Raw genomic sequence first — 86,317 nt, 5'->3', positions numbered from 1 at the left:
GGAGCAGAGCGCTCCGGCAGCGAGCTCGCCGCCCGCCTCGGGGTCTCCGGCCGCACGGTTCGCCACGACATCGAGCGCCTCCGCGACCTGGGCTACCCGGTCGACGCGACCCGCGGCTCGATCGGCGGCTACCGGCTCGGCGCTGGGGGCAAGCTGCCGCCGCTGCTCCTCGACGACGAGGAGGCGGTGGCGGTGACGGTCGGACTCCGCGCGGCGGCCGGCATCTCGGGTATCGCCGAATCCGGCGCGAGGGCGCTCGCGAAGCTCGAGCAGGTGCTGCCGTCGCGCCTGCGCCCGACCGTCGACGCGCTGCGGTCGAGCGTCGATCGCGCACCGGAGAACAACGACACCGATGCGGCGGATCCCGAGGTCGACGCCGCCGCCCTGCAGGCGATCGCGAGTGCGATCCGCAGCGCGGAGTGGCTGCGATTCGACTACGAGGACGACCCGGTGCTGGTCGAGCCGTACCGCCTGCTCACGTGGTTCCGCCGCTGGTACCTCGTCGCGCGGGATCCGCAGTCGGGCGAATGGGGCACGTACCGCGTCGATTGGATGGAGCTGCGGATGCCGACGCACCGGCGCTTCGACCCGCAGCCGCTGCCGGGCGGCGACTACACGGCGTTCGCGATGCGCACGATCGCCGTGAGCGGGTGGGTCGTGCACGCCCGCCTGCGCATCGACGCACCGGCCGAGGCGGTGCTCGACCGGATCCACGCCGCGGTCGGCGTCGTGGAGCCGGTCGACGACGAGCACTGCATCCTCGTCACCGGCGCCGACAGTCTCGACACCGTCGCCGCCTACATCGGGATGCTGATGATGGACTTCACTGTCGAGAGCCCGCCCGAGCTGATCCCGCGCCTGCGGCTGCTCTCCGAGCGCTATGCGCGCGCCGTGGCTGGTTCGGCCGCGCCATGATCAGGCGGCGCCGTATCTCGTGATGATCTCGGCGGTGAGCGGCGGCCAGATGCGCTTGTGATCCTCGCCGAACGGGACGCCGGAGAGGAAGGCGGCGGCGAGGTCGCGTGAGCGGTCGATGAACAGGAAGCTGCCCTGCGCGCCGAAGTGCCCGGCGGTCTCCGGCGGGAGCGTGTCGCTCAGCCAGTGCGGGCTCTTCTCGCCCTTGATCTCGAAGCCGAGACCCCACGTGTTGTCGGCGAACGAGCCGTAGCCGGGCACGATGCCCCGCAGGCCCGTGTGCGACACCATGAGGGCGAGGTCGCGCAGTGCCGCGGGGATCAGCGTCGGTCGCAGCACCTCCCGCCCGAAGACCAGCAGGTCCTCGATCGAGGCGCGGGCGCCGGCGGACGGCCGCCCGGTGACGTCGGTGCGCTCCATCCCGAGCGGAAGCACGACCTCGCGCCGCATCCAGTCCGCGAAATCCATGCCCACGGCATCCGCGACGTGCGCGGCAAGAGCGTCGAAACCGGCATTCGAGTAGATCCGCCGCTCCCCGACCGGCCGCAGCGGCCCAGCACCCTCCATCGGCATCCCGCTGGTGTGGTCGAGCAGATCCAGCACCGTCGCACCCGGCGGTCCCGCCGGCTCGTCCAGGTCGACGAGGCCCCGCTCGATCGCGACGAGCACTCCCCACGCGGTGAGCGGCTTGGTCACGGATGCCAGCGGCAGCACGGCCCGCGGATCGCCCTGCACCGCGAGGGTCTCGTCCGGTCCGGTGACGCCGACGAGGGCCGGATGCGGGAAGCCGTCGGTCGCGGCGAAGGTCGTCGTCTCCACACGGACATCGTCCCACGCGGAGCGGATCGACGGCGAAGGCCGGGACGATTCCGTCCCGGCCTTCTCATCGGTGTGCGCTCAGGCGCCCTTGAGACGCTCGGCGAGGTACTGCTGCAGCTCGTCGATCGCGACCCGCTCCTGCGCCATCGTGTCGCGGTCGCGCACGGTGACCGCGCGATCGTCGAGGGAGTCGAAGTCGACGGTGACGCAGAACGGGGTGCCGATCTCGTCCTGACGGCGGTACCGGCGCCCGATCGCGCCGGCATCGTCGAAGTCGACCGACCAGGAGCCGCGGAGCGTGTCGGCGACCTCGCGGGCCAGCGGCGAGAGCCGCTCGTTGCGGCTGAGCGGCAGCACCGCGGCCTTGACCGGCGCGAGACGAGGATCGAGCTTGAGCACGGTGCGCACGTCGGTGCCGCCCTTTGCGTTCGGCACCTCCTCCTCGACGTACGCGTCGACGAGGAACGCCATCATGGCGCGCGTCAATCCGAACGACGGCTCGATGACGTACGGCGTGTAGCGCTCGCCGGAGGCCTGATCGAAGTAGGTGAGGCTCTGGCCCGACGCCTCGCTGTGGCTCGACAGGTCGTAGTCGGTGCGGTTCGCGACGCCCATCAGCTCGCCCCACTCCTTGCCCTGGAAGCCGAAGCGGTACTCGACGTCGATCGTGCCGGCCGAGTAGTGCGCGCGGTCCTCCTCCGGCACGTCGAAGCGGCGGATGTTGTCGGCGTCGATGCCGAGGTCGACGAACCAGTCCCAGCACGCCTCGACCCAGTGCTCGAACCAGTGCTGAGCATCCGCCGGCGGAGTGAAGAACTCGATCTCCATCTGCTCGAACTCGCGGGTGCGGAAGATGAAGTTGCCGGGGGTGATCTCGTTGCGGAACGCCTTGCCGACCTGGCCGATGCCGAACGGCGGCTTCTTGCGGCTCGCGGTGAGCACGTTCGAGAAGTTCACGAAGATGCCCTGGGCGGTCTCGGGGCGCAGGAAGTGCAGGCCCGACTCGTCGTCCACGACGCCGAGGTAGGTCTTCACGAGGCCCGAGAACGACTTCGGCTCGGTGTACTGGCCCTTGTTGCCGCAGTTCGGGCAGGGCACGTCGGCCAGGCCGTTCTCGGCCTTGCGACCCTTGCGGGCCTCGAAGTCCTCGACGAGGTTGTCTGCGCGGAAGCGCTTGTGGCAGCTGAGGCACTCGACCAGCGGGTCGGTGAATGTGGCGACGTGACCCGACGCCTCCCACACCCGCTTGGGCAGGATGATGCTGGAGTCGAGACCCACCATGTCGCCGCGGCCGCGCACGAACGTCTGCCACCACTGCCGGCGGATGTTCTCCTTGAGCTCGGTGCCGAGGGGCCCGTAGTCCCAGGCCGAACGCGAGCCGCCGTAGATCTCACCCGCCTGGAACACGAACCCGCGGTGGCGGGCGAGGGCGATGACCTTGTCGAGGCGGGACTGTTCGGCCACGGTGGCTCCAATGGTCGGATGCTGCGGGGAGAAGCCCGTGATCACGGGCATCCACAATCTTAGCCGCGACCGGCGGATGCCTCTCGGCCCGGTCAGGTGCGGGGGAACGCCTCGCCGCCGCCCGATGCGAGAGCCTCGGCGACGATGCGGATGTGCTCCGCGCCCATCTCCTGCGGCATCGCCGGCAGCATCCCGTCCCAGAAGGCGAGGACGGCGCCGCGCCCCTGCATCATCCCGGCCGGTCGCGCCAGCGCCCACAGGTGCAGGTGCGCCGAGCCGTCGTTCCAGCGGGCGAAGTGGCAGCGGGCGACTCCGGGGATGCTCTTCACCGCTTGCGAGATGCGCTGCATCAGCGGACCGTAGGCGGCGAGCACCTCATGCGGGGCGTCCTCGAGCAGCCAGTGCTCGCGCGGCGAGATCGCGCCGATGAACGGGAGCCCGCCGACGTCCCACCCGGCCCGGACCTGCCACAGGTCGTCGTGCCAGATCGTGTGCTCGCTGGGCAGGCACGAGGAGCAGCTCTCCGGGTCGACCTCGCCGCCGCGGGGCTTCTCGGGCACCAGCATCGGCTCGAGCGGTCGCATCGTGATCTCCTCGAACGCCCAGGGCAGGCCGTCCGTCAGAGGTGCGGCGTCCGGGCGCTCGCCGATCGGGAGGCGCGCGTGGAAGGCGGTGTCTGCGGGATGCTGTTCGAGCTCGCTCATGCTGTCATCGAACCACAGCCCGCGCGCACTCGGCGGAACAGCCGGGGGCTCACTCGGTGAAGAGGTAGCCGCGCTTCGTGTCGAAGCCGGCGATGCGGAGGCCGCGTCCGAGCGTCTCCTCCATCTGGGCGCGGAGGCGCAGGCGCCATTCGTGCGCGGCCTCAGGGTCGGAGACGCGCATCGCCTCGATGTCCGTCGGGATCTCGAGAGCCGCGACGACCGCGTCGTCGGCCGGAGGCCTGGCGATGTCGGCCAGCGCCCACTTGACGTCGAGCCGGTCGCTCTCGTCTCCCGCGTCACCGCCGCCGAAGATGCCGTACACGTTCACCGAGTAGGCGGTCACGCGCGCGCCGAGCACCGTGAGGAAGAAGTGCGCGTTGCGCGCGACGAGCGGGTCGAACGTCCAGGTGATCTGCCCGACGTCGCGGGAGAACGCCCACTGGCGCTGGTGCTCCTTGAGCTCGCGGCCCCAGCCGCGCCCGCGGTACTCCGGCAGCAGCGCGGTGATGTGCGAATGCATGGCACGCCGGCCCGGCTCGCCGAAGAACGCGATGGAGGCCCCGACCATGCGCTCGTCGTCGCCCTCGCCGTCGAAGAGGCCGACCACGTAGTTGCCGGACTGCTGCAGCGCGCGCAGCGTGCCGGCGTCGATGACGCGCTCCTTGCCGCGGATCGCGTCGAGCACGCCCTGCGCGTCGATGATGAGTTCAACGGTGTCGAGATCACGGATGGTTCGCACGAACCCAGTCTGCCCCTCTTGCGGCCTTTCCGGGAATCGGGCCCAGTCAGGGGATGCCGGTTCCCGTTCGTCGGATGCCGGTGCGATGATCGGTTGATGGATCAGCGCGTCAGCTTCATCACCCTCGCGGTCGCGGACATCGCACGCAGCCGCGCCTTCTACGTCGACGGGCTCGGCTGGGAGCCGGTCTTCGCCGGCGACGACGTCCTCATGCTCCCGATCGCGGACCGGGTGATCCTCTCACTGTGGTCGATCGAGGGGTTCACGGCCGAGATCGGCGAGGCGCCGGCATCCGGTCTCGCACCGATCACGCTCGCACACAACCTGCGCACGCCCGCCGAGGTCGACGACGTGCTGGCCGAGGCGGCTCTGCTGGGAGCGCCGGTGAGCCCTGGGCGGCAGCGGGAGTGGGGCGGCTACTCCGGTTACTTCGCCGACCCCGACGGATTCCGCTGGGAGATCGCGGTCAATCCGGGGGCCACCGGCGACTTCGTGCTGCCGGGCTGAACCAGGCGGCCCCTCTGACCCTGCCGCCCGCTCACAGGCGCCGATACGTCATATGCGTGACGAGCGAGGTGGCGCGGACGGACGTGCGCACCAGCCGCTGCGGCGGCACCCCGTCGAACACGCGCTCTCCGGCGCCGAGGATGCACGGCGTGACGTGCATCCGCAGCTCGTCGAGGAGGCCGGCCGCGAGGAACTGATTGACGGTGCGGGCGCCGCCCGCGATCGAGATGTTCCGCTCCCCCGTCGCCACCCGTGCCCGCTCCAGCGCCGCCTCGATGCCGTCGGTCACGAAGTGGAACGTCGTGCCGCCCTCCATCTCGATCGAGTCGTGCGGGTGGTGCGTGAGGACGAACACGGGCCCGTGGTACGGCGGGTTCGGGCCCCACCAGCCGCGCCAGTCGCGATCCCACTCGCCGCGCACGGGGCCGAACATGTTGCGTCCCATGATCGTGGCACCCGAGTCGACGATCGCATCGACCTCGGCGCTGTTCTCCTCATAGGCGTCGAACATCCAGCTGTGCAGCCAGCTCTCGTCGATGTCGCCGAACGGCGCCTCCTCCCGTTGATCGAGGCCGGTGGCGAAGCCGTCGGCGGAGACGGAGATGTCGCTGTAGACGATGCCCATTCGCTGCTCCTCGGTGATCGCGTCGCCCTCTGGTCTGCGCGGTCGGGCGGCCGGCCGTCAACGGGTGATCGTGCGAGGATCGGGGTCGCCCGCCCGCGGCGGGCGCAGGCGATCGGGCACCGGCCACGGCAGCACGAACTGCGCGGTCGCCGGTCTGGTCATGTCGCCGAAGTCGTCGACCTTCGCCACGATGCGCCCCGGGGCGCCCTCCTCATCGGGCGTGACCTCGAGGATGCGCACCCGGAGCGGCCGGTCGGCCTCGCCCTCCAGCATCCACGGGTCGGCGAGCCAGGCGATGCCGTGCTCCTCGAGAGCCTCTTCGGCGTCGAGCCATTCGGTGGGTGCGGCGACAGCGCGGCCGAGGACGTCTACGGCGACCCACTCTTCGCCTTCGCGGTGGATCCAGCCGAGCAGTTCTCCGTCGTCGCGGCGGTGCGGGGTCCAGTCGGGGCGCGGCATGGTTCGAGGTTAGCCGCGCGGCTGTGGCGAGCGCCTGCTTCCCGCGGGTGCGGGGTCAGAAGTGCATCTGGGATGCCCTCCAGCGATGCGCTTCTGACCCGGCACCGAGCGGCGGATGCGCTTCTGACCCGGCACCGAGCGGCGGATGCGCTTCTGACCCGGCACCGAGCGGCGGGTGCGCTTCTGACCCCGCACCGGATGCCGAGGCGCTCACCCCGCGCAGGAGGTCAAACGAGCATCCCGAACGACGCCGGCGGATGCGTTTCTGACCGGGCACGGAACGGCGGATGCCTGTTCGACCCCGCACCCGGCGACACGACCCAGTCAGCCGCGCGCCGGGCTCAGTGCGTGTACTCCATGAGCTCGACGCCGAGCACCCGGAACGCGTCGTGCGCGCGCAGCCGGTGCGTGATCGAGAGGTCGTCGAAGCAGACGATCAGCGAGTACGCGATCCCGGCGCGCGGACCGGCGAGCACGCCGGCCTCGGCGCGGACGCCGCGATCGCGACCCGTCTTGTTGATGAACAGCAGGCCGTGCGCGTCGTGCTCGTGGGCGAACGGATCGAGTCCGGTGGATGCCGCGACGAGGCTGAGGTCGTGGTTCAGGCTCAGCCACTCGGCCACCTGCGCGCTCACGGCCGGGTCGACGACCTGCGAGTTCACGAGTGCCGAGAACAGGCCCGCGAGCTCGCGGGTGGAGCCGACCGCGACATGCGGGGCGTCGTCGGGGCCGCGCTCGTCGCGGAACCGGTCGAGCAGGGCGGTGCGGCGAAGGCCGAGCGACTCGATGCGGGCGCTGACCCGCTCGTGCCCGACTCGCTGCAGGAGGGTGTTCACCGCGATCGGGTCTCCCGAGGTCGCTGCGAGCACCGCGAGATCCTCGAGCGGCAGCGCGGGCGCGTGCAGGTGACGCCACAGGCCCGCGGTCGTGACCGGCTCGACTGCGGTGCGCTCAGCGATCTCCAGCTCGTCGAGGCTGCCGTCGGCGAAACCGGCCGCGACCTCGATCAGCAGCGGGACGATGCCGAGTCCCGCGATCGGCATCGTGACATGGTCATCGCCGGCGAGCACGTGCACATGGCTGTCGAGATCGACGACGTGCACCGACACCTGCGCCCCGGCATCCGCCAGCGTCTCCAGCGATCGAAGCGTCGAGACGAACGACCGGCGACCCGCGGCGGCGCGCCGGGGCAGCCGCCTGCCCGCGCTCTGAGAGCGCCGGAGCATTGCGTGCGACCCTTCGACAGGCTCAGGGACCGAGGGTTTGGAGGAGCCCACGCGTGATCCTTCAGAGGGGGGTGGATGGCGGGATGCCGCGAGGCTCATCCCTCAGCGGCATCGCTATCGTAACCCCCGCCGCGGTCGTTCATTCACGAACGCCGGAGAATGGTCACCAGATCGTCACACGCGCGTCCTCGGGGAGCCAGAGCGCATCGGATTCCGCCACATCGAACGCCTCGTAGAACGCGCCGATGTTGCGCACGATCTGGTTGCAGCGGAACTCGTTCGGCGAGTGCGGGTCGATGGTCAGCAGACGCAGCGTCTCGGCGTCGCGGCTCTTCTGCTGCCACACCTGCGCCCACGACAGCAGCAGCCGCTGCACGCCGGTGTATCCGTCGATGACCGGGGCGTCGGCGCCGCCGAGCGACAGCTCGTATGCCTTCAGCGCGATGCCGAGCCCGCCGAGGTCGCCGATGTTCTCGCCGATCGTGAGAGCGCCGTTTACGTGGTGCTCGCCGTCCAGTCCCTCCGGAACCAGCGCGTCGTACTGCGCGATGAGCGCCTTGGTGCGCTCCTCGAACGCCGCGCGATCGGCATCCGTCCACCAGTCCTCGAGCTTGCCGTCGCCGTCGTAGCGGCTGCCCTGGTCGTCGAATCCGTGACCGACCTCGTGGCCGATGACCGCGCCGATGCCGCCGTAGTTCGCGGCCGCATCGCGCGACGCGTCGAAGAACGGGTACTGCAGGATGGCCGCCGGGAACACGATCTCGTTCATCGACGGGTTGTAGTACGCGTTGACCATCTGCGGCGGCATGTGCCACTCGGTGCGATCGATGGGCTTGCCGACCTTGTCGACGTGCCGGTCGTGCTCGAACATCGCTGCGCGGCGCACGTTGCCGAACAGGTCGGCGCGGTCGATCGTGAGCGTCGAGTAGTCGCGCCACACCTCGGGGTGCCCGATCTTCGGGGTGAACGCGTCGAGCTTCGCGAGCGCGCGCTCACGCGTCTCGGCCGTCATCCACTCGAGCTCGGTGATGCTCTGCCGGTACGCCTCGATGAGGTTCTCGACCAGCTCGTCCATCGCCGCCTTGGCGTCGGCCGGATAGTGCCGCTCGACGTAGACCTTGCCGATCGCCTCGCCGAGCGCACCCTCGGCGACCGAGACGCCGCGCTTCCAGCGCTCGCGGATGGCGGGCACTCCCGACAGCTCGGTGCCGTAGAACGAGAAGTTCTCCTGCACGAGGTCGTCGGTCAGGTACGGGGCGGCCGCGTGCACGACCTGGGCGCGCAGCCACGCCTTCCAGTCGTCGAGGCGCCCCGGGGTGAGCAGCGCGCCGAGTCCCTCGAAGAAGCTCGGCTGGGAGACGACGACCTCATCGAAAGCGGCGGGGTTCGACGGGGAGACCGCCTCGCGCCACGGGGCGAGGTCGACGCCGGCGAGCGTCTGCAGCTCGCCCCACGTCTTCAGGTTGTACGTCTCGACCGCGTCGCGGCTGCGGACGTTGTCCCAGTGCTGCGCCGCGATCTCGTGCTCGAGGGCGATCGAGCGGTCGGCCTGCGCCTCGGCATCCGCGATGCCCGCGAGCGCGAGCAGGCGCCCGAGGTGCTCGCGGTACTTCGCACGGGTGCCCTCGAAGGTGTCGAGACGGTAGTAGCTCTCGTCGGGCAGCGAGAGGCCCGACTGCACGAGGATCGGCACGTAGCGCTCCGGGTCGCCAGGGTCTCCGTCGACGTAGAGGCCGATCAGATGCGCCCGCCCGTCGCGGTCGTAACCGCCCACGGTGCGCAGGAACGAGGGGATGCCGTCGATCGCATCGATCTCGGAGAGGGTCGAGGCGAGCGGGGCGACGCCGTCTGTGGCGATGCGCTCCGTGTCCATGAAGCTCGCGAACAGGTCGCCGATCTTGCGGGCGAGGGTGCCGCCCTCCGCGTCCTGCGACTCCTCGATGATCGCGCGGACGTCCTTCTCGGCCTGCTCGGCGAGCAGGTGGAACGAGCCCCAGCGGGCCTTGTCGCCCGGGATCTCGGTGCGGTCGAGCCATGCGCCGTTCACGTGACGGTACAGGTCGTCCTGCGGGCGGATGTCGGAGCTGAACTCTTCTGTGGCGAGGCCGGATGCGAGCGCGGCCTCGGCGCCGGTGGGGAGAACGTCAGTCATGCGACCCAGCCTAAGCGCCGTGCGGACGTTCGCGGCAGGATCACCATCCGGTCGCGAGGAGCGACTGCGCGAGGATCGCGAACACGATCTGCCCGCCGAGCAGCGTCCGTCGGGTCGAGGCGCCGAAGAGGGCGAGCCCGATCGTCGCCCAGGGCACGAACGGGAGCCAGATGCGCTCGACCTCCGCCCTGCTCATGTTCGACAGATCCGCCGCGAGCACCATCAGCCAGGCGGCCGCGCACAGGATCAGCACGGTCGCCTGCGGCGTCCACCCGGCATCCGCTCCCCTGCGGGCACGGAGTCGCGCGATCACCCAGGCCACGACGGCCGCGAGCGACGCGCCGATCGCGGGCCCTGCGCTGATGCCGAACGCCGCGAGGTTTCCCCACGTCCAGTACCCGGGCGGGCGGCGCGAGGCCACTCCGTCCCAGTACCGCTGCTGCAGCACCGGGAACGCCTCCCACCAGGCGAATCCGTTCAGGGCGAAGGCGCCGACGACGCACAGTGCGGCGGCGGCGGCGATCGGCAGCGGAGTCCAGCAGCGCCCGGCGATCAGCACGGCGACGGCGAGGATGCCCAGCAGCGGCAGGCCGTAGGAGAGCATCACGCAGTATCCGAGCAGCAGGCCTGCGCCGATCGACCAGCCGACCTGCCGCACACCGCGGGACCGGGTCGCGAGTGCGAGCGCGCAGATTCCCCACGCCGCGACAGCCGCGAACATCCCGTCGCCCGAGACCGCGACCCAGATCGCCGAGGGCGTGAACACCAGAAGGGGCGCGACGCCGCGCGCGAGGCGCTCCGCCCCGAGGGCGCGCAGCGTGATCAGCACGGCCATGACCGTGGTCGCCCCGACCAGCAGCACGGCGAACCCCGCGCCGAGCGCGCTGCCGAGCCCGAGCCGCACCAGCACGACGAAGAAGAGCAGCGCCGCCGGCGGGTGACCGGCGATGTGCACCGGCCAGTTGTCCTCGTGCGCGAAGGGGATGCGCTCGACGTATTCGCGCAGCGTCGCCCCGAAGTCGTCGACCTCTCGCGCCGTGCCGAGGTACTCGTAGCGGTGATCGAGGATCGTGCCGATGCCGTCGAGGCCGTCGACCGTCGCGAGCGCGAACATCCACAGGGCGGATGCCGCGAACGAGAGCAGTACGAGCCGCCCCCATCGCGCGGATGCCGCCAGCCGAGGCCCCCAGACGACCCCGGCCGCGCCGAGGAGCACCGCCAGCGGCGTGCCCGGCCCGAGCCGCGGCATCCATTCGGCGTGCAGCGGCGGGAGGGAGACGTGCACCTTCCAGCCGGTGAGCGCGGGGACCGCCATGGCCGCGGCGATGAGCAGGAGGACCGCGGCGACGCCCCACGCCGCGGTCCTCGCACCCGGGCGGGCCCCCTCGACGCCGTTCATCCGCTCGCTCTGGCTCGAAGCGGCGCTGCGGCGAACTCGCGCACGCCCTCATCGAAACCGACCTTCGCGCGCCAGCCCAGCTCGCCCTGCAGCCGGTCGGCGGATGCCGTGATGTGCCGCACGTCGCCCATCCGGAACTCCCCGGTGCGCACCGGTGCAGGTCCGCCGAAGGCCGCGGCGAGCCCGTCGGCGAACTCGCCGATCGTGCGCGGCACCCCGGTCGCGACGTTGAACGCTCTCGCGGTCGCAGGCGCCGCCGAACCCGTCCAGCGGAGTGCCGCGATGTTCGCCCCGGCGACGTCGCCGACGTGGATGAAGTCGCGGCGCTGCGCGCCGTCCTCGAAGACGCGCGGTGCCTCCCCGCGCTCCAGCGCCGAGCGGAACAGCGACGCGACACCCGCGTACGGAGTGCCCTGCGGCATCCCCGGGCCATACACGTTGTGGTACCGCAGCATCGCGGCGCGGCCGCCGCCCTGCGCCCAGGTGCGTGCGAGCAGCTCCTGCTCGAGCTTGGTCGCCGCATAGACGTTCCGGGGGTCGCACGGCTGGTCCTCGCCGATCGAGATCGGCACGAGGGGCTCGCCGGTCTCGGGCGAGAGCGGCTCGAAGCGGCCGGCCTCGAGGTCGGCGCGGGTCCGCGGCGGCGCCTGCATCAGCCGGTCGCCGTCGAGATACAGCCCCTCGCCGTACACGACCATCGACGAGGCGAGCACGAGCCGCTCGATGCCCGCGTCCGCCATCGCGGTGAGCAGCACGGCGGTGCCGAGCGAGTTCGAGGAGACGTAGTCGGGCGCGTCACGGATGCTGACGCCGAGCCCGACCTTCGCGGCCTGATGGCACACGGCGTCGACGCCCGCGAGTGCTCGGCGCACGACCGCCTCGTCGCGCACATCGCCTCTCAGGAACTCGGCGTCGGCGGGCGGAGACTGGCCGGCGGCGTGGACGTCGGGGCGAAGCGAGTCGAGCACCCGCACGCGCCAGCCGGCGGCGAGTGCCTCGGCGACGACGGCCGAGCCGATGAAGCCGGCACCGCCGGTGACCAGCAGCGTCTCCGTCATCTCGAGCTCATCCCTGCCACCTCAGCAGCGCGTCCACGACCTCGGGCGCGAGTCGCTGCGGCGGCCGGTGACCGTGAGGCACCGCGGCGATGATGGCCGAGACCGAGGCGCTCAGCCGCGGTTGCGCCTGCGCCATGACGGCGAACACGCGCTCGGCTGTCGCCGAGGTGTCGGCATCGGAGGTGCCGCGCTCGGTGTCGGTGTCTGTCACGATCGCGAGGTTCACGTGCGCGAAGCCGAGCTCGGCGGCCAGTGCCGCCTCCGGCAGCTGCGTCATGTTGACCAGGCTCGCGCCCATTGCCCGGTGCCACTGCGCCTCAGCCGCCGTCGCGAACCGCGGCCCCTGGATCACGACGCTCGTGCCGGCCGGGTGCACCCGCTCGCCGAGCCCCTGCAGCGCCGTGAACGCGATCTCGCGCAGGGTGCGGTCGTACGGCTCGGCGAACGGCAGATGCTGCACGCCGGCGCCGTCGCCGTCGCCCTCGAAGAGGGTGTCGCCGTCGAAGAAGGTGTCGGCCCGGCTGTGGGTGCGGTCGATGAGCTGGTCGGTGAGCACGAAGTCTCCGGAGAGGAGCCGCGCGTCGAGGCCGCCGACCGCATTGGTCGACAGCAGGATGCTCGCTCCGAGCCGGCGCAGGCCCCACAGCAGCGCCCGCGCGTTCACCCGGTGCGGAGGCACCCGGTGCCCGGCGCCGTGACGCGGGGCGAAGGCGACGCCCCGGCCGTGCAGCCGGCCGGTCGTGATCTCCGGCACCCTCCCCCAGGGTGAATCGCGCGGGGGCAGCACCGCCCGATCGGCCAGGTCGAGGCCCTCGAATCCCGAACCGCCGATCACCGCGAACTCGATCTCGGCGTGCGCCTGCGCATCCGTCATGAGAACAGACTGCTCGCGTCGAGGGCTCCGTGGCCACCCATTTCCTTACACCCCGATGACAGCCGTGGCCTCCGATCCGCACCGTCACCGCTCTGTAATCGGATCGGCGAGCGTCCCGCCTGGACGGTTCGCATACTGAGGGCATGGGCGGCGACAGCACGGCGGGCTCGGTCACCGAGCGGGTCTCGGACGCGCTGCGGCAGCGGTCGGAGCGGGTGCAGCGCGCGCTCGGCTCACCCCTGCGGACGACGCGGATGGCGGTCGTCATCGGCCGGTTGCTGGGCGGCGCCTTCGTGATCTGCTTCTTCACCGGCCTGTACAGCCACCTCCTGCAGGACCCGCTGCCCTGGCTGCCGCTTCCGGCGCGGCCCGTCCACCTCTACGCATGGAACCAGGGGGGGCACGTCGTCGTCGGCACGATGCTGATCCCGCTGCTGCTCGCCAAGCTGTGGACGGTGTTCCCGAAGCTGTTCACCTGGCCGCCGGTGCATGGCATCCTCCACCTGCTCGAACGGATCAGCGTTGCGGTGCTCGTCGCGACCGCGCTGATGCAGCCGGTCACCGGCCTGCTCGATGCGCTGCAGTGGTACCCCTGGGGCTTCTCGTTCCGGCGAACCCATTTCGCGCTCGCGTGGGTGCTTCTCGGCGCGATGGCCGTGCACATCGCAGTGCATCTGCCGACAATCACGCGGGTGTGGCGGGCGGATGCCGGAGAAGCGGATGCCGAGCGGTCAGACGATGCGGACACCGTGAGCGGTCAGGAGGCACGCGATGAGCGGTGAGGTCTCGCGGCGACGGTTCCTGTGGGGAGTCGGCGGCGCCTCCGCGTTGTTCGGCGCCGCAGCCCTCGCGCACGCGACGAGCCCGATCGGACCGTTCAGCCTGAAGGATCCGCGCTCCCGCATCGGCAGCCCGCAGGATCTCCCGGTCAATCGCTCGGCACACCAGGCCGGCGTCACCGCACTCGCGCAGGATCCGGGCTGGACGCTGCGGCTCGGCATCGGCAGCGCAGCGATCGCGCTCTCGCTCGCCGACCTCGACGCCCTGCCGCAGCGCACCGAGGTGCTCCCGATCGCCTGCGTCGAGGGGTGGACGGTCGATGCGACCTGGACGGGGGTGCGGCTGCGCGATCTGCTCGCACTCGTCGATGCGCCGGATTCCGCCACGATCAGGTTCCGCAGCCTGCAGCAGCGCGGGGCGTTCCGCGAGACCACCATGCCGGCCCCGTTCGCACGCGACCCGCTGACCCTCGTCGCGCTGCGGCTGAACGGCGAGCGTCTCGACCTCGACCACGGGTACCCGGCGCGCGTGATCGCGCCTGGGCGCCCAGGGGTGCTGCAGACCAAGTGGCTCTCGGCGATCGAGGTGGCCTGATGCGCGCCGCCAGGATCGTGCTCGTCATCGCCGGCATCCTGCTGTCGGCCTGGGGCGCATGGCTGCTGGTGAGCGGGCAGGATCTCGGTCAGCTGCTCGGCGTCGTCGTCTGGCTCGCCGCGGTCGTGATCGTGCATGACGGGATGCTCGCGGCTCTCAGCGCCGTCAGGAGCCGGATGCGCGGATCAGGCGCGAGCGAGCCGGACGAACGCGCGCCCTGACACGGCCCAGGTCTCGGCGATCTGGAGTCCGGTGCCGCCGAGATGGCCTCGCAGCGCGTCGGCGCCGACGTCGTACCAGGGGAAGGCCGAGCTCGAGCGCCCGTCGTCGTCGACCACGGTCGCCTCGTAGCCGCGATCGGTCGCCGGAACGGGGTCGACCTCGACGATGATGCCGGCGTCGGCGGAGACGATCTGCGCGCACCTCGTGAGCAGCGGCTGTGGCGCCCCGCCGATGCCGATGTTCCCGTCGAGCAGCAGCAGGGTCCGCCACGAGCCCTCCTGCGGCAGATGGTCGAATACCGATCGGTGCAGTGCGGGCAGGCCGAGGGCCCTGGTCCGCTCGACGGCGGTGCGGGAGACGTCGACGCCGAGGCTGAGGTGCCCGGCGCGGATCGCCGCGTGCACCATCCGGCCGGGGCCGCAGCCGACGTCGAGCACCGGTCCGCGCACGCGCGAGATCACCGAGTCGTCTGCGGCATCCGCTGCCGCGAGGAAGCGTCCGATCTCCACGTGCCTGCCGCCGTCGGCGCCGAGCTCGATCAGGCGCAGCGTGCCGCCGCCGTTGCGCAGCGCGAAGTCGTAGGGGGCGTCGCCGCCCGCACCGTAGTGAGCCGCCAGCGCCTTGCTCATGATGCCTCCCTGACCGAGCCGGCTGAGCTGACAGAGCCGACAGAGCCGGCCGTCAGCGTTCGGAGCAGCCGGGCCAGATGCCCGCCGGCCGGCAGCACGGCGGCGACCTCCCGCAGGGACGCCAGGTCGTCGATGTCGGTCAGCTGCGGTGCGTCCGCCACCCGCAGCCCTGCGTCGACCAGCCGCCCGCGCTGCCGCCGCCCTGTGTCCGGCGCCGACATCGGCACGCCCCGCACGAGGTCGCCCCGCCGTCGCCCGCCGAGCCGCCGGGGCGCGATCTCATCCAGACCGAGCAGCCAGAATCCGCCGTCGGCGGCGGGACCGAACCAGGCGTCGACATCGTACGGCCAGTCGTCGGCGATGCCGCGCAGCATCCGCGGGTCCACCTGTGGCGTGTCCATCCCGATCAGCAGCACGCGCCCGGTCCACTCGTCCACCACCGCCGCGATGCGCTCGTCCAACTCCCCCGGCACCTGCGGGATCGACCGGAACCCGGGGCGCACGGGAACCTCGCCCTGTGCGCACACCAGCACGGGGAGCCCTGTCGCGGCGACCGCGTCGAACGTGTCGGCGAGGCTCGCGGCGGCGATCCTGGCGGCATCCGTCAGGCTGAACGGCGGATGCAGGCGCGTCTTCACACGTCCGGGCACGCATTCCTTCGCCATCACGATGATGGTCGTCGGGCGCTTCTCAGATCGAGTGCTCATGCGAACCTCCGCAGGGCCCGCCGCATGTCGGTGACCGCCGTGACGGTGCCGCGCACCGTGCCGGTGACCTTCGACCGACCGAGCCGCGGGCGGTAGTCGACATCCGTCTCGCTGATCCGCAGATCCGACTTCCAGGCGCGCAACAGCAGTTCCAGGGGGTAGCCGCTGCGGCGATCCTCCAGCCCCAGAGCGAGCAGCTGCTCCCGCCGGCCGGCCCGGAACGGTCCGAGATCGTGCACCGCGAGCCCGGTGCGCCGGCGCACCATCGCCATCAGCACCGTGTTCGCGAAGCGGGCGTGCACGGGCCACGCCGACATCCGCACGACCCGGCGCCGTCCGAACACGAGGTCGCTCTCGCCCCGGTGCACGGGGCCTGCGACCCGGTCGAGCTGGCCGAGATCGAACGACCCGTCGGCGTCGCAGAAGGCCACGACCGGTGCCGTCGCCGCGCAGAGTCCCGCATGCACGGCTGCGCCGTATCCGCGGACCGGCGCCTCGACGACGAGCGCCCCGAGCCTGCGGGCGATATCGGCCGAGCCGTCGGTCGAGCCGTTGTCGACCACGATCGCCCGCGCCCCCTCCGGGAGCGCACCGAGCACGCCGGGGAGGGCAGCCGCCTCGTTCAGACACGGCAGCACGACGTCGGTGCGGATCCTCATACCGCGACGTTAGGGAGGCGGGTCGTCGCCGGGAACGGGGAACTCCTTACGAACCGAGGAAGGATGCTCTCGGATGCGGGTTACCCGGTTGCACGAGGCCCTGCCGAACCTACGATGAGAGCATGACGCAGCTGCCTGGGGACGCCCCCGAGCTCGCAGATCGCCGGGTGCTCGTGATCGAGGACGACGCGATGGTGAGCGAGGTCGTGCACTCCTATCTGCGCGCCGCCGGCTATCTGGTCGACACCGCCGTCGACGCATTCTCGGGGCTCGCGGCGGTCTCCGAGACCTCGCCGGATCTGGTGGTGCTCGACCGGATGCTGCCCGGCATCGACGGGGCGGAGGTGTGCCGCCGCATCCGCTCCGAATCCGTGGTGCCGATCATCATGCTCACCGCGCTCGGCTCCGAGGAGGATCGCATCGACGGACTCGAGGCCGGGGCCGACGACTACGTCGTGAAGCCGTTCTCCCCTCGGGAGCTCGTGCTCCGGGTGAACTCGGTGCTCCGCCGCAGCCTGCCCGAGTTCGCGCGGGAGGCGCCGTTCGAGCTGGGCCCCTTCCACCTCGACCCGTCCGCGCGCATCGTGAGCAGAGACGGGGTGCCGCTCGAGCTGTCGGTGCGCGAGTTCGACCTGTTCGCGTTCTTCCTGAAGCATCCGCGGCAGACTTTCGACCGCCCGACCCTCCTGCGCAGCGTCTGGGGCTGGGATATCGGCGACCTGTCCACCGTGACCGTGACCACCCGGCGGCTGCGCGAGAAGATCGAGGACGATCCGGGCAACCCGGCCTTCCTCGTGACCGTGTGGGGCGTCGGATACCGGCTCGAACTGGGGAGCCCCTGATGCCTCTCGCAGACGTCGCGGCGATCGCCGGCATCGCGCTCGCTTGCGCCCTCCTCGTCGGCCTGGCGGGCGTCGTCGCACTGTGGCTGCTGCGGCGTCGCTCCCTGATGGTGCAGCTGTGCGTCGTGATCCTCGCGGTCGTGCTCTCGTTCGCCGCCGGGGTGCTCGCGGTCGCCGAGGCGATGTACATCTCCCCGCACGACCTCCTCGTGGTCGTGGTCGTGACCGTCATCTCGGCCGTCGTGGCGCTCGGGGTGGCGGTGCTGCTGTCGGCGCAGCTCGTGCGCGGCATCCGCTCACTCCAGCAGCTGACGCACTCGGTGGGCGACGGCGCGCTGCTCGACGGCACCGGCTCTCTCGCGGTCAACGCCGACTTCACCCGCGTGGCCGACGAGCTCGTCGCGACGAGCGAGCGGCTCGCTGCGGCGCGCGACGAGGTGCAGCTGCTCGACCGGTCGCGGCGCGAGCTGATCGCGTGGATCTCGCATGATCTGCGCAGCCCCCTGGCGGGGCTCAGGGCGATGACGGAGGCGCTCGACGACGGCCTCGCCGAGGATCCGGCGCGCTTCCATCGGCAGATGCGGCGGCAGGTCGATCACATGACCGACCTGGTCGACAGCCTGTTCCAGCTGTCGAAGATCACGTCGGGCACGCTTGTGCTGCGGCCCGAGCCGATGTCGCTGCACGACCTGGTCAGCGACGCGGTCGCCGAGCTCGCGCCGATCGCGCAGGCGAAGGGCGTCTCGCTGGTCGAGCTGACCAGCCCCGATCACACGGTGGTCGGCGACGTGCGCGAGCTCGCCAGGGTGATGGTCAACCTGCTCGCGAACGCGATCGAGCACACGCCGGAGAACGGCACGATCCGCATCAGCACGGCCAGGGAGGACGACGCGATGCTGCTGTCGGTGCAGGACTCAGGGGCGGGCATCGCCCACGACGACCTGACGCGCGTGTTCGAACCCGGATGGCGCGGCACGGATGCCCGCACCCCGGGAGCCGGCATCCACGGCACGAGCGGAGCGGGGCTCGGGCTGGCGATCGCCCGCGGCATCGTCGAGGCGCACAACGGGGCGATCAGCGCCCACAACACAGGAATCGGCTCGCGGTTCGACGTCAGGCTGCCGGTCGGGGCGTGACCCCGGTTCACCCGCGGAGAGCTCGTCCCCGCGGGTGATGCGGGATCGGCGGTCAGGCGGGCCCCAGCCCGCACACCTCGAAGGCTGCGCCGATCTGCGGGCCGTACACGGCGAAGAGGTGATCCACGCCCGCGCCGTCGGCCATCCAGTCTCCCGCCGCGCGGTTCTCACCGAGGGTGTGATGCCCGAAGACCAGCGTCGACGTGTCGACTCCCTGCTCCTCCAGGGAGGAGTTCAGGCATTCGGCGGCATCCCCGGCGAACATGGCGATGATGTCCGCGAGCGGCGTCCACTGCTGCGAGTTGGCCGCGCTCTCGTTGCCCTTGTCGGAGCGGTTCGGGATGAAGCATTCGTGCGCGAACGCGCTGGCGCCGCTTCCGAGCACCAGCGCCGCGGTCAGGCCCGAGACGACACCCGCGCGGGTGAGGAACTTCTTCACAGAGGTCATGTCATTCCCTTCGTCAGAACCGGGTCGGTCGGCCCGATCTACTAGAGGTATAGTCCTGCGATCTCCGCATGTCAATGATTTTCTCCAGACGATATATGAAATCGGGAGAGGCGGCGGGTCGCACGGAGTTCGCGTGCCTCGGCTCGCACCCGTCCAGCGCCCTCTGATGCCCTTGCGCCTCGCTACGCTCCGAGCAGCACGGCGGCAAGGGCGCCTGCGAGCATCGACGGCCCGAATGGCAGCGATCCGCGCAGCGTGACTCGACGCAGCGCGAGCATCACGACCGCGATGATCCCGCCGCACAGGAACGCGCCGACGAGGCCCACGAGCCAGGTGCTCAACCCGAACCAGCCGAGGAGCAGCCCCAGCGGCGCCGCGAGTTTGACGTCGCCCATGCCGATCGACTTGGGCGAGATGATCGCCAACACGACGTAGACGGCGAACATCGCCGCGGCTCCGGCCAGCGACCAGAGAAGGCGCAGCCAGTCCCCCGTCAGCGCGGCGGCGAGCACCAGCGCCGCCATGATCGCTCCGATCATCGACACGATGACGGCGTTCGGCAGGCGGAACTCGATGATGTCGACCAGCGTGAGCACTGTGGCAGTGGCCGCGAACACCAGCGCGGCAGGCAGCACGCCGACTCCGGCGCCGTCGCCGAGGCGCCAGGCGATCAGTGCGAAGGATGCTGCGGTCAGTGCGGTGGAGGCGATGCGGATGCCGCGGGGCGACGTGTTCCGCTTCAGGCTGTGGCGTGTCCAGAGGTGGAGGGGCCAATAGCCGAGGATGGCGCCGAGGAGGGCTGCGATGGCGATGAGCAGCGGCAGCGAGGCCACGGCCGAAATGGCAACCATTGGTGAGCGGAGGTGGTCAGGTACGGCTGAAGGCGTCGATGATGCCTGCCACAGCAGGCGTCATGACGACGATGAACAGCACCGGCAGCAGACAGAAAATCAGCGGGAACAGGATCTTCACCGTCACCTTCTGCGCCTGCTCCTCGGCGCGCTGTCTCCGCTTGATACGCATCTCACCTGACTGCACGCGCAGCACATCACCGAGGGCGATGCCGTAGAGATCGGCCTGCACGACGGCACGAACGAAACGGCGCAGCTCGTCGACGTTCGTGCGGTACTCCAGCTCGTGGAACGCGTCCTTGCGGGTACGTCCGATCGCCATGTCCTGCTGCACTCGTACCAGCTCGTCGGACAATGGTCCACTCCCGCCACGAGCGGCCTTCATCATCGCGGCATCGAAGCCGAGGCCGGCTTCGACCGCGACCGTCATTTGGTCAAGCGTGTCCGGCAGAGCGCGCTTGATCGCCTCCTGCCGATCATGCGCGCGCGAGTTGATCAGCGCATCGGGCAGGAAGAACGCGATCACGACTACGACGAAGACCATCAGAACGACGAGCGGCGGCGATCCGGTGCGACCGAGCACGACCAGACCCAGTAGAAGCGCGATCAGGGGCAGCACGATCTTCCACACGACCATCGTGCTCGGCGTCCACCCCTTGGGCCGGCCAGCGAACACGACCTGCTTCTCGAGCCAGCCGATGTATCCGCGAGGAGCCGCAGCAACCAGACGCGAACCGATCGACCCCTGTTGCACGGGGCCGACCTGGGGCACGAGCACGGCGCCGGCAGCCTCGGCATCAGCGAGGTCGGTGGCCGCGGTGCGCTTCTTGCGCGCAGGGAACATCAGGAAGACGAACACCCCGAACAGCAGGGCTGTGGCCCCGGCAATGGCGAACATCAGCGGGGACGTCATAGCGTCACCTTCACAGAGTGCGACACCCAAATGGTGCCGACGATGAGCAGCACGGCAGCCACGATCAGCGCGATCACACCGACCACGGTTGTGAAAAAGAACGAAATGTATGCCGCGTTTGCAACGGTGAGGAATAAGAACACGCCGATCGGCAACATCACGAGGATGATCGCGGAAAGCCGGCCTTCGGCTGAGAGCGCCTTGACGTGACGGCGGATCTGGCCGCGCTCGCGAATGGTCACGCCGACCTGATCAAGAACCTCGGCGAGGTTGCCGCCGGTCTCCTGACTGATCGCGATCGCCTGCGTCACCCACTCGAAGTCGGTACTCTGCATGCGCTGTGCGACCGTGTGCAGCGCATCGGCGAGCGGTCGTCCAAGTCGCGTTTCGTTGACCACTCGGGCCAGTTCGTGGGATGCCGGTGCATCACTCTCTGCGGCAACTGCTGCGATCGCACGGTTGAGTCCGTGACCAGCTCGAAGGTTCCCCGCGACCATCTGCACGAGGTCGTCGATCTGGTCGGCGAACTTCGCCCGGCGCGCAGACGTGCGAATTATGAGCAGAATCTTGGCGAGCAGCGGCCCGAGCAGCGCGAAAATGAGGGCTAGCAGGAGCGACAAACCTCTGCTTATGCCGAGCACGGCGCCCAGCAAGGCGAGGAGCCCGGAACCCGCGGCGACCAAGATGACGAAACCCGACGAGGCAGTCTCGATTCCCGCGAGTTCGAGCTCCTCGGCTCCAAAGAGCCGACGACGATTCTTCGCGCCTGCGGCATCGAGGGCCTCAGCCGTGCGCAATGTCGCCCGAGAAAGCGCGGTGACGTGCGCCTGCCCCGGCGCGAGCCGACGTGCGCGCGCGACGCGGGGGCCCGGTGGGGCGATCACCATGAAGACAAGAACGAAAAGAAAGAGCGCCCCGAGTACCAGGCCGCCGACCAGAAGCATCGGGTTCATCGGGTCCCTCCAGGGTGAGGATCGTCGAAGACGCCTTCCTGGAACAGCGACATCGGCAAGTTGATCCCGGCATCGGCGATGCGCTCAGCGAAGCGGGGCCGGACACCGGTCGGCTTGATCCGCCCGAGCATCCGACCCTCGGGATCGAAGCCGGAAGAATAGTCGAAGGCGAAGGCATCCTGCAGGGTGATGATGTCGCCCTCCATACCATGCACCTCGGTCACGTGCGTGACGCGGCGACCGCCGTCCTTGTGCCGCTGGATCTGCACGATCACATCGACGGCCGAGGCGATCTGCTCGCGGATGGCACGCAAGGGCAGATCCATCCCTGCCATCAGCACCAGGGTCTCCATGCGGCTGATCGCGTCGCGCGGCGAGTTCGCGTGGACCGTCGAGATCGACCCCTCGTGTCCGGTGTTCATCGCCTGCAGCATGTCGAGCGACTCAGCGCCGCGCACCTCGCCGACGACGATGCGGTCGGGTCGCATGCGCAGCGAGTTGCGCACGAGATCTCGGATCGTGACCTCACCTCGGCCCTCGATGTTCGGCGGCCGGGATTCGAGGCGCACCACGTGCTCCTGCTGAAGCTGCAGCTCGACCGCGTCCTCGATGGTGACGATGCGCTCGTCGCCGGGGATGAAGGCGGAGAGCACGTTGAGCAACGTCGTCTTTCCCGTACCGGTACCGCCCGAGACGATCACGTTGAGCTTCGCCTTTACAGCCGCGTCGAGCACCGCGGCGACCTGGGGCGAAAGCGAGCCGAAGCCGATGAGGTCGGTGACGGTGTACGGGGTCGCCGCGAACTTTCGGATCGTAAGCGACGAACCGTCGACCGCGAGCGGCGGAATGATGGCGTTCACACGAGATCCGTCTTGCAGGCGTGCGTCGACCATTGGCGAGGACTCGTCGATGCGGCGGCCCACCCGGGCGACGATGCGTTCGATCACGCGGCGCAATTGCGGTTCACCGGTGAAACGCGTAGCGACGGGCAGTATGCGCCCTCGAACCTCTACGTAGATGTTGTCGAAGCGGTTGACCATGATCTCGGTGACGTTCTCGTCGTCGAGCAGCGGCTCGAGCGGACCGTAACCGAGTACGTCGGCGCCAATGTCGTCGATCAGCCGGTTGCGCTCGGCGATCGTCAGCGCGAGCTGCTCTCCGGCGACGATCTCCGCAAGCTCCTTACGGGCGAGTTCATGCAGCTGCGCCTCGGTGAGTGTCGAGTCGTTGAGCCGGGTTCCGATGCGAACGAACAGTTCCTGCGCGGCCTTCTCCTTCACCCCGGCGAGCGGATCGACGACCGGAGCGGGCGGGGGCGCTTCGGCCAGGCCGAACGCGACCTCTACGCCGCTCTGGGACCCGGTCGGCGCTTCGCTTCCGTTCTCCACGAAGACCGGCGGCGGGGGCGGGAAGGCTCCGGAATCGGGCTGGTCGGGAGCGGCCCAGGCGGGCAGCTCTCCGGGCTCGACGTGCGTGGCAGGATCGGGCGACTCCGGGGTGCGTCGGTTGGCATTCAGGCGGTCATAGAGGCTCATGGTCTGCGGTGCCTCCTCAGAGAACGGGAACGTGCCTCGGGTGCGATCTGCGTGACGAGGTCGATGAGTGCGCGTGCCGCGTGATCCCGAGGGTCATCGTCGATAAGCGGAATCCCTCGGTTGCTGGCAAGCAGCACAGCAGTTGAGCGAGGCACCTCGACATCGACGGGCGCGCCGATGATGTGCTCGGCATCCTTCACCGTGATGCCGATGTGCTTCTCACTCCGGTTCACGACGATGCGGCGGTTTGCGGGGATGAGTCCGAGCGTGCGAAGCATCTCGAGTTCGGTGCGAAGGGCGCGCAACGACGGAACGGCGAGGTTCGCGACGAAGATCGCATCCGTCACGTGCTCGATGACCGTGAGCGTCTGCTCGTTGAGACCCGGGGTGGTGTCGATGATGACGTATCTGAAGATCCCACGCAGCTGCTGGATCAGACGACCGAGGGAGTGCGGCGTGATCTGGTCGCCCAACTCCGGAGACGGGGCACTCGCCACTACGAAGAAGTTGTCTTTGTGATGGGTCAGCGTCGTTTTCAGGATGAGTTCGTCGACGGCGGCATCCGAGGTCGCCTCAACGACCGTGCCATCCGGCATGAGGTCGAGAGCCGCGGTGATGTCACCGAACTGTGTGTCGGCGTCCACCAGCACGACGGAGTTCGGTGCGATCTTAGCCAGGCCCGCGGCCAGATTGATCGACAGAGTCGTTTTACCCTGCCCACCCTTGGGCGCGAGCACCGCGATCGCCTCGGGCCGCTGGTCGGATTCGAGAGGCGGAAACTCCCACTGCGGCGGCTCCGTCTCAGCGAATACGTCAATCGCCTCCGCAGACGGATCCTCCTCCTCTTCGGCGATGACGGCGAGCGATACGTCCCCCGAGTCCACAGACGGCAGAGCGGCAGGTTCAGGCTCTTCGGACACGACCTCTTCGGGCTCACCCATGAGTTCGGCGAACGCGCGCCGCCGCTCATGGATCTGTGGGTCAGCTTGGGGGCGGAAGTCGTCAGTGACAGCCTTGCCCTCGTTGATGAGCCACCGGGCGACCTGCGCGATCAGCTCCTTCAGCTCATCGTCGGCCGCCAACGGGCTGACGACGGCGTGCAGATGCAGGTCGTCGACCCAGTCTTCGAGGTCGCTGCGCTGCTCGCGCACGACGACGAGCGCAAGGTCGGGGAAACGCGCGATGAGTTCTTCCGCCACAGAGCGGGTCTCGTCGAAGTTCAACACAGGGCCGAGGAACGCGATCTTCGGCGCATCGCCCGCTTGTTCGGCGATCACCTCGGCGCCGAACGTCAGATAGACACCCGGCACGACTGCGAGCCGTCCGCCGAGCAACTCACGCAATCGTGCTTCGAACTCGGCAGACCTGCTGACGAGCAGAAAGGGGACACTCACCAGGCGTTCTCCACAGAGACTCCGGCCGCTCCGGAGTTGTCGGTGGTCGGGTTCTCAAGGGTGAGCCACATTTCGGCGTACTCGTTCTCTTGTTCACCCTGGGCCCACCAGACCCAGCGCTCGGCATCGAACGCGCTGAGCGCGATCGTGACCATGATGCTCGAACCCGCGTCCTGTTCGACCGTCTCACCCTCTTGGCCGTCACCCGTCGGCTTCGCAACACCCTGTACGCGAGTGACCAGTACACCGTGGAACGCAAAGCGCGAGATCGGGTTGATTATGTCTTCAGCGTCGCCAGCTTCGTCTGGCTCAAGGGTTCCGATCATGCCGATGCGGTCGCCTGCCTTGACTTCCCCGCCGACGACGCGGTCCGCGGGGAGCGTGAATGACAGCACCTGCATGCCCGTCGGCACCGGCACGCCGCCGGACTCAGCGATGTCCGCGGGCTTCACGAATCGAGCAGCGCTCAACTGATCACCGGGAAGCAGGTTGGCGGCGGCGAGAAGCCCTTCGAGATCGGTAAGGTCGGTGACCGCTTCGGGCACCAGGTTCCTCTCCGGCACCGTATCCACGACAACAAAGGTCTTGATCTGCTCACCCGGCGTGCCCCGAGGAATCTCCTCCTTGACAACGTAGACCTCGGTGAGCTCAGCACCCTGCTGCGCCCGGAGATCAGCGCCTCGTACGTAACTAACGAGCACGAATGCTCCGACGACAGCGAGGACGAGCGCGAGAATGGCGCCGATGATGCGGGTCTTCATGTGGCTATGCCTTCAATGTCGATGCCACGCGAGGGTCACGGGCGTGAAGATAAACAGGGGTTGGAGGGTCCAGGACCAGCTTCAGCCGGTCAGATCGGCAAGTTCTTCGGCAGTGATGATCAGGCGTACCACTCGGATACCGCTGGACTCATCGCCGTCGCCGAGTTCAAACTCCAGTTCATCGACGGAGACGTACTTGACGAAATTGCCCTGGAGGTAACCGTTGGCCCCGCCTGCCGGCGGATCGTTCGCATCGGCATACGGATCCGACTGCTGGAACGAGCCGATCTTGCCACCGGTGAGGTAAAACGCAGCGAACTGCGAGATGTGATAACAGTGCTTCGAACCGCTATCGGGCGCCGCGGCCGTGCAGGCAGGTGCGCTCGCCGCGACATTCTTGTGACGGTCAAAGACAGGAATCAGGATCACAGTGTTGAGGCGCGGCTGGAGCCATCCATTGATGCTCCCGCAACCGGCGCCGCCAGCACCGACACCACCACCCGTGCCGAGCATCCATAACTCATCTGGATCCGTGGTCTCAAAGTCGATGTGAACGGCACAGTTGTCGTCCTCGAGCCAGCCGAAGCCACCGGGGTTGTCTGTGGGATCGCAACCCGCGCGGTCCAGGACTCCAAGCTCGATCGTGACTCGGTTATCAGTCGCTCCGGGCTCCGAGATAACCGCATCCTCGAACTCACAATTGCCGAATCCAAGCGGTAGCACGCCGCCGGCGACGGGGCTGCCCCATTCGGCGGAACCGGATGCGCCGACCTGCTCGCTGGAGCCGTCGACAATCACGCTCGCGAAGATGTGATCGACGTTCGTGCGGGCGGTGACCGTGACCGTGTCCTCTGTGGAATCGATCACGACGGCATCGACCGTGGCGTCGCGCGGAATCGAGGCGTTGCCGTCGAGGTAGTCCTGGGCGATGGTGATCTTTCTCGTCTCGCAGTCGGACTGATCTTTGGCGCATGCGGAGGCGACCGCCAGGGCAGCCGCGTCGACACCATTCTGAAGTTGCGCCCGCTCAGCGAACAGCGCGCCGACGTCGACTGCGAGTGCGCAGATACCCACCAGCGGCACCATCAAGATCGCAACAAGCACCGCGGTCGCGCCACGCTCTGCGCGCTTCCAAGCATTCAACCACCGCATACTGTCTGCCCCGATCCAGTCAGTTCCAACGTGGTGCCGCCGTCGGGCAACACCAGCCCCAAGAAGCCGGCAAATGGCAACACGGCCGGGTACGTCACCGTCGCGACGACAGGTTCGCCTTCGTTGCCGACACATGTCGCTACGCTCAACCCCACCTGACCGGGCGTCAGATCGGGATCGAGGCTTGGCGCCGACGAGGCCACTGCAGCGGCCTGTGCATCACTGACGCTGTCGGTGATCGCCATCACGCGAGCTGCCTCGCGTGCCGCATTTGACACCGCGATCTGCTCATTGAACATACGTCCAAACTCAAAGATGCCGAGCAGCAATACCATCAACAGCGAAACCACGAGTGCGAACTCCACCGCAGCGGCACCGCGCTCGCCGGACATCCGGATCATCGACTTTCCCCACTCGCGTTGCCGTGCAGGCCTGGAACAATGAGCAAAGAGTGGCGGACCGCTTCGTTGGCCCACCACCCTTCACTAGGGAACTTACGGGGCTGCGGGGCCGCCCGGGATCCCATCGACGATGGTCTGGAATGCCTGTCGGATTTCCCCGCCGAGCAGGATCACGACGGCGATGATGACGGCGGCGATGAGTGCGACGATGAGGCCGTACTCGACGGCGGTCGCGCCCTCCTCCTCCTCGCGGAGCGAGTTGACGAACGCCTGTGCCTTGGTGAATGCCTTCAGCATGATTTGCAACCTTTCTGGGTCATGAAAAAATGACACGGCCACAAAACGTGCAGAGCCCCCAGTGCAGAGCGTCCCCAGTGATGCGTAGGTTTTCCCCAGCCCACGCCGCATCTACGTACATAGTGGCGAACCGAGATACTGCCCGCAAGTCTCAATTGTCACGGTTTCATCACGCGACTTGAAGAAAGTCAAGCCACGACGAATCGCGCCTCTGCTCCCAACTGAGACGCCGGTTCAACATATGCGAGACTCCGGTTCCAAGATTGGCGCGGTACGACCCCCGTGGACCTCTGCGTCGTCTACCGCCGGGTCGCTGGCCGACTTCCCAGTCGACGTATGTCAGAAGCGCCTCCCATTCCGATGTCCCCGATCCCCAGCGAGCGGCGCTTGCTCATGCCATTGGGTCAGCAACGCAGAAAGAGCCCCTGCTCGAACTTGAGATCACGACCCAGTGTGCGGCGGAGGGGGCAGCCGAGACACTGGAGCGTCGCCACCTTCGGCCAGCCACCACTATTGGGGGGGGGGTCAGAGCTCGCGGTTACAACCACCTCCGCAATGTTCGGCTTACCCCAACCACCACTTCTGGGTGTCCACGAGCGCCTTCGGACGAGAATGCTCTGGAAGGATCATCCGAATGAGGTCGAAACGCATCTGGCCGATCGCCGCGCTCGGAATCGTTGCATTCGCGGCCACTGGCTACCTCCTGTCGGAGAGCGGCCTCAGCCCGAACGGAACCGCTCCTTCGATCGACATTACGGAGCCTGCATCCGATGCGCCGCCGGCTGGCGAGACACTGCTCGTCGCCGCGCCGTGGACGTGTCACTGGGACCCGACGTACGACGACAACTGGCACGACGATGTCCTGTGCACAAACGGGCTGGAGTTCGATCGCCCAACCTTGCGTCCGGACGATGACTTTGTCACAGAAGAAGAGATGCTGCAGTCAGCCACCGAGTACGCGGCATCCCTCAATCAATAGATCAACTTTGGCATCTTGCCGATTGCGGCGACATCGCCGATGCGTCGATCCGCGCAGCTAGCGTTGCGTCACACTCTCCGACCTGCTTGGGACGGCTGACCTTTCGCCATGCGAACACTAAACGCAGATCGCGCCACTCAAGTTGAGGTAGCGCAACTTCAATAAGGGCACTTCACGCCACGCGCACGAGGTCAGCGCCGGCGCAGTCATCCCCCGCCTGTGCGGCGTCTCATGCTCCGGCGGTCGGTAACGCGCCTCCCGCCGCTGCCACTACGCTTCCGCCTTGGCATGCACGTCCCGCAGCGACGTGACGACTGGCAGCCCGCCGAGCAGCTGACACCGAGTCTCGACGACCCTGCGATTGAAGTCCGCGAGCACCTCGCGCACGTCCTCCTCGCGGCCGAGCAGGTCGAGCTGGTCGTTCAGTTCGCTGACCTCGCTTCGCAGCACGGTCGTCCGCGGCGCCGGCGCACGGCAGGAGGCTCTCCAGGCATCTGCATGGGTGACTGCGAAAGGCCCACCATTCGTACTGCCATGCTGGGCTGATGGCAAAGCAGAATGATCTTCTGGCCGTCCTCATCGACGCCGATAACGTGCCGCCCCTCACAATCGGCGCGGTTCTCACTGAGGTCGCCAGGTTCGGGACCGCGTCGGTCAAGCGGATCTATGGCGACTGGACCAGCCCGACCCTGAGGAGTTGGAAACCGCTCGCGAGCGAGCACGTCATCCAGCCGATGCAGCAGTTCGCGAACACGACCGGCAAGAACGCGACCGACAGTGCCTTGATCATCGACGCCATGGACCTGCTCTACACACGGCGATTCGACGGTTTCTGCATCGTCTCTTCCGACAGCGATTTCACTCGCCTCGCTTCACGCATCAGAGAAGAGGGCGTCACCGTCTACGGCTTCGGCGAGCGCAAGACACCCGAAGCGTTCCGGAACGCTTGCGATCAGTTCACGTATCTCGAAGTGCTCAACGAACCCGCAGCAGAACCCACCACTTCTTCGATTGAGCGAGTCCCCTCTCCGAGACTGCGGGCCGACACCAAACTTGTATCCGGGTTGCGGCAGAGTGTCGCCTCGGCCTCGGACGAGAGCGGCTGGGCAAATCTCTCGGCGGTCGGCTCGCTGATGCGCAAGAACCGGCCCGACTTCGACCCGCGGAACTGGGGCTACGCGAAGCTGTCCGACCTGGTGCGCGCGACGGAACTCTTCCTCGTCGAGGCACGGGCCAGCGGCGGTCTCCAGCTGAAGGCCGACAAGCGCACCGGAAACTGACACCCACGCAAGGCAGTTCCGACTCGCGCCGGCGCCGAGGTCAGCGCCGGCGCAACCATCCCCGCCTGCGCGGCAGCTCAGACTCCGACGGCCGCAGGCGTGCCTCCCGCCGCTCCCGCCACGCCCCGACCTCGGCATCCACGTCCCGCGGCGTCGTGACGACCGGCGGCCCGCCGAGCAGTTGGCGCCGAGCCTCGACGACCCTGCGATTGAAGTCCGCGAGCACCTCGCGCACGTCCTCCTCGCGGCCGAGCAGGTCGAGCTGGTCGTCCAGTTCGCTGGCCTCGTTCCGCAGCAGGATGGCGGGCGGCCCGAGGCCGGTCAGGTTCTCGGTCTCGATCTTGCGCCTGATCCACCAGTCCGGGTCGTGATGCGTGCCGAGCCCCTCGAGCGGCTTCCCTGCGCCGGGAAGGTCATCGAAGTCGCCTCGGCGGATCGCGAGCTGGATGGCGGTCTCGATGAATGCGGCGCGGTCGACGGCCGCACCGGCGCCCGGCGCGGCGCCACCCTCTTCGGCGGCATCCGCCTCGTCGTTCTGCTGTCGAGCGCGGTATCGCGCTGCGGCCTCACGTGGGTCGGTCATCGTGCACCTCCGCGGCATCCGTTCGTTCCAGCGTATGTCGTGAAGTCGACCGAAAAGGCCGAAAATCCGCGGATCACCTCTTCCCTTTCTCGAAGTTATGTTCTAAACTGGAGCCATGACCTTCTCCTCCGATCTCGACCCCGAACAGCGTCTCGCGCTGCTCGACGAGTGGCACGAGACGCAGCGTGAGATCGCCCGGCTGGAGGCGAAGTCGGCCCATCTGCTCGCCGAGCGCGCCCGGCTGATGGATGAAGACGTGGCAGAGTATCCGCGCCACCGTGACGCGATCAAGCGGTCCATGGTCGCCGAGTACGCGGCGGCGGGCCGACGGGCCACGGGCAGCATGGAAGGCGCGTTCGCCGACGCCGTGGCCCTCGAGTCGTGGCTGCCTTCGGTGCGCGAGGCGTTCCAGAACGGCTTGATCTCGGCGGCCCATGTGCGCGAGGTCGTCAACGCGGGCGGTGTCGTCCGCGAAGCGGTGCTCAACAAGAAGGCGGATGCCGCGGTGCTGGCCGCCTACGACGCTGCGGCCCTCGTCGTCACCGAGATGGAGTCACCGTTCCGCACTCGCGCGCACGTCCGGCAGATCGCCTCGGCCCTCGTCGGAGAGACTGTGACCGAGCGCCACCGTCGAGCGGCCGGCGAACGCACCGTCACGGTCCGTCCGGTCGGCGACGGCCTCGCCCTGCTCACCGTCGTCCTCCCCGAGTACCTCGCCGTCGCGATCCTCGACCGGCTCACCCAATTGGCCCGACAGGTCATCGAGACGCGCGACGACCGGGAGCCCGTGCTCGACCCGTCCGTGATCGACGACGGCCCAGACCCGGTGTTCCCCGAAGACATCTCGCCCGAAGACCCGTCCTACGACGCGGCCTGGGGAAGCGATGTGATCTTCGGTGAGTCCGACACGTTCACCACCGACCCGTTCGGCGGCCCGTTCAGCGGCGGCCCGGTCAGCGGCGGTGCGGATGCCGATGACGTCGAGCACATCCCCGCCGACACCCGCACCCTCAACCAGGTCCGCGTCGATCTGCTCACCGATCTGCTGCTGGCGAGCGACCCGACCGAGGCGCACGGCACCGCTCTCGACAACATCACCGCTCGACTGCAGGTCACGATCGCCGCCTCGACGCTCGCAGACGCCGACGACAAGCTCGCGGAACTCGACGGACACGGTCCGCTCGACCCCGACATCGCACGCGCCATCGCCGGACGCGACGGCGGATGGTCCCGGCTCTTCCTCGATTCGACCGGAATGGTGGTCGAGACCGACGCCTACGCACCGACGGAATCGATGCGCCGGTTCCTGCGCGCTCGCGATCAGCACTGCCGGTTCCCCGGCTGCCGGATGCCCGTGCACCGCTGCCAGATCGACCACAACCACGACCACGCCAAGGGCGGGCGCACCGCTGTCGGCAATCTGTGTCACTTCTGTACCGGTCACCACACGCTCAAGCATCCGGACATCGACGATCGTTTTCGGTGGTCGGCGTGGGCGCTGCCAGACGGGTCGATCCAGTGGACCAGTCCGCTCGGACGGGCGTATGCGGATCCACCGCCCCGCCGCGTGATGTTCGTCTGACGCAGTCCGAGGGAACGTCCCCGCCACCCCATAGGCTCTGGCCACCCCATAGGCTCTGAGAGTGACCGCGCGCGCCTCCCTCAATCGAGAGATCCTGCGCCTCGCCGTCCCCGCATTCGGTGCGCTGATCGCCGAGCCGGCCTTCCTCATCGTCGATGCCGCCCTCGTCGGGCACCTCGGCACCACGCCTCTCGCCGGGCTCGGCATCGCCGGTGCCGTGCTGCAGACGATCGTCGGACTGATGGTGTTCCTCGCCTACTCGACCACCCCTGCCGTCGCCCGCCGCTTCGGCGCCGGTGAACACGGTGACGCGGTCTCGGTCGGCATCAACGGCATGTGGCTCGCGCTCGGGCTCGGCGCTGTCCTCGCGGTGATCGGCGCCGTCTCCACCCCCTGGCTGATCTCGCTGTTCGGCGCGAGCGAGGCGGTCGCGGCCGAGGCGAACTCCTACCTCCTGATCTCGATGTGGGGACTGCCCGCGATGCTGATCGTCTTCGCGGCCACCGGGCTGCTGCGCGGCATGCAGGACACGGTGACGCCCCTCTGGATCGCGGGCCTCGGCTTCGCCGCCAACGCCGTGCTCAACGCCGTCTTCATCTACGGCCTCGGCTGGGGCATCGCGGGTTCAGCCGTCGGCACCGTGACGGCGCAGTGGGCCATGGTCGCCGCCTACGCGCTCGTCGTGCAGCGCCTGGCCGCGAAGCACAGCGCCTCGCTGCGAGCGCAGCGCGCCGGCATCCGCAGCACCGCCCGATCCGGCGGCTGGATGTTCCTGCGCACCGTGAGCCTTCGGATCGCGCTCCTCGCGACCGTCGGCATCGCCACCGGCATCGGCACCGACGAGCTCGCCGGCTGGCAGATCGTGTTCACGATCTTCTCGGCCGCAGCCTTCGCCCTCGACGCGCTCGCGATCGCCGCCCAGGCGCTGATCGGCAAGGAACTCGGCGCAGGAGACGAGCAGCAGGTGCATCGCGTGCTCGGCCGCACCGTGGCCTGGGGCGCCTGGTTCGGAGTGATCGTCGGCGCCCTGATCGCCGCCCTCTCCGGCGTGCTCGGCATCGTTTTCACCGGCGACCAGACCGTCGCGACGCTCGTGCAGCCGGCACTGCTCGTGCTGGCGGTCGCGCAACCCGTGGCGGGCGTCGTCTTCGTGCTCGACGGCGTGCTGATGGGCGCGAACGACGCCCGCTACCTGGCGATCGTCGGCGTGCTCAACCTCGTGCCGTTCCTGCCAGCGCTCTGGATCATCGCGGCCACCGGCGTCGACGGCAGCGCCGGCCTGATCTGGCTCTCGGTCGCGTTCTTCGGCGTGTATCTGCTCGCCCGCCTCGGCACCCTCGGTTGGCGAGTGCGCTCGGGGCGCTGGGTCGCAATCGGCGAGTAGCCGAGCGTCACCAGTCCCGAGGACCGGGACTTCTCGTCGTCCGCCCCGATGAGCTCGGCGGCTGCGAGTGCCGCATCGGACGCTCCTTCGGCTTCTTGGGACTGCCTGTCGCCTGCCACCTCATGGCGTCCATGGAGCCATGACGGACAGCGAGCCGGATCAGCCAATAGGTGCCCCACACGATGAGCGCAGTGGGAATCAGCCAGAACAGGAGCGCCAGCATCCCGAGTCCGAAGAAGCCCCCGGCCATCCCGCCGAGGAATCCAGGATCCGGCTCCACCGGCAGGAACGTCACAGGAGCGACCGGCGGAGGCGTGGGAACGGGAGTCATGGCCACAACCTACAGCCGGAGCAGACGCTCATCAGTTCGTCGCCGATCCCAGCCCGCCGGCGGTCAGCAGACTCCGCAGCCGAGACCGATAGCTCCCGACCTGCTCGTACTCGAGCTTGCGGCAGGATGTTGAACCATGACGACCGCACTGACCTGGCCTGGCGACTCCGAGACGCTGATCCGCTGGATCCGCGTGAGCCTGCAGCCGAGCGACGCCGAGACGGTGCGCGGTCTCGACGACGTGCGCATCACCGCCGACGTGTCAGGCGCAGACGTCGAGAACCTCCTGATCGATGCGACAGGCGTGGACCTGAGCCTGCACCCGGAACGAGAGCTCCCCGCCGTCACGCCGCCACCGGCCGAGCCTGAAGTCGTCCAGAGGACCCGCGGAAACCTGCGAACAGCCAGGATCACCGCTGAGCCGATGCGGATCGAGGGCATCTCGCTGAGATTCGACCTCCGGCTTCACGATGCTGCGGTGGACTGGCTGCTCCATGCGGAGCCGGTCGATCCCGCGCATCCGGAGACGATCCACGGCATGGATCTCGCGAACGACGGAGCGGGGATGCACGGCTCCGTCACCGCCTCGCTCCGTTCCGATGATCTCGCGCCGCTGCTCACCGCCGTCATCCGCCCGCTGCTCGAGAGCGGCGGCATCCACCTCCGCAGTCTCGACGCGACGGTCGTGCAGGACGGCGCCGACGGCATCCGCATCGAAGGCGCCGCCGGCATCCGATGGCGCCTGCTGGGAGCGTCGGCCCGCGGGAGTGCGCGCATCGGCGTCTCCTCGGATGGCGTCGTCGCCGTCCGGGACCTCGAGCTCGGCAGCCGCAATCCGCTGGTCGCCTTCGCGCTGCGCATGATCAGGCGGCAGGTGCGGGCGCAGATCGGGAAGACCATCGACCTCAACGAAGACCTCCCCCTCGACGGCGACGGCCCGCGCCTCACCGACGTGCGAGTCACCGCACGCGACGACCTCAGCGTTTCGGCACGCCTGGGGTGAGCACCGTCAGGCGTTCTCGAGCTCGGCGATCACGATCTTCTTCATCCCCATGAACGTCTGCATCTGCTCGGGGCTCTGCATCAGTGCGCCGAGATCCGCCGGAAGCACCTGCCAGCTGACCCCGAACCTGTCCCTGCACCACCCGCAGGCCTCGGCCTCGGGCACGGCCGACAGCGCACCCCAGTAGTAGTCGATCTCGGCCTGGTCGGCGCACGAGATCACGAACGAGATCGACTCGTTGAACGTGAACAGCGGGCCCCCGTCGAGGCATCCGAACGGCACGCCGTTGAGCGTGAACTCGCCGTTGATCACCTTGCCGCCCATGCCCTGGAAGTGCTGGTCGAGCGACTCATCCGGGTAGTTGGCGACCTGGTCGATCGACGAGTTCGGGAACACCGAGACGTAGTACTCCATCGCCTCCTGCGCACTTCCGTCGAACCACAGGAACGGGCGGATGGGGGTGAGCGCTGCCATGTCGGCCTCCTTGGTCGGCACTCACGCTACGCCCGCGACCGCGGACTGTCGAGGGTCATTGCCGGCCAGCGGATGCTGCGCCCGCCGCATCGCGTACGCCCAGGTCGCGAAGCCGAGCAGCGGGCCCCAGAGCCAGAACGGGAACATCAGCAGCAGGTAGAGGTGCTCCTTCGCCTGCCCGACGCCCTCGATCGCGAACTCGATCCCCGCTGCCGTGAACAGCACGCTCACGATGCTCGCCGGGATCACGACGAGTGCCACCGGAACCGGCCTTCCGCCGAGTCCTGCGAGGAAGCGTGGGAACCGCTCGCCCCACGGCAGCACGAGTCCGAGCGTGAGAACGCCGCCCGTCAGCATCCCGAGTCCGAGCACGAGGCCCATCACCCGGACGGACGGATCGGCGTCGAACATCTCGGCGCTGCCGCCGAACAGCGGCCACGGGGTGAGCCAGCTCGCCCTGGCGAGCACGTACGGCAGCGCGCAGGCGGCGGCGATCGCCGTGATCGCGACCCGGTGCCGCAGCACGAGACCGGCGATCCGCCCTGGCACGGTCCTCGCGTCGGTGACCGCCCACACCAGCAGGCCCGCCGCGGCGACGACATGGGCGAGCGCGAGCGACGTCTCGGAGAGGATCGCGCCGTACGCGCCGAGCATTCTCGGCAGCAGCGAGGCCGCATCATGCGCGATCACGGCATAGGCGACCGCGCCGCCTGCGACGACGGCGAGCAGGATGCCGAGCCAGGGCCGGCGCAGCACGGTCAGGACGATGAACACCGCGATGCCGATCAGCACCGTCATCGCGAACGTGTACCCGGCGACCGGGATCACGCCCCCTGGTGTGGTGGCGGCGAGGAGGGAGCCTGTGAGGAGCGCGGCGCCGCGAACGGCGCCGCGAGGGATGGCGTCGCGTGAGGTGCGCTCTGCGGCGAGCGCGAGCACGGCGAGAACGAGCACCGCGAGAGCTCCGGTCAGCGCGACCGCGAGCTCGACGCCGTGACCGAACCGCCCGAGAAGGCTGGTCGGCAGCGCATCGAGGAAGCCGGGGACGAGCATCCGCAGCAGGCTGATCACGGCGACATGCAGAGCCGCGGATGCCGACGCGCAGAGGACGAGGATGCGAGTGCGAGTTGTCATGCCTCCATGCTCGCGAGGTGGTCATCCCGCGGCATCGCCCGCGCGGGTCGACCCGATCACCCGCGCGGGTGACCCTTCGACAGGCTCAGGGACCCAGAGTGCGCGGCTCAGGGACCCAGAGTGCGCGGCTCAGGGACCGAGGGGTGCGCGGTCCAGAGACCCGGAAGGGCGCGGCTCAGGCTCCGGGCCGGAGGACGCCGTTCTCGTACGCCCAGATCACGACGTGCACGCGGTCGGGCAGGCCGAGCTTCGCGAGCACGGCCTTGACGTGCGTCTTCACGGTGTTCTCCGACAGGAACAGCTGCCGGGCGATCTCCTCGTTCGACGAGCCTGTGGCGAGCGCCCTGGCGATCTCCTGCTCCCGCGGGCTGAGCACCGCCAGCGCCTCCTCGGGGGTGCGCGCGGGCGCGCCGTCGCGCACGAACCCGACGAGCGCCGCCGTCGCCCGCGTCGACATGACCGGTTCGCCGGCGGCCACCGCGACCGCGGCATCCGCGAGCTCCGCAGCGCTCGCGTCCTTCGTGAGGAACCCGCTCGCCCCCTCACGGATCGCGGCGTACACGTACTCGTCCAGGTCGAACGTCGTCAGCACGAGCACCCGCGTCGAAGGACGCGCCCGCAGCACCTCGCGGGTCGCGGCGATGCCGTCGATCCCCGGCATCCTGATGTCCATCAGCACCACGTCGGCCGCGTGCGCGCGGACGTGCGTGATCGCCTCCTCACCGGACGCGACCGCGACCACCTCGTCGATGCGCGGATCACGTGCCAGCATCACCGCGATCGCGTCGCGGAACAGCTCCTGGTCGTCGACGATCAGCACCCGCAGCGTCATCCGGGCGTCCTCTCCGCGGGGAGGTCGACCCGCACCGTCCATCCGCGCGGATGCCGCTCCCCCGCCGTGCACGTCCCGCCGGCCAGCCGCACGCGCTCGGCGATCCCGACGAGGCCGATGCCGCTCCCGAGCTCGCTCCCGACGGGCCCCGCGCCGCCGTCGTCCGACACCTCGGCGCGCAGAGCATCCGCCGTCCATTCCAGGCTCACGTCGATGCGCACCGGCGGCGCGACATGCCGGATCGCGTTGGTGAGCGCCTCCCGCACCGCGTGGTGCAGCGCCACCGCGGCATCCGGACGCAGCCTGCCGGCCGCACCCATCTCCGCGAAACGCACGTCGACCGAAGGCGTGCGCACCGCGTCGATGAGCGCACCGAGCGACGCGACGGTCGGCAGCGGCTCGCGAGGAGCCTCGTCCGCGACGACCGTGCGCATGCCGCGCAGCGCCTCGCGTCCGGTGTCGATCACCACGCCGAGGGCCTGATCGCTGCGCTCGGCGTCGGAGTCGCGCAGCGCACGCGCGACCTCGGCCTGCGCGATCATCACTGTCATCGAGTGCGCGACGATGTCGTGCAGGTCGCGGCTGATCCGCATCCGCTCGTCCGTGATCGCCTGCGCGACGCGCGCCTGCAGCCGCTGCTCGGCCTGCGCGCGGCGCAGCCGCAGCACGATACCGATCGCCCACGCCGCAGCGATCGCGCCGCTGAGCCCCACGAACGCCCCGATCTTCAGCATCGCGTCGTCGAAGCGCGGCTCGGTGAAGGCGATCAGCGCCGCCCCGAACACGCCGCCGGCGAGAGCGGCGACCCGCATCGGCAGGCTCGTCTGCATCGCGACCTGCGCGATCACCAGCAGGTAGGCGGCAGCCGACGGGAACAGGGCGCCCGAGACGGCCTGGATCCCCGGCACCAGCGCCAGCACGCACATCGCGACGCTCGCGACGCCGTACGCGACGAGCGGATGCCGCACCGCCAGCAGCGTCGCGAGGTGCAGCACGACATACGCGCCGACCGCCAGGGAGACGGCATCCGGCCCGGGCCTCGTCGACGGATCCGTCAGCAGCGCGATGCTCGCAGGCAGCATGATCGTGGCCGCGACGAGCGCCACCACGGCGTCGACGCGCAGCCACGCGCGCCAGCCGGCCGCTGCCTGTGACGATTCGGTCCGCATCGCCCTCATGCTCTCACGCGCCCTCGCGCACCGGATCGCCCGTGCGGGTGATTCAGCCCGCGTACCTCCGGCACCATTCGTACATGATCACGGCCGCCGCGGCGCTCGCGTTGATCGAGCGGGTCGAGCCGTACTGGGTGATCTCGACATGAGCGGATGCCGCGGCGAGCGCAGCCTCCGACAGGCCGGGGCCCTCCTGTCCGAACAGCAGCACGCAGCGCTGCGGCAGCTCGGCACGGTCGACCGGCACGGCCCCTTCGACGTTGTCGATCGCGACGATCGGGATGCCCTCGGCGGCCGCCCACGCGGCGAAGGTCTCGACGTCCTCGTGGTGCACGACGTGCTGATACCGGTCCGTCACCATGGCGCCGCGCTTGTTCCACCGGCGCCGTCCGATGATGTGCACGGTGTCGGCGAGGAACGCGTTCGCGCTGCGCACGATCGAGCCGATGTTCATGTCGTGCTGCCAGTTCTCGATCGCGACATGGAACGGATGCCGGTGCAGATCGAGATCCGCGACGATGGCCTCCATCCGCCAGTAGCGGTAGCGGTCGATCACGTTGCGGGTGTCGCCGGTCGCGAGCAGCTCGGGGTCGTAGTGCTCGCCCTCCGGCCACTCCGCCTCGCCGCCCGGCCAGGGGCCGACGCCGTACCCCGGCTGGGTCGCTGAGCCGGTCGAAGCGTCCGGCGTCTGCTCATCCATCCAGCCAGGCTATCCGGCGCGGATCCCGGCCGACGACAGGTTATTTAGGCGTACCGAAAAATCCGCTAGGATTTCGGCATGCCTCAAAGTCGTCGCGTCCTCACCGGAGCACTCCTCACCGCGCTCCTCCTGCCGCTCGCGGCCTGCGGAGTGCGACCCGACGCGCCGGCATCCGATCGCCCCCTCGTGCTGACCACGTTCACCGTGCTGGCCGACATCGCCGACAATGTCGCCGGCGACCACCTCGAGGTCGCCTCCATCACGAAGCCGGGCGCCGAGATCCACGGGTACGAGCCCACGCCGCGCGACATCACGAAGGCGACGGAGGCCGACCTGATCCTCGACAACGGCCTGAACCTCGAGGCGTGGTTCTCGCAGTTCGTCGAGTCGGTCGACGTGCCGCACGTGGTCGTGTCCGAGGGCATCGAGGTGATCGACATCACGGAGGACGCGTACTCCGGAAAGCCGAACCCGCACGCGTGGATGAGCCCCCTGAACGTGCAGGTCTACGTCGACAACATGGTGGCCGCCTTCAGCGAGCTCGACCCGGCGCACGCCGAGGACTTCGCGCAGAACGGCGAAGATTACAAGGCGACCCTCCAGAGCGTGAACGACGAGCTCGTCGCCGAGCTCTCGGCCCTCCCGGCGCGCCAGCGCGCGCTCGTCACCTGCGAGGGCGCCTTCTCGTACCTCGCCAGGGACGCCGGCCTCACCGAGGCGTACATCTGGCCGGTCAACGCCGAGCAGCAGGCGACTCCGCAGCAGATCAAGCGCGCGATCGAGTACGTCGACGACAACGACGTGCCCGCCGTGTTCTGCGAGTCGACCGTGTCCGACAAGGCCATGCGCCAGGTGGTGGAGGCGACGGCTGCCGAGTTCGGCGGCATCCTGTACGTCGACTCGCTGTCCGAGGCGGATGGCCCGGTGCCGACGTATCTCGAGCTGATCCGCCACGATTCCGAGACGATCGTGCGGGCGCTCACGGGCGGTGACTCATGACCGCCGCGATCGAGGTCGAGGGAGTCGCGGTGCGCTACGGCGACGTGGTCGCGCTCGACGACGTGTCGCTGAGCATCCCGAGCGGGCGCGTCACGGCGCTCGTCGGCATGAACGGCTCCGGCAAGTCGACGCTCTTCAAGACCCTCACCGGCATGGTCAGGCCCGAGCGCGGGAAGGTCACGCTCGACGGCGTGACGCCAGCCGAGGCCCGCAAGCGCCGCACGATCGGATACGTCCCGCAGAGCGAGGACGTCGACTGGGCCTTCCCCGTCTCGGTCAGGGAGGTCGTGATGATGGGCCGCTACGGCCACCTCGGGCCGACCAGGCGTGCGCACAGGACCGACCGCGAGATCGTCGACCGGGCCCTGGAGCGCGTCGAGCTCACCGACCTCGCCGAGCGGCAGATCGGCCAGCTGTCAGGCGGGCAGCGCAAACGCGTGTTCGTCGCCCGCGGCATCGCGCAGGACGCCCGCATCCTGCTGCTGGACGAGCCGTTCGCCGGCGTCGACAAGAAGTCGGAGGCGATGATCGTGCGGCTGCTGCGCGAATCGGCATCCGAGGGGCGGACGGTGCTGGTCTCGACGCACGACCTGCACGCGATCCCGGCGCTCGCCGACGCCGCCGTGCTGCTGCTGCGGCGCGTGCTCTTCCACGGGTCCGTCGACGAGGCGCTCAGCCCCGATCAGCTGGCGCGCGCCTTCGGACTCGACATCCTCGGCAGGGAGGGAGAGGAATGACGATCCTCGACTTCCTCCTGGAGCCCCTGCAGTACGAATTCATGGTGCGCGCACTGGCCGCGACCGTCGTCGCCGCGATCCTGTGCGCGGTGCTGTCGTGCTGGCTGGTGCTGATCGGCTGGTCGCTCATGGGCGACGCGGTGTCGCACGCCGTGCTGCCGGGCGTCGTGCTCGCCTACGTCGTCGGGGCGCCGTTCGCGATCGGCGCTCTCGTGTTCGGGTTCCTGGCGGTGGGCCTGATCGGCCTCATCCGCGGCACCAGCAGGGTGAAGGAGGATGCCGCGATCGGCATCGTGTTCACCACGCTGTTCGCCCTCGGTCTCGTGCTGATCTCGGTCACGCCGAGTCAGACCGACCTCAACCACATCATCTTCGGCAACATCCTCGGCATCTCCGTGGCGGAGCTCGTCCAGATCGCGGTGCTCGCGGTCGCCGCGTTCGTCCTGCTGATCGTGAAGCGACGCGACCTGACGCTGTACGCGTTCGACCCCGCCCACGCCTTCGCGATCGGCCTGTCGCCGCGGCTGTTGGGCGCCCTGCTGCTGAGCGTCCTCGCACTCACCGCGGTCGTCGCGCTGCAGGTCGTCGGCGTCATCCTGGTCGTCGCGATGCTCATCATCCCCGGCGCCACCGCGTACCTCCTGACCGACCGGTTCGGCACGATGCTCGTCGTCGCACCGGCCATCGCGGCGGTGTCGTCCGTCGTCGGCATCTACCTCAGTTACTGGTTCGACGCGGCATCCGGCGGTCTCGTCGTGCTCGTGCAGGGCTGCGTCTTCGCGCTGGTCTACCTGTTCAGCCCGCGCCAGGGCGTGATCCGCAGCCTGCTGCGCCGACGGCATCCGGCACGCCGATGAGCGCGGGATAGGCTCGAAGGATGACTGCCGCAGCCAAGGTTCGCACCCTCACCTGGATCGGCCTCGCGACCGGCGTGATCGGCGCCCTGCTGATCGCCTTCCCGACGGTGCTGCCCGCCGGCGGCCCCTGGGTGCAGCTCGCACTCGGCATCGCGACCCTCGTGCTCGCGTTCCGGGCGCGCAAGGCCGGCATCGCCGACGTGCCCGGCTTCGACGGCCGGCTCTCGCTCGCCGCGGCCCTTCTCGGCTTCGGCGTCGTGTTCTTCGCGGGGCAGGTCGCCTACGGCATCCTCGCTGCGGCGACGAGCTGACCCTGCCGTAGGCTGGAATCGTGGCATCCCCGGCGGCAGACGACTACCTCAAGACCGTCTACGCGCACACCGAGTGGCAGGACGCCCCGATCACCCCGTCGGTGCTCGCGGCGAAGCTGGGCATCGCCCCGTCATCGGTGACCGAGATGGTGAAGAAGCTCGCCGCCGCCGGTCTCGTCTCGCACGTGCCGTACGGCGCGGTGCGGCTGACGGATGCCGGAACTCAGCGGGCGCTCGCGATGGTCCGCCGCCACCGGCTGATCGAGACCTGGCTCGTGCAGGAGTTCGGCTACGGCTGGGACGAGGTGCACGACGAGGCCGAGGTGCTCGAGCACACCATCAGCGACAGGCTGCTCGAGGGCATCGACGAGCGCCTCGGACGGCCGCGGTTCGACCCGCACGGCGACGCGATCCCTGACGCCGATGGCATCATCGACCGGGTGCCGTTCGTGCTTCTCGCCGACGCCCCGGCCGGGCACTCCGGGCGCGTGCTGCGGGTGGACGACCGCGACCCGGAGCTGCTGCGCGACCTCGAATCGCTGGGGCTGACCGTCGGCTCGCCCGTCGTCGTCACGGCATCCGGCGTCGAGCTCGACGGCGCGTCCGTCACCCTGCCGGAGGGCGCGGCCGAGGTCGTCTGGCTGAGCGCGTAGCTGCGCTGTCCGCCGCCGCCCGTTCACAATTCCTCCGGAATCCACGGCTGCGGTGCCGATCACCCCGGAATCGGGCGTCTGCGCGCCGATTCTGAGGAGTTGTGCACGGGGGCGCGCGCCATGACTCCGGAGAATTGCTGCACTTCGAGCCGCCGAGCCCCCGAATCCGCCCGTTTCGCCCCGGATCTCCGGAGTTGTGGCGCCGCCGAGCGCGACACCTGCCTGAAACCTGTGCGCCCTAGGCTGGGCACATGGCTCAACGAGACGACATCGAATGCTGGCTCACCGACATGGACGGCGTGCTCGTCCATGAGAACGACGCCATCCCCGGAGCATCCGAGCTGCTCGCCGGCTGGGAGAGCAGCGACATCCCCTACCTGGTGCTGACGAACAACTCGATCTTCACCGCGCGCGACCTCTCAGCCCGCCTCCGCGCGAGCGGCCTCATCGTGCCGGAGGAGCGCATCTGGACGTCGGCTCTCGCGACCGCCGACTTCCTGCAGTCGCAGGTGCCCGGCGGCTCCGCCTTCGTGATCGGCGAGGCGGGGATCCTCACCGCCCTGCACGACGCCGGCTTCATCATGACCGAGACGAACCCCGACTTCGTCGTGGTGGGCGAGACCCGCAACTACTCCTTCGAGGCGATCACGAAGGCGATCCGGCTGATCCTCGCCGGTGCCCGGTTCATCGTGACGAACCCCGATGCCACCGGCCCGAGCGCCGACGGACCGCTCCCCGCCACGGGCGCGATCGCCGCTCTCATCACGAAGGCCACCGGCAAGGAGCCGTACGTGGTCGGCAAGCCGAACCCGATGATGTTCCGCTCGGCGCTGAACAAGATCGGCGCGCACTCGAAGCGCACCGGCATGATCGGCGACCGGATGGACACCGATGTCGTCGCCGGCATCGAGGCGGGACTGCACACCGTGCTCGTGCTCACCGGCATCAGCGACCAGGCCGAGATCGAGAAGTACCCGTTCCGCCCGGACGAGATCGTGCAGTCGGTCGCCGACCTGCTCCCCCGCATCACCGACACGATCAAGACGATCCCCGACGCGAAGCACTGACGGGAGCACTGACATGGGCGCGCTCGACGACGGCGAACGGATCAGGGCGGCGGATGCTGCGGCCTGGCGCACCTGGCTCGAGGAGAGTCACGGCCGCGCCGCCGGGGTGTGGCTGCTGAGCGTGCGCGGCAACGACGCCACCGGCGTCGGCTACGAGGACGCGGTGCGTCACGCGCTGTGCTTCGGCTGGATCGACGGCCCCGTGCGCACGTTCGACGACCAGACCGTGGGGCAGTGGTTCTCGCCGCGACGGGCGGCCAGCGGCTGGGCGGCGACGAACAAGGCGCGCCTCGCCGAACTGGAGGCCGCCGGGATGCTCGCGCCCGCCGGCGTCCGCGCGATCGAGGTCGCGAAGGCCAACGGGTCGTGGACCATGCTCGACGGACCGGAGGCGGGGATCGAGCCGCCGGAGTTCGCCGAGGCCCTCGACGCCGCGCCCGCAGCCAGGGCGAACTGGGACGCGTTCCCGAAGTCGGTGAAGAAGCTCGGGCTCACGCAGATCGCGACGGCGAAGCGCGTCGAGACGCGTGCCGCCCGCATCGCGAAGATCGTGGCGGATGCCGCGGAGGGGAAGCGACCATGACCCAGTCCGACCTGCTGTTCCTGGTGCTCATCCTGATCACCTCCACCTCGCTCATCGTGTTCGCGGTGCAGTTCTTCCGCTCGCGCCGCCGAGGCCCCGGCGACGGCCAGGGAGACGGCGACGGCCGCGCGGGCTGGTGGGAAGGTCCCTGGGACGACGACGACCGCAGGCGCTGAGCGCCGGCGTTACTGCGCGTCAGCGCAGGACGAGCGCGGCCGCGCCGATGAGCGGGCCCTCGTCGCCGAGGCCGGAGCGCACCACGCGGGTGCGCCGCGAGTACTCGTGCGCGGCGCTCGCGGTGAGCGCCTGCTGCACGAGGTCGATGTAGTCTGCCGACACCCGCGAGAAGCCGCCGCCGATCGCGACGACGTCGAGGTCGACGAGGGTCGCGGCATCCGCCAGCGCCTCCCCGACCGCGCGGGCCGAGCGCTCGATCGCCGCGCGCGCGACCGCGACGCCGGCTGCGGCATCCTTCGCCAGGTCCTCACCGGTGTTTCCCGCCCAGCCCTGCTGCTGCGCCCAGGCGGCGCTCGCGGGGCCTGACGCGATCTCCTCGAGAGTCAGCCCTCCCTCGCGTCGCACCTGGCCGAGGTGCCCGGCGTTGCCGGTCGCGCCGGGGATGTACGCGCCGTTCACGACGAAGCCGCCGCCGACACCGGTGGACACCACGATCGACAGTGATGCGCCGGCATCCTGCGTCGCACCCAGCCAGGATTCGGCGAGCGCGAGCGCACCGCCGTCGTGCCCGAGAGTGGTCGGGACGTCGCGGCCGAGCACGGCGGATGCCGCGGTGCGGACGGACTCGACGAGGGCGAAGCCCCGGGCCAGCGGCATGTTCACCGGCAGGATCGTGCCGTCCGTGCGGTCGACGGGTCCTGCGCTGCCGATGCCGGCGCCGGCGAGCTCCGCACCGTCGGGAAGAGCGGCCAGCGCGTGCGAGACGATCGCGGCGACGGCGGCGTGCAGAGAGTCGGAGGTCGCCTCGCGGCCCGTGGGCCGGCGACTGCGGCTGCCGTCGACGACGGTTCCGTCGCCTCGGACGAGAGCGGCCTCCATCTTCGTGCCGCCGATGTCGACGGCGAGCGCGTACTGCATGGCAGCGGGCGAGCCGGTCACTGCGGGTCGAGCCCGAGGTCGTCGAGGTCGAAGGCTGCGCGCCATTCGAGACCCTCGGCCTCGATGGCGGCCTGCGCGCCGGTCTTGCGGTCGACGATCACCGCGACCGCGACGATCTCCGCGCCTTCGCGGCGCAGGGCCTCGACGGCCTTGAGCGCGGACTGCCCGGTGGTGGACGTGTCTTCAAGGACGACGACGCGCTTGCCCTTGATGTCGGCGCCCTCGACCTGACGGCCGCGCCCGTGGTCCTTCGGCTCCTTGCGCACGACGAAGGCGTCGAGGGGGCGGTCGGTGCCGACCGAGGCGTGCATCACCGAGTTGGCGATCGGGTCGGCGCCGAGGGTGAGCCCGCCGACGGCGGCGACGTCGAGGTCACCGATCAGGTCGAGCATGATGCGCCCGATCGCGGGGGCCGCGCGATGGTCCAGAGTGAGCTTGCGCATGTCGACGTAGTACGTCGCCTTCTTGCCGCTGGAGAGGGTGAAGTCGCCGTGGAACACCGCCTCGTCCTTGATCAGGTCGAGAAGGGTCTGGCGGTCTGCGTCGAGTGCGGTCACGGCATCCAGTGTAGAAGGCGTGACACCCTGATTCGGAGGCGGCCGGCGATGAGGGAAGCGCGCCCCTGGACACAGCCGGTCTTGATGGCGTAGTATTCCGTCATGCGAAAGTAACTGTTCGCAATGTGAATACTTAACCCGATTGCATGACCCCGGCCTGCACGAGACGAGGAGACGACATGTCTACCCACCGCCAGATCGTCGCGATCACCTACGAGACCGCCGTCCGCGCCGTCGCCATCGCAATGGAGGAGGGCGAGCGCGCGGGCGTGAAGGCCGTCGTCTCGGTCGCGGATCCGTCCATGACGCTGATCGCCTACGGCATGTCCGACGGCGCCACCCCGCACAGCGCCGAGACCAGCCGTCGCAAGGCCGCGACGTCGGCATCCACTCGCCGCCGCACCGGGCAGATCCCGGAGTCGCTGACGATCGCGCTGCCCCTCGGCACCGGCGGCGCCCTGACCACGATCGACGGAGGCATGCCGATCTTCTTCGACGACGCCCACGTCGGCGGACTCGGAGTGGCTGGCGGAAGCCCCGCCCAGGATGCTGAGATCGCACTTGAGACCCTGAAGCGCCTCGGCGCTGTCGTTACCGGATTCGAACAGTAGAAGGAATGGAACCATGACCTCGTATCTCACCCGCGCCGACCTCTCGGTGGCCGCGCCGATCGTCGAGTTCGCCGAAGCGGCGCTGACCGACGCAGGACGCGACGTCGACGCGTTCTGGTCCGGAACGAGTGCGATCATCCACGACCTGGTGCCGCGCAACGCGGCCCTGCTCGCGAAGCGCGAGGAGATCCAGGCGCGCATCGACGGGTTCCACCGTGCGAACCCCGGCATGCCCGACAAGGACGCCTACCGGGCGCTCCTCACCGAGATCGGCTACCTGGTGCCAGCGCCGGCGGACGTCGCGGTGACGACCGAGAACGTCGACCCCGAGATCGCCACGATGGCAGGCCCCCAGCTGGTCGTGCCGCTGCTGAACGCCCGCTTCGCGCTCAACGCCGCGAACGCCCGCTGGGGCTCGCTGTACGACGCGCTCTACGGCACCGACGCCATCAGCCAGGAGGGCGAGCTCGCCCCGGGCAGGGAGTTCAACTTCGCCCGCGCCGCCGAGGTCGTCGTCTGGGGCCGTGAGCTGCTCGACGAGATCGCGCCGCTCACCGACGGCTCGCACAGCGAGGCCACCGCGTACCGCGTCGACGCCGACGGACTCGCGGTCGAGACGCCCGCGGGCATCCGCCGCCTGGCCGCGCCGGAGGCGCTCGTCGGCTTCAACGGAGAAGCGGATGCTCCCTCGGCGGTGCTGCTGGTCCACAACGGCCTGCACGCCGAGATCGTGATCGACCGCGCCGGCCGGATCGGCGCGACGGATGCCGCCGGCGTCCAGGACATCATCCTCGAGTCCGCGCTCACCGCGATCCTCGACCTGGAGGACTCGGTCGCCGCCGTCGACGGCGAGGACAAGGCCCTCGGCTACCGCAACTGGCGGGGCTTCATGGACGGCACTCTCACCGAGACGGTGACCAAGGGCGACCGCACGTTCACCCGGCAGCTCGCCGACGACCGCACGTACCGAAAGTTCGACGGCGGCGAGATCACGCTGCCCGGCCGGGCCGTGCTGTTCGTCCGCAACGTCGGGCACCTGATGCGCACCGATGCCGTGCTCGACCGCGACGGCGGGCAGACGTTCGAGGGCGTCCTCGACGCGATCATGACCGCGCTCGGCACCATCCCCGAGCTCGAGGGGCCGAACGCGGGACGCAACTCGCGCACCGGCTCGATGTACATCGTGAAGCCCAAGATGCACGGACCGGAAGAGGTCGCGTTCGCGGCCGAGCTGTTCGGCCGCGTCGAGGAGCTGCTCGGCCTGCCGGCGCGCACCATGAAGGTCGGCATCATGGACGAGGAGCGCCGCACCTCGGCGAACCTCACGGCGTCGATCGCCGCGGTATCCGACCGGGTCGTGTTCATCAACACCGGCTTCCTCGACCGCACGGGCGACGAGATCCACACCTCGCTGCACGCAGGGCCCTTCCTTCCGAAGGCCGCGATCAAGGCGCAGCCGTTCATGAAGGTCTACGAGGACCGCAACGTCGCGATCGGCCTCGCCGCCGGCCTCGACGGTCGCGCCCAGATCGGCAAGGGCATGTGGGCCGAGCCCGACCTCATGCACGACATGCTCGAGAAGAAGATCGCGCACCCGCGGTCCGGTGCGTCCACCGCGTGGGTCCCGTCTCCGACCGCGGCGACGCTGCATGCCCTGCACTACCACCAGGTCGACGCGTTCGCGGTGCGGGCGACGCTGCCGCCGGTCGGCGACGACGCGCTCGACGCGCTGCTGGTGCCGCCGCTCGCGGGCGAGGGCGACCTCACGCCGGAGATCGTCGCGGAGGAGATCGACAACAACGTGCAGTCGATCCTGGGGTACGTGGTGCGCTGGATCGACCAGGGCATCGGCGTCTCGAAGGTGCCGGACATCAACGGCGTCGGCCTCATGGAGGACCGCGCGACGCTGCGCATCTCGAGCCAGCTGCTCGCCAACTGGCTGCAGCACGGCGTGATCACCGTCGAGCAGGTCGACGACAGCCTGCGCCGCCTCGCGCCGGTCGTCGACGAGCAGAACGCCGGAGACCCGAACTACGAGCCGCTCGCATACGCCGAGGGCGGAGAGCCCGGCATCGCCTACACGGCCGCGCGCCGCCTGATCCTCGAGGGCGCAGCGCAGCCGAGCGGATACACCGAGCCGCTGCTGCACGGCCTCCGCCGCGAGAAGAAGGCCGCGAAGGCCGCGAAGGCCGCGCAGGCCGCGCCAGCCGCTGTCTGACCTGAGGCGCGGGATGCCGGCGGTCCACACCCCGGCATCCCCTGTCCTCCCCCGCAACTAGGCTTGACCCATGCGCTTGGCCACCTGGAACGTCAACTCGATCCGCACCCGCGTCACCCGCACCGTCGAGTTCGCCGTGCGCGAGGACATCGACGTGCTGGCGATGCAGGAGATCAAGTGCAAGCCCGAGCAGTTCCCGTACGGCCCGTTCGAGGACGCCGGGTACCACGTCGAGGTGCACGGCCTCAATCAGTGGAACGGCGTCGCGATCGCGAGCCGTCTGCCGATCACCGACGTGCAGACCGCGTTCGCGGGCATGCCGGGGTTCGCGAAGGGGCATGAGGGGCCGGATGCTCCGCAGGAGGCCCGCGCGCTCGGCGTGATGGTCGACGGGGTCAGGGTGTGGAGCCTGTACGTGCCGAACGGGCGCTCGCTCGACGACCCGCACTACGCGTACAAGCTGCACTGGCTCGAGGAGCTGAAGAAGGCGACGGCCGCCGAGCTGTCGGCCGACCCCGGCCTGCCGCTCGCGCTGGTCGGCGACTTCAACATCATCCCGTTCCCGCATGACAACGGCGACCCGGCGATCGTCGAGGGCGTCTCCACGCACGTCTCGCCGCAGGAGCGGGCCGCGTTCTTCGCGCTGGCGGATGCCGGCCTCACCGACGTCGTGCGGCCGCTGCTCCCGGAGGGCTACACCTACTGGGACTACCAGCGGCTCAAGTTCCCCCGCAACGAGGGCATCCGCATCGACTTCATCATGGGCTCCTCGGCGCTGGCGGATGCCGTGACCGGGGCCTCCATCCACCGCGACGAGCGCAAGGGCGAGCAGCCGAGCGACCACGTCCCGGTTGTCGTCGATCTCGACTTCGGGAGTGCCGCCGAAGACGACGATCTCCCGATGATCTTCTCCTGACCCTTCGACAAGCTCAGGGAGCCGACAGATGCATCCCGTCCAGCTGATCGCGACCGACCTCGACGGGACTCTCCTCGACTCGGCATCCGCCGTGTCCCCGCGCACCCGCCGGGCGCTGGACGCCGCACGTGCCCGCGGCGTCCACGTCGTGCCGGTCACGGCTCGCCAGCCGATCGGCCTGCGCGCGATCGCGGCCGACGCGGGATTCGACGACTGGGCGCTGTGCGGCAACGGCGCGTACGCGACGCATCTGGGTGACGGGCGGATGCTGTTCGCCGAGGAGCTCCCTGCCGACACGATCCGCACGCTTGCCGAGGCGCTGCGCGCGAGCGTTCCGGGTCTGCTGTTCGCGAGCGTGCGCGAGGGCGGCGAGACGTTCGTGGCCCAGCACGGCTACGCGGAGCTCTCGAAGCTCTCCGACCACAAGCGCGATCCGCGGACGATGGGCGGGGTCGAGCTCGACCACGTGCTCGCGGCTCCGAGCCTCAAGCTCGTGATCCGGCATCCGGAGCTCGCGCCGTCGGTGCTGTTCGACACGCTGCGCGATCTCGGGCTGTCGGGCTTCGAGGCGACGCTCTCCGGTGCCCCGTTCGTCGAGGTCATGGCCGAGGGTGTGACCAAGGCGACCGGCCTCGCGCGGCTCTGCGAGCACCTCGAGGTCGAGCGGGCCGACGTGGTCGCCTTCGGCGACGCGCTCAACGACGTCGAGATGCTGCGCTGGGCCGGGCATGGGGTCGCCATGGCAGGCGCCGAGGACGTCGTGCAGGATGCCGCCGACGAGATCGCCCCGTCGAACGACGACGACGGCGTCGCGCACGTGATCGAGCGGCTGCTCGGGCGGCGCTGATCCCGTCAGCGCGCGGAGTCGTCGAGGAAGGCGACTGCGCGGACCGGCGCCCCGTCGCCCTCGAGCCGCAGCGGGAAGAACCCGACGGGGACCCTCGTGGGGAGGCCGTCGAGCCCGTAGAGGTTCTCGACGATGAGCCCGTCGCCGCCGAGCACGATCTCGTGCACGGGGAATGCCTCGGCCGGCGTCGGATCGGGACTCAGGGTGTCGACCGCGAGAACCCGCATGCCGCGGCGCGTGAGTTCGCGGGCGGCGTCGGGGGCGAGAAACGGATGCCGCAGCGCACGCTCCGTGCCGAAGAAGCGCGCCCAGCCGGTCTCGACGATCACGATCGGCGGCACCGTGTCGGGAGGGGCGAGGTCGTCGAGGACGATGGCGCGTTCTGGTTCTGCGTTCGAGACCCGAAGGACGATCGCCTCGCCGACGAGCTCATCCAGCGCGACGTCGGCGAGGGTGCGCCCGCCGCGGATCGTGTGCGCCGGGGCGTCGACGTGCGTGCCGGTGTGCGACCCGAGGCCGAGGCGGGTGACCGCGGCACCATGAGCGTCGAGTGTCAGCGCCGGCTCGACCGAGACGGCGGGGTCGCCGGGGTACACCGTCATCCCGCTTCGGATCGGGTGGCTCAGATCGCGCAGCATCCGACAATCATGGCGCGGATGCTGCGCGATCGCGCGAGATCAATCCTCGAACGTGCCCACCTCCGGCACGCGGTCCGTCCGGCCGTACCGCAGGAGTGTCACGCCGCCGTCGTCCGTCACCGGAGGGTCGAGCAGCGTCAGCACCGACGGCATCGCGTGATCGTCGAAGACCTTCTTGCCCGCGCCGAGCAGGATCGGGTAGACCCAGAGGTTCAGCTCGTCGAAGAGCCCCTCGGCGAGCAGTGTGTGCACGAAGTCGATGCTGCCGATCACGTGCACCTCACGGTGCTTCGCGCGCATCTCGGCCACCTCGGCCACGAGGTTCTTCCCCACCCGCGAAGAGCCCTCCCAGCCGAGCCGAATGCGGGGGTCACGGGACGCGACGTACTTGGGCACCCGGTTGAACAGGCGGCCGATCTCGCCGGACGGCCCCTCGGTGTGCTGCGGCCAGTAGCCGGCGAAGATGTCGTACGTGCGGCGGCCGAGCAGCAGCGCATCGAGCCGCTGCATCCCCGCCATCACCGCCTCGCCGACACCCGACGACGGGTGGCCGGCCTGCCAGCCGCTGAAGCGGAAGCCGCCGGAGGTGTCCTCATCGGTGCCGCCGGGCCCCTGCGCGACGCCGTCGAGGGTGGTGAACAGGTCGATCAGGATGCGACCGGTCATGATCTTCTCCTTACACAGTCAGTGGTGCGGCGAGCGGTGCGATGTGGAAGGTCGCGGCGAAGGATTCCAGGTGGGCGAGCTCGCCGCGCACCACGGCGAGGACGTCCTGCTCGATCGCCTCGGCCGGCGTGATCTCGCCGACGATCAGGCGACGGATGCCGGGGCCGGCGACGATCACGGCATCCGGTTCCCCGGCAGGAACCCGTCCGCCGACGGGCGGAGCCGGCGGCGCAAGCTGAGCCACCGACAGGATGCCGCCCCGCACCGAAGCGCGCAGCGCCACGTCGCCGACGTGCAGCTCGTACTCGGCATCCGCGGCGGCATCCGTCTGGAACGCCGTGCGCAGCGCCATCGTGAGCGAATCCGCGGTGACCACGTCATCCGGCGAGGGGTCGCCCATCGTCTGGAAACCCCAGCGCCCGAGCTCCAGGATCACCGGCTCGAGCGCCCGCCCGTATGGGGTGAGCTCGTACACGAGGCCGCAGTTGTGCAGCGGGACCCGTCGCACCACCCCGCCCTGCTGCAGCTCCTTCAGGCGCGTGGACAGGATGTTGGTGGGGATGCGCGGCAGGCCCTGCTTGAGGTCGGTGTACCGACGGGGCCCGACGAGCAGATCGCGGATGATGAGCAGAGCCCACCGCTCCCCGATCAGCTCGACGGCCGTCGTCACACCGCAGTACTGGCCGTAGCTGCGCGCCGCCATGTCAGGACGCTGCGCCCTGCTCCGCCACGTGATCCGGGCCGTTCTCCGCGGCTTCGGGGGTCATGTAGAGGAAGCCCAGCGAGTTGCCGTCGGGGTCGTCGATGTCGCGCGAGTACATGAAGCCGTAGTCCTGTGCGGGCTTGGGCTCGGAGCCGCCGGCCGCCAGGGCCTTGCCGGCGAGCGCGTCGACGTCTTCGCGCGTGTCCTGCGCGAACGACACGGAGACCTGGCAGACCTCGTTCGGGTCGGCGATCGGCTTGTCGGTGAACGTGGCGAAGAACTCGCGCTTGAGCACCATGAAGTAGATGTCGTCGCTCCACACGATGCAGGCGGCGTTCTCGTCGGTGAACAGCGGGTTGATCTCGCAGCCGAGCGCCGTGTAGAACGCCTTGGCGCGCTCGAGGTCGGTGGTCGGAAGGTTGACGAAGACCTTGGTGGACATGCTTGCTCCCTCTCGTGGCGATCAGTCCCGGCTGGGTCGCTGAGCCTGTGGAAGCATACTTGCAAAAAGCAAGCGAGCTTGTCAATAGCAACTTCAGGAAGTTCGGCGCAGCCCCAGCAGGGCCAGCACGCCCGCTCCGGCCGTGAGCGCGGCCACGACCCCCAGGCCGATCCCGGGGACGGATGCCGTCGCCACGGCGCCCGCGACCAGCGGCCCTCCGGCATCCCCCAGCTCCCTGCCGAGCTCGGCGCTTCCCATCGTCCGGCCCATGCGCTCTGGCGGCGTCGTCGCCGCGAGATGCGCGAATGCGACCGGCGTCGCCATGCCGACGCCCGCCCCGACGAGCGCGGCGGTCGCGACGAGCGCCACCGGATGCGGCGCCGCGGCGGTGAGTGCGATGCCGAGGGCGATCAGCGCCAGACCGCCGACGGCGCCGGCGCGCACCGAGAGCCGGCCGCGGTCGTGCCAGGACCCGACGAGCGGCTGCACGATACTCGAGACCACGGCGAGCACGGTCACGATCGCCATGCTGCCGACGATCCCGATGCCGAGCTGCCTGCCGAGAAGCGGCAGGAAGCCGACCGCGACCGCGAGCGCGCCGGTGGTCGCCGCGAGCACCAGCGTCGGCACCAGGAAGCCCGGCGTGACAAGCTCGCGGCCGAGATCGAGCAGCGTCACCCGCTTGCGCGGCAGCACCGGGACGGCAGGGACCGCGAATGCGACCCAGGCCGCAGCCCCGAGGCCGAGCGCGGCGAGCGCCCAGAACAGCGCCGGCATCCCTCCCCAGACCACCAGCACGGCCCCCAGCATCGGCCCGAGCGCGTAGCCGAGGCTCTTCCACGAGCCGTAGCGGCCGAAGTAGCGCCCGCGGGTCGAGTCGTCGGTGAGCCGAGCGACGGCCGCCGACGACGACGGCGAGAAGGCGGATGCCGCCGCCCCCTGACCGAACCGGCCGATGACGAGTCCGAGCATCCCGGGCACGACTGCGCCGACGACCGAGAACGCCGAGAACGCGAGCAGCCCGCCGATGATCACCGGGCGCACGCCGATCCGGTCGCTGAGCGCGCCGAAGAACGGCTTGAGCAGCACCTCGGCCAGGTCGTAGAGCGCGAGGGTGAGCCCGAAGGCGAGCAGCGTCCAGCCGATGTCCTCGGTCTCGGCGCCGAGAGCCGCGGCGATGCCGTGGGCACCGAACGCGGTCGTGAAGCCGGCAAGGTAGAGCGGAGCGAGGCGGGGGCGCGCTGCGGAGGTCACGGTTGATTCTCGCAGGGGCCCCCGGATCCTCCGTCCTGCGTCGATCCGCCTCGAGGGGGATGCCGCGGCATCCGCTCCCCCGTACGGTGGAGAGATGCCGTCCCTCCGCACGCCCACCCGGCGCGAGCTCCGCAGCGACCTCGTGCTCGCGGGCGTGATGTTCATCGGCGCCGTGCTCAGCGCGGCGCTGTCGTCGATCGCCGAGGTGTACGGAGAGGACCAGGCGGAGCTGTGGACCGCCCTGGTCTACGCGGTGTTCGTCACGGTGCCTCTGGCCGGGCGCCGCCGGTGGCCGGGCATCGTCGCGGTCATCACGGCGCTCGCCTACTTCACGGCCGTGACGATCCGAGTCCCCGAGATCTACGTGGGCAACATCGCGATGTTCGTGAGCCTGTACACGGTCGGCGCGTGGATGAACGACCGCCGCCGCGCCCTGATCGTGCGCGTCGGCATCATCGTCGGCATGTTCATCTGGCTCGTCATCACGATGTACCGCGACGCGATCGCCGAGGCCGACAAGGCGGATGTCGCGGCCGGCGCCTTCTCGCCGTACGTGGCGTTCATGCTGATCCAGATCATGCTGAACATCCTCTACTTCGGCGGCGCCTACTACTTCGGCGAGCGCTCATGGCACGCCGCCCAGGAGCGCGAGGTGCTCGAGCAGCGCACGATCGAGCTCGAGCGCGAGCGCGAGGTGACGGCGGCGCAGGCCGTGGCCCTCGATCGCGTGCGCATCGCCCGCGAGCTGCACGACGTCGTCGCCCACCACGTGTCGGTGATGGGCGTGCAGGCGGGAGCCGCGCGGATGGTGCTCGATCAGGATCCGGAGCACTCCAAGCGCATCCTCACCGGCATCGAGGGGTCTGCTCGCGACGCGATCCACGAGCTCCGCCAGCTCCTCGAGACCCTGCGCACGCCCGGCGGCGATCCTTCGGCTGTCTCCGGTCGGGCAGGAACCACGGATGCCGGGTCGACGGTGACACTCGAAGACATCGCGGTCCTGGCCGGCGCGTCGACCGAGGCCGGCCTGCCCACCGCCTTCGCGGTCGTCGGCGACCCCGTGCCGGTGCCGACCCTCGTGGCCGTGAACCTGTACCGGATCGCGCAGGAGTCGCTCACGAACGCCCGCCGCCATGCCGGAGAGGGCGCGACCGCCGACGTGCGCGTCCGCTACGACGAACAGGGGGTCGAGCTCGAAGTGGTGAACACCGGCCGGTCCGTCACCCAGTTCCGCCCAGGACTCGGACAGCTCGGCATGCGCGAGCGGGCCGCGGCGTCCGGCGGCACGCTCGAGGTGACGCCGAGGCCGCAGGGCGGGCTCCGTGTGCGCGCCAGGGTGCCGCTGCCGGGGAGGGCAGCGCTGAGAACAGCTCCCGAGGAATCAGCGCCCGAGAGGAGCGCCACGCGATGACCGTCGGACAGATCCGGGTGCTCCTCGTCGACGACCACGCGATGCTTCGCGCCGGCTTCCGCACGATCCTCAGCACCCAGCCCGACATCACGGTGGTCGGCGAGGCGGCCACCGGCGCGGATGCCGTGGCGATGGCATCCGCCCTCCGCCCCGACGTCATCACGATGGACGTGCAGATGCCCGACATGGACGGCATCGAGGCGACCAGGCTCATCGTGGCCGACCCGTCGATCGAGGCGGCCATCGCGATCATCACGACGTTCGATCGCGACGACTACCTGCACCAGGCGCTGGATGCCGGGGCGAGCGGCTTCCTGCTGAAGAACGCCGGCGCCGATGACCTCATCGCCGCCGTCCGGGCACTCGCGGCAGGTGACGGGATGCTCGCGCCCGAGGTCACCCGGCGCGTGCTGGCGCGGTTCGCCGCGGCATCCACCCCTGCGCCTGCCGCAACCGCCGCTCCGGTCGCAGTTCCTGCCGGTGCGACCCCGGCGGCACTGTCGCGAACTGCGACCGGAACACTCGCGGAGCCGCTCACCGACCGCGAGGCCGAGGTGCTCGAGCTCCTCTCCGACGCCCGCAGCAACGCCGAGATCGCGAGCGCCCTCTTCATCGGCGAGGCCACGGTGAAGACCCATGTCTCGCGGATCCTGCAGAAGCTCGGCGCGCGCGACCGGGTGCAGGCGGTCGTGATCGCGCACCGGATGGGCCTCGCCCGAAGCTGACCGCTAGCCTCGGAAGCATGCCAGAGGCCGCACCACTGTCCCGCCCGATCATGGCGGGCGTCGTCACGGCGCTGGTCGGATTCACGAGCGCCTTCGCGGTCGTGCTCACCGGGCTCACCGCCGTCGGGGCCACACCTGCGCAGGCGGCGAGCGGCCTGCTCGCGGTCAGCATCACGATGGGACTCGCCTGCATCGTCCTCGCGTGGCGATATCGGATGCCGATCACGGTCGCGTGGTCGACCCCCGGAGCGGCGCTGCTCGCGGCGACCGGCATCGTCGACGGCGCCGCCAGCGCAGCGGGAGACAGCGACTGGCCGGCCGCGGTGGGCGCCTTCCTCCTCACCGCCGCGCTGATCCTGCTCACGGCTCTGTGGCCCGCGCTCGGCACGCTGATCGCCCGCATCCCTCCCTCGATCGCGCAGGCGATGCTCGCCGGGGTCCTGCTGCCGCTCTGCCTCGCACCGATCACCGGGCTCGTCGCCAACCCGTGGGGTGTCGTGCCCGTCGTGCTGACCTGGCTGGTGTTCGCGCGGCTCGCGCCTCGCTGGGCGGTGCCGCTGGCGTTCGTCGCGGCGACCGTGGTGATCGCCGCCTCCCTGTTCACCGAGGGCGCCCCGTTCGATCCGGCGTCCCTGTTGCCGAAGGTCGAGCTGACCGCCCCCACGTTCACGATCGGCGCGGCCGTCGGCATCGCGCTGCCGCTGTTCATCGTCACGATGGCGTCGCAGAACGTGCCTGGTATCGCGATCATGCGCAGCTTCGGCTACGAGGTGCCGTGGCGGCCGGCGATGCTGGTGACCGGCATCGGCACCGCCGTCGGCGCGACGGCCGGCGGGCACGCGATCAACCTCGCCGCGATCAGCGCCGCACTCGCGGCCGCGCCCGACGCCGACCCCGATCCGAAGCGCCGCTGGGTCGCCGGAGTCTCGACCGGGGTGTCGTACCTCGTGCTCGGCGGCTTCTCCGCCGCGTTCGCCGCGCTCGTCGTCCTCGCCCCCGCGTCCGTGATCCCGGCCGTCGCCGGCCTCGCACTGTTCGCCGCGTTCGGCTCCTCCGTGCAGCAGGCGATCGACGACCCCGGCGAGCGGCTCCCCGCCGTCGTGACCTTCCTGATCGCGGCATCCGGCATCGCCGTCCTCGGCGTCAGCGCCGCGTTCTGGGCTCTCGTGGCCGGTCTCGTCGTCCGCACCGTGCTGCACGCCGGGCGGCGCTGAGCGGCGCTGAGCGGGTCCGCCCACGGGGGGAGCCGTCGCGATCCGCCGCAGGGGGGATGCCGTGCACCCGCCGCATCCGTAGCGTGAAGGCATGACCACAGGAGAGCTGCAACTCACCGGCATCACCAAGAGCTACGGCTCGCGGCTGGTGCTCGACGACGTCTCGTTCCGGGTGTCCCCCGGGCGCCTCACCGGCTTCGTCGGCGGCAACGGAGCAGGCAAGACCACGACCATGCGCATCGTGCTCGGTCTGCTCTCCTCCGACGGAGGCTCGGTCGAGCTCGGCGGGACGCCGATCACGACGGAGGACCGCCGCCGGTTCGGCTACATGCCGGAGGAGCGCGGCCTGTACCCGAAGATGAAGGTCCTCGAGCAGATCGTCTACCTCGCCCGCCTGCACGGCTTCAGCAAGGCGGATGCCGCGGCCCGCGCCACCGCGCTCCTCAGCGAGCTCGGGCTCGAGGAGCGACTGAACGACACGATCGAGTCGCTCTCGCTGGGCAACCAGCAGCGCGCGCAGATCGCCGCGGCCCTCGTGCACGACCCCGAGATGCTGATCCTCGACGAGCCGTTCTCCGGACTCGACCCGCTCGCGGTCGACGTGGTCGCCGGCGTCCTGCAGGCCAGCGCCGCGAAGGGCGCGGCGATCCTGTTCTCCTCGCACCAGCTCGACGTGGTCGAACGCCTCTGCGACGACCTCGTGATCCTCGCCGGCGGCACGATCCGCGCCGCCGGCTCCCGCGAGGGACTCCGCGCCGAGTACGCGAGCGATCGCTACGAACTCGTCTCGGCGGGCGACGCGGGGTGGCTGCGCGCAGAGCCCGGCATCACCGTCCTCGACTTCGAGGGCGGCTACGCCCTGTTCGACGCCGACGGGCCCGACACCGCCCAGCGCGTGCTCCGCACCGCCGTCGAGCGCGGCGACGTCGCGAGCTTCGCGCCCAAGCATCCGTCCCTCGCCCAGATCTTCAAGGAGGTCATCCAGTGAGCCCTTCGACCAGCTCAGGGACCCAGATGGTCTGGCTCGTCGCCGAGCGTGAGATCGCGTCGAAGCTTCGCAGCAAGGCCTTCCTGATCTCGACCGGCATCCTGCTGCTCATCGCGCTCGCCGGCATCCTGATCGGCGGCTTCACGAGCCAGAACCCCGAAGCGACGCAGGTGGCCGCGACCGCGGAGACGGCATCCCTCGTGTCAGGACTGCCGAACGTGGAGGTCACGGAGGTCGCCGACCGCGGCGAGGCCGAGGCACTGCTGCGCTCGGAAGACGTCGAGGCCGCGGTGCTGCCGGACGGCAGCGACCTCGGCTACGCGGTCGTCGCCCTGGAGGACGCGCCGACCTCGATCGTGATGGGGCTCGCCGAGACGCCGGAGGTCGAGATCCTGCAGCCCGCGACCGCCGACCCCCTCATGCGGTACTTCATCGCCATCGGGTTCGGCATCGTGTTCCTGATGGCCGCGTCGACGTTCGGCGGCACGATCGCGCAGAGCGTGGTCGAGGAGAAGCAGACCCGCGTGGTCGAGGTGCTGCTCTCCGCGATCCCGGCGAGAGCGCTGCTCGCCGGCAAGGTCATCGGCAACACGATCCTGGCGATGGCACAGATCCTCGCCCTCGCGGCGATCGCGACAGTCGGGCTGATCGTGACCGGTCAGCGCGAGGTGCTCGCGAGCCTGGGCGCGCCGATCATCTGGTTCGCGGTGTTCTTCCTGTTCGGGTTCATCCTGCTCGCGGCGCTGTTCGCCGCCGCGGCATCCATGGTGTCGCGCATGGAGGACGTCGGCTCGACCACCATGCCGATCACGATGCTCGTGATGGCCCCGTACTTCCTGGTCATCTTCTTCAACGACAACCCGCTCGTGCTGACGATCATGTCGTATGTGCCGTTCTCGGCGCCGGTCGGGATGCCGATGCGGCTGTTCGTCGGCGAGGCGCAGTGGTGGGAGCCGCTGGTCTCGCTCGTGATCCTGCTCGCCAGCTGCGTCGCCGCCATCATGCTCGGCGCGAAGATCTACGAGAACTCGCTGCTGCGGATGGGCAGCAGGGTGAAGCTCGCGGAGGCGCTGCGCGGCTGATCGCCCCGATCAGTCGATCGGGGCGATCGGGCGCCACTCAGATCACGCCGTCGGCGAGAGTCGTCGGGTTGCCGAACCGGTGGTTCGTGATCGACACGGCCTGCTCGTGCAGGAACGGCAGCATCTCGACCCGGCCGGCGCCGGTGACCGCGTGCGACCACACGGCGACGTCCGGCGAGCCGTCGAGCGCCGCGAACAGCGCCGAGACGTCGCCGCCGACCATACGGACCCGCTGCCAGTCACGGTCGGCCTTCGCGAAGCGCTTGAGCCAGGCGGCATCCTTCTCGTGCTTGACGGTCACGCCGGTCGCACGCAGCGCCTTCTTCACGACCGAAGGCAGGGCCGGAGCCGACACCGTGAACGGGCTGCCGCTGCGCAGCGCCGCGGCCAGAACGCGGATGCCGTCGACCAGAGGAGCCTGCTCGGCGATGCGCACGTCGACCGCGACCGGGCGGTAGCGGAACACGTTGCGCTCGACGCCGAGACCCGACCTGTCGGTCGCCGCGCCGAACTCGTCGATCCAGGCGCGCTCGTCTGATGCCGCCGCGCGGTTCAGCCACTCGCGCTCTGCCGCGTCGAGGTCGTGGCCGGCCGCCTTCAGCAGCGCGTCGACCGCCGGTGCGATCGCGGCGCCGGGGGCGGCAGCGGGGAGTTCGGCGGGGGTCCACTCGCCCAGGCCGAACAGGTAGTTCGGGCCGCCGGCCTTGGCGCCCGCGCCCACTGCGGAGCGCTTCCAGCCGCCGAACGGCTGGCGCTGCACGATCGCGCCGGTGATGCCACGGTTCACGTAGAGGTTGCCGGCCTCGACCCGGTCGAGCCAGTCGGCGACCTCGTTCGAGTCGAGCGAGTGCAGGCCTGCGGTGAGTCCGTAGTCGACCGCGTTCTGCAGGCGGATCGCCTCGTCGAGATCCGTCGCGCGCATGATGCCGAGCACAGGCCCGAAGAACTCGGTGAGGTGCGTGGTCGATCCCGCGCGCACGCCGGTCTTGACGCCGGGCGTCCACTGCCGGCCCTCGTCGTCGAGCCTGCGGGGCTCGACCAGCCAGCGCTCGCCCTTGTCCAGCGTGGTCAGCGCCTTGAGGAGCTTGCCGGAGGCCGGCTCGATGATCGGCCCCATCTGGGTGGCCGGGTCCCGCGGAAGGCCGACGCGCATCGACCGCACGGCGTCGACCAGCTGGCGCTCGAACCTCTTCGACTCGCCGACCGAGCCGACCAGGATGGCGAGCGACGCGGCCGAGCACTTCTGGCCGGCGTGCCCGAAGGCGCTGCGGGCGACGTCGGCGGCGGCGAGGTCGAGGTCGGCAGACGGCGTCACGATGATCGCGTTCTTGCCGCTGGTCTCGGCGAGCAGCGGCAGGTCGGGGCGGAACGAGCGGAACAGCTGGGCCGTCTCGTAGGCGCCGGTGAGGATCACGCGGTCGACCGACGGGCTCGCGACGAGCTGCGTGCCGAGGTCGCGGCTCGCGAGATCGACCAGCGCGAGCAGGTCGCGCGGCACGCCGGCCGCCCACAGCGCCTCGACCATGACGGCACCGCAGCGCTGGGTGAGCTTGGCCGGCTTGATGATCACGCCGGAGCCCGAGGCGAGACCGGCGAGCACGCCGCCGGCGGGGATCGCGACCGGGAAGTTCCACGGCGGGGTCACCACGGTGACCTTCGACGGCACGAACTCTGCACCCGGGATCTGCTCGAGCTCGAGGGCGCGCTCGGCGTAGTAGTGCGCGAAGTCGATCGCCTCGCTGACCTCGGGGTCCGCCTCGGCGAGGGTCTTGCCGGCCTCGTGCGCCATGATCTCCATCAGCTGGCCGCGGCGGGCGGCGAGCTCGTCGCCCGCGCGGTGCAGCACGGCGGCGCGGTCGGAGGCGGGAAGCGCCGCCCATTTCGCGGCGGCGGCCGTCGCTGCGGCGAACACCCGGTCGAGCTCGTCAGCGGTCTCGATGCGGGCGGAGGCGATGGCATCCGTCCCGAGCTTCGTCGACACGGACCGGCGCAGGATCTCCCGGCCCCAGGTGCGGTTGGCGGCGATCGCCGGATCGGTGTCGGGCTGGTTCTCGAAGCCGGTCGTCACGGTGTGCGCAGGCTCCGCCTCGCGGTTCTGCACGCGGTTGGATGCCGGCACGGAACGGTCGGCCTCGAGGGCGGCGAGCGAGCGCTCGAAGCGCTGGCGCTCGCGCTTGAGCAGCTCGGGGTTCGAGGCGAGCTCGAACACCGCGGACATGAAGTTCTCAGAGCTGGCGTTCTCCTCGAGGCGACGCACGAGGTACGCGATCGCGACGTCGAACTCGGCCGGGTTCACGACCGGCGTGTAGAGCAGCAGGCGGCCGACGTCCTTGCGGACGGCCTCGGCCTGCCCGGTGGCCATGCCGAGGAGCATCTCGTACTCGACCGCATCTGTGACATTGCGGGCCGTGGCGAGCAGCCAGGTATAGGCGATGTCGAACAGGTTGTGGCCGGCGACGCCGATGTGCACCGCGTCGAGGCGCTCGGGCGTCATCGCCCAGTCGAGCACGCGCTTGTAGTTCGTGTCGGCATCCTGCTTGGTGCCGTACGTGGCGAGCGGCCAGTCGTGGATCTTGGAGTCGACCTCCTCCATCGCCAGGTTCGCGCCCTTGACGACGCGCACCTTGATCGGCGCTCCGCCCTTGGCGCGGCGGTCCGCCGCCCACTCCTGCAGGTGCTGCATCGCGCCGAGAGCATCCGGCAGGTACGTCTGCAGCACGATGCCGGCTTCGAGGTTCTTCAGCTGCGGCTGGTCGAGGATCTTCGTGAAGGCCGCGATGGTCAGGTCGAGGTCGCGGTACTCCTCCATGTCGAGGTTGATGAACTTCTGGGTCCCTGAGCCTGTCGAAGGGCCGGCCTCCGAGCGCGCGGCGAGCTCGTAGAGCGGAGTCAGCTTCTCGACCACGTCGGCGACGGCCTCGTCGAACGACCACATCGACAGCTGACTGACGACGCTCGACACCTTGATCGAGACGTAGTCGACGTCGTCACGGGCGAGGAAGTCGTAGGTGCCCTGCAGGCGCCGCCCGGCCTCGCGCTCGCCCAGCACCGCCTCGCCGAGGAGATTGAGGTTCAGGCGGTTGCCGCTCTTGCGGAGCTTCGCGATCGCCGGGCCGAGCTTGGAGGGAGTGGCGTCGAGCACGAGGTGGCCGACCATCGCGCGCAGCACGCGGCGCGAGGTCGGCACGACGACGCCGGGCAGCTTCGGCGCCCAGAAGCCGCCGGCCTTGATCGCGGCGCGGAGGTAGCCGGGCAGCAGGGTCGGGGTGATCTCGGAGAGCTCGTCGAGCTTGCGGCCGGCGACGCTGAGGTCTTCCGGACGCATCACACCGTCGACGAATCCGACGGTGAAGGCGAGGCCGTTCGGGTCTTTGAGGACCTCGGAGAGGCGCTGGGCGGCCGGCTCGACGGGGTGCGTCTCGCTCTCGGTGAGCCAGCGCTGCACAAGGGCGGCGACCTCTTCAGTGCGCGGAGTGGTGGTGTCGACGACAGACATTGGCGGGGAACCTTCCAGGGGGAGGCGCACACCCGGGTCGCGTGCGTCCCGATCATTGTCCGGCCCGCGAGTAGGCTACGTCTATCAACCGATTTGCATGATTTCTGTTCGGTTTGACTGAACGATTCCCCGCAGCGATTGGAGAGCGGATGCTCGACGTCAACCGCCTGCGGATGCTGGTCGAGCTCAGCCGCCTCGGAACGCTCTCCGCCGTCGCCGACGCCCTCTCCTACAGCAAGGCGACCGTATCCCAGCAGCTCAGCGCACTCGAGCGCGACGTCGGCGTCCCGCTGCTGCGCCGCGTCGGCCGGGGTGTGCAGTTCACCCCCCAGGGGAACGTGCTCGTGGCCGAGGCGATCGGCATCCTCGACCAGCTCGAGCACGCACAGGTGGCCGTCGCCGAATCGCTCACCGAGGTCACCGGCACCGTGCGGATCGCGGTGTTTCAGACTGCCGCGCACGCGCTGCTGCCGCCGGCACTGCTCGCGCTGCAGGCGCAGCATCCGGCCCTCCGGGTAGATGTCACCGAACGAGACCCGGAGACGAGCCTCGTCGGCGTCGCGAGCCGGGAGTTCGATCTCATGCTCGCCGAGCAGTACCCGGGGCGGACCCGCCCGATCAACGCCGACCTCGACCGGGTGGTGCTCACACACGACGCGATCGCCCCCGCTCGCCGGCCGGGTGCGCGAGTGGAGCGGGATGCCGCGACCGCCCTCTGGGCGACCCGGGACGAGCCGTGGGTGCTGGAGCCGCCGGGCACGGCATCGCGCGCCTGGGCCGAGCAGCTGTGCCGCACAGCGGGCTTCGAACCCGACGTGCACTTCGAGGTCGCCGACCTCACCACGCACATCCGGCTGATCAGGGCCGGGCTCGCCGTGGGGCTGCTGCCGGAGCTGGTGTGGGCGGGCGACGCGCCCTCGGTCGACCTGACGCCACTGCCGGAGGCGCCTCGGCGCGAGATCTTCTCGTCCGCCCGGCGCGTGTCGGCCGCGGCCCCGTCGATCCGCGCGGTCCGCAGCGCGCTGGCGGACGCCGCAGCGCTCATCCTCCCGGACTGAGCGCGGCGCACTCGCCCCGCCGGCAGGGCCGCGTCATCGCACACGCGTCTCGTCCCGCCACTGCGGAAGTCGCCCCATGACATCGGGAATATGCATGCACATGCATGTGTTTAGACTCCATGTACCCGGACGAAGGAGTCCGAACCGACTCCCTCCGAAAGGCAATCCGTGAGCACTCCTGTCCTCGACCGCACCGCCCCCACCGAGCACCCCGTCCTGGACGTCCTCGCCGCACGCTGGAGCACCCGCGCCTACGACGCGGAGACCGCCATCGACGAGGCGAAGCTCTCCGCCGCGCTCGAGGCGGCCCGCTGGTCGCCGTCCGCTTACAACCTGCAGCCGTGGCGCTTCATCGTCGCGCGCCGCGGCACCGCGCTCCACGCTCAGGTGGTCGACTCGCTCGTCGAGTTCAACCAGCTGTGGGCGGCCAACGCGGCCGTGCTGATCGTCGCGATCGCCGAGACCGAGTCCGAAGACGGCAAGGCGATCAGCCACGCGGTCTACGACCTCGGCCAGGCCGTCGCGCACTTCTCCGTGCAGGCGCACAACGACGGTCTGCTCGTGCACCAGATGAGCGGCTTCGACCCCGAGGTCGTCCGCGAGTTCGCCGACCTGGCCCCGCGCTTCAGCGCCACCACCGTCATCGCCGTCGGCGAGCTCGGCGACGCCGCAGGCCTCCCGGAGGGTCTCCAGCAGGCCGAGACCGCTCCGCGCGTGCGCCGCGCGATCGACGAGACGGTCGTCCTCAGCGCCTGAGCCTGAGCGCCTGACCGCGCCTCATCGAACACACGACGACGCCCCACCCGGCGGTCGACGCCCCACCCGGCGTCTGCCGGGTGGGGCGTCGTCGCGCAGGCGGGGCATCGGCAGGTCACTCCCCGGCTTGCGACTCGTCAGTGCGCCGGCCGGTCGACCTCCACCTCGTTGCCGTCCTTGTCGACGATCTTCCCGCCGACGATCGAGTCGCCGTCCTCGAAGGCATCCAGGTACGCGATCGGGATGCTGCGGGTCGGCGCGGCGGCGAGCACCGAGGCGTCCTTGCCTGGGCGACTGCCGAGGTGATTGAACAGCAGGTTCAGCAGGATCGCCGCGACGGCCGCAGAGCTGATGCCGGAGTGGAAGATCGTGACGAACCACGACGGCATCTGATCGTAGATGGTGGGCGCCGCGATCGGCAGCATCCCGATGCCGATCGCCGAGGCGACGATCACGAGGTTCATGTTCCCGCGGTAGTCGACCTTCGCGAGGGTGCGGATGCCGCTGGCCGCGACGCTTCCGAACAGCACGATGCCCGCACCGCCGAGCACCGGCGTCGGCACGGCCGCGACGACCCGGCCGAGCACCGGCAGCAGGCCGAGCACCACGAGCACCACGCCGCCGGCCGTGACCACGAAGCGGCTCTTCACGCCGGTGATCGCGACGAGGCCGACGTTCTGCGCGAACGCCGACTGGGTGAACGACCCGAACACGGGCGAGACCGCGCTGGAGAGCATGTCGGCGCGCAGGCCAGCGGCGATCCGCTTCGAGTCGACCTTGGTGCCGACGATCTCGCCGACGGCGAGGATGTCGGCGGTGGTCTCGGTGAGCGTCACCAGGATCACGATGAACATCGAGATGATGCCGGCGATCTCGAACGTCGGCATCCCGAACGAGAACGGACTCGGCAGGGCGAAGATCGGGCCGTCCGCCACGGCGCCGAAGTCCACGCGTCCGAGGATCGCCGCGATGATCGTGCCGAGCACGATCGCGAGCAGGATCGCCAGACGCGAGATCGCGCCCACAGGCACCTTGCTGAGCACCAGGACGATCACCAGAGTGATCCCGGCGAGCAGCAGGTTCTGCGGGGCGCCGAAGTCCTCCGCCTCCCTGTTGCCGCCCATCGCCCAGCCGGCGGCGACCGGCAGCAGGGTGAGACCGATCGTCGTGATGACGACGCCGGTGACGACCGGCGGGAAGAACCGGATGACGGTCGCGAAGACCGGCGCAATGAGCAGCCCGATGATCGACGCGACGATGACCGCTCCGAACACCGCGGGAAGCCCTCCTCCGCTCGTCACGATCGCGCCCATGGTCGCGACGCCCGCGAACGAGACGCCCTGCACGAGCGGCAGCTGGGACCCGAAGAACGGGATGCCGACAGTCTGCAGGATCGTCGCGAGACCGCCCATGAACAGGCAGGCCGTGATCAGCACCCCGATCTCGGCACCGTCCAGTCCCGCGATCGAGCCGATGATGAGCGGCGGGGCGACGATGCCGCCGTACATCGTCAGCACGTGCTGGATGCCGTAGGCGATGGTGCTTCCGAGCGGGAGCCGCTCGTCTTCCGGTCGCGTCGCGACCGCTTTCGTCTTGTTCATGTCGACCTCTTCGTCGTCTCGGTGGTTATGGGTCTTGTGGTGGTGGACGTGTGATCAGGCGTGTCTCGCGAGGAGGCTCCGTGCCGCCTCGCTGTGGTGGGCGATGAGCTGCGGGACGTCGAGCCCCTCGATCCGGCCGTCGACGACGCGCCAGCGGCCGGCGACCATGACCCGGTCGGCGCGCTCCGCGCCGCAGAGCAGCAGCGCCGCGACCGGGTCATGGCTGCCGGAGAACCGCAGCTCGTCGAGGGTGAACATCGCGAGGTCCGCCTGCTTGCCCGGCGCGAGCACGCCGATGTCGGAGCGCCCGAGCGCGCGCGCCGAACCCGCGGTGGCCCAGCCGAGCGCACGCTCGGGCGTGACTGCCGCCGCGCCGTACCGCAGCCGCTGCAGGTAGAGCGCCTGGCTCACCTCCTGGATCATGTTCGACCCGTCGTTCGAGGCCGATCCGTCGACTCCGAGCCCCACCGGAACCCCGGCCTGCTCGAGCTCGACAGCGCGGGCGATCCCCGAGGCCAGACGCATGTTCGAGGTGGCGCAGTGCGCCACGGCGGTGCCGGCGGCTCCGAGCCGGGAGATCTCGTCGTCGTCGAAGTGGATGCCGTGCGCCAGCCAGGTCCGGTCCGACAGCCAGCCCACGCTCTCCAGGTAGTCGACCGTGCGCAGGCCGAACGTCTCGCGGCAGAAATCCTCCTCGTCGAGCGTCTCGGCGAGGTGCGTGTGCAGCCGCACGTCGAGCCGCTCGGCGAGAACCGCGGTGTCGCGCATCACCTCGGTGGTCACCGAGAACGGCGAGCACGGGGCGAGGCCGATCTGGACGAAGGCGCCGTCGCCGCGCTCGTGGTGGGCGCCGATGAGCCGCTCGCTGTCGGCGAGGATCGTCTCGGCATCCTGCACGGTCCGCTGCGGCGGAAGCCCGCCGTCCTCCTCGCCGAGCGACATCGACCCGCGGGTCAGCGTCGCGCGCATCCCGAGGCTGCGCACGACGTCGGCCTGCACGTCGATGCCCTGCTCGAGTCCGTTCGGGAACAGGACGGTGGAGTCGGCAGGCGGCCCCACAGGGTGCCAGCTCAGTTTTCCTGTCTGCTGATCCAGGTTCTCCGTCTTCGGATGCTCCAGATCTAACCACGGGACGGTGGTGGACGTCAACGATTTATTCCGAATATCGGATGCCCGATTCCACATTGTGAGAATCAACTGCCTCACCGAGGGCGCTGCACAAGCCGGGCGAGCGTGTCCGCTGCGCGCACCAGCGCGAGGTGCGAGAACGCCTGCGGGGTGTTGCCGAGCTGCCTGCCGCCGACCGCGTCGTACTCCTCGGACAGCAGCCCGACGTCGTTGGCGATCCCGCACAGCCGGTCCATCAGCGCGCGGGCCTCGTCCGCTCTGCCGCTTGCCGCATACTGCTCGACCAGCCAGAAGGAGCAGGCCAGGAAGGACCCCTCGGAGCCGCGCAGCCCGTCGACGCCGGTGCCGGTGCGGTAGCGGTGCACCAGCCCGTGCTCCATCAGGGTCTGCTCGATCCGCTCGACCGTCGCGAGCATCCGCGGATCGTCCGGCGTGCAGTATCCGACCTCCGGCAGCAGCAGGAGCGACGCGTCGACCTCCTCCGTCCCGTAGTACTGGACGAAGTGCCCGTTCACGACACCGTCGCGATCGATCTCCTCACGCATCCGATCGCGCAGCCCCCGCCAGCGCTCCACCGGGCCTTCGAGACCGAACTCCTCCACGCCGCGCACCGCTCTGTCGAACGCCGCCCAGATCATGACGCGCGAGTGCGTGAAGTGATGAGGCTCACCGCGGATCTCCCAGAGGCCGTGGTCCTCGCGCTCGATCTGCTCGGAGGCGAACCGCACGAGCTGCCGTTCGAGCGGCCACGAGAACGCGGAGTCGTCGAGACCCGCCGAGCGCGCGGCGCACAGCGTGACCAGGACCTCGCCGACCACGTCGGCCTGATACTGCGACGACGCCCCGTTGCCGACGCGCACCGGGGCGGAGCCCTCGTAGCCGGGCAGGCTCGGCAGCACGCGCTCCTCCAGGTCGCGCTCGCCCGCGAGCCCGTACATGATCTGCAGATCGGCGGGGTCGCCGGCGACGGCGCGCAGCAGCCAGCTCCGCCAGCGGTCCGCCACGGTGAGGAAGCCGTGGTCGAGGAGGGCCTCGAGCGTGAGCGCGGCATCCCGCAGCCAGACGTACCGGTAGTCCCAGTTGCGCTCCCCGCCGATGTCCTCGGGGAGGGCCATGGTCGCGGCCGCGGCGATCCCACCGGTCTCGTGGTTCGAGAGCGCCCGGAGCACGAGCAGCGAGCGCACCACCTCGGCGCGGTGCGGGCCGTCGTGCGAGATCCGGTCGGCCCAGCCCTGCCACCAGCTCTTCGTCTGCTCGAGCTCGGTCGCGACGTCCAGCGGCGGCGGCACATCCCGGTGCGACGGGAACCAGGTCAGGTGGAGGTCTCGCACCTCGCCCGCGCGCACGACGACCTCGCCTCGGTGCCGGTGATCGGCCGCCTCCAGCGGCGCGCCGCGGAGGGCGACGGCATCCGGCCCGCCCATCGCGGTCACGCAGGGGTCCTCGGCCGTGCCGGTCTGGCGGACCCAGGGCATGACCCTGGCGTAGTCGAAGCGGATGCTGAGCTCCTGCTCGAACGTCATCTCGCCGTGCACGCCGACCACGCGGCGGATCAGATCGGTCCGCCGGATCGCGACATCGGGATCGAGTCCGATCGGCATGAAGTCGTGCACCTCGGCGACGGCATCCGCGCTCTCCCAGCGGGTGATCAGCACGAAGGTGTCGCCGTCGTACCGGCGCGTGCAGACCGCGTCGGCTTCCGCAGGGCGGATCCGCCACGACCCATGCGACTCGTCGCCGAGGAGAGCGGCGAACGTCGATGGCGAGTCGAGTCTCGGCAGGCAGAGCCAGTCGATGCCGCCGTCCTTCGAGACGAGCGCCGCCGTGCGGCAGTTGCTGAGCAGTGCGTAGTCCTCTATGCGTCGAGCCACGCTGCGGAGTCTTCCACCCGAGACTGTGCGGCGCCAGAGATTGTCCTTCGTGACCGGTTCGGGCTACCCTCACGGCCATGGCCACCACTCCCACACTGTTCATCCTCGGCGCATCCGGAGACCTCACCTCGCGTCTGCTGCTGCCCTCGTTGGGTGCGCTGCTGGCGCGCCAGCCGCATCGGCGCGTGATCCTCCGGGGCTCCGGCACAGAGGAGCGCGACCCTGACGCCTGGAAGAAGCTGATCGGCGTCGCCCTGGCCGACTCCCCAGGCGCGATCGACCGCGTCACGATCGGCGACTACATGGCGGCGGATGTCACGGACAAGGCGTCGGTGTCGACGCTGATCGACTCCCTCGAGCCGAACACGGTGCTGTACTTCGCGCTGCCGCCGGCGGTGACGCGCGCGGCGATCGCCGCGATGAACGGCATGGAGCTGCCTGCGGGCACCGTCCTCGCGATGGAGAAGCCCTTCGGCGACGACGAGGCCAGCGCCCGCGAGCTCAACGACATGCTCACGGCGCTCGTGCCCGAGCGCCAGATCTTCCGGGTCGACCACTTCCTCGGCCGCTCGACGCTGCTGAACCTCATGGGCGTCCGCCTGGCCAACCGCATCTGGGAGCCCGTGTGGTCGGCCGAGCACATCGAGTCGGTGCTGATCCGCTTCGACGAGTCGCTCGCGCTCGAGGGCCGCGCGGGCTACTACGACAAGGCAGGGGCGATGATCGACATGATCCAGAGCCACCTGCTGCAGGTGCTCGCGCTCGTCGCGATGGACCCGCCGGCGAGCATCGACGAACGCGACCTGCGCGACGCGAAGGCCGCCGTGCTGCGTGCGACGCACGTGCGGGGCGACGATCCGGCGCAGTCGTCGCGACGGGCCAGGTACACGGCGGGGAAGATCGGCGACCGCGAGCTCCCCTCGTACGCCGACGAGGAGGGGGTGGATGCCGCGCGCGGCACCGAGACCCTCGCCGAGGTCGTCTGCGAGGTCGCGAACGACCGCTGGGCCGGCGTGCCGTTCGTGCTGCGGTCTGGGAAGGCGCTCGAGGCGAAGCGCTCCGAGGTGGTCGTGACGTTCCGCCAGGTTCGGCACCTCCCCCGCGGACTCAAGGGCACGCCGACGGACGGCGGGCGGCTGACGTTCTCGCTCGGACCGGACGAGATGTCCCTGCGCGTGCACGTCACCGGCGGCGACGACCCGTTCGCGCTGCGCGTCGAGGACCTGCTCGCCGACCTCGGCGAAGGCCAGCGCCGATCCTACGAGGAGGTCATCGACGAGCTGCTCGACGGCGACGTGGCGCTCTCGGTGCGTGCGGACGAGGCCGAGCAGTGCTGGCGCATCATCCAGCCGGTCCGGGAGGCCTGGGCCGACGGCGCCGTACCGCTCGAGGAGTACCCGGCCGGGTCGACCGGACCTGCGGACTGGACGGCGCTCCCGGGTCGCTGATCCGGCCCGCCGGCCGGGCTCAGTCCTCGAGCAGCTCGACGTCGGACTCGGGCTCGGGCTCGGGCTCGGGTCCGGAGGACGTGAGCACGAGCCCGCCGCCGTCGTCCGCCACGTCGACCCTGACCGTGTCGCCGTCGCGCACGGCTCCGGCGAGCAGCGCGGTGGCGAGCCTGTTCTGCACCTCGGTCTGGATGAGCCGGCGCAGCGGCCGGGCGCCGAACACCGGGTCGTAGCCGCGCTCGGCGAGCCAGGCCCGGGCGTCGGGGGTGACCGCGAGCGTGAGCCTCCGGTCGTGCAGGCGCCGGTGCAGCTGGTCGATCGACAGCTCCACGATCTGCGCGAGGTCGTCCTCACTGAGCGTGGAGAACATCACCACGTCGTCGAGCCGGTTCAGGAACTCGGGCCGGAACGCCTGGCGCACGAGCGCCATCACCTGCTCCCGCCGCTCGTCGGGCGACAGCGTCGGGTCGATCAGGATGGGCGAGCCGAGGTTCGAGGTGAGGATCAGGATGACGTTCGAGAAGTCGACCGTCCGGCCCTGCCCGTCCGTGAGCCGCCCGTCGTCGAGCACCTGCAGCAGGATGTCGAAGACCTCGGGGTGCGCCTTCTCGACCTCGTCGAGCAGGATCACGCTGTACGGGCGCCGCCGCACGGCCTCGGTGAGCTGACCGCCCTGCTCGTAGCCGATGTAGCCGGGAGGGGCTCCGACGAGCCTCGAGACCGAGTGCTTCTCGCCGTACTCCGACATGTCGATGCGCACCATGGCGTGCTCGTCGTCGAACAGGAACTCGGCCAGGGCCTTGGCGAGCTCGGTCTTGCCGACGCCGGTCGGGCCGAGGAACAGGAAGGATCCGGTCGGGCGGCCGGGGTCGCTGATGCCGGCGCGCGAGCGCCGCACGGCATCCGACACCGCCCCGACGGCCTCCTTCTGCCCGATCAGGCGCCTGCCGAGCTCGCGCTCGAGCTGGAGGAGCTTCTCACTCTCACCCTGCAGGAGCCGGCCGACCGGGATGCCGGTCCACGCCGCGATCACCGCGGCGATGTCCTCGTCGGTGACCTGCTCGTTGACCATCCGGCCCTCGTCGGACACGGCCGCCTCCGCCTGCTCGGCCTCGGCGATGTCGCGCTCCAGCCGCTTGATCGTCTCGTACTCGAGCTTCGAGGCCCGCGTGTAGTCCGCTTCGCGCATCGCGAGGTCGCGCTGCGTGATCGCGTCGTCGAGCTGCTTCTTCAGCTCGCCGACCCGGTTGAGCCCCTGCCGCTCGCGCGCCCAGCGCTCTTCGAGGGAGGCCAGCTCCTTCTCCTGCTCGGCGAGCTGCTCGCGGAGGGTGCTCAGCCGCTCCTTGGACGCGGCATCCTTCTCCTTCTTCAGCGCGAGCTCCTCGAGCCGCAGCCTGTCGACCTGGCGCTTGAGCTGGTCGATCTCCACCGGCGACGAGTCGATCTCCATCTTCAGCCGCGACATCGACTCGTCGACCAGGTCGATCGCCTTGTCCGGCAGCTGCCGGGCCGGCAGGTAGCGGTTCGAGAGCGCCGCCGCCGCGACGAGCGCGCTGTCGGAGATGGTCACCCCGTGGTGCGCCTCGTACCGGCCCTTGAGGCCGCGGAGGATCGCGACGGTGTCCTCGACGCTCGGCTCGCCGACGTAGACCTGCTGGAAGCGGCGCTCGAGCGCGGCATCCTTCTCGATGAACTCGCGGTACTCGTTGAGCGTGGTCGCGCCGATCAGCCGCAGCTCGCCGCGCGCCAGCATGGGCTTGAGCATGTTGGAGGCCGCGACCGAGCCCTCACCGCCGCCCGCGCCCATCAGCACGTGCAGCTCGTCGATGAAGGTGATGACCCTGCCCTCGGACTCGGTGATCTCCTTGAGCACGCTCTTCAGTCGCTCTTCGAACTGCCCGCGGTACATGGCGCCGGCCACGAGGGCGGAGATGTCGAGGGTCACCAGCTCCTTGTCCTTGAGGGACTCGGCGACGTCGCCGGCGACGATGCGCTGCGCGAGACCCTCGACCACGGCGGTCTTGCCGACGCCCGGCTCGCCGATCAGGACCGGGTTGTTCTTCGTGCGGCGCGTGAGCACCTGGCTGACGCGGCGGATCTCGCTGTCGCGCCCGATCACGGGGTCGAGCTTTCCCTGGCGGGCGCGGTCGGTGAGGTTGATCCCGAACTGCTCGAGGGCGGACTGCTGATCCTGGTTGTTCGCGCTGTTCTGAGAGCTGGTCTGCGGCATGTTCATGCGTCCTCCTGAGGAGACTCCTTCGCGGGGTGAATCGTGCCCGACTCAAAGTTGAGTGAGCTTGACTCAACTTTATGCCCGAACATCCTCTCCCGTCAACGCGCGGCAGGGTGGGTCTCGGCGTCAGTCGGTCATGCCGCGGCGCAGCAGGCGGCCGCGCGGGGTCTCGAAGTCGATGACCTCGCCGTGCAGCCACGTCTTGCGCACGACACCTGCGAGCGCCTTGCCGTGGTACGGCGTGAGCGGGTTCTTGTGGTGCAGCTTCTTCACGTCGACCACGTAGGCGTCGTCCGCCGCGAACACCGAGAAGTCGGCGTCGTAGCCGGGCGCGATGCGGCCCTTGCCGGTGAGGCCGGCGAACTGCGCAGGGCGCTCGCTCATCCACGCCACGACCGTCTCGAGGGTGAGACCGCGCTGACGCGCCTCGGTCCAGATCAGCGACAGGCCGAGCTGCAGCGAGGCGACCCCGCCCCAGGCGACCGCGAAGTCGCCGTTCTCGAGGTCCTTCAGGTCGAGCGTCGACGGCGAGTGGTCCGACACGATGAAGTCGATCGTGCCGTCCTCGAGCCCCTGCCAGAGCAGCTCCCGGTTGCCCGCCTCGCGGATCGGCGGGCAGCACTTGAACTGCGTCGCGCCGTGCGGGATCTCCTCCGCGGTGAGCGTGAGGTAGTGCGGGCAGGTCTCGACGGTGAGCTTCAGGCCGTCGTGCTTGGCCGAGCGCAGCATGGGCAGCGCGTCGGATGACGACAGGTGCAGGATGTGCGCGCGTCCGCCGGTCCAGCGGGCGCGCTCGATGACCTCGGCGATCGCGAGGTTCTCGGCTCCGCGCGGGCGGGACGCGAGGAACTTGCCGTAGTCGTCGCCCTCGGGCTGCGGAGCCCGGTCGATCGCACGCGAGTCCTCGGCGTGGACGATCATGACCGAGTCGAACGACGCGAGCTCGCGCATGTCCTTCTCTAGCTCGTCCGCGTCGAGCGGCGGGAACTCATCGACGCCCGAGTGCAGCAGGAAGCACTTGAAGCCGAAGACGCCGGCGTCGTGCAGGGCGCGGAGCTCCTCGGTGTTGCCGGGCACCGCGCCGCCCCAGAAGCCCACGTCCACGTGCGTCTGGCCCTTCGACGCCTCGCGCTTGACGTTCAGCGCCTCCACGCTCACGGTGGGCGGGATGCTGTTCAGCGGCATGTCGACGATGGTCGTCACGCCCCCGGCCGCGGCGGCGCGGGTCGCCGAGGCGAAGCCCTCCCACTCGGTGCGGCCGGGCTCGTTGACGTGCACGTGGGTGTCGACGAGGCCGGGGATCAGCGTCTCGTCGTCGGCGAGCTCGATGATCTCGTCGCCGTCGAGGTTGTTGCCCAGAGGCTGCATCGCGACGATGACGCCACCGCGGACTCCCACCTCCCTGGCGCGGACCCCGGCGCTGGTGAGCACGCGCTCACCGCGGATCACCAGGTCGTAGTGCTCGCCTGTCGGGTCGAGCGACGTCGCCCCGGCATCCTGCTGTTCGGTCTCCTGCGACATGTCGCCGTTCCCTTCCGCCGGCTGTGCGCCGGCCCTGCTGCTGTCTGTGAATGTATATCGATCGCGCGGCGTCAGCGCGCCAGCGAAGGGAAGCCGGTGATCCGCTTCGGCCGAGGCGGCGCGTAGGTGCGCACCTTCGACGTCGTGAGCCCCAGTCGCACCAGGCCCTCGGCGACGGCGACCGCCGCCTGCACCCCGTCGACGACCGGCACTCCGCAGAGCTCGACGACGCGGTCCTTGAGCTCGGCCATGCCGCCGCATCCGAGGACGATGACCTCGGCGCGGTCGATCTCGACCGCGCGCTGCGCCTCGGCGGCGATCGCCTCGATCGCCCGCTCCGGGTCGGACTCCAACTCGAGCACGCCGAGCCCTGAGGAGCGCACCGACGCGCAGCGGTCGTGGAGACCCGCGAGGATCAGCCGGTCCTCGATCAGCGGCACCGCCCGATCGAGGGTGGTGACCACCGAGTATGAGCGCCCGAGGTACATGGCGGTGGATGCCGCGGCCTCGGTGATGTCGACGATCGGGACCGTGAGGAGCTCCTGGAGCCCCTCACGTCCGTGCTCGCCGTAGCCGGCCTGGATGACGGCGTCGTACTCGCCCTCGTACCTGACCACCTTGTCCATCACGGCGATCGCGGCGAGGTAGCTCTCGAAGTTACCCTCGCACGACTCTGCCCCGAAGTCAGGGGTGATGCCGATGATCTCGGTGCCGGGCGACGCGACCGCCCTGGCAGCCTCGGCGATGCCGTCGGTCATCGACTGTGTCGTGTTCACGTTCGCGACGAGAATGCGCATGATGATCGGTCCTTCGGTTTCGACGGGGTCAGTGGGTCGGGGTGACGGCGATGTCGCCTGCTTCGACGTCGCGGAACGGGCCGCGGCGGTCGGCGAGCAGCGCGTAGGCGACGGCGCCGAGACCGGCGGCGAGGAACCAGGAGAACTGGCTCACCACCTGGAAGGCCGGCACGAAGGTGAGGAGCAGGGCGATCACGCCCGAGATCACCAGGGCGATGACCGCACGCGGGTTGAAGCCGCGCCTGTAGTGGTATTCACCGGTGACGTGCTCGGAGTACAGGTCGGGGATGTTGATCTTCTGCTTCCTGATGAGCCAGTAGTCGACCATGATGATGCCGAAGAGCGGTCCGAGCAGGGCGCCGAGCCCGTTGAGGAAGATTCCGATCACCACGGGAGAGTTGTACAGGTTCCAGGGCAGGATCACAAGGCCGATCACGGCCGACAGGAGCGCCGCCTTGCGGAAGTTCAGGTGCCGCGGGAACAGGTTGGTCAGCGCGTAGGTCGGCGCGACGAAGTTCGCCATCAGGTTCACCGCGATCGTGAGGACGATCAGGGCGAGGGATGCCAGCACCAGCAGCAGCGTGTTGGGGATGGCGGCGACGACATCGGCCGGAGACGCGATGGCCTGGCCGTTGATCGTGAAGGACCCGCCGGCGAGGACGACGACGATGAGACCGAAGAACAGCATGTTGATCGGGATGCCCCAGAAGTTGCCCTTGACGATGGCCTTCTTGGACTTGGCACCGCGGGTGAAGTCGCAGAAGTTCAGCACGAAGGTGCCGTAGATCGCGACCCAGGCGGAGGCGCCGCCGAGCATGTTGAGCCAGAGGTCGACGCCGGTGAGCGGCTCGTCGTTGGTCCACGCGATCTGGAAGTCGGCCTGGATGAGCACCCACAGCGCGAGCGCGACGAACGTGACGAGGATGATGGGGCCGGCGAAGGCCTCGTACCGGCGGATCATCTCCATGCCGTAGCTGACGATGATCGACTGCACGACCCAGAGGGCGAGGAAGGTGATCCAGCCGAGGGCGGAGAGACCGAGGAAGGCACCGTCCTGAAGGCCGGCGGCACCGGGGATCAGCGCGATGACCACGACCTGGAGGACCTGCGAGGCCAGGTAGGTCTGGATGCCGAACCACGCGATCGCGACGCCGCCGCGGAGGAGGGCGGGGATCTGCGCACCGTGGATGCCGAAGCTGATGCGACTCATGACCGGGAAGGGAACGCCCGTCTTCTCACCCATGAAGCCGGAGAGGCTGAGCAGCAGGAAGAGGAACAGCGCACCGAAGGCGAGGGAGCCGAGGATCGCGCCGCCGCTCATGCCGAGGGAGAAGAGGCCGATGGCCCAGACGTAGTTGCCGAGGCTGTGCACGTCGTTCGCCCACAGGGCGAAGATGCTGTACGAGCTCCAGTGGCGGCCCTCGCGGGTGGTCGGAGCGAGGTCGCTGTTGTAGAGGCGCGGGCTGAGGCCGGCCTGCACTGCGATGAGCGCCGAAGGGGCCTCGTCGAGGCCCTCCGATGCGCGACTCGGAACGTGGACGTACGGTTCAGTGGACATCGGGACTCTTTCCTCGACTGCATCGTCAGGTGAGAAGGGCGGTGGAATTATTTCCATATGCTGGAATCCGACTTCCAACTAGAGAAAAGTAGATCACATCATATGACGACTGTCAATGGCGTGCGGTGCCGGAATCCTGGCGTTCTCCGGAGACCTTCAGAGGTCGGCGGCGATCCGCCGGCCCACCTGCACGAGCAGCGCCTTCGCGTTCGCGATGCTCACTGCGGGGTCGGGTTCGAGGTCGCTCAGCGGATACACGGCACGGAACCCGGATGCCGTGGCCTCGGCCGCGCTCAGCGTCGATCGGCCGCACACGGCGATCACCGGCCTGCCCGCCGCTTTCGCAGCGGCGGCGACGCCGAGCGGCGTCTTGCCCCCGAGGCTCTGGTCGTCGAGGCTCCCCTCGCCGGTGATGACGAGGTCGGCATCGGCGATGCGGTCGGCGAGGCCGGTCAGGCGCTGCACCACATCGATCCCGGGCTCGCGGTGCGCGCCGAGCACCGCGAGTGCCGCGTAGCCGACGCCTCCTGCGGCGCCGGCGCCCGGCGCGTCGACCGACGGCCGGACAGCCGGCCCGGCCTCGAGCAGGGCGGCGAAGCGGGAGAGGGCCGCCTCGAGGGCGGCGACATCGTCGGCGCTCGCCCCCTTCTGCGGCGCGAACACCGCAGCGGCCCCCCGGTCTCCGAGAAGCGGGTTGTCGACGTCGCTGGCGAGCACGACCGTGGCGCCGGATATGCGCGGGTCGAGGCCGGTGATGTCGACCGAGTTCAGTGCGGCGAGCGCCGCACCGCCGGGTGCGACCTCGCCGTCGGCGGTGCGCAGCGAGACGCCGAGCGCCTGCAGCATCCCGGCCCCGCCGTCGGTGTTGGCGCTGCCGCCGACGCCGAGCACGATCGTGGTGCAGCCGCGGTCCAGCGCCGCCACGATCAGCTCGCCGGTGCCCCGGCTCGTCGCCGAGAGCGGAGCCTTCGCGCCACCAGGAAGGACGTCGAGGCCGCTCGCCGCAGCCATCTCGATGATCGCCTCTGCTCCGCGCGCCGCGAACCGGGCTGACACGGGTTCCCCCGTGGGCCCGGTCACGGTCGCTGTGACCGGCTCGAACCCGATGGCGAGGGCGGCGTCGACCGTGCCCTCGCCGCCGTCGGCCACGGGGACCGCCTCGATGACGGCATCCGGGATGATCTCCCGGATGCCCTCACCGAGCGCTGCGGCCACCTCGGCCCCGGTCGCCGACCCCTTGAACTTGTCCGAGGCGATCAGGATGCGCATATCGTGCCGCGGGCTCAGTCGAGCAGCGCGTAGATCGCCTCGGGTGCGTCGGCGGGCGACGTCGCGAGGTCCTCGAACTCGTTCATGGTGTCGAGGTCCGCACCCATGGCGATGTTCGTGACGCGCTCGAGGATGACCTCGACGACGACCGGCACCTGGAACTCGGCCTTCATTCGCTCGGCCTCGACGAAGGCCGCCGCGAGATCCTCAGGACGCTCGACGCGGATGGCCTTGCAGCCGAGCCCCTCGGCCACCTTGACGTGGTCGACGCCGTAGCCCGTGGCGACGCTGTTCTCGTCGTAGGGGGTGTTGATGTTGTCGAACGCGAGCGAGACCTCGTAGTCCATCTCGAACGGGCGCTGCGACTGCCGGATCAGGCCGAGGTAGCTGTTGTTCACCACGACGTGGATGTACGGCAGCTTGTGCTGCGCGCCCACGGCGAGCTCCTCGATCATGAACTGGAAGTCGTAGTCGCCCGAGAGGGCGACCACGGCCTGCTCCGGCTTGCCGCGAACGACGCCGAGGGCTGCGGGCAGGGTCCAGCCGAGGGGGCCGGCCTGGCCGGCGTTGATCCACTGGCGGGGACCGTACACGTGCAGCAGCTGCGCGCCGGCGATCTGCGAGAGGCCGATCGTCGTGACGTAGGTGGTGTCGTGGCCGAACGCCGAGAGCATCTCCTGGTAGACGCGGTGCGGCTTCATCGGCACGTTGTCGAAGTTCGTCTTGCGCTGCAGCTTCGCCTTGCGGTCGCGGCACTCCTCGGCCCAGGCGTTGTAGTCGGGCAGCTCGGCGACGCGGTCGCGGGCGGCCTCGAGCAGTGCGTCGATGAACGCGCCGGCGTCGGAGACCACGCCGTAGTCGGGCGCGAACACGCGGCCGATCTGGGTGGGCTCGATGTCGACGTGCACGAACTTCCGGCCCTTGCGGTAGGTGTCGAGACCACCGGTGTGGCGGTTCGCCCAGCGGTTGCCGATGCCGAGCACGAAGTCGCTCTCCAGGAAGCTCGCGTTGCCGTAGCGCTGCGAGGTCTGGATGCCGACGAGGCCTCCGGCCAGCGGGTGGTCGTCGCCGATCGCGCCCCAGCCCATCAGGGTGGGGAACACGGGCACGCCCAGGGTCTCGGCGAGCTCGACGAGCTTCGCGGAGGCGCCCGAGTTCACGATGCCGCCGCCGGCGATGATCGCCGGGTGCGCAGCGGCCACGAGCATGTCGAGCACCTTCTCCGCCTGTGCGCGGGTCGCGACGGGCTTCGCCACGGGCAGCGGCTCGTAGGTGTCGATGTCGAACTCGATCTCGGTCATCTGCACGTCGAACGGCAGGTCGAGCAGCGCCGGGCCGGGCCGGCCGGAGCGCATGACCTGGAACGCGGTCTGGAACGCGCCGGGGATCTGGCCCGCCTCGAGCACGGTCTTGGCGAACTTCGTGACAGGCTTCGCGATCGAGGCGATGTCGACGGCCTGGAAGTCCTCCTTGTCGAGCTTCGCGACCGGCGCCTGTCCGGTGATGCAGAGCATCGGGATGGAGTCGGCGATCGCGGCATACAGGCCGGTGATCATGTCGGTGCCGGCGGGGCCGGAGGTGCCGATGCAGATGCCGATGCGTCCGTCACCGGTGCGGCTGTAGCCGTCGGCCATGTGCGCGGCGCCCTCGACGTGGCGGGCGAGGGTGTGGCGGATGCCGCCGTGCCGGCGCATCGCCGAGTACAGCGGGTTGATGGCGGCACCCGGCAGGCCGAACGCCTCGATGGCGCCCTCCTTCACCAGGATCTGGACGATGGCGTCTACTGCGCGCATGCGGGTCATGAGAAGTCCTTAGAGAGGTGTGAGTTGTCCGGGCGAGGAATCAGCGGCCGGAGAGTTCGGTGGTGAGCTTGAACAGCCCGGAGTGGTCGAGTCCGCCGTCGCCGCGGGCGACGAGGGCGCTGACGAGCTGGGCGACGGCTGCGCCGAGGGGGACGGTGACCCCGACGGAGCGCGCAGCGGAGGTGACGATGCCCAGATCCTTGTTGTGGAGGGCGAGGCGGAATCCGGGGGCGAAGTCGCGGTTCAGCATCTTCTGCCCCTTCTGGTCGAGGACCTTGGAGCCGGCGAGACCGCCGCCGAGGACCTTGAGTGCGGCATCCGTGTCGACGCCGAAGGCCTCGAGGAAGGTGACGGCCTCGGCGAGCGCCTGGATGTTCACGGCGACGATGAGCTGGTTGGCGGCCTTGACGGTCTGGCCGGCGCCGGCGGGGCCGACGTGCACGATCGTCTTGCCGATGGCGTTCAGCACGGTCTCGGCGGCTGCGAAGTCCTCGGGGGATCCGCCGACCATGATCGACAGCACGCCGTCGATGGCACCCTGCTCGCCGCCGGAGACGGGGGCGTCGACCGCGCCGAAGCCGGCCGCGACGGCCTCCTCGGCCAGGGTCTTCGCGACGTCGGGGCGGATCGAGGAGTTGTCGATCCACAGCGCGCCCGCCTTGGCGTTGGCGAACACGCCGCCCTCGCCGCGCACGACTCCCTCGACGTCGGGAGAGTCGGGGACCATCGTGATGATGACGTCGGCGTTCTTCACGGCATCCGCGATGTCGGTCGCGCCCTTGCCGCCGGCCTCGACGAGCTTGTCGATGGGCTCCTGGCTGCGGTTGAATCCGGTCACGTCGTAGCCGGCCTTGACGAGGTTCTTGGCCATGGGCAGGCCCATGATGCCGAGGCCGATGATGGCGATGCTGGTCATGTCGTCGCTCCTTCGCGAAAGGGGGTGTCAGGCGTTCTGGCCGAGCCAGGCGAACGGCGCCGCCTGGGTGGCCTTGTACTCGAGGCCGATGGGCCCGGTGTAGCCGCCGGCGCGGGCGGCGTCGATCCATTCCTGGATGGGCAGCTCGCCGGTGCCGGGCTCGCCGCGGCCGGGGGCGTCGGCGATCTGGATGTGCCCGAAGTCGGCGGCGTGGCCGGCGATGACCGTCGCGACGTCGTCGCCGTTCACGGCCAGGTGGTAGTAGTCGGCGAGCAGCTTGACGTTGTCGACGCCGTGCTCGTCCTTGACGCGCCGGATGATGGCGAGAGCATCCGCCGCCGTCTTCAGCGGGTAGGCGTCCATGCCGGAGACCGGCTCGAGCAGCACGACGCCGCCGATCTTCGCGACCGCGGCACCGGCGAAGGCGAGGTTCTGCACGGCCAGGTCGTCCTGCGCCTGCGGGTCGGCTCCCTCGATGCGGTTGCCGTAGAGGGCGTTGAAGGCCTTGGTGCCGAGGCGCTCGCCGATGCCGACGACGACGTCGACGTTGGCGCGGAACTCGTCCTCACGGCCGATCCAGGAGACGAGTCCCCGATCGCCGCCGGGCATGTCGCCTGCGAAGAAGTTCAGGCCGGTGAGCTGCACTCCGGCGGCCTGGATGGCGTCGACGAAACCGTCGACCTCCTGCTGTGCGGGGACGGCGGAGGCGAACGGCCACCAGAACTCGACGGCGTCGAAGCCGGCGGCCTTGACCGCCGCGGGGCGCTCGAGGAGAGGCAGCTCGGTCAGCAGGATCGATGCGTTCACGGTGTAGCTCATGGGCTGGTCCTTGATTTCGTATTATGGAAGAAAAGTTCCTAGTAATGAAAAGAGTACGCCGGGTTCGGGTCGATGTCAACGGGTTGCAGTCGCGGAGATCCGGTCAACCGCTCGAGATCCGGAAGAATCCCGCGCGGATGTCCGGTTCTGGCGCGGTTGACCGGATCTCAGGACGGGTGGCGGCGGCGGAGATGGATGCTGACGGCGGATGCAGACGACGAAGGCGCCGCCCGTGAAACACGGACGGCGCCTTCCTCCGGAGCTGAACCTGCTCAGGTGAGCTTGATCTGCCGGTTCATGTCCTTGTACAGCAGGTAGCGGAAGTCCTCCGGGCCGCCGGCGTAACAGGCCTGCGGGCAGAACGCTCGGAGCAGCATGTAGTCGCCGGCCTCGCACTCGACCCAGTCGTCGTTCAGGCGGTAGACGGCCTTGCCCTGCAGCACGAACAGGCCGTGCTCCATGACGTGCGTCTCGGCGAACGGGATCGAGCCGCCGGGCTTGAAGGTCACGATGTTGACCTGCATGTCGTGCGCCATGTCGCTGGCATCCGAGAAGCGGGTGGTCGCCCACACGTCGTCGGTGTCGGGCATCGAGACCGGCTCGATGTCCTTGTCGCTGGTGACGAAGGATGCCGGCGCATCGACGCCGTCCAGCCACTCGTAGGCCTTGCGGATCCAGTGGAAGCTGGTGATCTCGTCGCCCTCGTTCGCGAGCGACCAGCTCGCCCCCGGGGCGAGGAAGGCGTAGCCGCCCTCCTCGAGCACGTGGGTCTCACCCTCCAGTGTCAGCGTGAGCGATCCGGTGGTGACGAAGACGACGCCCTCGACGCCGGCCTCGATCTCGGGCTTCTCCGCTCCCCCACCCGGAGCGATCTCGACGATCAGCTGCGAGAAGGTCGTCGCCGAGCTCGGCGTCGGCTTCGCGATGATCCAGGCGCGTGTGTTCGTGAAGCCCGGCAGGGAGCTGGTGACGATGTCGCGCAGCACGCCCTTCGGGATGAACGTGTACGCGAGCTTGACGACGGCGCGGTCGGTGAGCAGGTCCGTCTGCGGCGGGAGTCCGCCGGTCGGGGTGAAGTAGGACATCAGGCCTCCTCGGGGCTGGGGGTCGTGCTGAGGTTCGTGCTGAGCTTCGGGTGGGCGAGCCGGAGCAGGTCGTCACGGGTGGCGCCGGTCGCCTCACGCGACTCGGCCTCGGTGATCGCTCCGCACTCCAGGCCGCGGACGACGAAGCGGGCGAGGGCACGGGCGGTGGCCGGCTCGTCCATGATCGTCGCGTCGCTGCCGTGCAGGTAGTTGTCCAGGCGCTTGGCGGCGGCGGCGAACCCCTCGCGGTAGAACGCGTAGGTCGCGAGATACCGGGTCGGCAGCTGGGCGGCGTGCAGATCCCAGCCCTGGTAGTAGCCGCGCTCCAGCGAGCGCCGCACCAGGCGGGCGTGCAGCTGCCAGGCCGCGCGGACGTGCTCGGCGTCGCCGACTGGGATGACGTTGGTCGATCCGTCGGAGAGCCGCACGCCGGTCTCGGCGACGGCCACCTGCATGACCTGCTTGGCGTAGTCGGCGGCCGGATGCTCCATCGACTGGTACGCCGCGGCGATCGCTAGCGACGCACTGTAGTCGTAGGTGCCGTAGTGCAGCGCCGAGACGCGGCCGTTCGCGCGGTGCAGGAGCGTCGCGATCGGCACGGTGCCGTCGGCGGCGACGATCAGCTGCGGCGTCTCCATCTGCACCTCGAAGCGCAGCCGGCCGGGCTCGAGACCCAGGCGCTGCTCGAAGATCTCGCACAGCGCGACGCACGCCAGGACCTGCTCGACCGTGGTCACCTTCGGCAGGGTCAGGACGAGCCCGTCGGGCAGCGGCCCCTTCGACGCCAGCGTGGTCAGGAACCGATCCAGGGTGCGGATGCCGCGGCGCCGGGTCGGCGCCTCGAAGCATTTGAAGCGGATGCCGATGAACGGCGGCGCGGTGCCGGCGGCGACCGCCTGGGCGACGAGCTCGGCGGCGCGGACGGCATCCGCGTCCTCCTCGTCGTCACCTCGGGCGCCGTAGCCGTCCTCGAAGTCGAGGCGGAGATCCTCGATCGGCTCACTGACGAGCTTGGCGTCGACCAGCGGAGCGAGCTCATCGGCGAGGTGGCCGAGGCCCACGGCATCCGCAAGCGCCCTGGTGCCACCGAAGGCGGAGACGGCGGCCGCCGCCTCCGCGCCGAAGCGGGCGGGCAGCGCCGGATCGAACCGGTCGGCCGGCACGTACAGCGTGTGCACCGGCTGCCGGGTGCCGTCGTCGCCGGGGTAGGAGTTCGCGAGCAGCGCGTCGGTGCCGGAGAGCCGGGCGTCGATGGCGGCGAAGTCGTCTTCACCGAGGGTCGTGCTGCTCACGGACACTGTGGTCACTCCTGCTCCGAGGCGGTGGCGGCGACGCGGACGATCGCCTCGGCGACCGCGCCGGCCACCAGCGGGTCGAACACGCTGGGGATGATGAAGCTCGCGTTGAGCTCGTCGTCGCCCACGCGGGATGCGATGGCCTCGGCGGCTGCGACCAGCATAGGCGCGGTGATGTCCGACACGCCCGCGTCGAGGAGCCCGCGGAAGACGCCGGGGAACGCGAGCACGTTGTTGATCTGGTTCGGGAAGTCGCTGCGGCCGGTGGCGACGACGGCGGCGTGCTTGGATGCGACGATCGGGTCGACCTCGGGGGTCGGGTTGGCCATCGCGAAGACGATCGCGTCGTCGGCCATGGCGGCGATGTCGTTCTCGTCGAGAATGTTCGGTGCGCTCACGCCGATGAAGACGTCGGCGCCGACCATGGCCTCCTTGAGGGTGCCCTGGAAGCCGCGCGGGTTCGTGGTGGCGGCGAGCTCGGTACGGTGCGCGTCGGTGTACTCGGCACCGGCGTGGATCGCGCCGTCGCGGCCGCAGGCGACGATGTCGCGCGCACCCTCGGCGAGCAGCAGCTGCACGATCGCGTTGCCGGCAGCGCCGACGCCGGAGACGACGATGCGGACGTCCTCGAAATTCTTGCCGACGACCTTGAGGGCGTTGCGGAGCGCCGCGAGGGTGACGATCGCGGTGCCGTGCTGGTCGTCGTGGAAGACCGGGATGTCGAGCTCCTCGCGCAGGCGCGCCTCGATCTCGAAGCAGCGGGGGGCGGCGATGTCCTCGAGGTTCACGCCGCCGTAGACCGGGGCGATCGCCTTGACGATCATGATGATCTCCTCGGTGTCCTTGGTGTCCAGGCAGACCGGCCAGGCGTCGACGTTCGCGAACTGCTTGAAGAGCGCAGCCTTGCCCTCCATCACCGGGAGCGCGGCCTCGGGGCCGATGTCGCCGAGCCCGAGCACGGCGGTGCCGTCGGTGACCACGGCGATGGTGTTGCGCTTGACGGTGAGCTGGCGCGCCTTGCTCTTGTCCTCGGCGATCGCCATGCAGACGCGGGCGACACCCGGGGTGTACGCACGGGAGAGGTCGTCGCGGTTGCGCAGCGGCACGCGCGGGTTGACCTCGAGCTTGCCGCCGAGGTGCATGAGGAAGGTCCGGTCGCTCACGAGACGGACCGAGACGCCCTCGAGCGCGTCGATGGCGTCACGGACCCGCTCGGCGTGCTCCTCGCCCGCGGTGTTGCAGGTCAGGTCGACGACGATGGTCGTCGGGTGCGACTCGACGACGTCGAGTGCGGTGACCGCGGCTCCCGCCTCGGCAGCTGCTGCCGCGAGCTCGCTGGTGACACTGAAGTTCGACGGAGCGTCGATCCGCAGCGTGATGGAGTTTCCGGGACCCGGATTCGCCATGATTCCTCCTCGTCGAGATGCGCTCCGGGCTGCGACGCCCGGACCCACTGTGTGTTTTAGTAGCGATTTTCGTATCGTGGACTCTATTATCTACTTTATGGAAGTTGGACGCAAGCGTCGAACCGATATGACACGGGAGTTTCGGTACGGGCCTCTCGCATGATGGAATGATCGCGACACAATGGAGGTTTCGATGACCGATACCAAGACTCCGAAGGGCGCCGGATCCGGCGTCCAGTCGGTCGAGCGCGTCTTCGAGCTCCTGGAGCTGGTGACGGATGCCGGCGGCGACGTGACGCTCAGCGAGCTCGCGGCATCCACCGACCTGCCGCTGCCGACGATCCACCGGCTGCTGCGCACCCTGGTCTCCCTCGGCTACGCCCGCCAGCTCCCGAACCGGCGCTACGCCCTCGGCCCGCGGCTGATCCGCATCGGGGAGGGCGCCTCCCGGCAGTTCGGCGCACTCGCCCGCCCACAGCTCAAGAGCCTCGTCGACTCGCTCGGCGAGAGCGCCAACATGGCGGTGCTCGACGGCGACATGGTCGTCTACGTCGCACAGGTGCCGTCCCTGCACTCCATGCGCATGTTCACCGAGGTCGGCCGCCGTGCGCACCTCCACGACACCGGCGTCGGCAAGGCGATCCTCGCTCAGCTTCCCGACGAGACCGTGCGCGGCATCGTCACACGGGCGGGCATGCCCACGCCCACCGAGCACAGCATCGGCTCGGTCGACGAGCTGCTGGCCGATCTCGAGCGGATCCGCGAGCGCGGCTACGCGATCGACGACCAGGAGCAGGAGATCGGCGTCCGCTGCTTCTCGATGGCGGTGCCGGATGCTCCGACCCCCACCGCGGTGTCGGTGTCTGGTCCGATATCGCGCGTAGACGAGGCTTTCGGCGGCAGGGCCGTGCCGATGCTCCGCAGAGCCGCCGCCGCGATCGGCTCCGAGCTCGTCGCCTGACCCGTCTCTTTTACCCATCTGACGCCGCCGACG

Annotated in this window: 87 protein-coding genes; 33 read left to right on the top strand and 54 right to left on the bottom strand. The window is 69.8% G+C overall.

Features of this window, described 5'->3' with window-relative positions; all coding sequences use genetic code 11:
- The coding region (locus IPV10_RS10025) for a YafY family protein (protein WP_207483334.1) at positions 1–915 on the top strand (915 nt) is incomplete at its 5' end.
- On the opposite strand, the gene IPV10_RS10020 is transcribed toward IPV10_RS10025, so the two are convergent.
- From IPV10_RS10020 to IPV10_RS10005, 4 genes are all read right to left on the bottom strand, one after another.
- Positions 916–1,734: a serine hydrolase gene (locus IPV10_RS10020; protein WP_207483332.1), complete on the bottom strand. Its 819-nt coding sequence runs from the start codon at positions 1,732–1,734 to the stop codon at positions 916–918.
- Positions 1,735–1,812: 78 nt separating this feature from the next.
- Positions 1,813–3,198 (bottom strand): glycine--tRNA ligase, encoded by a 1,386-nt coding sequence (locus IPV10_RS10015; RefSeq protein ID WP_207483340.1) that lies wholly within the window; start codon positions 3,196–3,198, stop codon positions 1,813–1,815.
- A 92-nt stretch (positions 3,199–3,290) separates the two neighbouring features.
- Positions 3,291–3,902, bottom strand: coding sequence for a hypothetical protein (locus IPV10_RS10010; RefSeq protein ID WP_207483330.1), 612 nt, complete (start codon positions 3,900–3,902; stop codon positions 3,291–3,293).
- A 49-nt stretch (positions 3,903–3,951) separates the two neighbouring features.
- The gene (locus IPV10_RS10005) at positions 3,952–4,641 is read right to left on the bottom strand and encodes a GNAT family N-acetyltransferase (RefSeq protein ID WP_207483328.1); all 690 of its coding nucleotides are present in this window, start codon (positions 4,639–4,641) and stop codon (positions 3,952–3,954) included.
- Between the two features lie 96 nt (positions 4,642–4,737).
- Here IPV10_RS10005 and IPV10_RS10000 point away from each other — a divergent pair, with 96 nt between their 5' ends.
- Positions 4,738–5,148, top strand: coding sequence for a VOC family protein (locus IPV10_RS10000; RefSeq protein WP_207483326.1), 411 nt, complete (start codon positions 4,738–4,740; stop codon positions 5,146–5,148).
- 31 nt (positions 5,149–5,179) lie between these two features.
- Here the strand turns inward: IPV10_RS10000 and IPV10_RS09995 are convergent, their stop codons facing one another.
- From IPV10_RS09995 to IPV10_RS09965, 7 genes are all read right to left on the bottom strand, one after another.
- Positions 5,180–5,773: a dihydrofolate reductase family protein gene (locus IPV10_RS09995; RefSeq protein ID WP_207483324.1), complete on the bottom strand. Its 594-nt coding sequence runs from the start codon at positions 5,771–5,773 to the stop codon at positions 5,180–5,182.
- Positions 5,774–5,830: 57 nt separating this feature from the next.
- Positions 5,831–6,232, bottom strand: a complete 402-nt coding sequence (locus tag IPV10_RS09990; RefSeq protein WP_207483322.1) for a hypothetical protein — start codon at positions 6,230–6,232, stop codon at positions 5,831–5,833.
- A gap of 341 nt (positions 6,233–6,573) precedes the next feature.
- Positions 6,574–7,458, bottom strand: coding sequence for a serine hydrolase (locus IPV10_RS09985; protein ID WP_242684835.1), 885 nt, complete (start codon positions 7,456–7,458; stop codon positions 6,574–6,576).
- A gap of 163 nt (positions 7,459–7,621) precedes the next feature.
- The gene (locus IPV10_RS09980; protein ID WP_207483318.1) at positions 7,622–9,610 is read right to left on the bottom strand and encodes a M13 family metallopeptidase; all 1,989 of its coding nucleotides are present in this window, start codon (positions 9,608–9,610) and stop codon (positions 7,622–7,624) included.
- Positions 9,611–9,650: 40 nt separating this feature from the next.
- Positions 9,651–11,009, bottom strand: a complete 1,359-nt coding sequence (locus IPV10_RS09975; RefSeq protein WP_207483316.1) for a hypothetical protein — start codon at positions 11,007–11,009, stop codon at positions 9,651–9,653.
- The gene (locus tag IPV10_RS09970) at positions 11,006–12,067 is read right to left on the bottom strand and encodes an NAD(P)-dependent oxidoreductase (RefSeq protein ID WP_207483315.1); all 1,062 of its coding nucleotides are present in this window, start codon (positions 12,065–12,067) and stop codon (positions 11,006–11,008) included. Before IPV10_RS09970 ends, IPV10_RS09975 begins: the two co-directional genes overlap by 4 nt.
- 7 nt (positions 12,068–12,074) lie before the next feature.
- Positions 12,075–12,941 carry an MTAP family purine nucleoside phosphorylase gene (locus IPV10_RS09965; RefSeq protein ID WP_207483313.1) on the bottom strand — a complete coding sequence of 289 codons (867 nt, stop codon included), beginning with the start codon at positions 12,939–12,941 and terminating at the stop codon, positions 12,075–12,077.
- A gap of 143 nt (positions 12,942–13,084) precedes the next feature.
- On the opposite strand from IPV10_RS09965, the gene IPV10_RS17015 reads away from it, so the two are divergent.
- From IPV10_RS17015 to IPV10_RS09955, 3 genes are read left to right on the top strand one after another with little or no spacing between them, the layout of a single operon-like run.
- Positions 13,085–13,723, top strand: a complete 639-nt coding sequence (locus tag IPV10_RS17015) for a cytochrome b/b6 domain-containing protein (RefSeq protein ID WP_242684834.1) — start codon at positions 13,085–13,087, stop codon at positions 13,721–13,723.
- A complete protein-coding gene (locus tag IPV10_RS17010; protein WP_242684833.1) occupies positions 13,713–14,315 on the top strand; it encodes a molybdopterin-dependent oxidoreductase in 603 nt (200 codons plus the stop codon). Before IPV10_RS17015 ends, IPV10_RS17010 begins: the two co-directional genes overlap by 11 nt.
- Positions 14,315–14,536, top strand: a complete 222-nt coding sequence (locus IPV10_RS09955; RefSeq protein WP_207483311.1) for a hypothetical protein — start codon at positions 14,315–14,317, stop codon at positions 14,534–14,536. The genes IPV10_RS17010 and IPV10_RS09955 overlap by 1 nt, the downstream gene beginning before the upstream one ends.
- On the opposite strand, the gene IPV10_RS09950 is transcribed toward IPV10_RS09955, so the two are convergent.
- The 3 genes from IPV10_RS09950 to IPV10_RS09940 are packed head-to-tail and all read right to left on the bottom strand — an operon-like array spanning position 14,501 to position 16,532.
- A complete protein-coding gene (locus IPV10_RS09950; protein WP_207483309.1) occupies positions 14,501–15,166 on the bottom strand; it encodes a class I SAM-dependent methyltransferase in 666 nt (221 codons plus the stop codon). The two genes, IPV10_RS09955 and IPV10_RS09950, sit on opposite strands and share 36 nt — an antisense overlap.
- Positions 15,163–15,873: a DUF2064 domain-containing protein gene (locus tag IPV10_RS09945; protein WP_207483307.1), complete on the bottom strand. Its 711-nt coding sequence runs from the start codon at positions 15,871–15,873 to the stop codon at positions 15,163–15,165. Before IPV10_RS09945 ends, IPV10_RS09950 begins: the two co-directional genes overlap by 4 nt.
- Positions 15,870–16,532 carry a glycosyltransferase family 2 protein gene (locus tag IPV10_RS09940; RefSeq protein ID WP_207483305.1) on the bottom strand — a complete coding sequence of 221 codons (663 nt, stop codon included), beginning with the start codon at positions 16,530–16,532 and terminating at the stop codon, positions 15,870–15,872. Before IPV10_RS09940 ends, IPV10_RS09945 begins: the two co-directional genes overlap by 4 nt.
- 122 nt (positions 16,533–16,654) lie before the next feature.
- On the opposite strand from IPV10_RS09940, the gene IPV10_RS09935 reads away from it, so the two are divergent.
- Together IPV10_RS09935 and IPV10_RS09930 are read left to right on the top strand one after the other, a co-directional pair.
- Positions 16,655–17,374 carry a response regulator transcription factor gene (locus tag IPV10_RS09935; RefSeq protein ID WP_207483303.1) on the top strand — a complete coding sequence of 240 codons (720 nt, stop codon included), beginning with the start codon at positions 16,655–16,657 and terminating at the stop codon, positions 17,372–17,374.
- On the top strand, positions 17,374–18,510 hold the full coding sequence (locus IPV10_RS09930) for a sensor histidine kinase KdpD (protein WP_207483301.1): 1,137 nt from the start codon (positions 17,374–17,376) through the stop codon (positions 18,508–18,510). Before IPV10_RS09935 ends, IPV10_RS09930 begins: the two co-directional genes overlap by 1 nt.
- Before the next feature lie 52 nt (positions 18,511–18,562).
- On the opposite strand, the gene IPV10_RS09925 is transcribed toward IPV10_RS09930, so the two are convergent.
- The 10 genes from IPV10_RS09925 to IPV10_RS09880 form a co-directional block, all read right to left on the bottom strand.
- Complete coding sequence (locus tag IPV10_RS09925) at positions 18,563–18,958, bottom strand: hypothetical protein (protein ID WP_207483299.1); 396 nt, start codon at positions 18,956–18,958, stop codon at positions 18,563–18,565.
- A gap of 182 nt (positions 18,959–19,140) precedes the next feature.
- Complete coding sequence (locus tag IPV10_RS09920) at positions 19,141–19,809, bottom strand: prepilin peptidase (protein ID WP_207483297.1); 669 nt, start codon at positions 19,807–19,809, stop codon at positions 19,141–19,143.
- Between the two features lie 16 nt (positions 19,810–19,825).
- Entirely contained in the window at positions 19,826–20,722 is an 897-nt protein-coding gene (locus IPV10_RS09915; protein ID WP_207483296.1) for a type II secretion system F family protein, read from the bottom strand.
- A complete protein-coding gene (locus tag IPV10_RS09910) occupies positions 20,719–21,675 on the bottom strand; it encodes a type II secretion system F family protein (RefSeq protein ID WP_207483294.1) in 957 nt (318 codons plus the stop codon). Before IPV10_RS09910 ends, IPV10_RS09915 begins: the two co-directional genes overlap by 4 nt.
- On the bottom strand, positions 21,672–23,210 hold the full coding sequence (locus IPV10_RS09905) for a CpaF family protein (protein ID WP_207483292.1): 1,539 nt from the start codon (positions 23,208–23,210) through the stop codon (positions 21,672–21,674). The genes IPV10_RS09910 and IPV10_RS09905 overlap by 4 nt, the downstream gene beginning before the upstream one ends.
- The gene (locus IPV10_RS09900; protein ID WP_207483290.1) at positions 23,207–24,604 is read right to left on the bottom strand and encodes an AAA family ATPase; all 1,398 of its coding nucleotides are present in this window, start codon (positions 24,602–24,604) and stop codon (positions 23,207–23,209) included. The genes IPV10_RS09905 and IPV10_RS09900 overlap by 4 nt, the downstream gene beginning before the upstream one ends.
- Complete coding sequence (locus tag IPV10_RS09895) at positions 24,601–25,365, bottom strand: Flp pilus assembly protein CpaB (protein ID WP_207483288.1); 765 nt, start codon at positions 25,363–25,365, stop codon at positions 24,601–24,603. Before IPV10_RS09895 ends, IPV10_RS09900 begins: the two co-directional genes overlap by 4 nt.
- An 81-nt stretch (positions 25,366–25,446) precedes the next feature.
- The gene (locus IPV10_RS09890) at positions 25,447–26,508 is read right to left on the bottom strand and encodes a TadE/TadG family type IV pilus assembly protein (protein WP_207483286.1); all 1,062 of its coding nucleotides are present in this window, start codon (positions 26,506–26,508) and stop codon (positions 25,447–25,449) included.
- Complete coding sequence (locus IPV10_RS09885; RefSeq protein WP_242684832.1) at positions 26,505–26,909, bottom strand: TadE/TadG family type IV pilus assembly protein; 405 nt, start codon at positions 26,907–26,909, stop codon at positions 26,505–26,507. Before IPV10_RS09885 ends, IPV10_RS09890 begins: the two co-directional genes overlap by 4 nt.
- Before the next feature lie 102 nt (positions 26,910–27,011).
- Positions 27,012–27,215, bottom strand: a complete 204-nt coding sequence (locus IPV10_RS09880; protein ID WP_207483282.1) for a Flp family type IVb pilin — start codon at positions 27,213–27,215, stop codon at positions 27,012–27,014.
- A 634-nt stretch (positions 27,216–27,849) separates the two neighbouring features.
- Here IPV10_RS09880 and IPV10_RS09875 point away from each other — a divergent pair.
- Complete coding sequence (locus IPV10_RS09875; protein WP_207483280.1) at positions 27,850–28,194, top strand: hypothetical protein; 345 nt, start codon at positions 27,850–27,852, stop codon at positions 28,192–28,194.
- Between the two features lie 270 nt (positions 28,195–28,464).
- On the opposite strand, the gene IPV10_RS09870 is transcribed toward IPV10_RS09875, so the two are convergent.
- Complete coding sequence (locus tag IPV10_RS09870) at positions 28,465–28,644, bottom strand: hypothetical protein (RefSeq protein ID WP_207483278.1); 180 nt, start codon at positions 28,642–28,644, stop codon at positions 28,465–28,467.
- A 95-nt stretch (positions 28,645–28,739) separates the two neighbouring features.
- Between IPV10_RS09870 and IPV10_RS09865 the strand changes: the two genes are divergently transcribed.
- Entirely contained in the window at positions 28,740–29,474 is a 735-nt protein-coding gene (locus IPV10_RS09865; protein WP_207483276.1) for an NYN domain-containing protein, read from the top strand.
- A 40-nt stretch (positions 29,475–29,514) separates the two neighbouring features.
- On the opposite strand, the gene IPV10_RS09860 is transcribed toward IPV10_RS09865, so the two are convergent.
- Positions 29,515–30,057 carry a DUF1992 domain-containing protein gene (locus IPV10_RS09860; protein WP_207483274.1) on the bottom strand — a complete coding sequence of 181 codons (543 nt, stop codon included), beginning with the start codon at positions 30,055–30,057 and terminating at the stop codon, positions 29,515–29,517.
- A gap of 115 nt (positions 30,058–30,172) precedes the next feature.
- Between IPV10_RS09860 and IPV10_RS09855 the strand changes: the two genes are divergently transcribed.
- Positions 30,173–31,639 carry an HNH endonuclease signature motif containing protein gene (locus tag IPV10_RS09855; RefSeq protein ID WP_207483272.1) on the top strand — a complete coding sequence of 489 codons (1,467 nt, stop codon included), beginning with the start codon at positions 30,173–30,175 and terminating at the stop codon, positions 31,637–31,639.
- 61 nt (positions 31,640–31,700) lie between these two features.
- Positions 31,701–33,023, top strand: a complete 1,323-nt coding sequence (locus IPV10_RS09850) for an MATE family efflux transporter (protein ID WP_207483269.1) — start codon at positions 31,701–31,703, stop codon at positions 33,021–33,023.
- Positions 33,024–33,030: 7 nt separating this feature from the next.
- Here the strand turns inward: IPV10_RS09850 and IPV10_RS09845 are convergent, their stop codons facing one another.
- Positions 33,031–33,354, bottom strand: coding sequence for a hypothetical protein (locus IPV10_RS09845; protein ID WP_207483267.1), 324 nt, complete (start codon positions 33,352–33,354; stop codon positions 33,031–33,033).
- Positions 33,355–33,490: 136 nt separating this feature from the next.
- Here IPV10_RS09845 and IPV10_RS09840 point away from each other — a divergent pair, with 136 nt between their 5' ends.
- The gene (locus IPV10_RS09840) at positions 33,491–34,357 is read left to right on the top strand and encodes a hypothetical protein (RefSeq protein ID WP_207483265.1); all 867 of its coding nucleotides are present in this window, start codon (positions 33,491–33,493) and stop codon (positions 34,355–34,357) included.
- A gap of 6 nt (positions 34,358–34,363) precedes the next feature.
- On the opposite strand, the gene IPV10_RS09835 is transcribed toward IPV10_RS09840, so the two are convergent.
- The 5 genes from IPV10_RS09835 to IPV10_RS09815 form a co-directional block, all read right to left on the bottom strand.
- The gene (locus IPV10_RS09835) at positions 34,364–34,831 is read right to left on the bottom strand and encodes a VOC family protein (protein WP_207483264.1); all 468 of its coding nucleotides are present in this window, start codon (positions 34,829–34,831) and stop codon (positions 34,364–34,366) included.
- Between the two features lie 21 nt (positions 34,832–34,852).
- A complete protein-coding gene (locus IPV10_RS09830) occupies positions 34,853–35,965 on the bottom strand; it encodes a hypothetical protein (RefSeq protein ID WP_207483262.1) in 1,113 nt (370 codons plus the stop codon).
- A gap of 175 nt (positions 35,966–36,140) precedes the next feature.
- A complete protein-coding gene (locus IPV10_RS09825) occupies positions 36,141–36,797 on the bottom strand; it encodes a response regulator transcription factor (protein WP_207483260.1) in 657 nt (218 codons plus the stop codon).
- Complete coding sequence (locus IPV10_RS09820; RefSeq protein ID WP_207483258.1) at positions 36,794–37,966, bottom strand: sensor histidine kinase; 1,173 nt, start codon at positions 37,964–37,966, stop codon at positions 36,794–36,796. The genes IPV10_RS09825 and IPV10_RS09820 overlap by 4 nt, the downstream gene beginning before the upstream one ends.
- A gap of 52 nt (positions 37,967–38,018) precedes the next feature.
- Positions 38,019–38,669 (bottom strand): TrmH family RNA methyltransferase, encoded by a 651-nt coding sequence (locus tag IPV10_RS09815; protein ID WP_207483256.1) that lies wholly within the window; start codon positions 38,667–38,669, stop codon positions 38,019–38,021.
- A gap of 78 nt (positions 38,670–38,747) precedes the next feature.
- Between IPV10_RS09815 and IPV10_RS09810 the strand changes: the two genes are divergently transcribed.
- The 8 genes from IPV10_RS09810 to IPV10_RS09775 all read left to right on the top strand — a co-directional run bounded on the left by IPV10_RS09810 (position 38,748) and on the right by IPV10_RS09775 (position 44,052).
- Entirely contained in the window at positions 38,748–39,668 is a 921-nt protein-coding gene (locus tag IPV10_RS09810; protein ID WP_207483254.1) for a metal ABC transporter substrate-binding protein, read from the top strand.
- Complete coding sequence (locus tag IPV10_RS09805) at positions 39,665–40,405, top strand: metal ABC transporter ATP-binding protein (protein ID WP_207483252.1); 741 nt, start codon at positions 39,665–39,667, stop codon at positions 40,403–40,405. The genes IPV10_RS09810 and IPV10_RS09805 overlap by 4 nt, the downstream gene beginning before the upstream one ends.
- Positions 40,402–41,262: a metal ABC transporter permease gene (locus tag IPV10_RS09800; protein ID WP_207483250.1), complete on the top strand. Its 861-nt coding sequence runs from the start codon at positions 40,402–40,404 to the stop codon at positions 41,260–41,262. Before IPV10_RS09805 ends, IPV10_RS09800 begins: the two co-directional genes overlap by 4 nt.
- A gap of 20 nt (positions 41,263–41,282) precedes the next feature.
- The gene (locus tag IPV10_RS09795) at positions 41,283–41,573 is read left to right on the top strand and encodes a hypothetical protein (protein ID WP_242684831.1); all 291 of its coding nucleotides are present in this window, start codon (positions 41,283–41,285) and stop codon (positions 41,571–41,573) included.
- A gap of 20 nt (positions 41,574–41,593) precedes the next feature.
- Positions 41,594–42,226, top strand: a complete 633-nt coding sequence (locus IPV10_RS09790; protein WP_207483248.1) for a metal-dependent transcriptional regulator — start codon at positions 41,594–41,596, stop codon at positions 42,224–42,226.
- A gap of 251 nt (positions 42,227–42,477) precedes the next feature.
- Entirely contained in the window at positions 42,478–43,293 is an 816-nt protein-coding gene (locus IPV10_RS09785) for an HAD-IIA family hydrolase (RefSeq protein WP_207483246.1), read from the top strand.
- 13 nt (positions 43,294–43,306) lie between these two features.
- The gene (locus IPV10_RS09780) at positions 43,307–43,876 is read left to right on the top strand and encodes a YdeI family protein (protein ID WP_207483244.1); all 570 of its coding nucleotides are present in this window, start codon (positions 43,307–43,309) and stop codon (positions 43,874–43,876) included.
- On the top strand, positions 43,873–44,052 hold the full coding sequence (locus tag IPV10_RS09775; RefSeq protein WP_207483242.1) for a hypothetical protein: 180 nt from the start codon (positions 43,873–43,875) through the stop codon (positions 44,050–44,052). Before IPV10_RS09780 ends, IPV10_RS09775 begins: the two co-directional genes overlap by 4 nt.
- A gap of 19 nt (positions 44,053–44,071) precedes the next feature.
- Here IPV10_RS09775 and IPV10_RS09770 read toward each other — a convergent pair whose 3' ends face one another.
- Together IPV10_RS09770 and pyrE are read right to left on the bottom strand one after the other, a co-directional pair.
- Positions 44,072–44,971, bottom strand: a complete 900-nt coding sequence (locus IPV10_RS09770; RefSeq protein ID WP_207483240.1) for an ROK family protein — start codon at positions 44,969–44,971, stop codon at positions 44,072–44,074.
- Positions 44,972–44,988: 17 nt separating this feature from the next.
- Positions 44,989–45,549 carry an orotate phosphoribosyltransferase gene (pyrE, locus tag IPV10_RS09765; RefSeq protein ID WP_207483238.1) on the bottom strand — a complete coding sequence of 187 codons (561 nt, stop codon included), beginning with the start codon at positions 45,547–45,549 and terminating at the stop codon, positions 44,989–44,991.
- A 179-nt stretch (positions 45,550–45,728) separates the two neighbouring features.
- Here pyrE and IPV10_RS09760 point away from each other — a divergent pair, with 179 nt between their 5' ends.
- The 4 genes from IPV10_RS09760 (at position 45,729) to IPV10_RS09745 (ending at position 50,141) form a co-directional block, all read left to right on the top strand.
- On the top strand, positions 45,729–46,160 hold the full coding sequence (locus IPV10_RS09760) for a heme-binding protein (protein WP_207483236.1): 432 nt from the start codon (positions 45,729–45,731) through the stop codon (positions 46,158–46,160).
- Positions 46,161–46,173: 13 nt separating this feature from the next.
- Positions 46,174–48,378 (top strand): malate synthase G, encoded by a 2,205-nt coding sequence (locus IPV10_RS09755; RefSeq protein WP_207483234.1) that lies wholly within the window; start codon positions 46,174–46,176, stop codon positions 48,376–48,378.
- A 70-nt stretch (positions 48,379–48,448) separates the two neighbouring features.
- Positions 48,449–49,294 (top strand): exodeoxyribonuclease III, encoded by an 846-nt coding sequence (locus IPV10_RS09750; RefSeq protein WP_207483232.1) that lies wholly within the window; start codon positions 48,449–48,451, stop codon positions 49,292–49,294.
- A 28-nt stretch (positions 49,295–49,322) separates the two neighbouring features.
- Positions 49,323–50,141, top strand: a complete 819-nt coding sequence (locus IPV10_RS09745) for an HAD family hydrolase (protein ID WP_207483230.1) — start codon at positions 49,323–49,325, stop codon at positions 50,139–50,141.
- Positions 50,142–50,146: 5 nt separating this feature from the next.
- Here IPV10_RS09745 and IPV10_RS09740 read toward each other — a convergent pair whose 3' ends face one another.
- From IPV10_RS09740 to IPV10_RS09720, 5 genes are all read right to left on the bottom strand, one after another.
- Positions 50,147–50,779 (bottom strand): cyclase family protein, encoded by a 633-nt coding sequence (locus IPV10_RS09740; protein WP_207483228.1) that lies wholly within the window; start codon positions 50,777–50,779, stop codon positions 50,147–50,149.
- 39 nt (positions 50,780–50,818) lie between these two features.
- Positions 50,819–51,445, bottom strand: a complete 627-nt coding sequence (locus IPV10_RS09735; RefSeq protein WP_207483226.1) for a dihydrofolate reductase family protein — start codon at positions 51,443–51,445, stop codon at positions 50,819–50,821.
- Between the two features lie 10 nt (positions 51,446–51,455).
- Positions 51,456–52,148 (bottom strand): helix-turn-helix domain-containing protein, encoded by a 693-nt coding sequence (locus tag IPV10_RS09730; RefSeq protein WP_207483224.1) that lies wholly within the window; start codon positions 52,146–52,148, stop codon positions 51,456–51,458.
- A gap of 1 nt (position 52,149) precedes the next feature.
- Positions 52,150–52,590, bottom strand: a complete 441-nt coding sequence (locus tag IPV10_RS09725; RefSeq protein ID WP_207483222.1) for a VOC family protein — start codon at positions 52,588–52,590, stop codon at positions 52,150–52,152.
- A gap of 93 nt (positions 52,591–52,683) precedes the next feature.
- Entirely contained in the window at positions 52,684–53,844 is a 1,161-nt protein-coding gene (locus IPV10_RS09720) for an MFS transporter (protein ID WP_307861098.1), read from the bottom strand.
- A 94-nt stretch (positions 53,845–53,938) separates the two neighbouring features.
- On the opposite strand from IPV10_RS09720, the gene IPV10_RS09715 reads away from it, so the two are divergent.
- The 5 genes from IPV10_RS09715 (at position 53,939) to IPV10_RS09695 (ending at position 59,264) form a co-directional block, all read left to right on the top strand.
- Positions 53,939–55,255, top strand: a complete 1,317-nt coding sequence (locus tag IPV10_RS09715; protein ID WP_207483218.1) for a sensor histidine kinase — start codon at positions 53,939–53,941, stop codon at positions 55,253–55,255.
- Positions 55,252–55,980: a response regulator transcription factor gene (locus IPV10_RS09710; RefSeq protein WP_207483216.1), complete on the top strand. Its 729-nt coding sequence runs from the start codon at positions 55,252–55,254 to the stop codon at positions 55,978–55,980. The genes IPV10_RS09715 and IPV10_RS09710 overlap by 4 nt, the downstream gene beginning before the upstream one ends.
- Before the next feature lie 17 nt (positions 55,981–55,997).
- Complete coding sequence (locus IPV10_RS09705; RefSeq protein WP_207483214.1) at positions 55,998–57,194, top strand: benzoate/H(+) symporter BenE family transporter; 1,197 nt, start codon at positions 55,998–56,000, stop codon at positions 57,192–57,194.
- A gap of 91 nt (positions 57,195–57,285) precedes the next feature.
- On the top strand, positions 57,286–58,182 hold the full coding sequence (locus IPV10_RS09700; protein ID WP_207483212.1) for an ABC transporter ATP-binding protein: 897 nt from the start codon (positions 57,286–57,288) through the stop codon (positions 58,180–58,182).
- 26 nt (positions 58,183–58,208) lie between these two features.
- Positions 58,209–59,264, top strand: a complete 1,056-nt coding sequence (locus tag IPV10_RS09695) for an ABC transporter permease (RefSeq protein ID WP_207483338.1) — start codon at positions 58,209–58,211, stop codon at positions 59,262–59,264.
- Positions 59,265–59,301: 37 nt separating this feature from the next.
- Here IPV10_RS09695 and IPV10_RS09690 read toward each other — a convergent pair whose 3' ends face one another.
- Positions 59,302–62,760 (bottom strand): bifunctional proline dehydrogenase/L-glutamate gamma-semialdehyde dehydrogenase, encoded by a 3,459-nt coding sequence (locus tag IPV10_RS09690; protein WP_207483210.1) that lies wholly within the window; start codon positions 62,758–62,760, stop codon positions 59,302–59,304.
- 149 nt (positions 62,761–62,909) lie between these two features.
- On the opposite strand from IPV10_RS09690, the gene IPV10_RS09685 reads away from it, so the two are divergent.
- Together IPV10_RS09685 and IPV10_RS09680 are read left to right on the top strand one after the other, a co-directional pair.
- Positions 62,910–63,818, top strand: coding sequence for a LysR family transcriptional regulator (locus tag IPV10_RS09685; protein WP_207483208.1), 909 nt, complete (start codon positions 62,910–62,912; stop codon positions 63,816–63,818).
- 168 nt (positions 63,819–63,986) lie between these two features.
- The gene (locus IPV10_RS09680; RefSeq protein WP_207483206.1) at positions 63,987–64,574 is read left to right on the top strand and encodes a nitroreductase family protein; all 588 of its coding nucleotides are present in this window, start codon (positions 63,987–63,989) and stop codon (positions 64,572–64,574) included.
- A 137-nt stretch (positions 64,575–64,711) separates the two neighbouring features.
- Here IPV10_RS09680 and IPV10_RS09675 read toward each other — a convergent pair whose 3' ends face one another.
- The 3 genes from IPV10_RS09675 to IPV10_RS09665 form a co-directional block, all read right to left on the bottom strand.
- Positions 64,712–66,175, bottom strand: a complete 1,464-nt coding sequence (locus IPV10_RS09675) for a nucleobase:cation symporter-2 family protein (RefSeq protein WP_207483203.1) — start codon at positions 66,173–66,175, stop codon at positions 64,712–64,714.
- 54 nt (positions 66,176–66,229) lie between these two features.
- A complete protein-coding gene (locus tag IPV10_RS09670; protein ID WP_374192230.1) occupies positions 66,230–67,270 on the bottom strand; it encodes an amidohydrolase family protein in 1,041 nt (346 codons plus the stop codon).
- A 107-nt stretch (positions 67,271–67,377) separates the two neighbouring features.
- Entirely contained in the window at positions 67,378–69,174 is a 1,797-nt protein-coding gene (locus IPV10_RS09665) for a glycoside hydrolase family 15 protein (protein ID WP_207483199.1), read from the bottom strand.
- Positions 69,175–69,251: 77 nt separating this feature from the next.
- On the opposite strand from IPV10_RS09665, the gene IPV10_RS09660 reads away from it, so the two are divergent.
- Entirely contained in the window at positions 69,252–70,622 is a 1,371-nt protein-coding gene (locus tag IPV10_RS09660) for a glucose-6-phosphate dehydrogenase (RefSeq protein ID WP_207483197.1), read from the top strand.
- Between the two features lie 19 nt (positions 70,623–70,641).
- Here the strand turns inward: IPV10_RS09660 and IPV10_RS09655 are convergent, their stop codons facing one another.
- The 11 genes from IPV10_RS09655 to IPV10_RS09605 form a co-directional block, all read right to left on the bottom strand.
- On the bottom strand, positions 70,642–72,858 hold the full coding sequence (locus IPV10_RS09655) for an ATP-dependent Clp protease ATP-binding subunit (RefSeq protein ID WP_207483195.1): 2,217 nt from the start codon (positions 72,856–72,858) through the stop codon (positions 70,642–70,644).
- Positions 72,859–72,981: 123 nt separating this feature from the next.
- On the bottom strand, positions 72,982–74,376 hold the full coding sequence (allB, locus tag IPV10_RS09650) for an allantoinase AllB (RefSeq protein ID WP_207483193.1): 1,395 nt from the start codon (positions 74,374–74,376) through the stop codon (positions 72,982–72,984).
- 71 nt (positions 74,377–74,447) lie between these two features.
- Positions 74,448–75,173: an aspartate/glutamate racemase family protein gene (locus IPV10_RS09645; protein WP_207483191.1), complete on the bottom strand. Its 726-nt coding sequence runs from the start codon at positions 75,171–75,173 to the stop codon at positions 74,448–74,450.
- Between the two features lie 28 nt (positions 75,174–75,201).
- On the bottom strand, positions 75,202–76,731 hold the full coding sequence (locus tag IPV10_RS09640; protein WP_207483189.1) for an NCS1 family nucleobase:cation symporter-1: 1,530 nt from the start codon (positions 76,729–76,731) through the stop codon (positions 75,202–75,204).
- Positions 76,732–76,887: 156 nt separating this feature from the next.
- On the bottom strand, positions 76,888–78,000 hold the full coding sequence (locus IPV10_RS09635; RefSeq protein ID WP_207483187.1) for a glycerate kinase: 1,113 nt from the start codon (positions 77,998–78,000) through the stop codon (positions 76,888–76,890).
- Between the two features lie 14 nt (positions 78,001–78,014).
- Positions 78,015–79,802 (bottom strand): glyoxylate carboligase, encoded by a 1,788-nt coding sequence (gene gcl / locus IPV10_RS09630; protein WP_207483185.1) that lies wholly within the window; start codon positions 79,800–79,802, stop codon positions 78,015–78,017.
- Between the two features lie 40 nt (positions 79,803–79,842).
- The gene (locus IPV10_RS09625; protein WP_207483183.1) at positions 79,843–80,718 is read right to left on the bottom strand and encodes a 2-hydroxy-3-oxopropionate reductase; all 876 of its coding nucleotides are present in this window, start codon (positions 80,716–80,718) and stop codon (positions 79,843–79,845) included.
- Between the two features lie 27 nt (positions 80,719–80,745).
- A complete protein-coding gene (locus tag IPV10_RS09620) occupies positions 80,746–81,537 on the bottom strand; it encodes a hydroxypyruvate isomerase family protein (RefSeq protein ID WP_207483181.1) in 792 nt (263 codons plus the stop codon).
- 272 nt (positions 81,538–81,809) lie between these two features.
- Positions 81,810–82,622: a bifunctional allantoicase/(S)-ureidoglycine aminohydrolase gene (locus IPV10_RS09615; RefSeq protein ID WP_374192229.1), complete on the bottom strand. Its 813-nt coding sequence runs from the start codon at positions 82,620–82,622 to the stop codon at positions 81,810–81,812.
- Entirely contained in the window at positions 82,622–83,914 is a 1,293-nt protein-coding gene (locus IPV10_RS09610) for an aldolase (protein WP_207483179.1), read from the bottom strand. The genes IPV10_RS09615 and IPV10_RS09610 overlap by 1 nt, the downstream gene beginning before the upstream one ends.
- Before the next feature lie 11 nt (positions 83,915–83,925).
- Positions 83,926–85,323 (bottom strand): NAD-dependent malic enzyme, encoded by a 1,398-nt coding sequence (locus IPV10_RS09605; RefSeq protein ID WP_207483177.1) that lies wholly within the window; start codon positions 85,321–85,323, stop codon positions 83,926–83,928.
- 193 nt (positions 85,324–85,516) lie between these two features.
- Between IPV10_RS09605 and IPV10_RS09600 the strand changes: the two genes are divergently transcribed.
- A complete protein-coding gene (locus IPV10_RS09600; protein WP_242684829.1) occupies positions 85,517–86,284 on the top strand; it encodes an IclR family transcriptional regulator in 768 nt (255 codons plus the stop codon).
- Positions 86,285–86,317: the final 33 nt, after the last annotated feature.

It is taken from the genome of Microbacterium sp. SD291 (assembly GCF_017355365.1).
Lineage (GTDB): Bacteria > Actinomycetota > Actinomycetes > Actinomycetales > Microbacteriaceae > Microbacterium.
The sequence above is the reverse complement of the archived record's forward strand: the minus strand, read 5'-3'. Positions and strand labels throughout refer to the sequence as shown.

Coding starts and splice junctions, on each gene's coding strand:
- IPV10_RS10010 (WP_207483330.1), bottom strand. CDS start 3,902: ATGAGCGAGCTCGAACAGCATCCCGCAGACACCGCCTTCCACGCGCGC.
- IPV10_RS10000 (WP_207483326.1), top strand. CDS start 4,738: ATGGATCAGCGCGTCAGCTTCATCACCCTCGCGGTCGCGGACATCGCA.
- IPV10_RS09995 (WP_207483324.1), bottom strand. CDS start 5,773: ATGGGCATCGTCTACAGCGACATCTCCGTCTCCGCCGACGGCTTCGCC.
- IPV10_RS09990 (WP_207483322.1), bottom strand. CDS start 6,232: ATGCCGCGCCCCGACTGGACCCCGCACCGCCGCGACGACGGAGAACTG.
- IPV10_RS09985 (WP_242684835.1), bottom strand. CDS start 7,458: ATGCTCCGGCGCTCTCAGAGCGCGGGCAGGCGGCTGCCCCGGCGCGCC.
- IPV10_RS09980 (WP_207483318.1), bottom strand. CDS start 9,610: ATGACTGACGTTCTCCCCACCGGCGCCGAGGCCGCGCTCGCATCCGGC.
- IPV10_RS09975 (WP_207483316.1), bottom strand. CDS start 11,009: ATGAACGGCGTCGAGGGGGCCCGCCCGGGTGCGAGGACCGCGGCGTGG.
- IPV10_RS09970 (WP_207483315.1), bottom strand. CDS start 12,067: ATGACGGAGACGCTGCTGGTCACCGGCGGTGCCGGCTTCATCGGCTCG.
- IPV10_RS09965 (WP_207483313.1), bottom strand. CDS start 12,941: ATGACGGATGCGCAGGCGCACGCCGAGATCGAGTTCGCGGTGATCGGC.
- IPV10_RS17015 (WP_242684834.1), top strand. CDS start 13,085: ATGGGCGGCGACAGCACGGCGGGCTCGGTCACCGAGCGGGTCTCGGAC.
- IPV10_RS17010 (WP_242684833.1), top strand. CDS start 13,713: ATGAGCGGTGAGGTCTCGCGGCGACGGTTCCTGTGGGGAGTCGGCGGC.
- IPV10_RS09955 (WP_207483311.1), top strand. CDS start 14,315: ATGCGCGCCGCCAGGATCGTGCTCGTCATCGCCGGCATCCTGCTGTCG.
- IPV10_RS09950 (WP_207483309.1), bottom strand. CDS start 15,166: ATGAGCAAGGCGCTGGCGGCTCACTACGGTGCGGGCGGCGACGCCCCC.
- IPV10_RS09945 (WP_207483307.1), bottom strand. CDS start 15,873: ATGAGCACTCGATCTGAGAAGCGCCCGACGACCATCATCGTGATGGCG.
- IPV10_RS09940 (WP_207483305.1), bottom strand. CDS start 16,532: ATGAGGATCCGCACCGACGTCGTGCTGCCGTGTCTGAACGAGGCGGCT.
- IPV10_RS09935 (WP_207483303.1), top strand. CDS start 16,655: ATGACGCAGCTGCCTGGGGACGCCCCCGAGCTCGCAGATCGCCGGGTG.
- IPV10_RS09930 (WP_207483301.1), top strand. CDS start 17,374: ATGCCTCTCGCAGACGTCGCGGCGATCGCCGGCATCGCGCTCGCTTGC.
- IPV10_RS09925 (WP_207483299.1), bottom strand. CDS start 18,958: ATGACCTCTGTGAAGAAGTTCCTCACCCGCGCGGGTGTCGTCTCGGGC.
- IPV10_RS09920 (WP_207483297.1), bottom strand. CDS start 19,809: ATGGTTGCCATTTCGGCCGTGGCCTCGCTGCCGCTGCTCATCGCCATC.
- IPV10_RS09915 (WP_207483296.1), bottom strand. CDS start 20,722: ATGACGTCCCCGCTGATGTTCGCCATTGCCGGGGCCACAGCCCTGCTG.
- IPV10_RS09910 (WP_207483294.1), bottom strand. CDS start 21,675: ATGAACCCGATGCTTCTGGTCGGCGGCCTGGTACTCGGGGCGCTCTTT.
- IPV10_RS09905 (WP_207483292.1), bottom strand. CDS start 23,210: ATGAGCCTCTATGACCGCCTGAATGCCAACCGACGCACCCCGGAGTCG.
- IPV10_RS09895 (WP_207483288.1), bottom strand. CDS start 25,365: ATGAAGACCCGCATCATCGGCGCCATTCTCGCGCTCGTCCTCGCTGTC.
- IPV10_RS09885 (WP_242684832.1), bottom strand. CDS start 26,909: ATGTCCGGCGAGCGCGGTGCCGCTGCGGTGGAGTTCGCACTCGTGGTT.
- IPV10_RS09880 (WP_207483282.1), bottom strand. CDS start 27,215: ATGCTGAAGGCATTCACCAAGGCACAGGCGTTCGTCAACTCGCTCCGC.
- IPV10_RS09875 (WP_207483280.1), top strand. CDS start 27,850: ATGAGGTCGAAACGCATCTGGCCGATCGCCGCGCTCGGAATCGTTGCA.
- IPV10_RS09865 (WP_207483276.1), top strand. CDS start 28,740: ATGGCAAAGCAGAATGATCTTCTGGCCGTCCTCATCGACGCCGATAAC.
- IPV10_RS09860 (WP_207483274.1), bottom strand. CDS start 30,057: ATGACCGACCCACGTGAGGCCGCAGCGCGATACCGCGCTCGACAGCAG.
- IPV10_RS09855 (WP_207483272.1), top strand. CDS start 30,173: ATGACCTTCTCCTCCGATCTCGACCCCGAACAGCGTCTCGCGCTGCTC.
- IPV10_RS09845 (WP_207483267.1), bottom strand. CDS start 33,354: ATGACTCCCGTTCCCACGCCTCCGCCGGTCGCTCCTGTGACGTTCCTG.
- IPV10_RS09840 (WP_207483265.1), top strand. CDS start 33,491: ATGACGACCGCACTGACCTGGCCTGGCGACTCCGAGACGCTGATCCGC.
- IPV10_RS09835 (WP_207483264.1), bottom strand. CDS start 34,831: ATGGCAGCGCTCACCCCCATCCGCCCGTTCCTGTGGTTCGACGGAAGT.
- IPV10_RS09830 (WP_207483262.1), bottom strand. CDS start 35,965: ATGACAACTCGCACTCGCATCCTCGTCCTCTGCGCGTCGGCATCCGCG.
- IPV10_RS09825 (WP_207483260.1), bottom strand. CDS start 36,797: ATGACGCTGCGGGTGCTGATCGTCGACGACCAGGAGCTGTTCCGCGAC.
- IPV10_RS09820 (WP_207483258.1), bottom strand. CDS start 37,966: ATGCGGACCGAATCGTCACAGGCAGCGGCCGGCTGGCGCGCGTGGCTG.
- IPV10_RS09815 (WP_207483256.1), bottom strand. CDS start 38,669: ATGGATGAGCAGACGCCGGACGCTTCGACCGGCTCAGCGACCCAGCCG.
- IPV10_RS09810 (WP_207483254.1), top strand. CDS start 38,748: ATGCCTCAAAGTCGTCGCGTCCTCACCGGAGCACTCCTCACCGCGCTC.
- IPV10_RS09805 (WP_207483252.1), top strand. CDS start 39,665: ATGACCGCCGCGATCGAGGTCGAGGGAGTCGCGGTGCGCTACGGCGAC.
- IPV10_RS09800 (WP_207483250.1), top strand. CDS start 40,402: ATGACGATCCTCGACTTCCTCCTGGAGCCCCTGCAGTACGAATTCATG.
- IPV10_RS09795 (WP_242684831.1), top strand. CDS start 41,283: ATGACTGCCGCAGCCAAGGTTCGCACCCTCACCTGGATCGGCCTCGCG.
- IPV10_RS09785 (WP_207483246.1), top strand. CDS start 42,478: ATGGCTCAACGAGACGACATCGAATGCTGGCTCACCGACATGGACGGC.
- IPV10_RS09780 (WP_207483244.1), top strand. CDS start 43,307: ATGGGCGCGCTCGACGACGGCGAACGGATCAGGGCGGCGGATGCTGCG.
- IPV10_RS09775 (WP_207483242.1), top strand. CDS start 43,873: ATGACCCAGTCCGACCTGCTGTTCCTGGTGCTCATCCTGATCACCTCC.
- IPV10_RS09770 (WP_207483240.1), bottom strand. CDS start 44,971: ATGCAGTACGCGCTCGCCGTCGACATCGGCGGCACGAAGATGGAGGCC.
- IPV10_RS09760 (WP_207483236.1), top strand. CDS start 45,729: ATGTCTACCCACCGCCAGATCGTCGCGATCACCTACGAGACCGCCGTC.
- IPV10_RS09755 (WP_207483234.1), top strand. CDS start 46,174: ATGACCTCGTATCTCACCCGCGCCGACCTCTCGGTGGCCGCGCCGATC.
- IPV10_RS09750 (WP_207483232.1), top strand. CDS start 48,449: ATGCGCTTGGCCACCTGGAACGTCAACTCGATCCGCACCCGCGTCACC.
- IPV10_RS09745 (WP_207483230.1), top strand. CDS start 49,323: ATGCATCCCGTCCAGCTGATCGCGACCGACCTCGACGGGACTCTCCTC.
- IPV10_RS09740 (WP_207483228.1), bottom strand. CDS start 50,779: ATGCTGCGCGATCTGAGCCACCCGATCCGAAGCGGGATGACGGTGTAC.
- IPV10_RS09735 (WP_207483226.1), bottom strand. CDS start 51,445: ATGACCGGTCGCATCCTGATCGACCTGTTCACCACCCTCGACGGCGTC.
- IPV10_RS09730 (WP_207483224.1), bottom strand. CDS start 52,148: ATGGCGGCGCGCAGCTACGGCCAGTACTGCGGTGTGACGACGGCCGTC.
- IPV10_RS09725 (WP_207483222.1), bottom strand. CDS start 52,590: ATGTCCACCAAGGTCTTCGTCAACCTTCCGACCACCGACCTCGAGCGC.
- IPV10_RS09715 (WP_207483218.1), top strand. CDS start 53,939: ATGCCGTCCCTCCGCACGCCCACCCGGCGCGAGCTCCGCAGCGACCTC.
- IPV10_RS09710 (WP_207483216.1), top strand. CDS start 55,252: ATGACCGTCGGACAGATCCGGGTGCTCCTCGTCGACGACCACGCGATG.
- IPV10_RS09705 (WP_207483214.1), top strand. CDS start 55,998: ATGCCAGAGGCCGCACCACTGTCCCGCCCGATCATGGCGGGCGTCGTC.
- IPV10_RS09700 (WP_207483212.1), top strand. CDS start 57,286: ATGACCACAGGAGAGCTGCAACTCACCGGCATCACCAAGAGCTACGGC.
- IPV10_RS09695 (WP_207483338.1), top strand. CDS start 58,209: ATGGTCTGGCTCGTCGCCGAGCGTGAGATCGCGTCGAAGCTTCGCAGC.
- IPV10_RS09690 (WP_207483210.1), bottom strand. CDS start 62,760: ATGTCTGTCGTCGACACCACCACTCCGCGCACTGAAGAGGTCGCCGCC.
- IPV10_RS09685 (WP_207483208.1), top strand. CDS start 62,910: ATGCTCGACGTCAACCGCCTGCGGATGCTGGTCGAGCTCAGCCGCCTC.
- IPV10_RS09675 (WP_207483203.1), bottom strand. CDS start 66,175: ATGAACAAGACGAAAGCGGTCGCGACGCGACCGGAAGACGAGCGGCTC.
- IPV10_RS09660 (WP_207483197.1), top strand. CDS start 69,252: ATGGCCACCACTCCCACACTGTTCATCCTCGGCGCATCCGGAGACCTC.
- IPV10_RS09655 (WP_207483195.1), bottom strand. CDS start 72,858: ATGAACATGCCGCAGACCAGCTCTCAGAACAGCGCGAACAACCAGGAT.
- allB (WP_207483193.1), bottom strand. CDS start 74,376: ATGTCGCAGGAGACCGAACAGCAGGATGCCGGGGCGACGTCGCTCGAC.
- IPV10_RS09645 (WP_207483191.1), bottom strand. CDS start 75,173: ATGCGCATTCTCGTCGCGAACGTGAACACGACACAGTCGATGACCGAC.
- IPV10_RS09640 (WP_207483189.1), bottom strand. CDS start 76,731: ATGTCCACTGAACCGTACGTCCACGTTCCGAGTCGCGCATCGGAGGGC.
- IPV10_RS09635 (WP_207483187.1), bottom strand. CDS start 78,000: ATGCGCATCCTGATCGCCTCGGACAAGTTCAAGGGGTCGGCGACCGGG.
- gcl (WP_207483185.1), bottom strand. CDS start 79,802: ATGACCCGCATGCGCGCAGTAGACGCCATCGTCCAGATCCTGGTGAAG.
- IPV10_RS09625 (WP_207483183.1), bottom strand. CDS start 80,718: ATGACCAGCATCGCCATCATCGGCCTCGGCATCATGGGCCTGCCCATG.
- IPV10_RS09620 (WP_207483181.1), bottom strand. CDS start 81,537: ATGAGCTACACCGTGAACGCATCGATCCTGCTGACCGAGCTGCCTCTC.
- IPV10_RS09615 (WP_374192229.1), bottom strand. CDS start 82,622: ATGTCCTACTTCACCCCGACCGGCGGACTCCCGCCGCAGACGGACCTG.
- IPV10_RS09605 (WP_207483177.1), bottom strand. CDS start 85,323: ATGGCGAATCCGGGTCCCGGAAACTCCATCACGCTGCGGATCGACGCT.
- IPV10_RS09600 (WP_242684829.1), top strand. CDS start 85,517: ATGACCGATACCAAGACTCCGAAGGGCGCCGGATCCGGCGTCCAGTCG.